The following is a 114,490-nucleotide window of genomic DNA, read 5'->3' on the forward strand; positions in this document are numbered from 1 at the left end:
CTCCATGCCGGCCCGGCCTTGCTTGGTGGCCGGGTCCCATTGCACCGATCCGTCCGAGTAGTGGATCTTGCCCTCGACACGGGCGGGAGGAGGATAGACCGGTGACAGATCCTCGCTTTCCTTGAAGTCGAGGAACTCGGAAACGGTGCGTATCAGGTTCCGCTTCTCGACCTGCAGGGCGTGTCGATCCAGGAGACTGAGGCTGTCGTTGTTCCGCAGTTGATTCTCGATGACCGTGACGCGCTTGAGGCCACGGCGGTCGGTATCAAGGAACTCGTTGAGTGCCTTGGCCGCGGCGAATTCGGCGAGGCTGGTTTGGGTGAGGGCTTCCTGCTTTTCGGCTGAGTTGCGATCCATGCGCCAGACACGGGTCGCCTCGCTTCTGGCTTCTTCCGCCGCTATATACCCGTCACGCAACGCTTTGCCTTCCTCGGCCCATCGCTCCTGCAAACCTTTCCAGCGCGAACTTTCCAGTGCTGATTCGTCCATTGCTTCATTCCCCCGTTCCCATGTTCAAACAATCCTCCAAGGTGTAATGCTTGTCCCGAAGATCCTCGTAGATCACCCGCAACTCGGGGCGATCGTCTAGGGCCGCGCCGACGCGCAAGCGACGCAATACGCCAGCGGCGGGATCTCTATCCCAGGTTTGGGCTTCAACTTGATTCCAGCAATACAGACGCCGTATATCGGCCCGCTTCCCATAACCCAGGTCAAGGACCAATATGCCATCCGACCTTCTAAGGCCGGTTTGAGGTTGTAGTCTGCGAATGGGCTTTTCGAAGTGCCGGACCAGGGATCCCGCCAGATGCACATATCCTGACTTGCGGCGCGCAGCAAACTCAAGAGCCAGCCCGCGGTGAACATCCTTTGGATAGCCGTCGTCTCCGCTGAGCAGCTTGCCGCCGAGCCGGATCATGCATTCGGGGTGGCCCAATGCCGCACCGCGTTCGAGCCACTTCTTGTAGAGCTGGACGTATTCTTCCCCACCACTGGCCAAGGCGGTCATGAGGCACATGGCTCCTGTATCGCCTTGCTCGGCCAACGCTTCCAGGCGCTTCATGGGGCCTCGCATCGAGTACTCCTCCAGGGTTGCAGGCGACAGCACGCGCAGCGTGATGTAGGCGAGTTCGAATCCATCATTGGCCATCTGCATCCAGCGCTGCTCGCGCTTGACGGAATCGGCCGGGTTCAGATAGCGACGGCTACCAAGACTCCAAGAGGGAATCTCGCTGAACAGTTCCTGCTCGTAGGCAGCGCGCTTTTGCGGTGATAACTGCGCAGCCTTGGCGCTGTCGAACGGCGGCAGGTCGAGGCGCGGGAAGTACTCCGGATGGCGTTCAAATGCGACGTAGCCGCCGACAGACAGTACCGGCGCCAGCAGCGCTAGCAGCAGGACGAGCCATGTACGAAGTGGCTTGCTTTGATGTGCTCGCGATGCGCTCATTCGCTTTGCTCCCCCATTCCCATGTTCAGACAATCTTCCAAGGTGTAGTGCTTGTCCCGGAGATCCTCGTAGATCACCCGCAACTCGGGGCGATCGTCCAAACTCGCGCCGACGCGCAAGCGGCGTAGTATTGCGGCGGCGGTATCTATGTCCCAGGTTTGACTTTGAACCTGACGCCAACAATAGAGACGCCGTATATCGGCCCGCTTCCCATATCCCAGATCAACGACCAATGTGCCATCCGGCATTCTGAGGCCGCTTTGCGGCTGCAATCTGCGAATGGGCTTCTCGAAATGCTGCGTCAGCGATCCGACCAGATGGACATATCCTGACTTGCGGCGCGCAGCAAACTCCAGGGCCAAACCGCGTTGAACGTCCTTTGAGTAGCCGTCGTCTCCGCTGAGCAGCTTGCCACCGAGTCGGATCATGCATTCGGGGTGCCCCAACGCCGCACCGCGTTCGAGCCACTTCTTGTAGAGCTGGACGTACTCTTCCCCACCACTGGCCAAGGCAGTCATCAGGCACATGGCTCCCGTATCCCCTTGCTCGGCCAACGCCTCCAGGCGCTTCATGGGGCCTCGCATCGAGTACTCTTCCAGGGTTGCAGGCGACAGCACGCGCAGCGTGATGTAGGCGAGTTCGAAGCCGTCGTTAGCCAGCTGCATCCAGCGCTGCTCGCGCTTGACGGAATCGGCCGGGTTCGGATAGCGACGAGTGCCGCGACTCCACCTGGGAATCTCAACGAACAGTTCCTGCTCATAAGCTGCGCGCTTCTGCGGCGACAACTGCGCAGCCTTGGCGCTGTCGAACGGCGGCAGGTCGAGGCGCGGAGGATCGTCCGGGTGGCATTCAAATGCGACGTAGCCGCCCACAGACACTACCGGCGCCAGCAGCGCCAGCAGCGCCAGCAGCAGGACCAGCCACGCACGAAGCTTCCTGCTTCGAGGCGCTTGCGTTGCGCTCATTCGCTGCTCCCGTGTCCCAAAGGCATTGGGCCGCCATCAGCCGGGTGCGGAAGTTCCAACACCGGAACTTGCGGCGCGCCGCGGAGCAACTTCTTGAAGTACGGATCCCTGTAGTAGAAGATCTTGTCGCCCATGATCGGGCGGCCGACGCCTTCGATGAGCACGATGGCCTTCTCCGGATCGAGGGCCTTGATCTCGTCGGGATTCATGAGTGGCCGGCGATCGATCACTTCGGTGACGCTGTAGCTGCCGCCTTGCCCGTATGAGCGCGTGCGCTGCTTGCGGCGCACGGTGGTCTCGCCCAGCATCTTGGAAAACTCGTCCGCGTCGCGCTGTTCGCGCGGTGCAAAGATCACCTGGCAGCCCAGGTTGGTGACCATGCCGCGCGCGGTTTCGGCGCCGTAGACGGCTTCGAGCTGCGCCACCGACTGGATGATCACCACGATGCGCACGCCGTAGCCGGCCAGCCAACTGGTGGCAGTCGGGATGATGTCCACCTTGCCGAGTGCCGTGAACTCATCGAGCATGAACAGGCATTGGTACTTCAGCGTCTCGTCGTGCTCGGGCAGCGTCGTGCCGTTGAGCTTGATCGCCTGCTCGAAGAAGAGATTCAGGATGCCCCTGGCCTCGACCAGCCTGGCCGGCGCAACCCCGACGTAGATGCTTTGCACCCTGCGGCGAAGGTCGCGCAGGTCGAAATCGTTCCCGCTCGTGGCTGCGTCCACGACCGGGTTGCCAAATATGCGCAACGGCGCCTGCGTGGTCGCGATGATCGAGCTGAATGTCTGGTCAGCCAGCTCGACCAGATTGCCCAGCCCCATCCGGGCCTTGTCGCCGGCAAATGGTGCGGTCATGTGCCGCCTGAAAACGTCCTGCTTGCTCTCGCCCGGCGCGCCAACCGCCGACAGAAAGCGGTAGACGTCGCCGAGTGTCGGCCAGGCTGGCTCTTCGGTCGGGGGTTGCCGCTGCCGGATGTCCAGCATCCGGTCGAACAGCCATTCGCAGACGGCCTGGAAAGCTCCGCGGCTGGCGTGCGTCCAGAACGGATCGTGCCCCGGCGTCTCCTTGTACAGGCTGCTGGCGATGGCTTCGATATCGGCGCTGCGCTGGTGGGGGTCGAGGCTGACGTAGCCGAACGGGTTCCAGCGATGAGAGCGCCTGTCCTCGGTGAATGGGTCGAACAGGAAGACCTGGCCGTACGTCGAGCGCTGCCCGGCCGTCTTCTCGTAGGCCTCGCGCTTGACGTCCAGGAACACGATCGATTGCCGCCAATGCAGGCCATTGGGTATGGCCGTGCTGACGCCCTTGCCGCTGCGCGTTGGACTGGCCAGCAGCATGTGCTTGTCCTTGATGCTGACGAACCTGCCGTCGACGCGACACGCGGCGATGATGCCCGCTGGATGGTCGCCCAGGGCCTTGTGCCTGGCGAGATCCGCGCGGGTGGCAAACCGGGCTTCGCCATAGAGCGCACGCTCCTTCGGCCTGAAGAGAGGAACGAGCAGGAACAGCCACGCCAGCAGTGGCAGGCCCATGCCTGCGGCTCCGGCGAGCCGGATCCTCGTCGCAAAAGGCTGCAACTGGGGCAGTTCGATGGCCCGGAAGTAGCGCCAATGGGTGGTGGGCTCTAGCGGCAGCTGCAGGTTCAGCAGCACAAGCGTCAGATAGCCCGACAGATACGCCCCAGCCACGAGTGCGACGAACAGCATCGCCAGCGCGAGCCCGCTCCTTGCAAGCGTTCCCATGCTTGCCCTCCCTTCGTCATTTCTTGCTGGCGAAAGGATAGCGGGCGTGCAGGTTCAATCCGGCAATGGTCCGGTAGCAATTGCCACCCAGTTGACGCATGGACGGGGCCTTACCGGCCGCCGGTCACCCCGTCTTCAGTCGGTCACCCCGACCGTCAGTCGGTCGGCAGCGGCCTCGGCCTGCCGTTGTCGTCGATCGCCACGTACGTCAGCGTCGCCTCGGTCACTTTCACGTACTCGCCCTGCGCGCGCACGCGCTCGGCGAATACCTCGACTTTCACCGTGACCGAAGTACGGCCGACCCGGGTGACGGCGGCGTAGAAGGACAGCAGGTCGCCCACCTTGACCGCCTGCTTGAAGACGAACTCGTTAACCGCCACCGTGGCCATGCGGCCCTTTGTGTAGCGCGCCGGGATCACCGAGCCGGCCAGGTCCACCTGGGCCATGACCCAGCCCCCGAAGATGTCGCCGTTGCCGTTGGTGTCCGCCGGCATCGGAATCACCTTGAGCACCAGCTCCATGTCGGCTGGCAGGCTGCGCAGTGGGGGCGTTGACGGAGCTTCGGCGCCTGAACGGGTGGACATGGGCACAATCCTTGACAAACAAGTTTCCACGATTGTCCCCCATGCGTCGCAGCGGCGAAGCCCTGGCTTCCTCTTCTCCCCACCACCGCGCCGGCCCGGGCGAGCCCGGGCGGCGCTCCCGCTCGGACGGCGCCACGCTGGCCCGCCTGTTTCCCTACCTGTGGCACTACAAGTGGCGGGTGCTGCTGGCACTGGGCTTCATGGTCGGCGCCAAGGTGGCCAACGTGGGCGTTCCGATCCTGCTCAAGCACCTGGTGGACGCCATGACGATCCAGCCGGGCGACCCGCGCGCGCTGCTGGTGGTGCCGGCGGCGTTGCTTCTGGGCTACGGACTGCTGAGGTTCTCGACGTCGCTGTTCACCGAACTGCGCGAACTGGTCTTTGCCAAGGCGACCGAGGGCGCGTCGCGCCGGATCGCGCTGGAGGTTTTCCGCCACTTGCACAGCCTGAGCCTGCGCTTTCATCTCGAGCGCCAGACCGGCGGCATGACGCGCGACATCGAGCGCGGCACGCAGGCGGTGCATTCGCTCATCTCGTATTCGCTCTACAGCATCGTGCCGACGCTGATCGAGCTGACGCTGGTGCTGTCGATCCTGGCGGTGCGGTTCGACCCGTGGTTCGCGGTCATCACCGGCGTGGCGCTGGTGCTGTACATCTTCTTCACGGTGGCGGTGACCGAGTGGCGCACCCAGTTCCGGCGCACCATGAACGAGCTGGGCGCCCGCGCCCAGAGCCGGGCCATCGATTCGCTGCTGAACTACGAAACCGTCAAGTACTTCAACAACGAGGACTTCGAGGCCCGGCGCTACGACGAGAACCTGGAGCGCTACCGCCAGATCGCCGTCAAGAGCCAGACGACGCTGTCGATGCTCAACACCGGCCAGCAGCTGCTGATCGCGCTGAGCCTGGTGGCCATGCTGTGGCGCGCCACCCAGGGCGTGGTCGACGGCCGCATGACGCTGGGCGATCTGGTCATGGTCAACGCCTTCATGATCCAGCTGTACATCCCGCTGAATTTCCTGGGCGTGCTGTACCGCGAGATCAAGCAGAACCTGACCGATCTCGACCGCATGTTCGCCCTGCTCGAGCGCGAGCGCGAAGTGGCCGACGCGGCCGGCGCGCAGCCGCTGGCGCTGGCCGGCGGCGACGCCACCGTGCGTTTCGAGCACGTGGCCTTCGCCTACGAGCCGGCGCGCACCATCCTGCACGGAGTGAGCTTCGAGATCCCGAGCGGCAAGACGGTGGCGGTGGTCGGGCCGTCCGGCTCCGGCAAGTCGACGCTGGCGCGCCTGCTGTACCGCTTCTACGACCTGCAGCAGGGCCGGATCACCATTGGCGGGCAGGACATCCGGGAGGTGACGCAGTCGAGCCTGCGCCGCGCCATCGGCATCGTGCCGCAGGACACGGTGCTGTTCAACGACACCATCGAATACAACATTGCGTATGGTCGGGCCGGCGCCAGCCACGATGAGGTGGTGGCGGCCGCCAAGGCCGCGCGGATCCACGACTTCATCATGGCCACCCCGGGCGGCTACGAGACCATGGTCGGCGAGCGCGGCCTGAAGCTGTCCGGTGGCGAGAAGCAGCGCGTGGCCATCGCCCGCACGTTGCTCAAGAACCCGCCCGTTCTCATCTTCGACGAAGCCACTTCGGCGCTGGACTCGGCCAACGAGCGCGCCATCCAGCACGAACTGCGCGGCGCCGCCCAGGGCAAGACCACGCTGGTCATCGCCCACCGCCTGTCGACCGTGGTCGACGCCCACGAGATCCTGGTGCTGGACGCCGGCGTGATCGTCGAGCGCGGCACGCATGCCCAATTGCTGGCCCGCAACGGCCGCTATGCGCAGATGTGGGCGCTGCAGCGCAGCGCCGACGTCGAGCAGTCAGTCCAGTTCATCGGAAAATAGAAGCGAGCGCCATGGCTGCACAGGAATATGCCGAATACGTCAGCCACGCGGACTTTTGCACCGGCCTTGCCGCCGGACGCATGCGCGTGGTGGTCAATCCCAAGCTGGCGCGGCGCTTCGTCACGCAGCGGCTGATGCTGATGATCTTCCTGATCCCGCTGATCGGCGTCGGGGTCGTCGTCGCGATGTCCGGCCAGGTATGGGCTGGCGGCGCGATCGTTGCGTTCGGCGTGATCCTGAACCGCGTGCTGATGTTCCAGGCCGGCAACATCGTGGTGCAACTGGCGCTGCGCGATGCCAAGGTCTATGAAAGCGTCACCCAGGACGGGGTGATGGAGGTGCGCCGCAATGGCGGCGCCTAGTCAATCTTCGAAGACACCATGAACGAACGCATTCCCCTGCTCGTACTCAACAGCCTGCTGCCCGCGCACCAGGCCCAGATCGCCGAGGCCTACGACCTCGTCTATGCGCCCACGGCCGAGACCCGGGCCGAGGCCGTGGCCCGCCATGGCGCGCGCTTTCGCGCGGTGCTCACCATCGGGGTGATCGGCCTCACCCCGGCCGAGCTGGCGGCCATGCCCGCACTGGAACTGGTGTGCTGCCTCGGAGCGGGTTACGAGTGCCTGCCCATGGAGCAACTCAGGGCGCGCGGCATCGTCACCGCCAATGGCGCCGGCACCAACGACGACTGCGTGGCCGACCACGCATTCGGGTTGCTCATCGGCATCGTGCGCGGCATGCGCATGCTGGACCGGCAGTGCAGGGACGGCGTCTGGCGCGAATCGATCGCGCAGCCGCCCAATGTCTCGGGCAAGAAGCTGGGCATCTTCGGCCTGGGCACCATCGGCCAGAAGATCGCCAAGCGCGCTGCCGGGTTCGGCATGCCGGTGGGCTATCACAACCGCAAGCCGCGCGAAGGCGTCGCGCACCGCTATTTCGACAGCCTCGAGAACCTTGCGCGATGGTGCGACGTCCTGGTGTGCGCCACGCCCGGCGGGCCTGCCACCCGCCACGCGATCGACGCGCGCGTGCTCGACGCCCTCGGACCGCGCGGGTTTCTCGTCAACATCTCGCGCGGCACCGTGGTCGATACCGAGGCACTGGCCGCCGCCCTGCGCGAGGGGCGCCTGGCCGGTGCGGGCCTCGACGTCTACGAAAGCGAGCCCAACCGCCCCGAGCCGCTGGTGGGGCTCGACAACGTGCTGCTGACGCCGCACATGGCCGGCTGGTCGCCCGAAGCCACCCAGGCCAGCGTGGACCGCTTCCTGGCCAACGCGGCCGGGCATTTCAGCGGCCTGGGCGTCGTCTCGCCCATCTGACGACGCCGCGCCCGGACGGCGGGCGGCAGCGCCGCCGGCCCTTGCCCGGGGCACCTTGAGCGCTTCTTGGCACGCATGTTGCGTCGGGCAAAGCCCGTGTGCGCGTGCCGTTCGGGTTCTTCCCATTGGGAATCGGGGCCACATTGCCGCAAACTGGTTGCAAACAGCAATCGTTGCCGAAGGAATCTACCTGCGTGTGATTACTTCGCAACGATTGACTGTTTTTTGCTGTCGTCAAACATCTACTCAAGGAGTGTCCATGCTGTTCAAGAAGACCCTGACGGCCATGCTGGTGGGCGGTGCGCTCGCATTCGGTGCATGCGCGCAGGCCGAATCGGTGCTGCGCGTCGTGCCGCAGAGCGATCTGAAGATCCTCGATCCGATCTGGACCACGGCCTTCATCACCCGCGACTACGGCTACGCGGTGTACGACACCCTGTTCGGCGTGGACGTCAAGGGCAAGGTGCACCCGCAGATGGTGGGCGACTACAAGTCCAGCGAGGACGGCAAGGTCTGGACCTTCACGCTGCGCGACGGACTGGCCTTCCACGACGGCAAGCCGGTCACGTCCGAAGACGTCATCCAGTCGGTCAAGCGCTGGGGCCAGCGCGACGCCCTGGGCCAGCGGATGATGGCGGCGCTCGACACCTTCACTGCCAAGGACGACAAGACCTTCGTCATGACCTTCCGCACGCCCTTCCGCATGGTGCTGGAGGCGCTGTCCAAGCCGTCGTCCAATCCGCCGTTCATCATGCCCAAGGCGGTGGCCGAGACGCCGGCCGACCAGCAGATCAAGGGAACCATCGGCTCGGGCCCGTTCATCTTCAAGGCTGACGAATATCGTCCGGGCGAGCGCATCGTCTTCGTCAAGAACACCAAGTACGTGCCGCGCCAGGAGCCGGCCGACGGCACCGCCGGCGGCAAGGTGGTGAAGGTCGACCGCATGGAGTGGGTGGTGCAGAACGACCCGCAGACGGCGGCCAATGCGCTGGCCGCCGGCGAGGTCGACATGATCGAGTTCATGCCGCCCGAGCAGTACAAGGCCTTGCAGGACAACCCCAAGATCGTGCTCGACACGCAGGTGCCCGCCGGCTCCTATGCGTTGCACCTGAATCGGCTGGTGCCGCCGTTCAACAACACCAAGATCGCGCAGGCCGCCTTCATGGCCATCAACCAGGAGGCGCTCATGCGCGCCGGGTTGAACCACAAGGAGCTGTACAACACCAACACCTCGATCTACCCGACCGGCTCGCTGTACCACTCGACCAAGGGCACGTCGTATTTCACGGGCAAGCCGCAGTTCGAGAAGGCCAAGGCCCTGCTCAAGGAGGCCGGCTACAAGGGCGAGCCGATCGTGCTGATGAACCCGAGCACCTTCCCGGTGCTCAACAAGTTCCCGTCGGTCATGGCCGCGCTGCTGCGCCAGGCCGGGTTCACGGTGGATCTGCAGTCGATGGACTGGCCCACGCTGGTCACCCGGCGCGCCATGAAGACCCCGGCCGACCAGGGCGGCTGGAACGCCTTCATCACCGGCTGGTTCTATGCCGACAATTTCAACCCGGCGTACTACGCGCCGATGACCGGCAACGGCGAGAAGGGCTGGTTCGGCTGGACCACGGACGACAAGCTCGAGCAGCTCAAGACGGATTTCATGAACGCCGGCACCGACGACGAGCGCCAGAAGGCCGCCGCCGCGATCCAGGAGCGCGTGTACGACGCCGCCGTCTTCGCCCCGATCGGCGAATACAAGCCGCTGACGGCCTACCGCAAGGAGGCGGTCACCGGCCTGATCAAGTCGCCGGTGCAGGTGTACTGGGGCCTGGCCAAGAAGAACTGAGGCTTCGGCGATGCTGGCTTTCCTGCTGCGACGCATCGTCGCCACGCTGCCGGTGCTGGTGGTGGTCGCGCTCATCGTGTTCCTGATGACGCGGCTGGCGCCCGGCGATCCGGCTGCCGTCATCCTGGGCGACAACGCCACGGCCGAAAACGTGGCCAAGGTGCGCGCCGACCTCGGGCTGGACGATTCGGTGCCGGTGCAGTTCGCGCGTTGGGGCTGGCGTGTCCTGCACGGGAACCTGGGCGAGTCCTACTTCATGCGGATCCCGGTCAGCGAACTGATCGCCCAGCGCATCGAGCCGACCGTGTCGCTGGCCGCGCTGACGCTGGTGTTCACGCTGGCGCTGGCGATCCCGCTCGGCGTGGTGGCCGCGTGGCGCCACGGCGGCTGGCTCGACCGCCTGCTCATGGGCTTCTCGTCGCTCGGCTTCTCCATTCCCATCTTCGTCATCGGCTATCTGCTGATCTGGGCCTTCGCGCTCAAGCTCAAATGGCTGCCGGTGCAGGGTTACGACCGCATCGCCGAAGGCGTGCTGCCATGGCTGTCGCACCTGCTGCTGCCGGCGCTGGCGCTGTCGGTGATCTACATCGCGCTGATCGCCCGCGTCACCCGCGCCTCCGTGGCCGAGGCCATGACCGAGGACTACATCCGCACCGCGCGGGCCAAGGGTATCGGCGAGAAGCAGGTGCTCATCCGCCATGCGCTGGCCAATGCGGCGGTGCCCATCGTCACCGTGATCGGCATCGGCATCGCGTTGCTGATCGGCGGCGTCGTCGTCACCGAATCGGTGTTCAACATCCCCGGGCTGGGCAGCCTCACGGTGGATGCGGTGTTGTCGCGCGACTTCCCGCTCATCCAGGGCATCACGCTGTTCTTTTCGGTGATCTACGTGCTGATCAACCTGCTGGTGGACGTCAGCTACTTGGTCTTCGACCCCCGTATCCGGTATTGACCGGCTGCATGCGCGCACGCCAGGGGCGTGCCTTGATGATTGTGAGAGCGGTGACGACATGGTTGATTCGACGGTTCTGACTGCGGCCGAGGTGGCCGACCCCGCGCCGCGCCGGCGGCGCTCGCTGGGACGCAAGGTGCTGGCCAACTGGTCGGTGCGGCTCGGGGGCGGGTTTCTCTGCCTGCTGCTGTTGATGGCGCTGGCGGCGCCCTGGCTGGGCACCATCGATCCGACCGAGATGGATCCGGGCAGCGGCAACCTGCTGCCGGGGACGGTGGCCGAGTTCAACAGCCTCAGCGGCGAGTCCTTCCGCCACTGGTTCGTGATGGGCACCGACAGCCTGGGGCGCGACATCTGGAGCCGCGTGGTCTTCGGCGCCCGCGTCTCGCTGGTCGTGGGCGTCGCAGTGGCGGCCATCACGCTGGTGTTCGGGCTGGCCATCGGGTTGCTGGCAGGCTACTTCCGCCGGCTCGACGGGATCATCATGCGCGTCATGGACGGCGTGATGGCCATTCCCGGCATCCTGTTCGCGGTCAGCCTGGTGGCGATGTTCGGCGGCACCATGACCACGGTGGTCCTGGCGATCGCCGTGCCCGAAATCCCCCGCGTGGCGCGGCTCGTGCGCTCGGTGGTGCTGAGCGTGCGCGAAGAGCCGTACGTGGAAGCCGCCGTCGCGCTGGACACGCCGACCTGGAAGGTGATGCTCAGGCACATCCTGCCAAACGCGGTGGCGCCGCTGGTGATCCAGGCCACCTACGTCTGCGCCGCGGCCATCCTGGTCGAAGCCATCCTGTCGTTCCTGGGCGTGGGCCTGCCGGCCGAGACCGCCACCTGGGGAAACATCATGGCCGAGGGCCGGGCGCAGTTCAACCAGTACCCGCACAACGTGTTGTTCCCCGGCGCGCTGCTGGCGTTGACGGTGCTGTCGATCAACATGCTGGGCGATGGGCTGCGCGACGCGCTCGACCCCAAGTTCAACAAGCGCGGCGAGTGAGGAATCCGATGAACGCCCCCGACACAGCCGCCACGCAAGTGCACGACCCGGTGCTCGCCGTGGAAGACCTGGCCATCTCGCTGCCGCGCGGCGGCGACCGTTCGCATGCGGTGCAGCGGATCACTTTCGACGTGCGGCCCGGGCAGATCGTCTGCCTGCTGGGCGAATCGGGTTCGGGCAAGTCCGTGATCGCCAACGCCGTGATGGGCCTGCTGCCTTCGGGGCTGGTGCCGACCGCGGGGTCGATCCGCCTGCTCGGCCGCGAACTGGTGGGTGCGCCGCAGACCGAGTTCCGCGCGTTGCGCGGACCGGCCATGTCGATGGTGTTCCAGGAGCCGATGACCGCGCTCAACCCGGTCATGACCTGCGGCGAGCAGATCGACGAGATGCTGGCCCAGCACGTCGCGCTCGATCGCGCCGAGCGCCGCCGCAGGATCCTCGAGATCATGGCGCACGTGCGGCTGCCGGAGCCCGAGCGCATCTTCGCCTCGTACCCGCACCAGCTCTCGGGCGGCCAGCGCCAGCGCATCGTGATCGCCATTGCGCTCATTCTCAAGCCGGCGCTGCTGATCTGCGACGAGCCGACCACTGCCCTGGACGTGACCACGCAGGCAGAGATCCTGCGGCTCATCCTCGAACTGCAGCGCGAGAACGGCACCGCGGTGCTGTTCATCACGCACGACTTCGGCGTGGTGGCCGAGATCGCCGACGAAGTGGTGGTGCTGGAGCTGGGCCAGATGATCGAGAAGGGCGACAAGCACGAAGTGCTCACGCGCCCGCGCCAGCCCTACACCAAGATGCTGCTGGCGGCGGTGCCCGAGCTGTCGATACCCGACCGCCCCGGCCCGAAGGATGCCGAGCCGCTGCTGGCCGCGCGCCATGTCGAGAAGGTCTATCGCACCGGTTCGTGGCCCGGCAAGCGGCGCGAGGTGCATGCGGTGCGCAACGCGTCGCTGACGGTGCGGCCGATGGAAACCGTGGGCATCGTCGGCGAGTCGGGGTCGGGCAAGTCGACGCTGGCGCGCTGCGTCGCGCGGCTGATCGACACCACCTCGGGCGACATCCTGTCCGGCGGCCGGTCGGTGGCGCGCCTGCGGGGGCGGGCGCTGTCGCCGTTCCGGCGAGAGGTCCAGGTGATCTTCCAGGACCCGTACCGGTCGCTCAATCCGCGCCAGACCGTGGGGGCGTCGATCATCGAGGGGCCGCTCAATTTCGGCGTCAGCCGCGCCGATGCCTGGCGCCGGGCCGAGGAGCTGATGCACCTCGTGCGCCTCAAGCCCGAGGCGCTGCAGCGCTATCCCAGCGAATTCTCAGGCGGGCAGCGCCAGCGCATCTCCATCGCCCGCGCACTGGCATGCGAGCCCAAGGTGCTGATCGCCGACGAGGCGGTCTCCGCGCTGGACGTCTCGGTGCAGGCGCAGATCCTCAAGCTGCTCGACGAGATCCAGCGCGCCACGTCGATCGGCATCGTCTTCATCACCCACGACCTGCGCGTGGCCAGCCAGATATGCGATCGTGTCGTGGTCATGCACCAGGGCAGCATCGTCGAGGAAGGGCCTGTGTCCGAGGTCTTCTTCGCGCCGCGCGAGGACTACACGCGCCGCCTGCTGGCCGCCGCGCCGGGCCAGGGCTTCCATTTCGCGCGGGGCTGAGAATCGGGCCGCCGCGTCCATCAACGGAACAGGAATTCCATGAGAGTCTTCATCGCCGGCTTCCAGCACGAAACCAACACCTTCGCGCCGAGCAAGGCCGACTGGGCCGCCTTCGAGGCCGGCTCGGGCTTCCCGCCGTATCGGCGCGGCGCCGCCATCATCGAGGCCTACCGTGGCCGGGCGATCCCGGTCGGCGGCTTCATCGACCTGGCGGATGCGCGCGGCTGGTCGCTCGTCGGCTCGGTCTGGGCGGGGGCCAACCCATCGGCGCACGTCACGCAGGACGCCTTCGAGCGCATCGCGTCCGAGATGGTCGAGGACCTGCGCGCCGCGCAGGCCGATGGCGGGGTCGACGCGGTCTATCTCGACCTGCACGGCGCGGCCGTGACGGAACACCTGGAAGACCCCGAAGGCGAACTGCTGGCGCGCATCCGCGCCGAGGTCGGCCCGCTCACGCCCATCGTCGCCAGCCTCGACCTGCATGCCAACGTCACCGCGCGGATGCTGGCCGAGGCCGACGCGCTGGCGGCCTACCGCACCTATCCGCACATCGACATGGCCGATACCGGCCGCCTCGCCGGCCGGCTGCTCGAGCGGCGCCTCGAGCGCGGCGAGCGCGAACCGCTGGCCGTGCGCCGACTGTCCTTCCTGCTGTCGCTCAACGCGCAGTGCACCATGATGGCGCCGGCCGACGCGGTGTACGCGCAGCTCGAGGCGCTGGACGCCGCGCATGACGTCGTGCTGAGCTTCGCCATGGGCTTTCCGGCGGCCGACATCGCCGAATGCGGCCCGGTCGTCTGGGGCTACGGCGACGAGGCCGAGGCCGCGGTTGCCACGCTGTTCGCGCGCATCGACCAGCCGCGCAGCCAGTGGCAATTGGACCTGCGCAGCCCGGAAGACGCGGTGCGCGAAGCGCTGGCTCTCGCGGCCGACGCCGGCAAGCCCGTGGTCATCGCCGACACCCAGGACAATCCCGGCGCCGGCGGCGACGGCAACACCACCGGCATGCTGCGGGCGCTCCTCGCGCTCGAGGCAGGCGCACGGTTTCCGGGGCAGGTGGCGCTGGGCGTGCTTGCCGACCCGCGCAGCGCGGCGCAGGCCCATGCCGCCGGCGTCGGCGCCCGCATCGAGGTCACGCTGGGCGAATCGGTGCCGACCTGGGGCGGGCAGGTGAGCGACGCGCCGGTGCGGGCCAGCGCCGTCGTGCGCCGCCTGTCCGACGGCAAGGTCACGCTCAAGGGCCCGATGGGCATGGGCGGCACCGTCACCCTCGGGCCCAGCGCCTGCCTGGACATCGACGGCGTGCTGGTTTCCGTGTCTTCGCTCAAGACCCAGATGCTCGATCGCGAGTTCTACCGCTTCGTCGGCATCGAGCCCGAACAGATGAAGGTGCTGGTCAACAAGAGCTCGGTGCACTTTCGCGCCGACTTCGCCCCCATTGCCAGCCACATCCTGGTGGCCAAGGCGCCCGGCCCGATGGCGGTGGACCCGGTAGACCTGCCCTGGACGCGCCTGCCCGACACCATGGCGCGACGCCCCTGAATCCTCCGTCTCCCACTTCTACCGTCCGATACCTCACATGACCAAGAGTGCAGAAACCTACCTGAGCTACATGCGCGCGCATGCCGACGAGTTCGTGACCGTGCGCCATGCCATCCACCAGCACCCGGAGCTCGGCTTCGAGGAGCACCAGACCAGCGCACTGGTGGCCGAGCGCCTCCAGAGCTGGGGCTACCAGGTCGAGCGCGGCCTGGGCGGCACTGGCGTGGTGGGCCAGCTGCGGCGTGGCGACGGGTCGCGCAAGGTCGGCATTCGCGCCGACATGGATGCGCTGCCGATCGAGGAGAAGACCGGCCTGGCCTACCGCAGCAACCGTCCGGGCATCATGCATGCCTGCGGCCACGACGGGCACACGGCCATGCTGCTGGGCGCGGCGAAGTACCTGGCCGAGGAGGGCGACTTCTCCGGCACGCTGAACCTGATCTTCCAGCCGGCAGAGGAAGGCATGGGCGGCGCCGTGCGGATGATGGACGACGGCTTGTTCGAGAAGTACCCGTGCGACAGCATCTATGCCATGCACAACGCGCCCGGGCGTCCGCAGGGCGAGTTGATCTTCCGGACCGGCGCGGCCATGGCTTCGTCGGACTACGCCACCGTCACCCTGCACGGCGTCGGCGGCCATGGCGCCATGCCGCATTCGACCAAGGACCCGATCGTTGCCGCGGCCAGCATCGTCATGGCGCTGCAGACCATCGTCGCGCGCAACGTCGATCCGCAGGAGATGGCCATCATCACCGTCGGCGCCATCCACGCCGGCCAGGCCAACAACGTGATTCCCCAGACCTGCACGCTGGAGATCAGCATGCGGGCGCTGCAGCGCGAAACGCGCGTCCTGCTCGAGCAGCGCCTCAAGGCGGTGGTCAAGGCGCAGGCCGAGAGCTACGGCGTGCGCGCCGAGATCGACTTCCGCCCCGGCTACGCGGTGCTGGTCAACACGCCCGAGGAAACCGAATTCGCCCGTGGCGTGGCGCGTGCGCTGGTCGGCGACCAGCACGTCGTGGCGCAGGCGCCCGCGGTGCCGGCCAGCGAGGACTTTGCCTTCATGCTCGAGAAGCGGCCGGGTTGCTACCTGAACATCGGCAACGGCAGGGGCGAAGAGCATGGCGCCTGCATGGTCCACAACCCCGGTTACGATTTCAACGACAGCAACCTGCCCATCGGGGCCGCCTACTGGGCGATGCTGGCGGAAACCTACCTGCGATAACCCCCATCGCCGGACCCGGTCGGCGGAGACCGGGCCGGCCCACTGCTGCGGAGTTCCACGTGCTGCGTCCGGCGATCGATTTTCTGACCTTCCGGCTCGACGTCCTGAACGAACAAGCCAAGCGCAGGGCCTCTCAAGCCTACGAGGCCGCGTGCAACGTCAGCCTGCGCGACCTTCGGGTGCTGCGCCAGGCCTATGCCAGGCCCGGCATCACCCAGACCGAGGTGGTGGCCGGCGGCTACCTCGAGAAGACGCTCGTCTCCAAGCTCGTCACGTCGCTGGCGCGGCGCGGGCTGATCCGCCGCCAGATCGGCGAGGAAGACGCGCGCTGGGTGCGCCTGTACCTGACCGACGAAGGCCGCGAGGCGGTCCAGCGGTGCAACCGGATGGGGCGGCAGATGGAAAAATCCTTGCTGTCCGTCCTGCAGCCGGCCGACATCGAGCATCTGGAGCGCACGCTGGCCATCCTCACCGCCAAGGTCGAGGAAGACGGCCTTGCGCCGTCGCGCGGCCGCAAGGCGCGCAACCAGGCCGCGCCGAAGCCCAAACCGAAGTCCAAGGCCGCGACAGGGACCAGGGGCTGAGCCAGCTTCCATAATCCGGCCATGGAAACCAAGTGGCTGGAGGATTTCGTCAGTCTGGCGGAGACGCACAGCTTCAGCCGCTCGGCGCAGATGCGGCATGTCACCCAGCCTGCCTTTTCGCGCCGCATCCAGGCGCTGGAAGCCTGGGCCGGCACCGACCTGGTCGACCGCAGCTCGTATCCCACGCGCCTGACCGCGGCCGGGCAGACGCTGTATGCCCAGGCGACGGAGATCCTGCAGGGCCTGCACACCGCGCGCGCAATGCTGCGCGGCCATGCCTCCGCAGGGCAGGACGTGATCGAGTTCGCCGTGCCTCACACGCTCGCGCTGACCTTCTTTCCGGCTTGGGTCACCCGCCTGCGCCAGGGCTTCGGCCCCATGAAAAGCCGGTTGCTGGCGCTCAACGTGCATGACGCGGTGCACCGCCTGACCGAAGGCGGCTGCGACCTCCTGATCGTGTACCACCACCCGGCGCTTCCGCTGGAACTCGATGCCAACCGCTACGAGATGGTCAGCCTCGGGCAGGAGGTCGTCGCGCCGTGGGTCCGCCCGGACGCCGAAGGCGCACCGCGCTATTGCCTGCCGGGCCAGCCCGGCCATCCGCTGCCCTACCTGGCCTATGCGCCGGACGCCTATCTCAGCCGCATCGTCGACCAGTTGTTGCGTGACGCGCCCGTGCCGATGCACCTCGACCGGGTGTACGAGACGGACATGTCCGAGAGCCTGAAGGCCATGGCAATGGAAGGCCACGGCATCGCCTTCCTCCCGCAGAGCGCGGTGCGCAAGGAGACGAAGTCGCGCCGGCTGGTGAGCGCCTTGCCGCCGGAGATCGACCGGCTGGAGGCGACCATGGAGATCCGGGCCTACCGCCAGCGCCCCACGGCGGCGCAGGCGGGCGACGGCGGACATCCCAAGCACGCGGCCGCGGCTCTTTGGGACTACCTCCGGGCCACCCCGCAATCGGCCTGAACGCGCCGGACCGAAGGTCCGGATTGTGCGGCGCACAAAACTATGCGTGGCATGCATGACGCAGCCTGCAAAGGGCATTGGCGCTCGCGCCGCGGCGCGTCTACAGTCGCGCCCGGTTCGCGACCAGGCCCGGCCTGACGCCGGCCGGGCACGTCGCGAGACGTGCGCTTGGCTTCGCTTCCTTCCAATCGAGCACACCCTACATGGACACCCATTTCCGGACCGAACACGATTTCCTGGGCGAGCGCAGGATTCCACTGGACGCCTACTGGGGCGTCCACACCGCACGCGCCGTCGAGAACTTTCCCATCTCCGGCACCCGCGTGTCCGCCATGCCCGACCTGGTGCGGGCACTGGCCTTCGTCAAGAAGGCGGCCGCCCGCGCCAATGCAGAACTGGGCGTCATCGACGCGCAGCGGGCGCAGGCGATCAAGGCGGCCTGCGACGAGCTGATCGGCGGGCACTTCGCCGACCAGTTCGTGGTCGACGTGATCCAGGGCGGCGCCGGCACCTCCACCAACATGAACGCCAACGAGGTGATCTGCAACGTCGCGCTGGAAAAACTGGGCCATGCGAAGGCGCGCTACGACGTGCTGCACCCCAACGACCATGTCAACGCGTCGCAGAGCACCAACGACGTCTACCCGACCGCCGTGCGGCTGGCCCTGTGGTTCGCCATCGGCCGCCTGCTCGAGGCCATGGCGCAACTGCGCGGCGCCTTCGAGGCCAAGGCCGCGGAGTTCGCCGACGTCCTGAAGATCGGCCGCACCCAGTTGCAGGACGCCGTCCCGATGACGCTGGGCCAGGAGTTCCTGACCTACGCCGTGATGATCGGCGAGGACGAGGCCCGCCTGTCCGAGGCGCGGGCGCTGATCGAGGAGATCAACCTCGGCGCCACCGCCATCGGCACCGGCATCAACGCGCCCGAAGGCTATGCCGCGCTGGCCTGCCGGTACCTGGCCGAGGACAGCGGCGTGCCGCTCAAGCCGGCGGCCAACCTGGTCGAGGCTACCCAGGACACCGGCGCCTTCGTCCAGCTGTCGGGGGTGCTCAAGCGAGTGGCGGCCAAGCTCAGCAAGACCTGCAACGATCTTCGACTGCTGTCGAGCGGGCCGCAGGCCGGTTTCGGCGAGATCCGGCTGCCGGCGCGGCAGGCCGGCTCGTCCATCATGCCGGGCAAGGTCAACCCGGTGATCCCCGAGGTGATGAACCAGGTCGCCTTCGAGGTGATCGGCAACGACGTGACCGTGACCATGGCGTCCGAGGCGGGCCAGCTGCAGCTCAATGCCTTCGAGCCGATCATGGGTTGGAGTCTCTTCAAGAGCATCCAGCACCTGGCGCGGGCCTGCCGCACGCTGCAGGTCAATTGCGTCGAGGGCATCGAGGCCAACCGGGAATTCCTGGCCCAGCGGGTGCGCGAGTCGGTCACCCTGGTCACCGCGCTCAATCCGATCATCGGCTACGAGAAGGCCGCGCTCATCGCCAAGACGGCGCTGGCCACCGGCGGGCCGATCGACCTGGTGGCCGAATCGCTGGGCATCATGACGCGGGCGCAGATGGAGGCGCTGCTGGTGCCCGAGACGCTGACCCGCCCGGTCCGGCTGGCGCCGGCGGCGGCGCCTGGGCCGGAAGCGGGCACAAAGGGTGCTTGAGCACGGTGGCGTCGACAAAAGCCGCGTCCCACGGCTGCGCACCAACGTGGCACCATTGCTTACCGGGTTGGCCCTGTGGCGGTGCGCGCGACCTTGTCTAGAATTTGCAGTCTCGTTTCCATACGTAACCTAGGAGTCATCCGCATGAAGAAACAACTCGTCGCACTCGCTGTGACCGCGCTGGCCGTGAGCGGCGCCATGGCGCAGGCGAACGACACGCTGGCCAAGATCAAGGCCAGCGGCAGCATTTCCCTGGGCGTGCGCGACTCGTCCGCGCTGTCGTACACCATCGGCAACGGCAAGTACGTAGGCTTCCACACCGAGATGGCCGAGCGCATCGTCGACGACCTGAGCAAGAAGGTCGGCAAGAAGCTCAACATCAACTACGTGCTGGTGACTTCGCAGAACCGCATCCCGCTGGTGCAGAACGGCACCGTGGACCTGGAGTGCGGCTCGACCACCAACAACGCCACCCGCGCCAAGGACGTCGACTTCGCCTACAACACCTACATGGAAGTGGTGCGCGTGGCCGTCAAGGCCAACTCGGGCATCAAGGACCTGAAGGACCTCAACGGCAAGACCGTGGCCACCACGACTGGCACCACCTCGGTGCAGATCCTGCGCAAGAACAAGCGCGCCCAGGGCGTCAATTTCAACGAAGTCATGGGCAAGGACCACTCCGACAGCTTCCTGCTGCTCGAGTCCGGCCGTGCCGATGCCTTCGTGATGGACGCCTCGATCCTGGCCAAGAACATCTCGACGGCCAAGAACCCGAAGGACTTCAAGATCGTCGGCCCCGAATTGTCGGTCGAGCCGATCGCCTGCATGATGCGCAAGGATGACACCGCCTTCGGCAAGGTCGTCAACGAAAGCATCGCGCGCCAGATGAAGGACGGCTCGCTGGCCAAGCTGTACAACAAGTGGATGGTGCAGCCGGTGCCGCCGAACAACGTGGCGCTGAACTTGCCGCTGTCGGCCGCGACCAAGGAAGCCTGGGCTCACCCGAACAACAAGCCCGCGGAAGACTTCGCCGTCAAGTGAGGCGGTCTGGTTGAGTGACGCAAACGCCCGCCCCGGTGGCGGGCGTTTGTTTATCCGGTCTACATTGCGAAAAACAACGCGGCGAGGAACAAGCCTATGGCATGGGATTGGCAGGTCTTCTGCAAGGACACCATCGACGGCGAACTGGTGCCCGGCTGCTTCGGCACCGGCGACGCCTATACCTATCTCAACTGGATGATCTCGGCCTGGGGCTGGACCGTCTCGGTATCGCTGTGCGCACTGGCCATCGCGCTCGTGGTCGGCTCGGTCATCGGCATTATCCGCACGCTGCCCGACAAGCCATGGGTGGTGCGCCTGGGCAATGCGTGGGTGGAACTGTTCCGCAACATCCCGCTGCTGGTCCAGATCTTCCTCTGGTACCACGTGCTGCCGTCGCTGGTGCCGTTCATGCGCGACTTCCCGCCGTTCCTGCTGGTGGTGCTCGCCCTGGGGCTGTTCACCTCGGCGCGGATCGCCGAACAGGTGCGCGCGGGCATCCAGGCGCTGCCCAAGGGCCAGCGCTATGCCGGCATGGCCATGGGCTTTACCACGGTGCAGTACTACCGCTACGTCATCCTGCCGATGGCCTATCGCATCATCCTTCCGCCGCTGACGTCGGAGTCGATGAACATCTTCAAGAACTCGTCGGTGGCGTTCGCCGTGTCGATCGCCGAACTGACGCAGTTCTATCTGCAAGCCGGCGAGGAAACCTCGCGCAACATGGAGATCTACATCGGCGTGGTGCTGCTGTACATCTTCTCGGCACTGGTGATCAACCGGATCATGGCCTTCATCGAGAAGAAATCGCGCGTGCCGGGCTTCGTCGTCGCCGGTGGCACCGGGGGAGGCCACTGAGATGACCCATCTGGACTTTTCCCTTTTCAACTGGGACGTCGTCACCGGCTTCATCCTCAAGGGCTTCTACTTCAGCATCTTCCTGACGGTGGTCGCGACGCTGGGCGGCATCTTCTTCGGCACCTTGCTGGCGCTGATGCGCCTGTCGGGCAGGAAGTGGCTGGACGTGCCGGCCGCGATCTATGTCAACGGCATGCGGTCGATTCCGCTGGTGATGGTGATCCTGGGCTTCTTCCTCCTGGTGCCCTATGCCATCGGGCGGCCGATCGGGGCCGAATACTCGGCCGTCATCACGTTCGTCGCCTTCGAGGCCGCCTATTTCAGCGAGATCATGCGCGCGGGCATCCAGTCCATTCCGCGCGGGCAGGTCTTCGCCGGCCAGGCCATGGGAATGACCTACAAGCAGAACATGACGCTGGTGATCCTGCCCCAGGCCTTCCGCAACATGCTGCCGGTGCTGCTGACGCAGACCATCATCCTGTTCCAGGACACGTCGCTGGTGTATGCCATCGGTGCCTATGACCTGCTCAAGGGCTTCGAGACCGCGGGCAAGAACATGGGCCGGCCGGTGGAGTCCTACCTGCTGGCGGCCGTGCTCTACTTCATCATCTGCTTTGCGCTCTCGTGGCTGGTCAAGCGCCTGCACAAGAAGATCGCCATCATCCGTTGACCCGAATCGAGGAATAGTCATGTCTGAACCGATGATCGACATCAAGAACGTATCCAAGTGGTATGGCCAGGTGCAGGTGCTGAGCGACTGCAACGTCAGCATCAACAAGGGCGACGTCGTCGTGGTGTGCGGGCCGTCCGGCTCCGGCAAGTCCACGCTCATCAAGACCGTCAACGCGCTCGAGCCGATCCAGAAGGGCGACATCATCGTCAACGGCGTGCACGTCAACGACCCCAAGACCGACCTGCCGAAGCTGCGTTCCAGGGTCGGCATGGTGTTCCAGCACTTCGAGCTGTTCCCGCACCTGTCGGTGACGGAAAACCTCACCATCGCGCAGATCAAGGTGCTGGGCCGCGGCCTGGACGAAGCCAAGACGCGCGGGCTGAAGATGCTCGACCGCGTCGGCCTGATGGCGCACAAGGACAAGTTTCCCGGCCAGCTGTCGGGCGGCCAGCAGCAGCGCGTGGCCATCGCCCGCGCGCTGAGCATGGACCCGATCGTCATGCTGTTCGACGAGCCCACCTCTGCGCTCGACCCAGAGATGGTGGGCGAGGTGCTCGACGTCATGGTCGGCCTGGCCAACGAGGGCATGACCATGATGGTGGTCACGCACGAGATGGGCTTCGCCCGCAAGGTGGCCAACCGGGTCATCTTCATCGACGTGGGCGGCCGCATCCTGGAAGACTGCTCCAAGGACGAGTTCTTCGGCCACCCCGAGAACCGCCAGGCACGCACCAAGGACTTCCTGAACAAGATCCTGCAGCACTGAGCGCTGCGCCGGGCGGCCGACGACGGGCTGGTAGACTCGCCCGCGCATGCGCCGCTTCGTCCTCGTCTTCATGATGTTGCTGCTGCCGCTCCAATGGAGCTGGGCGGCGGCGGCGAGCGTCTGCGAGCACGAGCGGGACGCGACGCACCTCGGCCACCACGAACACAAGCACGGTGGTGCCGACGAAGCGCAGAAGATCCCCGCGGACGACGGCGATGGCCAGCCGCCGGGCAAACATCCGGACTGCCAGGCCTGCCACGGCATGGGCGCGGTCTGCCTGACATCGCCGACCTGTCCCGAACGTCTGTGGGCAGAGCGCGGGCCACTCCCCGGCTACGGACGGTTCCTCCCCGAGCCGCCCGTCCAGAGCCTTCTGCGGCCTCCACTGAGTCTCGTCGCCTAGACGGCTGACGAGGCGGTTTTCCCTTCATTGCGTCCTGCCGGACGCACCCCTCGTCAGGTTCCCGAACCGGGCGGGCGCCTGCGCGCGCGCCCTTACGACGAGATATTTCATGAGAGAAAGACACTGGGGGTTCTCCGGCGTGCTGGCGGCCGTGCTGATGGCGTGCGCGTCGACGGGATTCGCAGAGGGTTCGCCCATCAAACAAGGCTTCGACGCGGCCTGGGCGCGACAGCCCGAGCAGCGGTCGGCCGCGCTTCGCCGCGACTCGGCGGCTGCCGGCCTCGCCGCGGCCGGGCGATGGTCGCCCGAGCCACCCTCGCTGGAGCTGGGCGCGAAGACCGACCGGTACGCGCGAAACGACGGGGGCCGCGAGTACGCGGGCGGGATTGCGATCCCGCTCTGGCTGCCCGGGGAGCGCGCCTCGGCCCAGGCCAGCGCCTCTTCGGACATGTCGGCCGTGGACGCGCGGCTGCTGGCGGCCCGGTGGCGGCTGGCGGCGCAGGTGCGCGAGGCGTTCTGGACGGTTCGGCGCGCGGACATCGAGCAGCAGATTGCTGAGCGCCGCCTGGCAAACGCCACCCGACTGGCGCAGGATGTGGCGCGGCGCGTCAGCGCCGGAGACCTGGCCAGGGCAGACAGTCATCAGGCTCAGGCCGGCGTTGCCGCCGCGCAAGCCGCCGTCGCGCAGGCCGGCATCGGCCGGATCCAGGCTGCGACAGCCTGGAAGGCGTTGACCGGTCTGGACGCGGCGCGCGTCGCAGAGTCGTCCTCGCCGGAGTCCCGGCCCCCGGAAGCGTTGGCGGACGGTCAGCACCCGGCCCTGCTCGACCTGACCGCACGGGTCGAACGCGCCCGCGCGCAGCAGGCGCTGGCCGGTGTTCAGACGCGTCTGAATCCGGAACTGACGCTGGGCGCGGTTCGCGAGCGCGACGCCTTCGGCGAGCGGTACCAGGACAGCATCGTGGTCGGCATACGGGTGCCCCTGGGCAGCACCAGCGGCAGCGCGGCAAGGCTCGCAGCGGCCAGTGCCGATCTGACGGAAGCGGAATCAGAACTGTCGCTGGAGGAGGCACGCATTGCCGGCCAGGCCGATGCGGCGCGCGCGACCCTGCACGCCCTCGAACTCACTCGCGACGCCGCGAAGCGGCGTGCCGATCTGGCACGCGAGTCGAGGGGGTTTTTCGCGAAGTCCTTTCAACTGGGGGAGACAGACCTTCCCACCCGCCTTCGAGCGGATCTCGAAGCCTACGAAGCAGAGCGCCAGGCCGCGCGCAGCCGCCTGGACGCCGACGCTGCGGTCTCGAGCTTGCGACAGGCGCTGGGCCTGTTGCCCGACTGATTTTTCAAGGATCACCGATGTTCACAAGAATTCATGCCGGGCTGGCGCTTTGCGCCGCCCTTTGGGCTGTGCCCGCGGTCGCGGACGACGGCCACAACCATGACGCTGCGCCCGCTGCCGCTGCGGGACCTGCCTTGCCGCGCTTCGCTGCCGCCGCGGGCCGGTTCGAGCTGGTGGGACTCGTCAACGCCAGGCAACTGACCGTCTACCTGGACCGGTTCGACGACAACTCGCCGGTCGAGGGCGCGAGCATCGAGCTGGAGGTCGGCGGCGCTCCGGTCTCGCTCGAGGAACATGCCGAAGGCGAGTTCGAAGGAACGCTGGCGCACGAACTCGAGTCCGGGACGACGCAGGTCAGGGCGACCATCACGGTCGGAAGCGAAGTCCGCACCGTCGGCGCCGAACTCGACGTGCACGAGGAATCGCCGCAGCAAGCCGCAAGCCCGATCGGATGGCAGCGCTACGCGACATGGACGGCCCTGGCCACCCTCCTGGCCTTGTGCGCCGCCTGGGTCGGCCGGCGCGCCGGCATGCAGCGTGCCCGCCTGGGAGGAGCGGCATGATGCGCGAATTCCTCATTGCGCTCGCAGCGAGCATTGCTTGCGCCGCCTGGGCGGGCGGAGAACCCGGCCACGACCATGGTGGCGCCGGGCCGGTCCCGAACCTCGACGGCCCGGCCCGCCTGCCCGACGGCAGCGTCTTCCTGCCCAAGGCCTCGCAACGACAGCTCGTCGTGAGAACCGTCGTCGTCGAAGAAGGCGATCTGCCCCGCACGGCGGAGCTCTCCGGCAAGGTGGTGACGGATCCGAACGCGGGCGGCAAGGTCCAGGCGACCGTTGCCGGCCGCTTGCAGGCCGGCCCCAAAGGCTTGCCGACATTGGGCCAGACGGTCGAGAAAGGCGACGTGCTGGCATTCGTCGTTCCTTCCTCTGCGCCGGTCGAGCGATCCAACCAGGCGGCGCAGCTTGCCGAAATTCGTGCGTCGCAGCAACTCGCGCAGAAGCGCCTGGCCCGGCTGAGGGAACTGAGCGATACGGTGCCGCGCAAGGAGATCGACGCGGCCGAGTCGGAGGTGTCGAGTCTCTCGGCGCGCGGATCGGCCATCGGCCGCGGCCTGTCGAGCCGCGAGGCGCTGGTTGCCCCCGTATCCGGCGTCATCGCGGCCGCACGGGCCGTCGCCGGCCAGGTGGTCGACGCCAGGGAGCTCGTCTTCGAGATCGTCGACCCGGGTCGCCTGAACATCGAAGCCGTGGCGTTCGACACGGAACTCGCTGCGGACGTCGGCCAGGCCAGCCTGGCAATCGGCAATGCGCGCGTGCCGTTGCAGTTCATCGGAGCCGCGGGTGCGCTGCGCGAGCAGGCGTTGCCGCTGCTGTTCCGGCCACAGCAGGCCGCGCCGGAGCGGCTGGCCGTCGGGCAAGCCGTGCGCGTGTTCGTGCAGACCCGCTCGACGGTCCGTGGCGTCCCGCTGCCGGCCGCGTCCCTGATGAGGAATCCCTCCAATCAAACCGTGGTGTGGATCAAGTCTTCGCCCGAGACCTTCGAGCCACGGGTCGTCACAACCGAACCACTGGACGGCGTGAACGTCGCGGTTACCTCGGGCCTGAAGGCCGGCGACCGGGTCGCCACCCGGGGCGCGGCCCTCATCAACCAGGTTCGCTGAGGAGGAGCACGCATGTTCAAGTGGCTACTCGGCAACAGCCTGGCCAACCGCCTGCTGGTTCTCATCGTCAGCGCGGTATTGATGGCCTACGGGGCGTGGACGCTCTCGCGCATGCCCGTCGACGTGTTCCCGGATCTCAACAAGCCCACGGTCACGGTCATGACCGAGGCTGGAGGGATGGCCGCCGAAGAGGTGGAGCAGCTCATCACCTTTCCGCTCGAGACGACGATGAACGGGCTTCCGGGCGTCGAGACGATACGCTCCGTATCCTCCGCCGGCCTGTCGTTCGTCTACGTGACCTTCGACTGGAGCACGGACATATTCCGGGCACGGCAGATGGTTTCCGAGCGATTGACGTCGATGGAGGAGGGGCTGGCCGACGGCGTCGTCCCGCGCATGGGACCGATCAGCTCCATCATGGGCGAGATCATGCAGATCGCCATTCCGGTCGACACCGCCAGCATCTCGCCGATGGCGGTCAGGGAATACGCCGACTGGGTGCTCCGACCGCGCCTGATGTCGGTGCCCGGCGTGGCTCAGGTCATTCCCATCGGCGGCGAAGTGCGCCAGTTCCAGGTGCAACCGAGCACCACCCGCATGTCGGACCTCGGAATCACGCACGAACAGCTCGAGGCCGCGCTCAAGGGCTATTCCTCCAACACCTCCGGCGGGTTTCTCGAGCTCAACGGCCGCGAGTACCTCATCCGGAACATCGGACGGACATCGTTGCTCGAAGACCTCAAGAATCTCGCGCTCACCGCGAGGGACGGGCAGCCCATACTGCTGCGCCAGGTCGCGGACGTCACGTTCGCGCCCGCACTCAGGCGCGGCGATGCCGGATTCGAAGGCAAGCCGGCGGTCATTCTCGGCATACAGAAGCAGCCGACGGCCGACACCATCGGCCTGACGCGCGCCATCGAGGACGCCCTGGCGTCGATGAAGGCTTCGCTGCCGGCCGGGATGGAGGCGCCGCGTGTCACGTTTCGCCAGGCGAGCTTCATCGAGGCGTCGATCGACAATCTGCAGACGAAGCTCATCGGCGCGTCGCTGTTCGTGGCTGCCATCCTGTTCTTCTTCCTGGGAACGCTGCGCCCCACAGTCATCGCTCTGACGGCCATTCCGGTGTCCGTCTTCATGACCGCGCTGGTGTTCAAGTACTTCGGGTTGTCCATCAACACCATGACCCTGGGCGGCCTGGCGATCGCCATAGGGGGGCTTGTCGACGATGCGGTGGTCGGCGTGGAGAACGTGCTGCGCCGGCTCAAGGAGAACCGGGCAAGGCACCCCAGCCACCGCCTGCACCCCGCCGAGCTGGTGGCGCAGGCAACGATGGAGGTGCGCTCCGCCATTCTGTACGCCACCATCATCATCGTCCTGGTCTTCGTGCCGCTGTTCGCATTGCCCGGCATGGAAGGGCGCCTGTTCATCCCCCTGGGCATCGCCTTCATCGTCTCCACGCTCGCCAGCCTCGTCGTTTCGGTCACGGTCACGCCCGTGCTCTCGTACTACCTGCTGCCGCGGATGAAGTCCCTGGACCACGGGGACACCCGGCTGCTGGCCTGGCTCAAGAGGCACTATGCAAGCGGGCTGGAAAAGGTGCTCGACCGTCCGAGGGCGGCACTGGCCGCCGGCGGCCTCGCCGTGCTGGTGGCCCTGGCTGCCGTGCCATTCTTTCCCACGACGTTCCTGCCGCCCTTCAACGAAGGCACCTTGCTGATCGGCATGCGGCTCAACCCGGGCGTCACGCTCGCGGACTCTGCCGCACTGGCGCGCCAGGCCGAGGTCCTCGTCAAGCAGGTGCCGGAAGTCACGCACGTCGGGCGCCGCAGTGGGCGCGCGGAGCTGGACGAGCATGCCGAAGGGGTGCACGTCAGCGAGCTGGACGTGGGCCTGAAGCCGTCCGGCGAGCTGACACGCTCGATGAGCGAGATCTCGGCGGACATTCGCGCCAGGCTGGTCAACCTGCCCGCGGCCATCTCCATCGGCCAGCCCATCTCCCATCGCATCGACCACATGCTCAGCGGAGTGCGGTCGCAGATCGCCGTCAAGATTCACGGGGAAGACCTGGACACGCTGCGCGGCCAGGCCGACGCGCTGCGGGCAAGGCTTGCCACGATTGCCGGCGTGGCCGATCTTGAGATCGAGAAGCAGGTCCTCGCACCGCAGATCAAGGTGCGCATCGACCATGCGGCGGCGGCGCGGTATGGCGTGCCAACGCCCCAGGTGCTGGCGACGCTGCAGGGCCTGGTCGAAGGCGAGAAGGTCACGCAGATCGTCGAGGGCGGGCGTCGCTTTGCCCTGGTGGTCAAGCTTGCGGAGGAGGCGCGCTCGGCCGATGGCCTCCGGAACATCCTCATCGAGACGCCTTCGGGCCGCGTGCCATTGTCGAAGCTCGCATCGATCGAGGATGGCGACGGCCCGAACCAGATCAGCCGGGACGATGGCAAGCGCCGTATCGTGCTGTCCGCCAACGCCGAAGGCCGGCCCCTGTCCGACATTGTCGAGGACATGCGGCGCGTCGTGGCCGATCTGAAGCTGCCCGAAGGGTACTTCGTGACCCTCGGAGGCCAGTTCCAGGCGCAGGAAGAGGCCTCGCGCCTCGTCGGCCTCCTTTCGCTGGTCTCGCTGGCGCTGATGTTCGTCGTCCTCTACAGCCGCTACCAGTCCGGTCGCCTGTCGCTGCTGATCATGGCAAACATCCCGCTGGCGCTCGTCGGAGCAGTCATCGGCCTGTGGGTCTCGGGACAACCGTTGTCGGTGGCCGCGCTCGTGGGCTTCATCACGCTGGCGGGCATCTCCGTGCGCAACGGAATCCTGAAGGTCAGCCACTACATCAACCTGATGCGGTTCGAAGGTGAGGAGTTCGACCACAGGATGATCCTGCGTGGCTCGATCGAGCGCCTGGCACCGGTGTTGATGACAGCACTCGTCACGGCGTTTGCGCTGGCGCCGCTGCTGTTCGAGGCAGAGCAGCCGGGTACGGAGGTGCTGCACCCCGTGGCCGTGGTGATTTTCTCGGGCCTCGTCAGCTCGACCCTTCTGGACACGTTCCTGACCCCGGCCATGTTCTGGCTCTTCGGACGCAAGGACGCCGAGCGTCTGATGGCCTCGAAGTCGGCCGAGGCGCTTTGAGTGTGAGTTGAAGGCCGAAGCCTGCCGAGCCCGCCCCGATGGGGGCGGCGCGGCAGGCTTATTGCTTTTGGCGTCCCCCGAAAGGCGATATCCGGGCCCTGTCGATCGGTTCACAATGCATCGGGAGCCTGTGCCTGTCGACGCAGGCATGTGCTGGGCGTCGAGCAGTGAATCTTTCGGATTTTTCTGACACGCAGTTCCTGGTGCCCTGCAGACGTTGCGCCGAGTTGCTGCAGGACGGGGATCGCTTTTGCCGCTTTTGCGGCGAGGTGCAATGGGACGGCGCCGACGCCGCCGGCATGCGGCTGGATGTCGCCGGCGAGCGCAAGGCGCTTGCCGTCATCGCGGGTCCGGCGGCGGCCGCGATCGATCGGCCGGGACGTCGCGCCCGCTACTGGCCGGCCCGGCGCAGCGCTGGCGGCCGCCAGTCGGCGGCTGACGTGGCCCAGTCATGGGCGCCCGCCCCGCGCGAACCCGGCACGATGGTGCTCGGCACCGCGGTGGTGGTGCTGCTGCTGTTCGGCGGCGTGCTGGTACACGACCTCTACGCCGAGCACCGGCGCGAAGCCGATCGGTTGCAGCAGCTGAGCGTCACCCTCGACCGGATGCAGCAATCGTTGGACCGCGGCGAACTCGGGGCAGTGGAAGATGCGCTGGGGCGCCTGGATGATGACGCCAGCGCGGACCCCCGCATCCAGGCATTGCGGCAATCGGTGGAACGGCAGCGCCAGCGCCCTGCGACCGAGCCGGCGCCGGATCCGGCGCCGGCGCCAGTGCAGGCGCTTGCTCAGCCGATGCCGTCGCCCTCGCCACAAGCTGCGGCGCCTGCGCCTGCGCCGGTCCCGCCCCAGCCCACGGACGCGACGCGGTTCGCCAGCGGCGAACCCGCTCGTCACGAGCCGGCGGCAGTGCCGGTCGCCGACGCGGCCTTGCCTTCTCCATCCGGCGAGCCGGTGGTCGCGTTGCCGGCCCCGGCTACCAGCACGGCGGCCGAAAGCCGGCCGCCGGAGGCGCCGGTGGCGGCCACTGCGCCGGAGCCCGCGCCCCCACCCGAGCCCGTAGCGCTGCCGGCAGCGGCAGTGGCACCCGCAGCGGCCGTGGCACCGCCGCCTGCCGCCGTGTCCGTCCCGGCGACGGGCCTGGCTCCGCCCGTGGACGCGCCGTCCAACGTACCTGCCGGCTGCAATGCGGCGCTGGCCGCCATGGCCTTGTGCCCGACCTCTTGAAGAAGGAGCGACCATGCCGATCCGAACCATCCTGGCCGGCCTTGGCCTGGCCATCCTCGCTTCCCTGGCCGGCGCGGCATCGCCGCCTGCGCAATACAAGATCGTCACGGCCTCCAGGAGCGGCACCTACATCCAGATCGGGCGCGACCTGGCCAAGTGGGTGGCCGAGCCGGCGGGCATCGAGCTCGAGGTGCTGGAATCGCTGGGGTCGGCCGAGAACGTGCGGCGCATGCGCTTCGAGCCCGGCGTCAAGCTGGCGCTGGTGCAGTCGGACGTGTTCCAGGCCTACCTGGACGAAGCCAAGGCGGGCAACGCCGAGGCGGGCAACATCATCCGGCCGCTGCGCCTGATCATGCCGTTGTACGACGAGGAAATCTATTTCGTGGCGCGCGCGGATTCGCCGCTCAACGCGATCCACGAGATCAAGAACAAGAAGATCGGCGTCGGCCCGCTGGGCAGCGGCACGGCGCTGACCTCGCGCACGCTCTACCAGCTGATGTTCCAGGAGCCCATGCCGCCGGACAGCGCGCAGTACCTGACCAACGAGGAGGCCCTGGCCAAGCTCACCGTGGACAAGACCATCGACGTGGCGATCATCGTTGCCGGGCAACCGGCCAAGCTGTTCACCGACATGCAGCCGGACGCCCGCAAGTTCATCAAGCTTCTCAAGCTCGACGAGAACGCGCCGGAGACGGCGCGGGCCAGGAAGACTTACTTTCCGGCGCTCATCCGCGGGGCGAACTATTCATCCTGGCTCGGCAGCGACGTGCCCACCTGGACGGTGAAGGCCTATCTCGTGACCTACGACTACGGCCTGCAGTCGACCGTGGGCAATCTCGGGCGCTTTGCCCAGTCCCTGTGCGAGAACTTCGACAAGCTGCAGGCCAACGGCCACCCCAAGTGGAAGCAGGTCAAGCTCGAACTGCCGCCGCTGGGGCAGGGCTGGCGCTACTTCCCGCCGGTGGAAAAGCGCCTGCGTGCCTGCATCGCGGCCCAGCCGCGCGCGGCCGCAGGCGTCACCGGCGCGCCGCTGCGGCCATGCACCGAGCAGGAACTGGTGCTCGGCATCTGCCGCCGCTGAGGCTCAGCGCGCCTGCAGGTGCGGATGCTGCGAGAACAGCTCCGCCGCCCAGTCGACGAAGGCGCGCACCTTGGGGCTGAGGTGGCGGTTGGGCGGATAGACCACGTAGATCGGCAGCGGGTCGCGTGTCCACTCCGGCAGCACCTCCACCAGCTCGCCTTTGTCGAGATGCGGCGCGGCCTGGAAGGTGACGCACTGCGAGATGCCGAAGCCTTCGAGCACCGACCGGAAGTGCGCGTTGGCCTCGTTCACGGCCACGCGGTAAGGCACCGTCACCTCGACTTCCTCGCCGTCCTTCTTGAACTGCATCGAGTGCTGCCCGCGCGAGCGCTGCGAGAAGAAGGCCACCGCGTGGTGGCGCTTCTCCAGGTCCGACGGGTGCCCGGGCACGCCGTAGCGCCGGATGTAGTCCGGTGCGGCCACGGTGACGAACGGCAGCATGCCGATGCGCCGCGCCACCAGCGACTGGTCGCGCAGCTGGCCGACCCGGATCACGCAGTCGACGTTCTCGCTGAGCAGATCGACCGGCCGGTCGGTCACGCCCAGGTCCACCTGGATCTCGGGGTACTGGTCGCAGAACTCCTTGAGCCGCGGGATGATCAGCAGCTGCGCCGTCGACGACCCGACGTCGATGCGCAGCACCCCCTTCGGGCTGGCCTGGGCGTTGGTCATGCTCGATTCCAGCTCGTCGAATTCGCCCAGCAGCCGCGCGACCCGCTCGTAATAGGCGGCACCGTCGGGCGTGACGCTCACCCGCCGCGTGGTGCGGTTGAGCAGCTTGGACTGGACGCGCTCCTCCAGCGACTGGATCTGCTTGGTGACGGTTCCCTTGGGCAGGCGCAGCGACTCCGCCGCGCGGGTGAAATTTCCGGATTCGACGACGCGCACGAATGTGCGCATGGCGAGGATGGGATCCATGCTTCTCGTTCTCCTCATTGCCTGGCCTGCGCCAGGGGAGCGGATTCTCACACGCACCGCTTTCGCGATTGTTCGCCGAAAAGAAACAGAGTTGGCCGCGCACAGGGACTTCCCGGATGACGCGCAGGGCCTAATATCCAAACCGTCGATCCACTGCATCCCCTGCGCCAACCCACCTCCGACCATGTCGCCCACAAGCCCATCTCCAGCCGCTGCCGGCGCCCCGGCGCAAGCCACCGAGCGTGAAGTGCCGGTGGAGCTGGCCGGGCGCGAGCCGGTGCTGGTGCGCCTGTACGGCGAGCGCCGGGCCGCCGGCGGCCCGCTGGTGCTGCACTTCCACGGCGGCACCTTCGCCTGCGGCGACCTGGACGACGGGCGCATGGTGGCGCGGCTGCTGGCCGGCTGCGGCGCCGTGGTCGCCTCGCTGGCGTATCCGCACAAGCCGTTTCCCGAGCCGATCGAGGTGGGCTACGACGTGCTGTCGTGGCTGCACAAGCACCGGGTCAAGCTCGCCGGGAAGGCCGCGCGCATCTACCTGGCCGGCGAAGAGGCCGGCGGCAACCTGGCCGCCGCCGTGGCGATGATCGCGCGCGACCGCGACCACCCGCCGCTGGCCGGGCAACTGCTGCTGTCCCCGATGCTCGACCCCTGCACCGGCTCGGCCTCGCTGCGGGATGCGCAGGCGCAGGACGACTCGCCGTGCAAATGGGCGGCGGGCTGGGCCAAGTACCTCAGCCGCCTGTCCGATTCCATGCACCCTTACGCGGTGCCGGGCACGTCGTTGCGGCTGTCGCGCCTGGCGCCCACGCTCGTGCTGGTGGGCCAGGATGACGCATTGCGCGACGAAGGCCTGGCCTACGCCCGCCGCCTGCGCGACGCCGGCAATGCGGTGACCGAGATCGTCCTGCCCAGCACCGCCGGCTGGGAAGACTCGCTGGCCCAGGGTGCGAGCGGGCAGTGTCCCTGCGAGCTGATGGTCAAGCAGCACTTCGGCGACTTCCTCAGCGCCGCGCCGCCACCGGCCGACTGAGCCGCGCCGCAGTCCGCGGCGACCCGATTTCCCGTTCCGTTTTCCGCTTTCCCGGCGCGCGATCCGCACCGGGACGGCTCGTTGCATCCCTCTGGACCCCACAAGGACCTTCGACATGACCAGGCAAAAGATCTCTCTCTCGGCTCGCAAGGGCCTGTGGCCCACCCTGACCGCCCTGACCGCAATCGCCGCCCTGGCCGCCGCGCTGGTCGGGCTCGATGCCCGCAAGGCGGAGGCGAGCAGCGCGCCGGCGCAGGCCCCGGCCGTGCCGGTTTCCGTTGCCGCGGTGCAGGCCGAATCGGTGCGGACTTGGGACGAGTTTTCCGGCCGGCTCGAAGCGGTCCAGCGGGTGGAGGTGCGCCCGCGCGTCGCCGGCGCCGTGCTGTCGGTCCACTTCCAGGAGGGTGCGCTGGTGCGCCAGGGCGACCTGCTGGTGACCATCGACCCGGCCCCCTACGCCGCCGAGGTGGAGCGGGCAGAAGCCCAGGTGGCCGCCGCCCGCGCCCGGCAGGGCTACGCCCGCAGCGAACAGGCCCGTGCCAGCCGCCTGTGGGACGAGCGCGCCATCGCCCAGCGCGACCTGGACGAGCGCAGCAATGCGTTGCGCGAAGCCGACGCCAACCTGCGCGCCGCCCAGGCGGCCTTGAACAGCGCGCGGCTGAACCTGGACTACACCCAGGTGCGGGCGCCGGTGGCAGGGCGCATCGGGCGGCTGGAAGTGACCGTGGGCAACCTGGTCGGCGCCGGCGCCGCCGCGCCGGTGTTGGCCAACCTGGTCTCGGTCAGCCCCATCTACGCCAGCTTCGACGTGGACGAGCGGGCCGTCGGCAAGGCCCTGCGGGAGCTGCCCCAGACGCTCGACCGGCGCGCCGCCATCGGCCGCATTCCGGTGCAGATGGGTACCGTGGCCAGCGATGGCACGCCGTTCGAGGGCCATCTCCAGCTGATCGACAACCAGGTCGACGCACGGAGCGGCACGGTGCGCGTGCGCGCGGCCTTCGAAAACAAGGACGGCGTGCTGATCCCCGGCCAGTTCGCCCGCATCCGCATGGGCCAGGCCAGCAACAGCGACCTGCTGCTGGTGAGCGAGCGCGCCATCGGCACCGACCAGGACAAGAAGTTCGTGCTGGTGATCGGCGCCGGTGACAAGGCCGAGTACCGCGAAGTGAAGGTGGGCGCCTCGGTGCGTGGCCTGCGCGTGGTGCAAAGCGGCCTGGCGCCGGGCGAGCGGGTCGTCGTCAACGGCCTGCAGCACGTGCGCCCGGGCATGCAGGTGGCGCCGCAGCTGGTGGCCATGGATGCCCTGGCGGCCGGGGCCGCCACCGGCGCGGCCCGCGTGGCCTCCAACTGAAGCCGCCGCTTCTCCCATCCCCATTCAATTCATAGATCCGTGCCGGCGCCATGCGCCGGCTGGAGGGAATCGCCATGAACCTGTCGAAGTTCTTCATCGACCGGCCGATCTTTGCCGGCGTGCTGTCGCTGCTCATCTTCCTGGCCGGCCTGATCGCCTTGCGCGGCCTGCCGATCTCCGAGTATCCGGAAGTGGCGCCGCCGTCGGTGGTGGTGCGCGCCCAGTACCCGGGCGCCAACCCGAAGGTCATTGCCGAGACCGTCGCGGCGCCGCTGGAAGAATCGATCAACGGCGTCGAGGGCATGCTCTACATGGGCAGCCAGGCCACCACGGACGGCGTGATGACGCTGACCGTGACCTTCAAGCTGGGCACCGATCCGGACAAGGCGCAGCAGCAGGTGCAGAACCGCGTCTCGCAGGCCGAGCCGCGCCTGCCCGAGGAAGTCCGCCGGCTGGGCATCACGACCGTCAAGAGCGCACCGAACATCACGATGGTGGTGCACCTGGTGTCGCCCAACGGCCGCTACGACATCGACTACCTGCGCAACTACGCGGTGCTCAACGTCAAGGACCGGCTGGCGCGCATCGACGGCGTCGGCCAGGTCCAGGCCTGGGGCGGCGGTGAATACGCCATGCGCGTCTGGCTCGATCCGCAGAAGGTGGCGCAGCGCGGCCTGTCGGCCACGGACGTGGTGACCGCCATCCGCGGCCAGAACATCCAGGCCGCCGCCGGCGTGGTCGGCGCCTCGCCCGGCCTGCAGGGCGTGGACACGCAGATGTCCATCAATGCGCAGGGCCGGCTGTCGAGCGAGGAGGAGTTCGGCGACATCATCGTCAAGACCGGTGCCGACGGCGCGGTGACGCGCCTGCGCGACCTCGGCCGCATCGAGCTGGGCGCTTCCGAGTACGCGCTGCGCTCGCTGCTGGACAACAAGCCGGCGATCGGCATCGGCGTGTTCCAGGCGCCGGGCTCCAACTCCCTGCAGATATCGGCCGACGTGCGCAGCACCATGGCCGAGCTGGCGCGCTACATGCCCGAGGGGCTGGAATACCGCATCGCCTACGACCCGACGCAGTTCGTGCGCGCCTCGATCGACTCGGTGATCCACACGCTGCTGGAGGCCATCGCGCTGGTAGTGCTGGTGGTGATCCTGTTCCTCCAGACCTGGCGCGCGTCCATCATTCCGCTGCTGGCCGTGCCAGTGTCGGTCATCGGCACCTTCGCCGTGCTGCACATGCTGGGCTTTTCCATCAACGCGCTCACGCTGTTCGGCCTCGTGCTGGCGATCGGCATCGTGGTGGACGACGCGATCGTGGTGGTGGAGAACGTGGAGCGCAACATCGAGGCCGGCGCCAGCCCGCGCGAGGCGACCTACCGCGCCATGCGCGAGGTGTCGGGGCCGATCATCGCCATTGCGTTGACGCTGGTCGCGGTGTTCGTGCCGCTGGCATTCATCACCGGGCTGACCGGGCAGTTCTACCGGCAGTTCGCGGTGACGATCGCCATCTCCACCGTCATCTCGGCGATCAATTCGCTGACTCTGTCGCCAGCATTGGCGGCGCTGCTGCTCAAGAGCCACGACGCGCCCAAGGACGCGCTGACGCGCGGCATGGACCGCGCGTTCGGCTGGCTGTTCCGCGGCTTCAACCGCCTGTTCCACCGCGGCTCGCAGCAATACGGTGGCGGCGTGCGCCGCGTGCTCTCGCACAAGGCGTTGATGGTCGTGGTCTACCTGGCGCTGATCGCGCTGACGGCCGGCCTCTTCAAGGCGGTGCCGGCCGGCTTCGTGCCGGCGCAGGACAAGCAGTACCTGATCGGCTTTGCGCAACTGCCCGACGGCGCCACGCTCGACCGCACCGAAGAGGTGGTGCGACGCATGGGCGACGTGATGGCGAAGAACCCCAACATCGAGACCACGCTGGCGTTCCCGGGCCTGTCGATCAACGGCTTCACCAACAGCTCCAACGCCGGCATTGCCTTCGCCATGCTCAAGCCCTTCGACCAGCGCAAGCGGGCAGACCAGAGCGGCGGCGCGGTGGCGCAGCAGCTCAATGCCGAGTTCGCCAAGATCCAGGACGCGTTCATCGTGATGTTCCCGCCGCCGCCCGTGGAAGGGCTGGGCACGACTGGCGGCTTCAAGCTGCAGCTCGAAGACCGCGGCTCGGTCGGCTACGGCGCAATGGATGCGGCGGTGAAGGCGTTCATGGCCAAGGCCATGCAGACGCCCGAGCTGACCGGCATGTTCACCAGCTGGCAGGTCAACGTGCCGCAGCTGTGGGCCGACATCGACCGCACCAAGGCGCGCCAGCTCGGCGTGCCGGTGCAGGACATCTTCGACACCATGCAGATCTACCTGGGCAGCCTGTATGCGAACGACTTCAACAAGTTCGGTCGCACCTACAGCGTGCGCGTGCAGGCCGATGCGCCTTACCGCGCGCGTGCCGAGGACGTCGGCCTGCTCAAGGTGCGCGCCGGCAGCGGCGAGATGGTGCCCCTGTCGGCCCTCATGAAGGTCGATTCGAGCTACGGGCCCGAGCGTGCCATGCGCTACAACGGCTACCTGACGGCCGACATCAACGGCGGCCCGGCGCCGGGCTATTCCACCGGCCAGGCCCAGGACGCGATCAAGCGCATTGCCGCCGAAACGCTGCCGCCGGGCATCGACTTCGAGTGGACCGACCTGACCTACCAGGAAATCCTGGCCGGCAACTCGGCGGTGATCGTCTTCCCGCTGGCCATCCTGCTGGTGTTCCTGGTGCTGGCGGCGCAATACGAGAGCCTGACGCTGCCGCTGGCCATCATCCTGATCGTGCCCATGGGCATCCTGGCCGCGATGACGGGCGTGTGGCTCAGCGGCGGCGACAGCAACGTGTTCACGCAGATCGGGCTGGTGGTGCTGGTCGGCCTGTCGGCCAAGAACGCCATCCTGATCGTTGAGTTTGCGCGCGAGCTGGAGTTTGCCGGACGCACGCCGCTGCAGGCGGCCATCGAAGCCAGCCGCCTGCGCCTGCGCCCGATCCTGATGACGTCGATGGCCTTCGTCATGGGCGTGCTGCCGCTGGCCATGGCGACCGGCGCCGGCGCCGAGATGCGCAGCGCCATGGGCGTGGCGGTGTTCGCCGGAATGATCGGCGTGACGGCCTTCGGCCTGTTCCTCACCCCGGTGTTCTACGTGCTGCTGCGCCGGCTGGCCGGCAATCGCCCGTTGAAGCTGCATGGGCGCGAAGTGCACGGCGCAGAAGCCTTCGCTCCGGCCGGCGACCTGGCGGCGCACGGCAGCGGCAGCGGCGGCAACAACCTGCGGCCCCAGCCGGCCGCACCGCGTCAAGGAGAAGAAGCATGAACGCGACCCTGAACCAGAGACCCACCCCGTGGCGTGCGCGGGCCGCGCGCTTTGCCGCGCCGCTGACCGCCTTGCTGGCCGCGCTGGTGCTGGCCGGCTGCGCGACGCCGCCGCCGATCGAGTTGAACCTCGAGACGCCGGCGCGATACAAGGAAGACGTCAAGCCGACCGGCGACCGCGCCAATGCGCCCGACGCCGAGGCGGCCCCGGCCGATGGACGGTGGTGGACCGTGTTTCGCGATCCGCGGCTCGAGGCGCTGGTGGCCCGCGCGGCCGAGCGCAATACCGACGTACAGCAGGCGGCCGCTCGCCTGGCCCAGGCACGGGCCCTGGCGCGCGAGGTCGATGCGGACCGTGCGCCGCAGGTGGGACTGGGCGCGGCCGCCGTGCGCGGCGCCGGCGTCGACAAGGCGCAGGGCCGGCAACCGGCCAGCCTGTTCACGGCCGGGCTGGGCGCTTCGTGGGAGCTCGACCTGTTCGGGCGGCTGGCCGGCGCAAGCCAGGCGGCCGCGCTGGATGCGCGTTCGCGCGAGGCGCTGCTGCAGGGCACGCGGCTGGCGGTGCAGTCCGAAACCGCGCAGCTCTATCTGGCCGTGCGTGCGCTGGACGACGAGAGCCGCATCATGGCCGACACCGTGGAGGCCTACCGCGACACGCTGGATTTGACCGAGCGGCGCCAGCGCGCCGGCGACCTCGGCGAACTGGACGTCGAGCGCGTGCGCACCGAACTGGCGGCCACCGAATCCGACGCGCTGGCGGTGCAGCGCCAGCGCGCGCAGGTCGAGCACGCGCTGGCGGTGGTGCTGGGCGAGCTGCCCACCGCCTTTGCGCTCGAGCGAGACGCCTGGTCGACCGCGCTGCCGGCCATCCCGGCCGGACTGCCGTCCGACATGCTGGCGCGACGGCCCGACATCGGGGCGGCGCAATGGCGGGTGGAGGCGGCGCAGGCGCGCGTAGGCGTGGCGCAGAGCGCCTGGTTCCCCTCGATCGCGCTGACGGCCGACGGTGGCTATGCCTCGACCGACCTGGGCGACCTGCTCAAGTGGTCGGCGCGCTCCTGGGGCGTGGGCGCATTGCTGTCGCTGCCGCTGCTCGACGGCGGCCGGCGCGAAGCCGGGGTGCAGAGTGCGCAGGCCGAGTTCGACGGCGCCATGGCGGACTACCGGGCGCAGGTGCTGTCGGCCTTCAAGGAAGTGGAGGACCAGCTCTCGTCACTGAGGCTGCTGGCCCAGCAGTCGACGGTACAGGCGCGGGCGGTTGATTCGGCGCGCCGCGCCACCCGCCTGTCCGACGTGCGCTACCGCAACGGTGCCATCAGCCAGATCGACCTGCTCGATGCTCGCCGCAGCGAGTTGCGCAACAGCCGGCAGGCGCTGCTCATCAAGGCCCAGCAGTACCAGGCCACGGTGGCGCTGGTCCGGGCGCTGGGTGGCGGCTGGAGCGACGCGCAGGCGCAGGCGAAGGGGCCACTGCCGACTGCGGCGGTGGCGCGCGCCTTCTGAGTCGGTTGCCCTGGGCGGCGAGTTTCCGAGCCACCGGGGCGCCCGTGGCACCAACGTGGTGCTGAAGACGCTGCAGCAAAGGCGAGAATGCACGGTTTAAGTGCATCCAGGAGGAGCTGCAACCCATGAAGTACCACAGTGCCGACGACTTTCTCGCGCATGTCGCGCAACGCAATCCAGGGCAGCCGGAGTACCTGCAGGCCGTCACCGAGGTGATGCACAGCCTCTGGCCATTCATCGAGCGTCATCCGAAGTACCAGGCCTACAGCCTGCTCGAGCGCCTGGCCGAGCCGGAACGCGTCGTCATGTTCCGCGTCTGCTGGACCGACGACGCCGGCGAGGTGCAGGTCAATCGCGGCTACCGCGTTCAGCACAGCATGGCGATCGGGCCGTACAAGGGTGGCTTGCGGCTGCACCCGTCGGTGAACCTGTCGATCCTTAAATTCCTGGCCTTCGAGCAGACCTTCAAGAATGCGCTGACCACGCTGCCCATGGGCGGCGGCAAGGGCGGCAGCGATTTCGACCCCAAGGGCCGCAGCACCGCCGAGGTGATGCGCTTCTGCCAGGCCTTCGCCGCCGAACTGTTCCGCCACGTGGGTGCGGACACCGACGTGCCGGCCGGCGACATCGGGGTCGGTGCGCGCGAGGTCGGCTTCCTGGCCGGCATGGTCAAGAAGCTCACCAACCGCGCCGACTGCGTGTTCACCGGCAAGGGGCTGTCGTTCGGCGGGTCGCTCATCCGGCCGGAGGCCACTGGCTACGGCAACGTCTACTTCGCCCAGCAGATGCTCGAGCGCAAGGGCATGTCCTTCGACGGCCTGCGCGTGGCCGTCTCCGGCTCCGGCAACGTGGCGCAATACACCATCGAGAAGGCGATGGCGCTCGGCGCGAAGGTGGTCACCGTGTCCGACTCCGGCGGCTGCGCCGTCGACGAGGACGGCTTCACCCCGGACAAGCTGCAACTGCTCATGCACATCCGCAACGACCGCCATGGCCGCGTCAGCGAGTACGCGGCCCAGGCCGGCCTGCGCTACGTCGAGGGCGCGCGGCCCTGGCAACTGCTGCCGGTGCAGGTGGCGCTGCCGAGCGCCACCCAGAACGAGCTGGACGGCGACGACGCGCTGGCCCTGGTCAAGAACGGCGTGCGTTGCGTGGCCGAGGGCGCCAACATGCCCAGCACGCTCGACGCGATCAAGGTGTTCGAGGCGCATGACGTGCTCTATGCGCCGGGCAAGGCCAGCAATGCCGGCGGCGTGGCCACTTCCGGCCTGGAGATGAGCCAGAACGCGCTGCGCCTGTCCTGGCCGCGCGAGGAGGTCGACGCGCGGCTGCAGCAGATCATGAAGAGCATCCATGCCGCATGCCTGCACCACGGCGAGACGGCCGGCGGCCGCGTCAGCTACGTGCAGGGTGCCAACGTGGCCGGCTTCGTCAAGGTGGCGGACGCGATGCTGGCGCAGGGCGTCATCTGACGCCTGGCGCGCCGGCGGGCGTGCGGCGTCAGCGCGTGTATTCGCCGGCGGCCTCGGGCTGGAACGGCAGGCCGACGATGCGGGCCGCGCGCGTGCCCGCCGGCGAATGCCACCGCACCGTGGTGCCCACGCGCGCGCCCAGCAGGCTGGTGCCCGCCGGCGACAGCACCGAGATGCAGTCGGGCGCCTGCTGCGCGTCCTGCGGATAGCACAGCGTCAGCGCGCGCGGTGCGCGCGAGGCGTCGTCGGCGAGCAGCACGCGCGAGTTCATGGTGACCACGTCGGGCGCGACGTCGTGCGATTCCACCAGGTCGACCTGGTCCAGCAGGTCCTGCAGCGCGGGCGCCGTGGTGGCCAGCTTGCGCAGCCGCGCATGGTCCAGCAGGGTGAGGGTTCGCTCGGCGACGGTAGTGGCCGGGCTGTTGGTTTCGATCATCGGATGCTCCTGACAAGCAAAGAGGGCACGGCCGCCTGCGCGCAGCGCGGGTGGGGTGGACGTGCCGAATGCGCGGGCTGTGGGGGCCCGGCGATCAGGAACTGCGCGAAACAGGGGGGAAGAGAGGGTGGTTGATCGCCGGGCTCAGGAGTGGCCAGGCGTTCGGCAGGCGCGGCACGCCCGCGCCTCGTCCACGTTGGGCGAGGCGGTGTCCGTGGGACGGGCGGCGTGGCGCTGCATGGTTGCCAGTGTAGCGGCGGGCAGCTACTTGCGGGCGGCGATGGCCTTCTCGGCCTTGTTGACCAGGTCGTTGCCGACGGTGGGCTTCCACTTGGCGTAGACCGGCCGCGTGATCTTCACGAAGGCCTCGCGCTCGGCCGGCGTCAGCTGCGTGACGGTCACGCCCATGCCGGCGATCTCCTTGAGCACCGGCTTGTCGGCCTCGACCAGGCCCTTGCGGGCCAGCACGATTTCCTGCTTGCCCGCGTCGATGGCGGCCTGGCGCACGATGGCCTGGTCGGCAGGGGTCCAGGATGCCCAGATCTCCTTGTTGACCACGAACACCAGCGGATCGGCCACGTAGCCCCAGGTGGTCACGAACTTCTGGCCGACGTTCTGCATCTTCAGCACCGTGAACAGGAACAGCGGGTTCTCCTGGCCGTCAACCGCTCCGCTGGCCAGCGCCGGCTGGGCATCGGCCCAGCTCATCTGCGTCGGGTTGGCGCCCATCGCGCTGAACATGTCGGAATAGATCGGCGAGCCCACGACCCGCAGCTTCATGCCCTTGAGGTCGTCCGGCGTCTTGATGGGATGCTTGGAGTTGGTGACTTCGCGAAAGCCGTTCTCGCCCCACGCCAGCGGCACCACGCCGGCCTTGTCCAGCCGCGCGAAGATGTCCTTGCCCACTTCGCCCTGCGTCAGCGCGTCGATGGCCGCGTAGTCGGGCATGAGGAAGGGCATGGAGAAGAGGTTCAGCTCCTTGACCTGCGGCGACCAGTTGATGGTCGAGCCCACCGCCATGTCGATCACGCCCTGGCGCAGCGCGCTGAACTCGCGCGTCTGGTCGCCCTGGATCAGCGAAACGCCGGGGTAGAGCTTGATGTTGATGCGGCCCTGGGTGCGTTCCTTGACCAGGTCGGCCCAGATCTTTCCGGCCATGCCCCACGGCGTGGGCGGGCCGAGCACCAGCGACATCTTGTATTCGGCCTTGTAGTTGGCCTGCGCCAGCGCGGCGCCGGAGAAGGTGGCCAGGGCGGTGGCAACGGCGGCCAGGCCGAGCAGGGTGCGACGCAGTTTCATTCTGAAAGTCTCCTTGGGTGAAATATCGGGTTCAGCAGGTGTTTCGAGGTGCGCGAAGACTAGGGGCGAGCGTCAATAGCCAAGTTTGTGCGGCAGCCACAGCGCGATCTGCGGCCAGGCGATCACCGCCACCATCACCAGGAACATGGCGAACAGCAGCCAGCCGACCCAGCGCACGGTTTCCTCCATGCGCACCCCGGCGATGCGGCAGGACACCATCAGGTTCACCGCCAGCGGCGGCGTGAACTGGCCCAGCGCTACCTTGAGCGTGAGCAGCACGCCGAACCACACCGGGTCCCACTTGTAGTACTGCACGATGGGCCACAGCAGCGGTACGAAGATCAGGAAGATCGACACCCCGTCGAGGAACATGCCCACCGTGATGAGCAGCAGGATCAACAGCGACAGCACGCCGTATTCGCCCAGCCCCGAGTTGACGATCGCACGGGCGACCGGATCGATCACCCCCAGCGTGGACAGCGAGTAGGCGAAGATGCCGGCCAGCGACACCACCAGCAGGATCACCGCCGACAGTTCGCCAGATTCACGCAGGATCTCGAACAGGTCGCGCAGCCGGATGGTGCGGTAGACGATCATGCCGACGAACAGGCCGTAGAACACCGCCACCACCGCCGCCTCGGTCGGGGTGAACCAGCCCAGGCGCATGCCGCCGAGGATGAGCACCGGCGCCGCCAGGCCCCAGCTGGCTTCGCGCAGGCTCTTCCAGAAGGCCGGTCGGGGCAGCGTGGATTCCAGCGCGCCCATCTTGTGCTTGCGGGCGATCCACACCGCCGGCACGATCAGCGCAAAGCCGGCCAGGATGCCCGGGATCATGCCGGCGGCGAACAGCGCCGGCACCGACGCGTTGGGCACCAGCACCGAATACACGATGAAGGCCACCGACGGCGGGATCAGGATGTCGGTGGCCGCCGCCGCGCCGACCACGCTGGCGGCGAACGAGGGCGGATACCCCGCGCGGTTCATGGCGGCGATCATCACGCCGCCCACCGCGGCCGCCGTGGCCGGGCCCGAACCCGAGATGCCGCCCATGAACATCGCCACCGCGATCGTCACCAGCGGCAGCATGCCCGGGCCGCGGCCGACAATGGCAATGGCGAAGTTCACCAGCCGCGAGGCGACGCCGGAGCGGTCGAAGATCGAGCCCACCAGCACGAACATCGGAATGGCCAGCAGCGGGTATTTGCCCAGCCCGGCGTAGAAGTTCTGCGGCACGGCCAGCAGGCCGAACCATTGGGCGTCGCCGTTGGCCAGCGCGATGCAGGCCGCGCCCGCCAGGCCCAGCGCTGCGCCGATCGGCACGCCGGCAAGCATCATCGCCACGAAGGCGACGAACAGGAGCGTGGCGATCATTGCTGGTCGCCTTCGACGCGGTGCGCTTCGCGGCCGCGCCGCACGAACAGGCCGACCGCGCGCAGCGCGATGGCCGTCGAGACGATCGGCAGCCAGACCGAGTACCACCACTGCGGCACGCCGATGCCCGGCGAGGTCTCCTCGAAGCGGTAGTCGTCCCAGACCACGCGCAGGCTCAGCGCGGCCATGAGGAAGAACAGCAGCGCCACCATCAGCGCCCCGAACTGCGCCAGCCGCCGGCGGCGGGTCATGGAGCCGGCTTCGGAGAAATACTCGATGCGGATGTTGCGGTCGCGCGCCACGGCGGCCGAGCCAGCCACCATCGCCAGCAGGATCATGAGGAAGACGGAGAACTCTTCCGTCCAGGCGAAGGACGAATCCGTGAAGTAGCGCACCAGCACGTTGGCGAAGGTGATGCAGGCAAGCAGCGCCATGATCACCACCGTGGCCCAGTCCTCCACCGCCAAGGGCACGCGGGTGGGCTCGTCCGGCCCGTCCATTGGCAACTCGGGAGATGAACTCGTGCTGTGCGGCGGTGGCGCCGAAGCGTCATCCGGCGCGGCGCGGCCGGATTTTTGGGGAGGGGACATCGAACGACAAGGCACTGCGGCCGGGATTCGGCCCGGGGCGATGGTAACGGTCGATAACTATTTGCCCCATCGGGTCTTTCCTGATGCGCAACCGAAGTCCAGCCCCGGCGGGGCGCGCCAGTTGCAACCCGATGGCCCTTGGGCCGTCGTATCCGCCCGGCCGGGAATGGGACAATCCGGCCCCATGACGACCAGCCCCGACCAGATCACCATCACCCGCCCCGACGACTGGCACCTGCACGTGCGCGACGGGGCCGCATTGCAGGCCGTGGTCCCGCACAGCGCGGCCCAGTTCGGCCGCGCGCTGATCATGCCCAACCTGCGCCCGCCGGTGACCACCGCGCTGCAGGCGCAGGACTACCGCGACCGCATCCTGGCCGCGTTGCCGCCCGGCAGCGCCTTCGAGCCGGTCATGTCGCTGTACCTGACCGACCGCCTGCCGCCGGACGAGATCGCCCGCGCCGCCGCTGCCGGCATACGCGCCCTCAAGCTGTACCCGGCCGGCGCCACCACCAACAGCGACGCGGGTGTCACCGACATCCGCAACACCTACCCGACGCTGGAGGCCATGCAGAAGCACGGCCTGCTGCTGCTGGTGCACGGCGAGGTGACCGACCCGACGGTGGACCTGTTCGACCGCGAGGCGGTGTTCATCGACCGGGTGCTGATCCCGCTGCGGCGCGACTTCCCCGAGCTGAAGATCGTGTTCGAACACCTGACCACGAAGGAGGGCGCCCAATACGTGCAGCAGGCCGACCGGTTCACCGGCGCCACCATCACCGCGCACCACCTGCTGTACAACCGCAACGCGATCTTCACCGGCGGTATCCGGCCGCACTATTACTGCCTGCCCGTGCTCAAGCGCGAGACGCACCGGCTGGCGCTGGTGGAGGCCGCCACCGGCGGCAGCGACCGCTTCTTCGCCGGCACCGACAGTGCACCGCACCCGGCCCATCTGAAGGAGCACGCGCTCGGCTGCGCCGGGTGCTACACCGGGCTGACCGCGCTGGAGCTGTACGCCGAAGCCTTCGACAGCGTCGGCCGGCTGGACCGGCTCGAAGGCTTTGCCAGCTTCCATGGCGCCGACTTCTACGGCCTGCCGCGCAATGCCGGCAACGTCACGCTGGTGCGCGAGTCCTGGACCGTGCCCGAGACCGTGCCCTACGGCGAAACCACCCTCAAGCCGTTGCGCGGTGGCGAGGCGGTCCACTGGAAGCTGCAGGCCGCCTGACATTCAACCAAAGCATCCGAAGGACAGACCCATGCCCCTGATCGCCGAGAAGCAGATGCGCATCGCGCTGATCATCGACGCCGACAACGCGCCGGCCGACAAAATCGACGAGGTGCTCACCGAGCTGTCGACCCTGGGCGTGATCAACGTTCGGCGCGCCTACGGCAACTGGACCAAGGGCGCGCTGTCGGGCTGGCAGGACCGGCTGCTCGAGTTCGCGATCAGGCCGGTGCAGCAGTTCGACTATTCCAAGCGCAAGAACGCCAGCGACATGGCGATGACCGTGGACGCGATGGAGCTGCTCTACAACGACCGTCCGGACGCCTTCGGCATCGTCTCGTCCGACGCAGACTTCACACCGCTGGTGATGCATCTGCGCGCCAAGGGCGCGGCGGTGTTCGGCTTCGGCGCGGCGCAGACGCCCAAGCCTTTCGTCAACGCCTGCTCGCGCTTCCTGTACCTGGAGGCGCTCGGCTCGACCGAGCCGGAGGCCGAGGCCGAGGCCGCCGCACTGGGCGGCGAAGCGGCCGCCTCGGCTCGCGAGGACGCCGAGTCCGCCGCCCCGGGCGTGCCCGGCCGGCCCGCACGGCTACGGGTGCCCAGCGCCGAATTGCGGCAGGACTCGCGTCTGATGACGCTGCTGCGCGACGCCGCACAGGCGGTGCAGGACGAGACGGGCTGGGCCATGGTCGGCGCGGTCGGGTCTCAGATTGCCAACAAGGCCTCGTTCGACCCGCGCAACTACGGCTACGCCACGCTTACCAAGCTGCTGGCTGCCACCCAGGCCTTCGAGATGCGCGACGAAGGCAGCTCCCGCGTGGCGGTGCGGGACAAGCGCCTCACGCGTGCCGCCACCCGCTGAGCGACTGGCCGCTGAACCTTCGGTCGGCGGCGCGGCGGGCCCTGCCGGCTGGCTCGCGTGCATCGACTGGACACGCCCCTGGCTCGCGCCCTACGCCGTCGCCGGCGAACCGCTGGCCCGGCGCGCGGCAGTCCTGGGCGTGACGGCCGCGCTGGCGGGCGAGCGTCCCGCTGGTCGCCGCTTCGTTGCGCAGCAGGCGCTGCCCGCCGGCCAGGCGTACGAGTTGTTCATCGATGACCACGGCGCCGTTCCCACCCGCGAGAACCCGCACGATTTCTTCAATGCGCTGGTGTGGGTGCATCTGCCGCAGGCCAAGCGCCGCATGAACGTTCTGCAGGCGGCCGAGATCCGGCGTATGGGTGTCGGGTCGCGCCGCGGCCCGCTGCGCGATGCGCTGACGCTGCTCGACGAGAACGGCGCCGTGCTGCAGGCGCCGCCGCCGTTGTGGCGGGCGCTGCAGGCGCGCGACTGGCGCAGCCTGTTCGTCGAGCGGCGCGCGCTGTGGCGGGATGCACGCCTGCAGATCGTCGGCCACGCGCTGCTGGAACAACTGGTGCTGGCGCCGCGCAAGCCGCTCACGGCGCACGTGCTGCTGGCGCCTGCGCCGGGCGGCCCGTCACTGCCCGCCGGCGACGACGCGGCGCTGGCCGCGGCGCTCGATCCGGCCTGGCTGGCGACCAAGCCGTTCGCCCCGCTGCCGGTGCTCGGCGCGCCAGGCTGGTGCGCCGAAAACCAGAACTTTTGCTTTTATGATGACTCCGACGTGTTCCGTCCGCGCAGGCCGCCAGAACGAAGAACAACCCATGGGCCTGCACGACCCCGCACAGCTTGAAGCGGGCCGCCCGGCCCCCATCTGAGCGGGGCAGATTCCTCCCACGGAGAACCCAACTTGAAACGCATCATCCTGTTTGTCCTGACCAACGTCCTGGTGGTGGCGGTGCTGGGCATCGTCGCCAGCCTGCTGGGCGTCAACCGGTACCTCACCGCCAACGGGCTCAACCTGGGCGCCCTGCTCGGATTCGCGCTGATCATGGGCTTCGGCGGGGCGATCATCTCGCTGCTCATCAGCAAGCCCATGGCCAAGTGGACCACGCGGCTGCACATGATCCACGAGAACCCGCAGTCGGCGGACGAGGCCTGGATCGTCGACACCGTGCGCAAGTTCGCCGACAAGGCCGGCATCGGCATGCCCGAGGTCGGCATCTTCGAGGGTGACCCCAATGCCTTCGCCACCGGCGCCTTCAAGAACTCCTCGCTGGTGGCGGTCTCCACCGGCCTGCTGCAGAACATGACGCGCGAAGAGGTCGAGGCCGTCATCGGCCACGAGGTGGCGCACATCGCCAACGGCGACATGGTCACCATGACGCTGATCCAGGGCGTGATGAACACCTTCGTCGTGTTCCTCTCGCGCGTCATCGGCTACGCGGTCGACTCGTTCCTGCGCCGCGGCAGCGACAACAACTCCGGCCCGGGCATCGGCTACTACGTCAGCACCATCGTGCTGGACATCGTGCTGGGCTTCGCCGCCGCCATCGTGGTGGCCTGGTTCTCGCGCCAGCGCGAGTTCCGTGCCGACGCCGGCGCGGCCGAACTGATGGGCCGCAAGCAGCCGATGATGAACGCGCTGGCCCGCCTCGGCGGACTGCCCGCGGGCGAATTGCCCAAGGCGGTCGAGGCCATGGGCATCACGGGCAGCATCGGCAAGCTGTTCGCCACGCACCCGCCGATCGAGGAGCGCATCGCCGCGCTGCAGCAGCGCGCCTGACAGGCCACCTGCCGATCAAGGGGCAGTCGCTGCGGCGGCTGCCCCTTTTTCCATGGTCGGTCAGAAAGGAGGCGCCTGCCGCGCCCTCTGCGCGCGCGCAGCCTCCGTCCACCAGGCCAGGTCGTCGGCAAAGCGGCCGAAGCTGCGCTCGAGCGCGTCGCCGGCTGGGCCGGTCGGCTCGCCGGCGGCGTCGAGCGTCTGCGAGATCGGGCCGACCGCCAGCGTGCTGGACACGACCACCATTCCCATCTCCGACAGGATCGAATGCCAGATGGTGCCCGAGCGAACGCCGGAGAAGCGCCCGGCCGAGTAGCTGGCAATGGCGGCGGGACGCCAGAACCATTCCTCCAGGAAGTGGTCGGTGAGATTCTTCAGGCCGGGCTGCGGGCCCCAGTTGTATTCGCCGGTGACGAACACGAAGCCGTCGGCCGCGCGGATCTTGCCGGCCAGTTCTTCCAGAGGCTGCGGCGCCGTGCCCTTCGGATATTCCTTGTACATGCGGTCCAGCATGGGCAGGCCGATCGCCTTGGCGTCGATCAATTCAGGCTGGGCGCCGCGCGCCGCCAGGCGTGCCACGAGATAGTCCGCCAGCCGGATGCCCATCCGGTCGGCGCGGTAGGAGCCGTAGAAAACCAGGATCTTGTCTGCCATTGCCGCATTCCCCTCGGCCGGGAACCGCCCGGCGCTCGCCCCCGAGCCTAAGGCATGCGAGCCACGGCGAAGTGCAGGCGAATTGCCGACGATCGCGGGTTACACCTGTTGGCACGATAGCTGCCTTGTCGGATCGTGGCCCCGGCCACATTCCTTTTCCCACCCGCCTGGAAAGCGACAACAACAGATGAAGAAGAACAGCTTGAACCAAAGCCTGCTGGCATTGACACCCATTGCACTGGCCCTTGCCCTGGCCAGTTGCGGGGGCGATTCGCACCCGGACCACAACGGCTCGACGCCGCCGGTCACCGATACGCCCGTCACCGACAGCGGTGGATCGGAGCCCGCGCTGGCGGTCGACAATGACCCCAACAGCTGCTCGGTGCTCTCGAACGATGGATCGGCCGTCATCGTCGGCTCCGGCCTGGCCGGCGACCCGTCGGCGCCGGAGCCCTCGTCGGGCTATCGCCTGGGCTACAAGGCCAAGTACTCGAGCAAGTACATGGTGGTGGCCAATACGCCGTTGGCAACGAAGGCCGGCTGCGACATCCTGAAAGCCGGGGGTACCGCGGCCGACGCCGCCGTGGCCGTGCAGGCCGTTCTGGGTCTGGTCGAGCCGCAGTCCAGCACCATCGCGGGCAGCGCCTTCATGCTGTACTACGACGCCGCGACCAAGACCGTCTCGGCCTACGACGGCCGCGAGTCGGCGCCGGCGGCAGCCACCAACTACTACCTGGCGCGCCAGGACCAGGCCAACCCCAGCTCGCCGACACCGGTGCCCAGTGCCCGCCGCAGCGGCCGCTCCATCGGCGTGCCCGGCGTGACGCGCATGCTGGAACTGGCCCATGGCGAACACGGCAAGCTCAAGTGGAACCAGTTGTTCGACCACGGCATCGGCCTGGCCAACAACGGCTTCAAGGTGCCCACGCGCATGGCCGACGCCATCGCGGGCGCGGCCAGCAGCTTCGCGCTCGACGCCAATGCCATGGCGACCTACTACCACGCCGACGGCACGCCGTACGTCTCCGGCGAAGTCATGACCAACGTCGCCTACGGCAAGACGCTCAAGGCGATCGCCGAAGGCGGCGCCAATGCCCTGTACACCGGCACCATCGCGCAGGACATCGTCGCCAAGGCCGGCCAGAGCGTCGGTGACGACGCGGCCAGGACACCGATCACCCCGAGCCTGATGACGCTCGACGACCTGGCCGGCTACCAGGCCAAGAAGCGCAAGGCGGTCTGCACCACCTATCGCGACAAGTACTACGTCTGCGGCATGCCTCCGCCTTCGTCCGGCGGCCTGGGCGTGGCGCAGGCGCTGGGCATCCTGGAGAACTTCGACCTGTCGCAGTATCCGCCGGTCAATCCCGCCAACGAAGGCGGCGTGCCCAGCACCATGGGGGTGCACCTGGTGTCCGAGGCCGAGCGCCTGGCCTACGCCGACCGCGACAAGTACGTGGCCGACGCCGACTACGTGCCGCTGCCCGGCGACGGCGTGTCGACCATGGTCGACAAGGCCTACCTGAAGCAGCGCGCGGCCCTGATCGATCCCACCAGGTCGATGGGCGTGGCCTCTCCCGGAAACCTGGGGTCCGTCCCGCTCGGCACTGACACCACGGTCGAGCATGGCACGACCCACTTCTCCATCGTCGATGCCTACGGCAACGCTGTATCGATGACGACGACGGTCGAATCGAGCATGGGCTCGTACCACATGGTCGACGGCTTCCTGCTGACCAACCAGCTGACCGACTTCGCGGCATCGCCGACCGACAGCACCAGCGGCGAGCTGGTGGCCAACCGCGTGGCCCCGGGCAAGCGGCCGCGCAGCACGATGGCGCCCACGCTGGTGTTCAAGGGCACCGAGCCCGGGGACTTCCTGATGGCGACCGGCTCGCCGGGCGGCGGCACCATCATCCAGTACGTGGTCAAGACCCTGGTCGGTGCGCTGGACTGGGGCCTCGATGCCCAGCAGGCGACTTCGCTGATCGATTTCGGCGCCAGCAACAGCAAGACCACGAGCGTGGACGGCTCCAACTTCATGTCCGCGAGCAACCCCACCGGCACGCTCGACCTGTCGACACTGGTGAGCGAACTCAAGGCCATGGGACACACGGTCTCGACCAGTTCGCAGTCGAGCGGCATCTCGACCATCATGCGCGCCAACAAGGACGGGGCGGCCAAGCTCGAGGGCGGCGTCGACCCGCGCCGCGAAGGCATCGTGCTGGGCGACGGCGCACTGTAGGCGCACCGCCGGCCGCGCTTTCCCGGCATCGACGCCGGGAAACGAGCGGCTGGCTATTCGGGGGCGGAAGGCGAAGGGGCCGGCGCCGCGTCCGCGGCGTCTGCCGCCTGGGCCGCCTCTGCCGTGTCCACCGCCGCGGCAGCGATGCGGGCCGCCTCCGCCAGTGCCTGGTCCTGGCGCACCCGCTTGAGCGTGCGCGCGACCTCGGCCGGCGCCATGCCGTACATGTCGGCGAATTCGGCCTCGCTCTTGCCGCTGGCCTCGAACGCGCGCAGCAGGGCTTCGCGCCGGGCGGCCTGGCGGCCCAGTTCAACCACGGCGTCGTCGAGCGCGGCGTTGGCCGCCTCGTCGCGGGTGCGCATGCGCAACTGGTAGTCCTCGCGCGACAGGCCCGAGGCCTCGATCGCCTTGGCCAGCCGCGCGCGCAGTTCCACGCCCAGGTCCTGCCCGCTGCGCTGCTGGCGCCGTTTGAACACTTCGATCAGTGCGTGGTGGACATGCTCGGGCGCCATCGGCTCGACCACCTGGCCGTCGAGGTCGTGCCGCGGCAGTCCGTTGGCTACGCATTCGAGGTAGCGGGTGGAGCGGGCATGCATGCCCATCGCGGCCTTCAACGCCTCGGGCTCGAATTCGCTGCCGTGACGGGCCACGATGTCCTCGTAGACGCCCCGCTTGAGCGGCAGGAAGCGCGCGCCGAACAGCGCCGGGTAGAGCTGGAACAGGCGCTCGAGCACCGGGTTCGGCTTGCCGTTGCCGCGTTGACCACGCTGGCCGCGCGCCTTGGCGGCCGGGGCTGCTGCGCCCTGCCGCGCCCCGCCGTCCTGCGGCGCGGCGGCGTTGTCCTTGGCGGCGGCGCCGTCGGCCGCGGCAGGCGCAGGGCGGTTCCTGCCCTTGCCGCCGCGGCGGGAGCGGCGGCGCTGGGCCGGCTCTGCGCCTTCGGCAGCCTGCACGACTGCCGGCGCATCGGCGGGCGGGACGGGCGCCGGGGTCTGGGTGTCTGCAGGCAGGGCGGCGTTGTCGTTGACGTCGTTCATGGTCGGGGTCGCTGAGAGCGGGTTCGAGAAAGGAAGAGGGCGAAAGGCGGCTTCCGGCGCGTCAGGCCGTGCCGGAGGGCGCCGGCGCGGTGCGTGCCAGCGAGCGCCCGATCAGAAGGCGGAACGGCAGCAGCATGAACACGCCGACGGCGAGCTTGACGGCCAGGTCGCCCAGGGCCCACGTGAGCCAGGGGCCGTCGGTGCCTGCGAAGGCGATGCCCCAGAACACGATGCTGTCCAGCACGGCGGCGATCACCGTGGCCACCAGCGGAGCGCGCCACCAGCGGCCTTGGCGCAGGCGGTGGAACACGCCGATGTCCAGCAGCTGCGAGGCAATGAATGCCAGGCCGGAGGCGGCGGCGATGCGCGCCGGTGCCAGCATCAGCGAGGCCGCGACCGCCACCGCGAAGCCCAGCCACGCGACGCGGCGCGCCTGGCCGGGGCCGAAGCGGCGATTGATCAGGTCGCTCACCAGGTAGGCGGCCGGATAGCTGAAGGCGCCCCAGGTCAACCAGTCGTTGAGGGGGAACTGGACCAGGTAGTTGGAAGCCAGCACCACGGCCACCATGGCCGCGACGCCCTGGCTGAACTGCAGCCGGGTCGGGCGCGCGAAGGCATTGCTGTCGTTGCGAGTCGTCGTCATGAAAGAGGAGGAAGAATGGCTCAGGCCGCATGCGCGGCGATGGTGTCGAGCGTCGACAGCGGCGCGATCTGGCGCGCCACCGCCTCGGCCACCTTGATGCCGTCGACGCCGGCCGACAGGATGCCGCCGGCATAGCCGGCGCCTTCGCCCGCCGGGTACAGGCCGGCCAGTCCCGGGCACTGGAGGGTGCAGGCGTCGCGGGCAATGCGGATCGGCGACGACGTGCGCGTCTCGACGCCGGTCAGCACCGCGTCGTGCCGGTCGAAGCCTCGGAGCTTGCGCCCGAACGCCGGGAACGCCTCCCGCATGGCGGCGATGGCGTAGTGGGGAAGGGCGGCCTGCAGGTCCGTCAGGCGCACGCCGGGCTTGTAGCTCGGTTGCACCTCGCCGAAGGCGCTGGACGGCCGGCCGGCAACGAAGTCGCCCACCAGTTGGCCGGGCGCGCAGTAGTCGCTGCCGCCGAGCACGAAGGCGTTCGATTCGAGCCGGCGCTGCAGCTCGATGCCGGCCAGCGGGTGCGGCTTGCCCTGCGCCTGCGCGAGCAGTTCGGGCGGCAGGTCCAGGTGGCGGTAGTCGGTCGGGTAGTCCGCCGGCTCGATGGCCACCACGATGCCGGCATTGGCGTTGCGCTCGTTGCGCGAGTACTGGCTCATGCCGTTCGTGACCACGCGGTTCGGCTCGCTGGTGGCGGCCACCACCGTGCCGCCGGGGCACATGCAGAAGCTGTACACCGAGCGGCCGTTGCTGGCGTGGTGCACCAGTCGGTACTCGGCCGCGCCCAGCAGCGGATGCCCGGCGTGACGGCCCCACCGTGCGCGGTCGATCAGCCCTTGCGGATGCTCGACGCGAAAGCCGATGGAAAAGGGCTTGGCCTCGATCGGCGCGCCGCGCGTGTGCAGCATGGCGAAGGTGTCGCGTGCGCTGTGCCCGAGGGCCATCACCACATGGTCGGCGCGCAGTTCGTGCGACTGGCCGGTGGCCTGGTCCAGCACCGCCAGCCCGCGGACATGGCCATCCTCGACCCGGACGTCGGTCACGCGCTGCTGGAAGCGGACCTCGCCGCCCAGCGCCAGGATCTGCGCGCGGATGTTCTCCACCACCTTGACCAGCTTGAAGGTGCCGATGTGCGGGTGCGATTCCCACAGGATTTCTTCCGGCGCGCCGGCCCGGACCAGCTCGCTCATCACCTTGCGGCTGAGGAATCGAGGGTCCTTGATCTGGCTGTAGAGCTTGCCGTCCGAGAACGTGCCTGCGCCGCCTTCGCCGAACTGCACGTTCGATTCCGGCTGCAGTTCCTTGCGGCGCCACAGGCCCCAGGTGTCGCGCGTGCGCTCGCGCACCGGCTTGCCGCGCTCGAGCACGATCGGCCTGAGGCCCATCTGCGCCAGCAGCAGCGCCGCGAAGATTCCGCAGGGCCCGAAGCCCACCACCACCGGGCGGGGCAGGCCGGCGTCGGCCGGTGCGCACAGCACCGGCCGGTAGGTCATGTCGGGCGCGGGCTGCACGTGCGGGCCGGCCGCCGAGGCCAGCACCGCGGCCTCGCGCGCGGGGTCGGTCAGCGTGACGTCGACGATGTAGACCTGCAGCAGATCGGCCTTGCGCGCGTCGAAGCTGCGCTTGAAGACAGTGTGGCCGGCAATGTCGGCCGGCGCCAGCCCGAGCGCGCCGGCGATGGCCTGCAGCACGGCGTCGGGGGCGTGCTCCAGCGGGAGCTTGAGTTCGGAGATTCGGATCATGGCGGGGCGGCCCGTGTTGATCGGGCAAAACACCGATTTTACCGGGCGCGCCGGTTGCGGCCGCTACGACGGCAGGAAGCCGTCCACCGACAGGTAGCGCTCGCCCGTGTCGTAGTTGAAGCCCAGCACCACCGCGTCGGCCGCGAGTTCGGGCAGTTTCTGCGCGATCGCCTGCAGCGTGGCGCCCGAGGAGATGCCCACCAGCATGCCCTCTTCGCGCGCGCAGCGGCGCGCCATTTCGCGCGCGGCCTCGGCATCGACCTGGATCACGCCGTCGAGCAGCGCGGTGTCCAGGTTGTCGGGGACGAAGCCGGCGCCGATGCCCTGGATCGGGTGCGGCGCGGGCGCGCCGCCGGAGATGACCGGCGAAGCCGTCGGCTCCACCGCGAACACCTTGAGGCGGGGCCATTTCTTCTTGAGCACGCGGGCGCAGCCCGTGATGTGCCCGCCGGTGCCGACGCCGGTGATCAGCACGTCCAGCCCGTCGGGGAAGTCCGCCGCGATCTCCTCGGCGGTCGTGCGCACGTGCACCTCGACGTTGGCCGGGTTGTTGAACTGCTGGGGCATCCAGGCGCCGGGCGTGCCGGCCACGATCTCCTCGGCGCGGGCAATGGAGCCCTTCATGCCCTTCTCGCGCGGGGTCAGCTCGAAGGTGGCGCCATACGCCAGCATCAGGCGGCGGCGCTCGACGGACATGCTGTCGGGCATGACCAGCACCAGCTTGTAGCCCTTGACGGCCGCCACCATGGCCAGGCCGACGCCGGTGTTGCCCGAGGTCGGCTCGACGATGGTGCCGCCCGGCTTGAGCTTGCCCGAGCGCTCGGCGTCCTCGACCATCGACAGCGCGATGCGGTCCTTGATGGAGCCGCCCGGGTTGGCGCGCTCGGACTTGATCCACACCTTCTGGGTGGCCGGCGAGAACAGGCGCTGGATGCGCACGTGCGGCGTGTTGCCGATGGTTTGCAGGATGGTGTCGGCTTTCATGTCAAAACTCCTTCGACGGTGGAATCAGACGCCATTGTGGGCGAGCCCGGCACGCCCGACGGCCGCACGGCGATAATCGGCCCCGTGAAGCACGCCGGACCGCCGCTGGTGCAAGCAGCAATGCCGGCCCTCGGGCCGGGCCGAAAGGCCGCACTGGAGGAACGTCCGGACTGCACAGGACAGCGCAGGAGCTAACGGCTCTCCACCGTGAGGTGAGGATCAGAGCAACAGAGACGAGTCAGCCCGTCGTTCAGCGGCGGGTTGGGTGAAACGGGCAATCTCTGCGCGCAGCAACACCAAGTAGGCCAGCGTCGAGGTGGTTCCGCCGAGCTGGCGGGTAGGTGGCATCGAGCCGTCCGGGCGACCGGCGGCCCAGAGTAATGGCGGTCACGCCGGGGGCGACCCCGGTGCACAGAATCCGGCGTACAGGCGTGCTTCACACTTTATTCGCCGCCATCCGGCGCGCTCTTGCGGCGACTGCCGCCGGGCGGCTTCAGACGCGCTCGTCCGAGCGCAGCAACCGCCACTGCCCCGCCGGCAGCCCGGCCAGGGCCAGCGGGCCGATGCGGATGCGCCGCATGGCCTGGATCTGCAGGCCGGCGCGCGCGCACGCGGCTTCGACCTGTCCCGGCTGCAACCCCTTGACCGCGAAGCGCAGCCCCGTGCCGTCTGCCGCCTGGCGGCTGATGCTCACGCGGGTCGACTGCAGGCGCTTCAGGCCGGCCAGCACGGCCGGGGCGACGTCGCCGGCCACGTCTACCATCAGCTCGTGCTCGATGAAGGCGGCGTCCTCGCGTAGCTTTCGCTCCACGCGCCATTCCTGCGTGTAGATCATCAGTCCGCTGGCGGCTGCGTCCAGCGGGGTGAAGGTGCGCTGTCCGACCAACTGGCGGCGCAGCGAGGCGGCCCGGCGCGGGTCGTCGGACGGGGCGAACTGGTTGGCCGGCACCAGCAGGGCGGCGGCATCCTCGCCGCGCAGGCCGGCCGGCTTGTGCAGCAGCAAGGTGATCGGCGCAACCGCCACCGGACGGGCGCCCGGCTCGATGCCGACCTCCTGCGCCGGCAGCACCCGTGCTTGCGGCAGCAGCGTGACGGTGCCGTCCACGCGCACCGCGCCGCCCTCGATCAGCAGCTCGGCTTCGCGGCGGGAGCAGCCCGCCAGGGCCGCCACGCGCTTGGCGAGGCGCACCCCCTGCGGGTCGTCGGTGGTCATAAGGTGGAGAGGGCGGAGGGCAGGGCGCCGGGGCGCGAGGCCAGGTCGCGGATGCGCTCGACGTGCGCTGCCAGCGAGCGCGCCGCCACCGGCCACAGCTGCTGCGGCACGTCGTCGTAGGCGATGGCCAGCCAGTCGTCCAGGCTGCCGGCCGGCATCTTGCGCATGGCACGCGCGATCTTCGACTCGCGCTGCAGTCGGTGCGACTTCAGGCGCCCGATGGCGCCGCGCGCGTCGCCGAGCACGTGGCCGTGCGCCGGCAGGATGAACTCGATGCCGCCGTCGCTGCAGGCTTCGTCGAGCGCGTCGAGCGAGTCGAGGTACTCGGTCATGTTGCCGTCGGGCGGGTCGACGACGGTGGTGCTGCCGTTGAGGATGTGGTCGCCCGAGAAGAGCAGGCCATCCTCCTCGAGGACCAGGCACAGGTGGTTGGCCGCGTGCCCCGGCGTATGGATCACGCGCAGCGTGTGCCTGATCGCTTCGCCGGAATCGGGGTCGATGCCGTCGAGCACCAGCCTTTCGCCGTCGGCCAGCGCGCGCTCGGGGGTGAACCGGGCTTGCGGCCGCGCCGTGGGCGCGGAGGGCAGTCCCAGGATCGGCGGCTTGTGCGGGCACAGCGCCTGCAGCGGCTGCGCGCCGGGCGAATGGTCGGCATGCGAGTGGGTGCACACGATCATCCGGATGTCGCCATGGGTGGCGCGCCACAGGCGGCCCACGTGCTCGAAATCCGCCGGCCCCGGGTCGATGACGATGTAGCCGGTGCGGCGGTCGCCCACCACGTAGCTGTTGGTGCCCGGGCCGGTCATGACGGACGCATTCGGGGCGGTGAGCCGTTGCACGTTCCTGAGCAGCGGCACCGGCTCGGCGTATTGCCAGTCGAGCGCGTGCAGCAGCTGGCCGTCCGGACACACCAGCGCCAGCTCGCCGAAAGGCGCCTCGTGCTCCATGAAGCGCACTTCCTCGCCGCCTTGCCGGCCGCCGCGCGGGCAGCTCGTCCACAAGGGCTTTTCCTGGGCGCAGACCTTGAGCACGGACTCCACGTCGGAAAACACGGTGAGCCGCTTGAGCGTGCGCACCGTCGGGAAGATCATGAAGAAACGGCCCTTGGCGTGCCGCGCCAGGGCATCGGCCGGCCGCACCCAGATCGGCTCGAACTGCTCGCCGTCGTCCGCCACGGGGACCTGGTCGGCCGGCATGCGTGCCACCAGGAAGGGAACGTCGAAGCGCCGGGGCAGGTCGCGGTCGGTGATCCAGTGCGCCAGCGTGTAGACCTGGTCGGTCGACAGCCGCAAGCCGCGGGCGGCGCACTGCTCGAAGAAGGAGAAGGCGTTTTCGCCGGTGCGATCCATGGCGGCCACTTCGGCCGCGGTGACCGGGCTGCCGCCTTCGGCCCCGTGGGCCAGCAGCACGCCGAGTTCCTCGAAGGTCTCGCGCACCGCCGCGATGGCCTGGATCAGCTGCACCCTGCTCTGGGTGCGGCGGCGGGTCGCGATGGCGCGGCCTTGCAGGTCGGCATCGTCGATGGCCCCGCCGGGGAAGACGTATGCGCCCGGGGCGAAGCTCGCCTGTTCCGAGCGGCGCGTCATCAGCACCTCGAGGCCGTCCGGCCCGTCGCGCAGCAGCAGCACGGTTGCGGCCGGGCGCGTCGGTGCCGGCTCGCGATGAGGATGCAGCTGTTGGGAGGGGCGAACCATGAGTGGATTATCGGGCGGGCTTTTATACCCGTGAAAGCCGCCCGATTGGGGGCCGGCCGCGTCGGCGTCGCAATTCACCAACGCCTTGGCTTCGCACCCGGCATGCGAAGGCCGGAGCAGCCGGCGCGCCGCCGCGCGTCAGCGCGGGCTGTCGACCAGCACCATCCAGCTGACGCCGAACTTGTCGGCCACCATGCCGAAGCGCTCGGAAAAGAAGGTCTGGGTCATCGGCATCTGCACCTGTCCGCCTTCGGACAGCGCTGCGAAGAGTTGCTCGGCCCGGGACACGTCCGGCGCCGAAAGGGCGAACGACACGCCCTGGAACTGCGGCTTGCCGGTGCACATGCCGTCGGAGGCGAGCAGCCGGGTCGTGCCGACGCTGAACTCGCAGTGCATCACTTTCTCCGGATCGATGTCGCCCGGGGCGCAGCCTTCGGGGCTCGGCTTGCCGGCGTCCGGGTTGTCCTTGAAGCGCATGAGCATCTTCACCTCGGCGCCGAGCGTCTTCTTGTAGAAGGCGAGCGCTTCATCCGTGCGGCCATCGAACATGAGGTAGGGCTGAACTTGCATGTGGATCACTCCTTCGGGGGTTGGTTACGGTATTTGTGTACACCGTCCACAAACGATAGCCGATAAAATGGACGCTGTCCACATCCAGATGAAGAATGAAGGCCAGATGAAGAATCCCGCCACCCGCATGCCGCCACCCGCGCGCGAGACCTACCGCCACGGCGACCTGCGGCGCGCGCTGCTCGACGCCGGCATTGCGCTGGCCAGCGAAGGCGGGCCCGAGGCCGTCGTGCTGCGCGAGGCCACCCGGCGCGCCGGCGTCGCGCCCAATGCCGCCTACCGTCATTTCGAGAGCCGGCAGGCGCTGCTCGAGGCGGTGCGCAAGGCCGGACTGGCGGCGGTGGCGCGCGCCATGGAGGCGCAATTGACGGCGCTGCGCCCGGGGCGGGACGCGGCGGCGCATGCGCGCAACTGCCTGCGCGCGGTGGGGCGTGGCTACATGCGCTTCGCTCGCGAGCACACCGGGCTGTTCCGGGCCGCGTTCGCGCCGCCGGAGCCGGTGGAGGAAGTCGACGCCGACCCGGCCAAGGCGGGCGACAGCGGGCTCAATCCGTTCCAGTTGCTCGGAGCGGCGCTCGACCAGATGCTGCAGGCGGGCCTGCTGCCGCCGGAGCGCCGGCCCGGCGCCGAGTTCCTGGCCTGGTCGGCAGTGCACGGGCTGGCGCTGCTGCAGGTCGAGGGGCCCTTGCGCGACATGCCGGCGGCGCGCGCCGACGCGTTGGGCGAGCGGCTGCTGGACATGGTCGAGAAGGGCTTGTGACGTCGGCCCGCGGGCGGGCGGCAGGGCGCGCGGATAATCGCGCTCCATGCGAGTGCACTTCACCAAGATGCAGGGCGCCGGCAACGATTTCGTCGTGCTGGACGAAACTGCCGGCAACCTCGGCCTGTCGCCGCAACAGTACCGGTTCCTGGCCGATCGGCACTTCGGCGTGGGTGCCGACCAGATCCTGAGCGTGCGCCCATCGCCGGCCCCCGGCATCGACTTCCAGTACGTGATCCACAACGCCGACGGCGGCGAAGTGGAGCAATGCGGCAATGGCGCGCGCTGCTTCATGCGCTTCGTGCACGAGCGCGGCCTGACCACGCGCGACACGGTGCGGGTGCAGACGCTGTCCGGCGTGATTGAGCCGCGCCTGAATACCGACGGCCGGGTGACCGTCGACATGGGCCCGCCGGTCTTCGAGACGGCCCGCGTGCCGTTCGACGCCGAAGGCCTGCGTCCGGTGGCGCGCGGCCAGTGGGAGCAGTGGCACCTGGTGCTGGGCTCGCGCGCCGACGGCGACGTGGTGTCGGTGGCCGTGCTTTCCATGGGCAATCCGCATGCGGTGCAAGTCGTCGAGAACGTCGACACCGCGCCGGTCGAGCGCCAGGGCCCGCTGATCGAGCACCACCCGCGCTTCCCGCAGCGAGTGAATGCCGGCTTCATGCAGGTGGTCGACCGCGGTCGCATCCGCCTGCGCGTGTATGAACGCGGGGCCGGCGAGACGCTGGCCTGCGGTACCGGCGCCTGCGCCGCGGTCGTCGCCGGCATCCGCCTGGGCCTGCTGGATGCGCGCGTCGACGTCGAAACCCGCGGCGGGCTGCTGACCATCGAATGGGGCGGGCCCGGACAACCGGTCCTGATGACCGGCCCCGCCGTCACCGTCTTCGCAGGCGAGATCGAACTGCCATGAGCCCTACTTCCACTTCCCACCCGATGAATCCGATCACCGAAGACGACATTGCCAACTACCTGGCCAACACGCCCGACTTCTTCGAGCGCCACGCCCAGCTGCTGGCCCAGGTGCAGCTGACGAGCCCGCACGGCAACCGCGCCGTCAGCCTGCAGGAGCGCCAGGCGGAGATGCTGCGCGAGAAGATCAAGGCGCTCGAGCACCGGCTGATGGACATGGTGCGCCACGGCACCGAGAACGTCGTCACCGCCGACCGCCTGCAACGCTGGACGCGCGGACTGCTGACCACGCGCGACGCCCGCGGGCTGCCCTGGCAGATCGCGGCCGACCTGCAGACGCTGTTCATGATTCCGCAGGCCGCCATCAAGGTCTGGGACGTGCACGCCGACTACGCCGGCGAGGGCTACACGCAAGGCGTGATCGAGGACGTGCGCGCGCTCGCCACCTCGCTGACCACGCCCTACTGCGGCGCCAATGCCGGCTTCGACGCGGTCAACTGGCTGGGCGACGCGCGCGCCGCGGTCTCGGTGGCGATGATCCCGCTGCGTCCCGAACCGGACGCGCCGGCCTTCGGTTTGCTGATCCTGGCTTCGCCCGATTCGCAGCGCTTCCATCCCGACATGGGCACCGACTTCCTCGAGCGCATCGCCGACCTGGCCTCGGCGGCGCTGTCGCGCCTGCGCCCCTGAGGCAGCGTCCGTGAAGCTGCGCGGCAAGGCCCGTCGACGGATGGCGATCGCCGCCGTCGGCGCCTGCGCGCTGCCGGTGGTCGGGCTCATGCTTCTGCTCGCGCGCGAGCAGGCCCTGGCGCTGGCACAGGCGCCGGCGCGCCCGGCCCAGTTCGCCCTGGTGCTTGGCAACCGCGCCTACATCGACGGGCAGCCCAATCCCTGCCTGACCAGCCGGGTCGATCGCGCGCTGGTGCTGGCGCACGCCGGGCTGGCCGGCGGCCTGCTGATGTCGGGCGGCATGGACGACGAGGACGGCCGCATCGAGGCCGAGGTGATGGCCGCGCATGCGCGCGCCGCGGGGTTCGGCGGCACGGTACTGCTCGAGCGCAACTCGCGCTCGACCCGCGAGAACCTGCTGCTGTCGCTGCCCGTGTTGCGCACCAACGGCGCGCGCAGCGTCATCATCGTCACGGACGCGCGGCACCTGTGGCGGGTTCGCCTGCTGGCGCGTGCCAGCGGCTTCGACAGCGCGCTCGACGTGCAGTACGCCGCCTCGCGCACGGACTGCAGCAATTCGGCCCTGCGCCAATGGCGCGCCGCATTGCGCGAGCCGCTGGCGATCATCAACAATGCCTTCCATGGCTACCTCTAGCGCCGCCCGGGCGGCCGGTGCACCGGCGCCCGCGCCACCGGACGCCTCCTGGATCGAGCGCTACCTCGAATACGTGCGCGTCGAGCGGCGGCTCGCGCCGCGCACGCTCGAGTTGTACGCGACGCACCTGGCCACGTTGTCCGAGCGAGCCGGCGCGTCGAACCTGGCCCTGGCCAGGGTCGACGTCGCGCACATCCGCCGCTGGATGGCGCAGATGCACGGCGCCGGGCGCGAGCCACGCGGTATCGCGCTGGTGCTGTCGTGCTGGCGCAGCTTCTATCGATGGCTGGGCCAACAGGGGGCGGTGCCGGCCAATCCGGTCCAGGACGTGCATGCGCCCAAGGCGGGCCGGCCACTGCCGAAAGCGCTGTCGGTGGACGACGCCGTGCAGCTGGCCGACCTGCGGCGCGACGAAGCCGACCCGTGGACCGAGGCGCGCGACCGTGCCGTGGTCGAACTGCTCTATGGCTGCGGACTGCGCGTGGGCGAGCTGGTCGGCCTCGACCTGCACGCCGGCAAGGACGCCCGCGGCTGGCTCGACCTGGACGGCGCCGAGGCCCACGTGCTGGGCAAGGGCGACAAGCGCCGATCGGTGCCGATCGGCCGCAAGGCCATGGAGGCGCTGCGGGCCTGGTGCGCGCTGCGCGAGATCTGCCCCGCATGGCCGGCGGCGCTCGCGCGCGACCCGGCCGGCGCTGCCGCGCTCTTCATCGGCCAGCGCGGCATCCGCCTGACGCCGCAGGCCGTCTGGGGCCTGCTGCGTCGGCGCAGTCTTCAAGCCGGACTGTCGGCGCCAGTGCATCCGCACATGCTGCGGCACTCTTTTGCCAGCCACGTGCTCCAGTCGAGCGGCGACCTGCGCGCCGTGCAGGAACTGCTGGGCCACGCCAACATCGGCACGACGCAGATCTATACGCGACTGGATTTCCAGCACCTGGCGCGGGCCTACGATGCGGCCCATCCGCGTGCGCAGCTGCGCGGCGACGACGGCGCCCGGCCGACGCCTGCGCCATCCGATTCCCCCGCATCCCATCCGGCGGCGCCCGTTCGCGCCGCCAAGGCCAAACCATGAAGACATTGCGCCTGCGTCCGGGCAAGGAGCGTTCGCTGCAGCGGCGCCATCCGTGGATATTCGAATCCGCCATCGCCAAGGGCGGCGCCGATCCTGGCGAGCTGGTGCGGGTGCAGGCCGACGACGGCCGGTTCCTGGCCTGGGCGGCGTTCAGCCCCGCCTCCAAGATCCGCGCCCGGGTCTGGAGCTTCGACGAGAACGAGCGCATCGACGCCCAGTTCTTCCGCCGCCGGGTCGCGCGAGCGGTGCAGGCGCGCGCGTTGTTCGACATCCGCAGCGACGGCCTGCGGCTGGTGCACGGCGAGGCCGATGGCCTGCCGGGGCTGATCGTCGACCGCTACGGCGACCTGCTCGTCGGCCAGTTCCTCTCGTCTGGTGCCGAACACTGGAAGAGCGCGCTGGTCGAGGCGCTGCTGGCGGAAACCGGCCTGTCGCATTTCTACGAGCGCTCCGATGCCAGCGGGCGCGAGCGCGAGGGCCTCGCGCCGGTCACCGGCTGGCTGGCAGGCGGCAAGGGGCAGCCGACCGAGCGCACCATCACCGAGCACGACTGGCGCCTGACGCTGGACGTGGCCACCGGGCACAAGACCGGCTTCTATCTCGACCAGCGCGACAGCCGCCAGCGCTTTGCCGAACTGGCGCGCCACCGGCGCTTCCGGCGCGTGCTCAACTGTTACTGCTACACCGGCGGGTTCACGGTGGCGGCGCTGGCTGGGCTGCAGGCGGCCGGCGCTCTGGCGGGGGCGGAACTGACGTCGGTGGATTCCTCGCTGCCGGCGCTCGAGCGCGCCCGCGCCCACGTGGCGCTGAACGGCTTCGAGGCGGCCGACTGCCGCTACCTGGACGCCGACGTCAATGCCACGCTGCGCCGCTTCATCGACGAGGGCCGGGTGTTCGACGCCATCGTGCTGGATCCCCCCAAGTTCGCGCCGACCGTGGCGCACGCCGAACGCGCCGCGCGCGCCTACAAGGACATCAACCGCCTGGCGTTCAAGCTGCTGGCCCCGGGCGGGGCGTTGCTGACCTTTTCCTGCTCGGGTGGCATCGGCGCCGAGCTGTTCCACAAGATCGTGGCCTCGGCCGGCATCGACGCCGGGGTGGACGGCTACATCAGCGAGCGCCTGGGCGGCGCGCCGGACCATCCCATGACAATCGAGTTCCCCGAGGGCGAATACCTCAAGGGACTGGTCGTCATCCGCAAGTAAGGGCAGGCCGGCAGGCGCGCCATGGGCCCGGACGGGCAGGGCCTTGACGTGCTGGCTAAACTTTGGGGTTTCCCCCTGGTTCGGAGCATTCCATGGCCCTCATCCCCGCCACCATCCTCACCGGCTTCCTCGGCTCGGGCAAGACGACCCTGCTCAAGCGGGTGCTCGGCGAGACGCACGGCCAGAAAATCGCCGTCATCGAGAACGAATTCGGCGAAGAGAACATCGACAGCGACATCCTGGTGACCGAATCCAAGGAGCAGATCGTGCAGATGAGCAACGGCTGCATCTGCTGCACCATCCGCGAGGACCTGCGCGAGACGCTGCAACTGCTGGCCGCCAAGAAGCGCAAGGGGCTGCTCGATTTCGACCGCGTGGTGATCGAGACCACCGGGCTGGCCGACCCCGGCCCCGTGGCGCAGACCTTCTTCATGGACGACGAGATCGCCGAGACCTACCTGCTCGACTCGATCCTGACGCTGGTGGACGCCAAGCATGCTGCGCAGCAGCTCAATGACCGCCAGGAGGCGCGCCGCCAGGTGGGCTTTGCCGACCAGATCTTCATCAGCAAGACCGACCTGGTCGCGGAGGGCGAGACCGAGGCACTGATGCACCGGCTCAAGCACATGAACCCGCGCGCGCCGCAGCACAAGGTGCACTTCGGCGAGGTGCCCATCGCCGACGTGTTCGACCTGCGCGGCTTCAACCTCAACGCCAAGCTGGACATCGACCCGGACTTCCTCAAGGAAGACGATCACGAGCACCACCACCACGATCACGACCATGAGCACGGCGAGCACTGCGACCACCCGTCGCATGCGCACGAAGGCCATGGCCACCACCACCACGTGGACGACGATGTCAAGAGCTTCGTCTACAAGGCCGACCGGCCGTTCGACCCGGCGCGCCTCGAGGATTTCCTGGGCGCGATCGTCAATATCTACGGCCCGCGGATGCTGCGCTACAAGGGCGTGCTGCACATGCAGGGCACCGAGCGCAAGGTGATCTTCCAGGGTGTGCACCAGCTCATGGGCAGCGACCTCGGTCCCCAGTGGGCCGAGGGCGAGCCGCGCCAGAGCCGCATGGTGTTCATCGGCATCGACCTGCCGCGCGACATCCTGGAGCAGGGCCTGGAGCAGTGCCTGGTCTGACGCCTGGTTCTGGAATCCGGGACGACGGCTGACCACCTGCCCGGCCGCCGCGGCGGGGCCGGTTTCAGTTGTCTATACAATCGCGCCCCTGTTCGGGGGCCATGCACCGCCATATATGGCGCGATGTGTGACTTCCGGCATAGAAGAAGACGCGTGTGCTTGTTGCATTCGGGGGTATAACCCCACGCTTGCCACTGGCGGTTTTTCCGCTTCGCGACGGTACGGTCGGCCCTTTCGGGACTGCCGCACGGCGCCGGGCGGAGGCTGGTGGAAAGCGCGTCATATGCCCATGGCATGAAGGAGCTGTCACCTTGAGCAAAGTAGCCGCCAAGGCCAAGCCTGCCGCCAAACCGGAAGTCGCCAAGACGTCGTCCGGCCGCCGGGCCGCGTCTGCCGCGCCCGCCTCCATGCCCCCACCGGCGGCCCCCGCCGCCAAGCCGAGCCCCTCACAGAACATGTCCTCAGTCCTCGCCTCCGCCCCCGTGACCAAGAAAGATCCCAAGCTCGCCAACGCCTGGAAGACCAAGACCGCCGAGGAACTCACCGACGAAGAAGTCATCGCGATGCCCGAGTCGGAATACATGAACGACAAGCAGATGGCGTTCTTCCGCCTGAAGCTGGTCGGCCTCAAGCGCGGCATCCTCGACAACGCCGGCGAAACCACCGAACACCTGCGCGAAGACACCGTGGTCGTGCCCGATCCGGCCGACCGGGCCACCATCGAGGAAGAGCATGCGCTGGAACTGCGCACGCGCGACCGCGAACGCAAGCTGCTCAAGAAGATCGAGCAGTCGATTGCCCGGATTGACGCCGGCGACTACGGCTATTGCGACGAGACCGGCGAGCCGATCGGCGTCGGCCGCCTGCTGGCCCGCCCGACCGCGACGCTCTCGCTGGAGGCGCAGCAGCGCCGCGAGCTCAAGCAGAAGATGTTCGGCGACTGAGGTCGTCGCTCCCCGGCTCACTCAGGCACTTCACTTCACTTCGGTTCGGCGCATCCGCATGGGCAAGGAAGACTCCGGGCGATTGTTGGCCAAGGTCGCCAAGTTCGTGCGCAATCCGCTCAAGGACTGGTCCGAGCTGGACGCCAACGATGCCGCTGCCGCAGAGGGCGGCTACAGCCGCGAGATGCTCAAGGAGATGATCGAGCGGCGCCAGCGCAACGACTTCGTGCGCCGGCGCGAGTTCGACATGCTGCGCAAGCTGCGCCAGCGCGAGGCGGCGGGCGCCAGCGCCGAAGGCGTGGCGGCGGTGTCCTCCTCGTTCGACGGAGGCGCTACCGGCAAGACGGAAGGCCGGGCGCTGACGCTCAAGAAGATCGACGAGATCGAAGAGCAGATGTCGCAGCAATGGTGGAAGGGCCGCCCGCCCGACGGCGCGGCACCTGCCACCGGCGCTGAACCGGCCGCATCGGACGAGCCGGCTGCCGTCGCCGGGCCGGCCGGGCAGGGCCCGGACCAACGTGCACGTGCCTATGCGGACACCGTGCCCGGCGTGGCGCCGCCGGGAGACGGCCAGGCGCGGACGCAGCCGTCCGAAGCCGGCATGTCCGCCCGGCCTGCCGAAGCCGCCGAGCCCGTCGGTGCGCCGCCCGTCGGCCTCGAGGACGCCGCCATCCGCTTCGCGCAGGGCGACGACGCCGGCGCCGAGGCCGTGCTCCTGCAGATGACGAGCGCCGACAGCCCCGAGGCCGACGACCCGGAAGTCTGGCGCACGCTGTTCGATTTCTACCGGGCCACCGGGGACGCCGAAAAATTCAGCGCTACCAGCACCCGCTATGCGCAGCGGCTGCGGCGACCCGGCCCGGAATGGGTGTCGCTGCGCCAGCTGGCGCACGACGCGCAGGCGCGGCGCGCCGAGACCGCGCCTGTGCAGCCGATGCCGCCCGCGGCCGGCCGCGTGGCCGACTGGACCAGTCCGGCGCGCCTGACGCGCGAGAGCCTGGCCGAGCTCACCCGCTCGCTGGCGCTGGCCGGCCCGGTCTGGACGATGGACTGGCGCGCCCTGACCGGCATCGAGCCGGACGCCGCGCCGCCGCTGCGTGCGCTGTTCAATCATTGGGCGGAATCGCCGGTGCAGCTGCGGTTCCAGGGCACTGCGCGACTGCTGGAGGTCCTGGCGCAGGCGACGCCCATCGCCAACCGCAACATCGACGTCGTGTGGTGGCAGCTGCGCCTGGCGGTGCTGCGGTGCGTGCACGAGAGCGACCAGTACGAGCTCACCGCGCTCAACTACTGCATCACCTACGAGGTCTCGCCGCCGCCCTGGGCGGATCCGCGCGGCACCTTCGCCGCGGCAGCCGCGCCCGAGGGCGCGCCCCTGTCGGCATCGGTGTCGCCCGGAGGCCCCGCGCTGGTCGGTACCCTGGCCGGCGACTGCCAGGCCGAGCTGCGGCGACTCGAATCCGACCTGGCCGGCGCGCATGCTCCGGCGGTGGCCTGCGGTGCGCTGGTGCGGCTGGACCTGGAGGCGGCGCGCACGCTGATCGACTGGGTTGCCCGGCAGGAGGCGCTTGGCCGGCGCGTCGAGTTCGTCGACGCGCATCGGCTGGTGGCGATCTTCTTCCAGGTCGTCGGTATCACCGACCACGCTGGCGTGTCTGCGCGCGGCAAATAGGTATCAGGGCGAAAGCGCCCTTGAATTCCGGCCAGGCTAGCCCCAAATTGCTCCGATGGAGCAATTTCACGGAACCACAATTGTCAGCGTGCGCCGCAAGACGGCCGCCGGAGACCAGGTCGCCATCGGCGGCGACGGTCAGGTCACGCTGGGCAACGTCGTCATCAAGGGCTCGGCCCGCAAGGTGCGCCGTCTGTACGGCGGCAAGGTGCTGGCGGGCTTTGCCGGCGCCACCGCCGACGCATTCACGCTGTTCGAGCGATTCGAGGCCAAGCTCGAGAAGCACCAGGGACAACTGGCGCGTGCCGCCATCGAACTCACCAAGGACTGGCGCACCGACCGCGTCCTGCGCCGGCTCGAGGCGATGCTTGCGGTGGCCGACGCCCACACCTCGCTGATCATCACCGGCAACGGCGACGTTCTCGAGCCCGAGCAGGGCATCGTCGCGATCGGTTCTGGCGGCGTGTACGCGCAGTCGGCCGCCAAGGCGCTGCTGGAGAACACCGAGCTCACCGCCGAAGAGATCGTGCGCAAGTCGCTGGCCATTGCCGGCGAGCTGTGCATCTATACCAACATGACCCACACCATCGAAACGCTCTGACCCATGACGATGACCCCGCAGGAGATCGTCTCCGAACTCGACAACCACATCGTCGGCCAGGTCGACGCCAAGCGCGCGGTGGCGATCGCGCTGCGCAACCGCTGGCGGCGCCAGCAGGTCGATGAAAAGCTGCGCGCCGAGATCACGCCGAAGAACATCCTGATGATCGGCCCCACCGGCGTGGGCAAGACCGAGATCGCCCGCCGCTTGGCGCGCCTGGCCGATGCGCCTTTCATGAAAGTGGAGGCAACCAAGTTCACCGAGGTGGGCTACGTCGGCAAGGACGTCGACGCGATCATCCGCGACCTGGCCGAAGTGGCCGTCAAGCAGACGCGCGAGGCCGAGGCGGCCAAGGTGCGCATGCGTGCCGAGGACGCGGCGGAAGAGCGCATTCTCGACGTCCTGCTGCCGCCGGCGCGCCTGCCCGACAGCACGGGCGCGGCCGAAGGCGACAGCGGCGGCGGCAATGCCACCCGCCAGGCCTTTCGCAAGAAGTTGCGCGAGCACCAGCTCGACGACAAGGAAATCGAGATCGACCTGGCCGAGGCGCGGCAACCCCTCGAAATCATGGGGCCGGCCGGCATGGAGGAGATGGCCGAGCAGTTGCGCGGCATGTTCGGCCAGATCGGGCAGGCCAAGCGCAAGACCCGAAGGATCAAGATCGGCGAAGCCATGGGGCTGCTGATCGACGAGGAAGCGACCAAGCTGCTCAACGAGGACGAGATCCGCAGCCAGGCCATCGCCAATGCCGAGCAGAACGGCATCGTCTTCATCGACGAGATCGACAAGGTGGCGGTGCGCAGCGAAGGCCAGGGGACCGACGTGTCGCGCCAGGGTGTGCAGCGCGACCTGCTGCCGCTGGTGGAGGGAACGGCCGTCAGCACCAAGTACGGTGTCGTGCGGACAGACCACATCCTTTTCGTGGCGAGCGGTGCCTTCCACCTGGCCAAGCCGAGCGATCTGATTCCCGAACTGCAGGGGCGCTTCCCGATCCGGGTGGAGCTGCAATCGCTGTCGGTGGCCGACTTCGAGTCCATCCTGACCGCCACGCGCGCATCGCTGGTCAAGCAATACCAGGCGCTGCTGGCGACCGAGGGCGTGACGCTGGAGTTCACGCCCGACGGCATCACGCGCCTGGCCACCATTGCCTACGAGGTGAACGAGCGCACCGAGAACATTGGCGCGCGCCGGCTGTCGACCGTGATGGAGCGCCTGCTGGACGACGTGAGCTTCGAGGCCACGCGCTTCGCGGGCCAGACGCTGCGCATCGACGCCGCCTACGTCGACGATCGTCTCAAGGTCCTCAGCCACGACGAGGACCTGTCGCGCTACATCCTCTAGCAGCCGGACTTGCCGGGCCTTTCTGCCACGCGGCGCCTTCGGGCGCCGCGCGTCTTTTTCGCGTGCGGTTTTGCGCGGACCGCTACCTTGTCTGTGCGGGGGGCTGTGCGCCTTTTGTGACCAAGGTACCGAGGCGTTTTTTCACAAAGAACATTCACTGCCCTCTGTAAGTGCTTAGCGACAAAGGGGATTTCTGTACTCCCCGTCTGCAGTTGTCACGCTAAGTCGTTGATTCCATTACAAAAAATACCGTTCGCCGGCCATTGCGCGGTAGGTGTTTCCTGCTACAGTGGAAAAAAGTGCATTTAAGTGGGAAAAAGTGTCGGCGTATGCCTCGTGATGGTGTATTCCGGCTTCAACAAGGTTCTTCAGGTCGTGTTTCAGGGCGCTTCATCGCTGAGTCTGGATGCCAAGGGGCGGCTGTCCGTGCCGACCCGGCATCGTGACGTGCTGAGCGCGACCGCGGGCGGCCAACTCACCGTCACGCGCCATCCGCACGGCTGCCTGATGATTTTCCCGCGTCCGGCATGGGAGCAGTTCCGTGAGCGCATCGCGGCCATGCCGCTCAAGGACCAGTGGCTCAAGCGCCTGTTCCTGGGCAATGCCATGGACGTGGAGTTGGATTCGACGGGGCGTATCCTGATTTCGCCCGAGTTGCGCGCCGCCACCAATATCTCGCGCGAGACGCTGCTGCTCGGCATGGGCAGCCACTTCGAGCTGTGGGACAAGGCCACGCACGACGCCAAGGAAGCCGAGGCCATCGCGGCCGGGCTGGCGTCCGAGGCCTTGCAGGACCTTGCTTTCTGACCGAAGAAGAGCCGGCGTTGGACACTGCATGGACCCACACCACCGTCCTCCTGGAAGAAGCGGTTGCCGCCCTCCAGGTGGCGGGCTCGCGCGACACTTTCGTGGATGCGACCTTCGGCCGCGGCGGCCATTCCCGGGCGATCCTGGCGCAACTGGCGCCGCAGGGCCGGTTGATCGCGTTCGACAAGGATCCGGAGGCGGTGGCCGAGGCCGGCCGGATAGAGGACGCTCGCTTCGGCATCCGGCACCAGGGCTTCGCGGACCTGGGGGAATTGCCGCCCGCCAGTGTGGGTGGCCTTCTGATGGACCTCGGCATCAGCTCTCCCCAGATCGACAACCCCGCACGGGGTTTTTCTTTTCGTTTCGACGGCCCGCTCGACATGCGCATGGATCCCACGCGCGGCCAGAGCGCTGCCGACTGGCTGGCGACAGCCGACACCAAGCAGATTGCGGAGGTCATCCGTGACTATGGCGAAGAACGGTTTGCTGTTCAGATTGCAAAGGCGATTGTTGCTCGCCGACAAGAGCGGGGCCCGCTTTCAACCACCGCCGAGCTGGCCGAACTCGTGGCTGGCTCGGTCAAAACCCGCGAGCCGGGCCAGAACCCTGCAACGCGCACATTTCAGGCTCTTCGGATTTTCGTCAACGCCGAGCTTGAAGAGCTGCAACAGGCGCTAGAGGCCAGCCTTGCCGTGCTCAAACCCGGGGGGCGACTGGCGGTGATCAGCTTCCATTCGCTGGAGGACCGCATCGTCAAGCAGTTCATCGCCGCGCATTCGCGCGCGGTGGTGGATCGCCGCGCCCCCTTCGCCGAACCGCCGCCCACGCTGCTGCATTCGATCGGCCGCATCCGGCCCGGCGAGGCAGAGGTGCGGGCCAATCCGCGGGCGCGCAGCGCCATCCTGCGCGTGGCCGAGCGAACGGAGGCGCCGGCATGATGACGCGGCTCAATCTCCTGCTGCTGATGGCCGTCGTCGGCTCGGCGCTGTATCTGGTGCACATCCAGTACACCGCGCGCCAGCTCTACAGCGAGATGCATCGGCTCGAGCTCGAGTCGCGCCGGCTCGAGCTGGAAACGGGGCGCCTGCAGGTCGAGAAACGTGCCCAGGCCACGCCCCTGCGGGTAGAGAAGCTGGCACGCGAGCAACTGAAGATGCGGACCGCCACGCCGGCCATCACGCTGTACGTGCGGCCGGACGGCAGCGTCATCCCCGCCATCGAGCCGCCGCCCGCGCCCGCCAAGACGAAGCCGGGCGCGACGCCCGCAAGGAGCGCACGGTGAGCCGCAGCGTCCGCTACACGCACAGCCCCCTGCTGGCCAGCAAGACGCCGGTCTGGCGCAGCAAGTTCATCGTGGCCGGCATCGCGCTGGGCTTCGTCGTCCTGGCTGGCCGCGCCGCCTACGTGCAGGTGATCGGCAACGACTTCTTCCTGCGCCAGGGCGAGGTGCGCTTCGCCCGCACGCTCGACCTGCCGGCCAACCGCGGCCGCATCCTCGACCGCAACGGCCTGCTGCTGGCCTCCAGCGTCGTGGCGCCCAGCATCTGGGCCATTCCGGAAGACATCGAGCGGGACGATCCGAAAGTGCAGGCCAAGCTCAAGCAGGTGGCCAAGCTGCTCGACATGCCCCAGCAGGCGTTCGACAAGAAACTCCAGGACGAGGACAAGAGCTTCGTGTGGATCAAGCGCCAGGTGGACGAGCCGGTGGCCAAGCAGATCGCCGCGCTGGGCATCAAGGGCATCTACGAGCGGCGCGAGTACCGGCGCGAGTACCCGGAAGGCGAATCGGCGGCGCACATCGTCGGCTTCACCAACATCGAGAACCATGGCCAGGAAGGCATCGAGCTGTCCTTCGACAGCCAGCTCGCCGGCAAGCCGGGCTCGCGCCGCGTCATCAAGGACCGCCTCGGGCGCGTCGTCGAGGGCGTGGGCGAGACGACACCGCCGGAGGACGGGCGCGACATCCAGTTGTCGATCGACAGCAAGGTGCAGTTCTTTGCCTACCAGAAGCTGCGCGACGCGGTCACCGCCAACAAGGCCAAGGCCGGCAGCGTGGTGGTGCTCGACTCGCTCACCGGCGAGATCCTGGCGCTGGCCAACTATCCCAGCTACCAGCCCGACAACCGGCAGCGGCTGAGCGGCGAGCAGCTGCGCAACCGCGCACTCACAGACGTGTTCGAGCCCGGCTCGACCATGAAACCGATCACCATCGGCATGGCGCTGCAGGCCGGGCGCATCACCCCGCAGACGGTGATCGACACCAGTCCGGGTCGCTACCAGATGGGCGGCTTCACCATCAGCGACACGCACAACTACGGCGCGCTGACCGTCGAGGGCGTCATCCAGAAGTCCAGCAACATCGGCGCGCTGAAGATTGCGCAGAAGATGACGCCGCAGGAGATGTGGGACACCTACACGGCGCTGGGCTACGGCAGCAAGCCGCAGGTCCAGTTTCCGGGTGCGGTTACCGGTCGCCTTCGGCCGTGGAAGAGCTGGAAGCCGGTGGAGCAGGCGACGATGGCCTACGGCTACGGCCTGTCGGCCTCGCTGTTCCAGATGGCGCACTCGTACACCTCCTTCGCGCACGACGGCGAGATCATCCCGGTCACCATCCTCAAGCATCCCGAGCGCGCCAGCGGCGTGCGCATCTTCTCGCCCACGGTGGCGGCGCAGGTCCGCAAGATGTTGCAGATGGCCGCCGGCCCGGGCGGCACCGGCCCGCTGGCGCAGACGATCGGCTATTCGGTGGGCGGCAAGTCCGGCACTGCACACAAGCAGGTCGGCAAGGGCTACGCGTCGAACAAGTACCGCGCGTGGTTCACCGGCATGGCGCCGATCACCAATCCGCGCATCATCGTCGCGGTGATGGTGGACGAGCCCAGTGCCGGCAAATACTTCGGCGGCCTGGTGGCCGCCCCGGTGTTCAGCGAAGTCGTGCAGCAGACGCTGCGCATGATGAACGTGGCGCCCGACCTGGCGGTCAAGCCGCTGGTGGTGACCGACGGCGTGGACGAGAGCTTCTGACGATGAACGCCGTCCTCCACACCCCCCAGGAAGCCGCGCGCTGGCTGCGCACCCGCGTGACCGGCCAGCTGCACGCGGACAGCCGGTCGGTGCGGCCTGGCGATGGCTTTGTCGCCTGGCCGGGCGCCGCCACCGACGGGCGCCGCCACGTGCCGGCGGCGCTGGCGCAGGGCGCGGCGGCCTGCCTTGTCGAGCGCGAAGGCATGGAATCGTTCGGCTTCGCGCAGGACGAGGTCGCCAGCTACGCGGGCCTCAAGGCGGCCACCGGCCCGATCGCCGCGGCCTTCCATGACGAACCGTCGCGGCGCCTGGACGTCTTGGCGGTCACCGGCACCAACGGCAAGACGTCGACCGCCTGGTGGCTGGCGCAGGCCCTTTCAGGCCAGGAAGAGCGCGGCCGGTGCGCGGTGGTCGGCACCCTTGGCATGGGCGTGCCGCCGCAACTGCGCTACACCGGCATGACCACGCCCGACCCGGTGATGCTGCAAGGCTACTTCCGCGAGATCGCCGACCAGGGCATGCGCGCCTGCGCCATCGAGGCCTCGTCCATCGGCATCGCCGAGCGCCGGCTCGACGGCACCCGCATCACCGTGGCGGTGTTCACCAATTTCACGCAGGATCACCTGGATTACCACGGCAGCATGCAGGCGTACTGGCAGGCCAAGGCGGAACTGTTCCGCTGGCCCGGCCTGCAGGCGGCAGTGGTGAACGTGGACGACGTCCAGGGCGCCACCCTGGCAGCCAGCCTGGCCGATCGTTCCTTGGGCGAGCGCCCGGCGCTGTGGACCTTCTCCGCAGCAGGCGCGCCGGCACGCCTCTCGGCGCGCGACGTCGGCTACGACGCGCAGGGCTTGCGCTTCACCGTGGCCGAGGACGGCGCGGGCGAGCAGGCCATCGTGACCGGGCTCATCGGCCAATACAACGTGGCCAACCTGCTGGGCGTGCTTGGCGCCTTGCGGGCGCTCGGCCTGGACCTGGCGCAGGCGGTGGCCGCCTGCGCCGCGCTGAGCCCCGTGCCCGGCCGCATGGAGCGTGTCGACGGCGGCGGCGCAACGGCACCGCTGGTGGTCGTCGACTATGCCCACACGCCGGACGCGCTGGACAAGGCGTTGGCGGGGCTGCGGCCGCTGGCCCGGCAACGCGGCGGACGGCTGTGGTGCCTGTTCGGCTGCGGTGGCGACCGCGACCCGATCAAGCGGCCGATGATGGGCGCAGTGGCCGAGAAGCAGGCCGACTGCGTCATGGTCACCAGCGACAACCCGCGCAGCGAACTGCCGGGCGCCATCATCAGCCAGATCCTGCTCGGCCTGGCCAGCCCGGAGCACGCGCAGGTCGAGCCGGACCGAGCGCGCGCCATCGCAGACACCATTGCCCAGGCCGAGGCCCAGGACGTCGTGCTGCTGGCGGGACGCGGCCACGAGGCCTGGCAGGAACTGGCCAACGGCCAGCGCATCGAGTTCTCGGATCGCCTCCATGCGGCCCGGGCCCTGGATCGAAGGAGCAGCACATGACGATGCTGACCTTGCAGCAGGCCCTGCAGTGGATCCCCGGCGCCCGGCTGGTGGGCGACCCCGCCACTGTCGTCGAACGGGTCCATACCGACACGCGCAGCCTGTTGCCCGGAGACCTGTTCGTGGCGCTCAAGGGCGAGCGCTTCGACGCCAATGCCTTCCTCGGCCAGGCGAAGGCGGCCGGCGCGGCTGCCGCCATCGCGCACGGCGGGCTGCAGCAGGCCGGGCTGGCCGGACTCGAGGTGCCCGACACCCTGGCGGCGCTGGGCCAACTCGCCGCCGCCTGGCGCGCGCAGTTCCAACTGCCGCTCATCGCCGTGACCGGCAGCAACGGCAAGACAACCGTCACGCAGATGCTGGCGGCCATCCTGGTCGCGAGCGACGGCAGCGACCGGTCGCTTGCGACCCGTGGCAACTTCAACAACGAAATCGGCCTGCCGCTGACGCTGCTGCGGCTGCGCGCCGGCGACCGGCGCGGCGTGGTCGAACTGGGCATGAACCACCCGGGCGAGATCGCCCGGCTGACGGCCATTGCCCGGCCCACCGTCGCGCTGGTCAACAACGCGCAGCGCGAGCACCAGGAATTCATGCAGAGCGTGGAGGCGGTGGCGCGCGAGAACGCACAGGTGTTCGACGGGCTGTCGTCTGACGGCACCGCGGTGTTCCCGCACGGCGACGTGTTCACGTCGCTGTGGTCCGGGCTCGCAGGCTGCGGTGGCAGGCGCCGCTGCCTGCGCTTCGGCGAGCAGGAAGGTGCGGACGTTCGCCTGGCCGCCGCCGAATGGCACGGCGAGGCCTGGACGGTGGCGCTGGACACGCCGGTGGGCCGGCTTTCCTGCCACCTTCAGATCGCCGGCCGGCACAACCTGCACAACGCCATGGCCGCAGTCGCCTGCGCCCTGGCCGCGGGTGTGTCGCTGGACCACATCGCCCAGGGTCTCGAGGCCTTCCGCCCGGTGAGCGGGCGATCGAACGCTCGCATGCTGGCGCGTGCCGCCGGCTCGCCGCTGACCGTGGTCGACGACAGCTACAACGCCAATCCGGATTCGGTCCGCGCCGCCATCGACGTGCTGGCCGCGCTGCCAGGCCCGCGCCTCCTGGTGCTGGGCGACATGGGCGAGGTCGGCGACCAGGGTCCGCAGTTCCATGCCGAGGTGGGCGCGTGGGCGGCCGCGCGCGGTGTCGAGTCGGTGTACGCCATGGGCGCGCAGACGGCGCACGCCGTTGCGGCGTACCTGGAGACTGCGAAAGCCGCGGACGGCCGGCATTTCGGCAGCGACGACATCGACGCGCTCAACGCCGCCGTGCTGGCACGCCTGCCGCAGGTGGCGAGCGTGCTCGTCAAGGGATCGCGCTTCATGAAGATGGAGCGGGTGGTGCAAGCCATCGATGCGGATATCAAGAACGACAACAACAAGGAGGCCGGCGATGCGTAGTGCGCTACCGGTGACCGACCCATGCTGCTGAGCCTGGCCCAATGGCTGCAGACCCTGCTTCCCGAAGCAGGCTTTCTGCGCGTCTTCCAGTACCTGACCTTCCGCGCCCTGATGGCCGCGGTCACGGCTCTGCTGGTGGGCCTGCTCGCCGGTCCCTGGGTCATCCGGCGCCTGACGGCGCTGAAGATCGGCCAGCCCGTGCGCGGCTACGCCATGGAAACGCATCTGGTCAAGAGTGGCACGCCCACCATGGGCGGCGTGCTGGTGCTGTTCTCGATCGCGCTGGCCACGCTGCTGTGGTTCGACCTGTCCAACCGTTTCGTCTGGATCGTCCTTTGGGTGACGCTCGGCTTCGGCGCCATCGGCTGGGTCGACGACTGGCGCAAGGTGGTCAAGAAGGACCCCGAAGGCATGCGCTCGCGCGAGAAGTACATGTGGCAGTCGCTCATCGGCCTGATGGCTGCCTTCTACCTTCTGTTCTCGATCTCGGAAGTGTCGAACTGGCGCGTGCTGGAACTGTTCTACGCCTGGGTGCGCTCGGGGTTCGACCTGGACTTTCCGCCCAAGACGCACCTGCTGGTTCCGTTCTTCAAGGAGATCACCTACCCGCTGGGCGGGGTCGGCTTCGTGGTGCTGACATACCTGGTGATCGTGGGGGCGAGCAATGCAGTCAACCTGACTGACGGCCTGGATGGCCTGGCCATCATGCCGGTCGTCATGGTGGGCTCGGCGCTCGGAGTGTTCGCCTACGTCACCGGCAGCGCCGTGTATTCGCGCTACCTGCTGTTCCCGCACATTCCCGGCTCGGGCGAACTGCTCGTGTTCTGCTCGGCCATGGCCGGCGCCGGCCTGGCCTTCCTCTGGTTCAACACGCATCCGGCCCAGGTGTTCATGGGCGACGTGGGCGCGCTGGCACTCGGCGGCGCCCTGGGAACGGTGGCAGTCATCGTGCGCCAGGAGGTCGTGTTCTTCATCATGGGCGGGATCTTCGTGGTCGAGGCGATCTCGGTCATGGCGCAGGTGACCTACTTCAAGTACACCAAGCGCCGCTACGGAGAAGGCCGGCGCGTGCTCAAGATGGCGCCGCTGCACCACCACTTCGAAAAGAGCGGCTGGCGCGAGACGCAGGTGGTCGTGCGCTTCTGGATCATCACCATGCTGCTGTGCCTGGTGGGTCTGTCCACCTTGAAGCTGAGATAGGGACGAGGCCAAGGTGAAGCATCTCAACCAACTCCACGTGCTGGTCCTGGGCCTCGGTGCCTCGGGCCTGGCGATGGCGCGCTGGTGCGCCCGCCACGGCGCGGTGGTGACGGTCGCCGACACGCGCGAGGCTCCGCCGCAACTGCCCGCCCTGCGCGAGCAATGCCCCGACGTGCGTTTCGTCGCCGGCGCATTCAGTGCGGCACTGGTCGAAGGCACCGCCATCCGCGCCGTCTATTGCTCGCCCGGCCTGTCGCCGGCCGAGCGGGCGCCGGTGGTCGACGCGGCGCGGGCGATGGGCCTGCCGGTGGGCGGCGAGCTGGACCTGTTCACGCAGGCGCTGGCCGACCTGGCACAGGCGCCGCAGGACGAAGCGGTTGATGCGGAGGGCGACGAGCCGTCGTCCGTCCCCGGGCAGGGCGACGAGGCCGAGGATGCGCCCGGCGAGGAACCCGAAGCGGCACCCGACGCCGACGTTGCGCTCGATGCGCAGGCCATCGTCAACGCACCTGATGACGACGCCGAGCCGACCCCGGTCGTGCCGCCGGCGCCTCCCGTGCGCAGAGGCTACGAGCCGGCGGTGCTCGCGATCACCGGCACCAATGGCAAGACCACGGTCACGGCGCTGACGGGGCTGCTGGTCGAGCGCGCCGGCAAGCGGGTCGCCGTCGCCGGCAACATCGGCCCGACACTCCTGGACACCCTGGCCGAGCGCATCGACGCGCAGGACCTGCCCGAGGTGTGGGTCCTGGAGCTTTCCAGCTTCCAGCTCGACACGGCGCAGGGCTTCGAGCCCACGGCTGCCGCCGTGCTCAACATCAGCCAGGACCACCTGGACTGGCATGGCGACATGGCGTCGTACGTGGCGGCCAAGGCGCGCATCTTCGGCCAGCGGGGTTTGCTGATTCTCAACCGTGACGACCCGCAGGTCATGCAGATGCTGCCGCCGCCGGTCCGGGTGAAGCTGCAGCGGCCCCAGGTGCGCGCGCACGTGCTGTTCGGTGGCGGCATGCCGACTCGGCCGGGCGACTACGGCATCGAGCGCGTCAACGGCATGGCATGGCTGGTGCGCGCGCACGAGGCCGACGAGACCATCAAGCGCAAGCGCGGAGCCGCCCAGGTCGAGGAAGACTTGTACCTGCAGCGGCTGATGCCGGCCGATGCGCTGCGCATCCGCGGCCAGCACAACGCGCTGAACGCGCTGGCCGCCCTGGCCCTGGCCTCGGCCGCCGGCTGCGCGCTCGCGCCCATGCTCTACGGCCTGCGCGAGTACCACGGCGAGCCGCACCGCGTGCAGCCGGTGGCCATCGTCGACGAGGTGGAGTACTTCGACGACAGCAAGGGCACCAACGTCGGCGCCACCGTGGCGGCGCTGGCAGGGCTGGGCGCCGAGCGCAAGGTGGTTGTCATCCTCGGGGGCGATGGCAAGGGCCAGGACTTCTCGCCGCTGGCCGAGCCGGTGTCGCGCTTTGCGCGGGCCGTCGTGCTGATCGGCCGCGACGCGCCGCTGATCGAGCAGGCGCTCGCCGGTGCAGGCGTGCCGATGCACCATGCCGTGGACATGGGCGCAGCGGTCCGCGAAGGCGCTGCCCGCGCCCACCGGGGCGACGCGGTGCTGCTGTCGCCGGCTTGCGCCAGCTTCGACATGTTCCGCAACTATCCGCATCGCGCCGAGGTCTTTTGCGCGGCGGTGCAGGACCTGGCCGAATCGCCCGACGGGCCGGGCGCGGACCTGCAGGACATGGGAGACGAACAATGAGCAGTGCCAGCGCAGCCACGCCCGGCGAATCGACCGAGAGCCGCGAAGCCGTGTCCGGCTGGCGGCGCCTGTTCGCCGGCCGGCGCGGCAGCGGCGACGCGCTGCCGATGCACCTGCCGGTGCACCTTGGCGGCGCCGGCGTCACGCAGACGCGCGCTGCGCCGGTGCGCGTGCTCGGGTTCGACCAGGCCTTGCTGTGGGTCACGGTGGCGTTGCTCGCCTGGGGCCTGGTGATGGTGTATTCGGCCTCGATCGCGATCGGCGACAACCCGCGCTTCTCCCGCGCCAACTACGACGAGACCTATTTCCTGCTGCGCCACGTCTTCGCGCTGGTGGCCGCCTTCGTGGCTGCGCTGCTGGCCTTCCAGGTGCCGATGCGCACGTGGGAGCGTGTGGCGCCGTGGCTGTTCGTGGCCTCGCTGATATTGCTGGTGGTGGTGCTGATTCCGCACATCGGCCGCAGCGTCAACGGCGCGCGCCGCTGGATTCCGCTGGGCGTGACCAACTTCCAGCCCTCCGAGCTGGCGAAGGTGGCCATGGTCATGTATGCGGCCAGCTACATGGTGCGCAAGATGGAGATCAAGGAGCGGTTCTTCCGTGCCGTCCTGCCGATGGGCGTCGCCGTGGTGGTGGTCGGCATGCTGCTTCTGGCCGAGCCCGACATGGGCGCGTTCATGGTGATCGCCGTGATCGCCATGGGCATCCTGTTCCTCGGCGGGGTCAACGCACGCATGTTCTTCGTCATCGCCGTGCTGGTGGTGGTGGCGTTCTCGATGATGGTGGCATCGTCGCCCTGGCGGCGCGAGCGCATCTTTGCCTACCTGGATCCGTGGAGCGAGACCAATGCCCTGGGCAAGGGCTACCAGCTGTCGCATTCACTGATCGCCATCGGCCGCGGCGAGATCTTCGGCGTCGGCCTGGGTGGCAGCGTCGAGAAGCTGCACTGGCTGCCCGAGGCGCACACCGACTTCCTGCTGGCCGTCATCGGCGAGGAGTTCGGCCTGGTGGGCGTGCTCGTCGCGATCGTCCTGTTCCTGTGGATGACGCGCCGCATCATGCACATCGGCCGCCAGGCCATCGCGCTCGACCGCGTCTTCTCCGGCCTGGTGGCACAAGGCGTGGGCGTATGGGTCGGCTTCCAGACGTTCATCAACATGGGCGTGAACCTCGGCGCGCTGCCGACCAAGGGCCTGACCCTGCCGCTGATGAGCTATGGCGGCTCGGCAATCATCATGAACCTGGTCGCCCTGGCGATCGTGCTGCGAGTCGACTATGAAAACCGTGTCCTCATGCGCGGAGGCCGCGTATGAGGACATGGATTGGGCGCAGCCAAAATCGTGTCGGCGCGAAGCGCCGGCGCGCGCCAGCGCGCCTCATGCGCGGAGGCCGCGTATGAGGACGGCGCTCGTCATGGCTGGCGGCACGGGCGGGCACATCTTTCCCGGGCTGGCGGTGGCCGAGGCGCTGCGCTCGCGCGGCTGGCGGGTGCACTGGCTAGGCGCGCCCACCGGCATGGAACACGACCTGGTGCCGCCGCGCGGCTTCGACTTCGAGCCGGTGCAGTTCGGCGGCGTGCGCGGCAAGGGTGTGCTCACGCTGGCGCTGCTGCCCCTGCGCCTGCTGCGCGCCTTCTGGCAGAGCATCCAGGTCGTGCGCCGGGTCAAGCCCGACGTCGTCGTCGGCCTTGGGGGCTACATCACGTTTCCCGGCGGCATGATGAGCGTGCTGCTGGGCAAGCCGCTGGTGCTGCACGAACAGAACTCGGTCGCCGGCCTGGCCAACAAGGTCATGGCCAGCGTCGCCGACCGCGTGTTCAGCGCCTTCCCGGACGTGCTCAAGAATGCGCGCTGGGTCGGCAACCCATTGCGCGAGGCGTTCCTGTCGCAGCCAGATCCGGCCGTACGTTTCTTCGGCCGCAGCGGACCGCTGAAGCTGCTGGTGGTTGGCGGCAGCCTGGGCGCCAAGGCGCTCAATGCCATCGTGCCGCAGGCGCTCGCGCGTATCGCGCCGCAGGCGCGGCCGATCGTGTTGCACCAGAGCGGCGCGCGCCAGATCGACGAACTGCGCGCCAACTACGCCGCCGCCGGCGTACAGGCAGAACTCACGCCCTTCATCGAGGACACAGCCGCCGCCTTCGCCGAGGCCGACCTCGTCATCGCACGCGCCGGCGCCAGCACCGTCACCGAGATCGCGGCGGTAGGCGCGGCCGCGCTGTTCGTTCCCTTTCCCTCGGCGGTCGACGACCACCAGACCACCAACGCGCGCTTCCTCGTCGACGCCGGTGGCGCCTGGCTCGTCGCCCAGTCCGAGCTGACTCCTGAACTGTTGTCCGACTTGCTGCAGAAAACCACACGCGAGGCGTTGCTCGAGCGCGCCCTCAAGGCCAAGAGCCTGCAAAAGACCGAAGCGGTCGCCGAAGTCGTCCATGCCTGCGAGGAGCTTGCGAAATGAAGCATGCCATTCGCCACATCCATTTCGTCGGTATCGGCGGCTCGGGCATGAGCGGCATCGCCGAGGTGCTGTTCAACCTGGGCTACAAGATCTCCGGCTCCGACCTGGCCGACAGCGCCACGCTGCGCCGCCTGGCGCAACTGGGCATCGCCACGCACGTCGGGCACCACGGGGCCAACATCGATGGGGCCGACGCCGTCGTCACGTCGACGGCGGTGCGGGCCGACAACCCGGAAGTACTGGCCGCGCGCGAGAAGAAGATTCCGGTGGTGCCGCGCGCGCAGATGCTCGCGGAACTGATGCGACTCAAGCAGGGCATCGCCATCGCGGGCACGCACGGCAAGACCACCACCACCAGCCTGGCAGCCAGCGTGCTCGCGGCGGCCGGCCTGGATCCGACCTTCGTCATCGGCGGCCGGCTCAACAGCGCCGGGACCAACGCGCGCCTGGGGCAGGGCGACTACATCGTGGTCGAGGCCGACGAGTCGGACGCCTCGTTCCTGAACCTGCTCCCGATCATGGCGGTGGTGACCAACATCGACGCCGACCACATGGAGACCTACGGGCACGACTTCGGCAAGCTCAAGGCGGCGTTCGTCGACTTCCTGCACCGCATGCCGTTCTACGGCGTTGCCATCCTGTGCACCGATGACCAGGCGGTACGCGAGATCGTGCCGGAAGTGTCCTGTCCGGTCACCAGCTACGGCTTCAACGAGGACGCCCAGGTGCGCGCGGTGGACGTCCGCGCCTCCGGCGGCCAGATGCACTTCACGGTGCAGCGGCGCAACGGCGTCGTTCTGCCCGACCTGCCGGTCACGTTGAACCTGCCGGGCGAGCACAACGTGCGCAACGCGCTCTCGGTGATCGCGATGGCGGTCGAGCTCAACATCCCCGACGAGGCGGTCCAGCGCGGCCTGGCCGACTTCAAGGGCGTCGGCCGGCGCTTCCAGCGCTACGGCGACGTGCCCCTGCCCGGCGGCGAGCGGGGGGGCAGCTTCACGCTCATCGACGACTACGGCCACCACCCGGTGGAGATGGCCGCGACCATCGAGGCCGCGCGCGGCGCGTTCCCGGGCAGGCGCCTGGTGCTGGCCTTCCAGCCGCACCGCTACACCCGCACGCGCGACTGCTTCGAGGATTTCGTCAAGGTGATCGGCCGTGCCGACGCGGTGCTTCTGGGCGAGGTCTATGCCGCCGGCGAGCCACCCATCGTGGCGGCCGACGGGCGCACCCTGGCGCGCGCGCTGCGCGTGGCCGGGAAGGTGGAGCCGGTGTTCGTCGACGAGATTGCCGCCATGCCGCAGGCGATCCTGGACAACGCGCGCGCCGGGGATGTCGTGATCTGCATGGGCGCCGGATCGGTCGGCGGCGTGCCCGCCAAGGTGGTGGAACTGGGCGCTGCAACCGCCCGGAAAGAACAGGGGATGGCTTCGTGAGCACGATCGATTCTTCTTCATTCGGCAAGGTCGCCGTCCTGATGGGCGGCAGTTCGGCCGAGCGCGAGGTGTCGCTGATGTCCGGCGCCGGCGTGCTGGGCGCGCTGCGTGCACGCGGCGTCGACGCCCATGCGTTCGATCCGTCCGAGCGCGACCTGTGCGATCTCCGGCGCGACGGCTTCGCCCGCTGCTTCATCGTGCTGCACGGTCGCCACGGCGAGGATGGCACGGTGCAGGGGGCGCTGGAACTGCTCGGCATCCCGTACACCGGTTCGGGCGTGATGGCCTCGAGCGTGGCGATGGACAAGGTGATGACCAAGCGACTGTGGCAAGCCGATGGCCTGCCGACGCCGCGCTATGCCCGGCTGGCGTTCGACCAGCAGAGCCTGGAGCAGGTCCGCGCCGTGCCGGACGTGCTGGGCCTGCCGCTGATCGTCAAGCCCCCGCGCGAAGGCTCTTCCATCGGCGTCACCAAGGTCCAGGGGTATTCGCAGATGCAGGACGCGGTGCGGCTCGCGGCGCGCTACGACGCCGATGTCCTGTGCGAGGAATTCATCGAGGGCGAGGAAGTGACCTGCGCCGTGCTCGGCACGGGCCAGTACGCGCAGGCGCTGCCGGTGGTGCGCATCGCCGCTCCCGACGGCGCCTACGACTACCAGAACAAGTACTTCACCGACGAGGTGAAGTACCACTGCCCGAGCGGCCTGGACGCCGCGCTCGAAGACGAGATCCGGCACCTCTCGCTGGCCGCCTACCGGACACTGGGCTGCCGCGGCTGGGGCCGCGCCGACCTGATGATCCGTGCCAGCGACCGCAAGCCGTTCCTGCTCGAGATGAACACGTCTCCCGGAATGACCAGTCATTCGCTGGTGCCGATGGCCGCACGCGCGGCCGGCATCGACTACGAGACGCTGTGCCTGCGCGTGCTGGCGCATGCCGCCCTCGACGCCGACCGGCCCGCCGCCGCTGGGGATGCGAACTGACCATGGCCGAAAGCACCCCGATGCCGTTCGACGTCAAGCTCATGAACATCGTTGCGACGCTGCTGTTTGCGTCGTGCGGTCTCATGCTGCTTGCCGGCGGCGCCTGGTGGGTGCTGCGCCAGCCCTTCTTCCCGCTGGCGGGCCTGAAGGTCGATGGTCAGATCTCGCACGTCAATGCGGCCTTGCTGCGGGCCAACGTGGTGCCGCAGCTGGCGGGCAACTTCTTCACCGTCGACCTGGCGCGCACGCGTGCGGCCTTTGAATCGGTGCCGTGGGTACGCAAGGCGGTGGTCCGGCGCGAGTTTCCCAACCGGCTGCGCGTGACGCTGACGGAGCAGGAGCCGGTGGCCTACTGGGGCGACGACGCGCTGTCGCGGCTCATCAACGGCTTCGGCGAAGTATTCGAGGCCAACGTCGCAGAGGTGGACCGGCCGCTGCCGCGCCTGAAGGGCCCGGACGACGAGGCCGGCATGGTGCTGGGCATGTACCGCGAGCTGGGGCCGATGTTCAACGGTTACGACCTGTCGGTGGAGCAGCTGTCTCTGTCGACACGCGGTAGCTGGGCGGTCGAACTCGATACCGGTGCGCACATCGAGCTGGGGCGCGGTACGGCCGAGGAGTTGCAGGCCCGCACCAGGCGATTCCTGACTTCGGTCCGGCAGGTCGCAGGGCATTACGGCCGTTCCGTCGAATCGGTGACCAGTGCCGACCTGCGCCACCGTGACGCGTATGCGTTGCGCTTGCGCGGCGTCAGCACGGTCGGTCCGGACGACACCAAGAAAAGATAGAGAACACGAGGACATTCATTCATGCCCAAAGACTACAAGGACTTGGTCGTCGGCCTCGACATCGGCACCGCCAAGGTGATGGCGGTGGTGGCCGAGGTGCTGCCCAGCGGCGACCTCAAGCTGGCCGGGCTGGGCATTGCGCCGAGCAACGGGCTCAAGCGCGGCGTGGTCGTCAACATCGACGCCACGGTGCAGAGCATCCAGCAGGCGCTGAAGGAAGCCGAACTGATGGCGGACTGCAAGATCGGCCGCGTCTACACGGGGATCACCGGCAGCCACATCCGCGGCATCAATTCCAGCGGCATGGTGGCGGTCAAGGACAAGGAGGTCACGCCGGCCGACGTGGCGCGGGTGGTGGAGACGGCGCGCGCCATCAACATCTCCAGCGACCAGCGCCTGCTGCTGGTCGAGCCGCAGGAGTTCGTGATCGACGGCCAGGACGTGAAGGAGCCGATCGGCATGAGCGGCATGCGGCTGGAAGCCAAGGTGCACATCGTCACCGGCGCCCAGAGCGCGGCCGAGAACATCATCAAGTGCGTGCGTCGCTGCGGCCTCGAGGTGGACCAGCTCATGCTGAACCCGCTCGCCTCGAGCCAGGCGGTGCTGACGGAGGACGAGCGCGAGCTCGGCGTGGTGCTCGTGGATATCGGCGCGGGTACCACCGACGTCGCCATCTTCACCAACGGCGCGATCCGCCACACCGCGGTGATTCCGATCGCCGGCGACCTGGTGACGAGCGACATCGCGATGGCTTTGCGCACCCCGACCAAGGACGCCGAGGACATCAAGGTCGAGCATGGGTTCGCCAAGCAGCTGCTGGCGGATCCCGAGACGCAGGTCGAAGTGCCGGGCCTGGGCGACCGCGGTCCGCGCCTGCTGAGCAAGCAGGCCCTGGCCGGCGTGATCGAGCCGCGCATCGAGGAGATCTTCTCGCTGGTGCAGCAGGTGGTGCGCGAGTCGGGCTACGAGGAAGTGCTGTCGTCCGGCGTGGTGCTCACCGGCGGCAGCGCGGTGATGCCCGGAATGATCGAGCTGGGCGAGGACATCTTCCTCAAGCCGGTCCGGCGCGGCATTCCCAAATATTCCAGCGCGCTGTCGGACATGGTGGCGCAGCCGCGCGCGGCCACCGTCATGGGGCTGCTCGAAGAGGCGCGCTACGCCCGGCTGCGCGGCTACAAGGTCGCGCAGAAGAGCGGGTCGGTGAAGTCGGCATTCGGCCGCTTCAAGGACTTCATCGTGGGGAACTTCTGATGAAGAAGCGAAGCAAAAGTCCGCATCCTGGAGGTCGTCCGACATGAACTTCGACGCGTTCTACCTAGCATGCGGCAGCGGACCGCCTCGCCATTTCAACGAGCGATGGCGACGAACCGGTCCGCCACGATCCTGATTGCGCGAGGCAGCGCACGAACAGACCAAGAACAGATTCAGAACACAACGGCAACTGCAAATTTCTAGGAGCTAACGATGACCATCGAAATGATCGAAGTCGAGGAATTCAACCAGGGCACGCAGATCAAGGTGATCGGCGTCGGCGGCGGCGGCGGCAACGCCGTGGCCCACATGATCGAGCGCAAGGTGCAAGGCGTGGAGTTCGTCTGCGCCAACACGGACGCGCAGGCGCTCACGCGCAGCAATGCGCACAAGACCATTCAGCTGGGCCTGACCGGCCGCGGCGCGGGAAGCAAGCCCGACGTCGGCCGCGAGTCGGCCGAGGTCGCGGTCGACGACATCCGCGCGGCGATCGACGGCGCGCACATGCTGTTCATCACCGCCGGCATGGGCGGCGGTACCGGCACCGGTGCGGCGCCCGTGATCGCGCGCGTGGCCAAGGAGATGGGCATCCTGACGGTGGGGGTGGTGACCAAGCCGTTCGACTGGGAAGGCGGCAAGCGCATGACCAATGCCGAGAACGGCCTGGCCGAACTCGAGGCGAACGTCGACTCGCTGATCGTCATTCTCAACGAGAAGCTGCTCGACGTGCTGGGCGACGACGTCACCCAGGAAGAGGCCTTCGGCCATGCCAACGACGTCCTCAAGAACGCGGTCGGTGGTATCGCCGAGATCATCAACGAGTACGGCAACGTCAACGTCGACTTCGAGGACGTGCGCACCGTGATGGGCGAGCCCGGCAAGGCCATGATGGGCACGGCTGCCGCCAGCGGCCCGGACCGCGCACGCATCGCCGCCGAGCAGGCCGTGGCCTGCCCGCTGCTCGAAGGCGTGGACCTGTCCGGCGCCAAGGGCGTGCTGGTGCTCGTCACCGCGTCCAAGGCGTCCCTCAAGCTGTCGGAATCGAAGCTGGCGATGAACACCATCCGCGCCTACGCTTCGCCGGATGCGCACGTCATCTACGGCGCGGCATACGACGAGCGCCTGGGCGACGAGATGCGTGTGACCGTGGTGGCCACGGGGCTGTCGCGCAATGCCGCCAGCAGCAAGCCGCAACTCGAGGTGATCCGTACCGGCACCGACAACGTGCCGTTCACGGTGCCGACGCTCGGCGGTGCGAGCACCGGCGGCATGGGTGGCGTGCAGCAGACGAACTACGACGGCATGTCGGTGCCAAGCGTGTGGCGAACCAACCGCACCATGGCCGCGGCCAAGGTCGACGCACTGTCGTCGGGCGGCATGGACGATTTCGAGATTCCCGCTTTCCTCCGCCGCCAAGCCGATTGATGGCGCGCAAAGCTATTGCGCGTCCCGATCTCGCGCCTGCGCGGCTCGCCGTACGGGAGTACGGCTGCGCTGCTCGGTGCAAGCTCGGGGCGCTCGCTACGCTTTTCGCACCATCAATCCGCGTCGCGCGCTTCTTCTCGTCATGAAGGTGGTGCCGTGTCGGCTATTGCAGCGATAGGCAGACGCATCGCGCGCGAAGAGACGCGACGGCCTAAAATCGGCGGTGTGCTGCAACAACGAACACTCCGGTCGATCAGCCACGCCGTCGGCGTGGGGCTGCACAGCGGGCAACGGGTCGAACTGACCCTGCGGCCGGCGCCGCCGGACACGGGCATCGTGTTTCGTCGGGTGGACCTGCCCGAGCCGGTCGAGATCCCGATGGAGGCGGAGTTCGTCACCGACACCCGCCTGGCCTCGACCGTGTCCAACGGCAACGCCAAGGTGCAGACGGTCGAGCACATCATGTCCGCCTGCGCCGGACTGGGGCTGGACAACCTCTACATCGACATCACGGCCGACGAGGTTCCGATTCTCGACGGGTCGGCCTCGTCGTTCGTCTTCCTGCTGCAGAGCGCGGGCATCGCGCTGCAGAATGCGCCGCGCCGCTTCATCCGGGTCACCAAGCCGGTCGAGGTGCGCGAAGGCGAGGGCGTCGAGCTCAAGTGGGCGCGGCTGGAGCCTTATCACGGCTTCAAGCTGGCGTTCGAGATCGACTTCGCGCACAAGGTGGTCAACTCCACCGGCCAGCGTGTCGAATTCGACCTGGGGCGCGGCTCGTACAGCCGCGACATCGCCCGGGCACGCACCTTCGGCTTCACCAAGGAGGTCGAGTACATGCGTTCCAAGGGGCTGGCGCTGGGCGGCGGGCTGGACAATGCCATCGTGATGGACGACACCAAGGTGCTCAACGCCGACGGCCTTCGCTACGACGACGAGTTCGTCAAGCACAAGATCCTGGACGCCATGGGCGACCTGTACATCATCGGCAAGCCCCTGCTGGCTGCGTACACGGCGTTCCGCTCGGGCCATGCGCTCAACAACAAGCTCCTGCGCCAGCTGCTGGCCCGGCCAGACGCGTACGAGGTCGTGACCTTCGACCGCGAGGCAGACGCGCCGGCCGGCTTCGCCGAGGTGGCCCGGGCCTGGTAGGCCCGCAGGCCGATCCCGACAGGCGCGACCCCGGATGCTCGTCTTTCGCTGGGCCATCATCCTGCTGCTGCTGGTGGCGGGCGTCTCGTTCGCCTTCTATGCCGGCACCGGCCAACCCAGATACCGCCGTTTCGGCTGGATCGTTCTCAAGTGGACCTTGCTCGCGGCGCTGGGCTTCTTTGCCGTGCTGATCGCCGAGCGCGGGTTCTGACGGTCGGCGGCCACGCTTCGCGCCGTCAGCGCGTGCGGCCCTGCCGGTAGGCGCTCCCCGCGCCGCGTCTTGCCGCATCGCCCAGGCGCGCGAGCGATTGCCCTGCGTGGGCATGGGTGATCGCGATCCCCAGCGCATCCGCCGCATCCGGGCCCGGTAGCCCGGGCAGCTTGAGCAGCCGCTTGACCATTTCCTGTACCTGCGCCTTGGCGGCGCTGCCATGGCCGGCCACCGCCTGCTTCATCTGCAGCGCGGTGTATTCGGCCACTTCCAGCTGCTGGGTGACCAGCGCCGTCAGACAGGCGCCGCGCGCCTGGCCCAGCATGAGCGTCGACTGCGGGTTGACGTTCACGAACACGATCTCGACCGCGGCCGCGTCCGGCTGGTAGCGCGTGACGATCTCGCCGATGCCCTCGAACAGCACCTTCAGCCGCTGCGCCAGCGGCTGGCCGACCATGTTCCGCGTGGTGATCGTGCCGCTGGCCACGTAGTGCAGCGTGTGGCCCTGGGCGTCCACCACGCCGAAGCCGGTGGTCTGAAGGCCGGGGTCGATGCCGAGAATGCGTATGGGTTCAGACACCGAAGTACCAGCGGACCGAGTGGAAGAAGATGGGCGCCGCGAAGCACAGCGCGTCGATGCGGTCGAGCAGCCCGTTGGCGCCGGTCACGCCCACGCCGCGCTTGCCCCAGGTGGGAATGCCGCGGTCCCGCTTGAGCGCCTTCATCACCAGGTGCCCCATGGAGCCGGCCACGCAGGCGATGAGTGCCATTGCCATCGACTGGCCGATCTTGAAAGGCGTGATGAAGCAGAACAGGCCGCCCAGCAGCACGGCCGGCACCAGTCCGATGGCCCAGGTCGCCCAGTTGAAGCTGCGGCTGACCTGTGGCGCGAAGGGCGGACGCTCGGCGCGCCGCGCAAGCAGGTGCTGCACCAGCATGCACGTCTGCACCACGCTGACCAGGAAGAACACGAGGAAGGCGCTCTTGCCTTCATAGCCGGGGAAATCCAGCAGCAGCAGCGCCGGTACGTGGCTCAGGCCGTAGACGCAGACCATGATGCCCCACTGAAGCTTGGCGTTGCGCTCCAGGAACTGGTGCGGGTCGTTGGCCAGGGCGCTCGTCACCGGAATCGCCAGGAACGCATAGACCGGAATGAACACCGTGAACAGGTCGAAACGCGCCGTGCCGACCAGCACGTACTGCAGCGGCAGCACGACGAAGAACGCCAGGATGAGGCTGCGGTGGTCACCGCGCCGAGTCGGCGAGAGCGTGATGAATTCCCGAAGGGCAAAGAACGACAGCAGGCCGAACAGCACCGTCGCCACCGTTTCGCCCAGCGCCCAGCCAATCCAGAACACCACCACCATGACCCAGCTGGTGCCGAGCAACGCGCTGGCGTGCTGGAGTTCCTGCTGCCAGCGCTCGCCATGCGCCGGATGGCGCCGCTCGCGCATGGACAGCAGCAGCACGGTCACGCTCGCGACGGCCAGGATGCCGAAGACGAACAGGAAAAGCATCGCCACCTGCCAGGTGGGGCTGAGCTGGCGCAGGAAATTGATCATGTCGGCCGGCCGCTCATACGTCCCGCAGGGCCATCACCGCGGCACGGGCGCGGTCGAGAAATGGGCGACGCTCCTCGCCCGGCTCTAGCCGCACAGGCGCGCCGAACGTGACCGAGCACAGGATCGGCACCGGCACCACCTCTCCCTTGGGCATGACCCGCTGGACATTGTCGATCCAGGCGGGCACCAGCACCACGTCGGGGAACAGCATGGCCAGCGAGTACAGGCCCGACTTGAACTTCTGCGGCTCGCCGGTGTGGCCGCGCGTGCCCTCGGGAAAGATGATGAGCGAGTCGCCGCTGCGCAGCGCCTCGATCAGCGGCAGCAACGGCTCCATTGCCGCGGCGCTGCCGGGCTCGGCCGGCTGCGCGGTACTGCCGCCGCGTTCGACGTAGATGGCGTTGAACACCTCGGTGGTGATCCATCGCTTGAGCGGCGTGTTGGCCCAATAGTCGCGCGCGGCGATCGGGCGGGTGATCGCGCGCAACTCCTGGGGCAGCGCCGCCCAGATCATGACCAGGTCCAGGTGGCTCTGGTGGTTGGCGAAGTAGATGCGTTGCTCGGCCTTTGGCGGGCAGCCCCACCAGCGGGCCTGCGCGCCGGTGAGCAGCCGCACCAGCGCGAGCAGCAACCCACTGATCAATTTGGCGAGCATGCCGCCGATGATACGAAGCTGCGCCGATTCGGCCTCACGGAATGTCCGCCGACGGCATGCGCGCCACGATGGTCGCGGTGCGGCTGGCCAGGTAGCCCGAGCCCTGGCGCTTCTCGTAGAACTTGGGGCTCGGCAGCATCACGGCCAGCCTGGCCGCCTCGCTGGCGCCCAGGCGGGCGGCGCTCTTGCCGAAATAGTGCTGCGCGGCCGCTTCGGCGCCGAAGACGCCTTCGCCCCATTCCACACTGTTGAGGTAGATCTCCAGGATGCGGCGCTTGTCCAGCAGCAACTCGAGCATGGCGGTCAGCACCAGTTCCTGGCCCTTGCGCAGCAGCGTGCGTTCACTCGACAGGAACAGGTTCTTGGCCAGTTGCTGCGTGATGGTGGAGCCGCCGCGCAATTGCGCCGGCCGCGCCGTCTTGCCCCGGCGCGCGGCCTGCGCGGCACGCCGGGCAGCCTGCGCCGCGGCCTGCTCGTTGCGCTCATGGGCGCGCTCGATGGCTTCCCATTCGACGCCGTGGTGCGTCATGAAGCCTCCGTCCTCGCTGGCCACCACCGCACGCTTGAGGTTGCTCGCGATCCGGGCGTCGGGCACCCATTGCTGCGACCATGCCTTGTCCCCGTTGTGGCGTCCGTGCAAGGCAAGCTGCCAGGCCTCGGAGCGCTGAAAGGCGGTGGACTGCGGGTCGACCGCGGCCATCGCGGCGATGCGGACCACGAAGAACAGTTGAAGACTCAGGCCCGCAAGCAGCAGGCAGCCGATCCAGCGCAGCAGCGATTGCATTCCGGTCGGGCCGCGCTCAGCCGACGATGGCGCGCAATTCGGCCAGGACCTGGGCCGCGGGTGGTCGCACGCCGCGCCAGATCTCGAACGCCTCGGCCGCCTGTTCGACCAGCATGCCCAGCCCATCGCGCGGTGTCGCCCCGTGACGGGCAGCCCAGGCGAGGAAGCCGGCAGCGGCCGGGCCGTACATCATGTCGATGGCCAGCGCGCCGGGCTTGAGCACGTCGGCGCTCACCGGCACCGCATCGCCGGCCAGGCTGGAAGCCGTGGCATTGACCAGAACGTCGAATTGGCCGGACAGGTCGTCCAGCGCGCGCGCCTCGACCTCGGCATGGTGCGGCAGGGCTGCGGCGGCATGCCGCTGCACCAGGGCGATCGCCTTGCCCAGCGTGCGGTTGGCCACGACCACCCGGCGCGCGCCCGATGCGAGCAGCGGCCCCAGCACGCCGGCCGCGGCGCCGCCCGCGCCCAGCAGCAGGACGTCGCGGCCCGCCAGCGACAGGCCGGCGTTGCGCGTGATGTCGTTCACGAGCCCGACGCCGTCGGTGTTGTCGCCGTGGACGCCGTCTTCGCGGAACGACAGGCAGTTGACGGCCTGCGCGAGCGCGGCGCGGTCGCTCAAGTGCTCCGCAGCGGCCGCGGCGTCGAACTTGAACGGAACGGTGACGTTGCAGCCGCGCGCCTGGCCTTGCGTACTGGTGCGGAACTGCGCCAGCGCCTGTGCGAAGCCGTCCACAGGCGCTTGGCGCCGCCCGTACTCCAGCGCCTGTCCGGTCAGCTCGGCGAAGCGGGCATGGATCCATGGCGAGCGGCTGTGCTCGACCGGGTTCCCCATCACGCAATAGAGGTCCATGCGCACGATTCCTTTCTATCGCGTCGATGTGACCTGCGCCTCGAGCGTCTGGTCACGGGTGAACTTGAAGCGCGAGGGCAGCACGATCTGGTCCGTGGTCTTGCGCATGTCCGGGGTGAAGTTGCCGAAGTTGCCGGCGCTGCGCACGATCGCCTGGGCACGCCGGTCCAGCTGGGCGTCGCCGGAGGTCTCGACCACCTCGGTGCCCAGGAGGGTCCCGTCGAAATTGACGGTGACCAGCATCGTCAGCTCGCCGTAGAGCTTCTTGCCGTTGAGGGTGGGAAAGTTCTCCGTGCCGCGCGCCTCGATGCGCCGGCGCAGGGTGTCGACGTAGACCGCGTAGGCCGCTTCGCGCGTGGCCGGGCTCACGTAGCGCTTGCGCGGCCTGGCGTTCTCCTCGTTCACGCGGCGCTCGATCTCCGCCAGCAGGTCCAGCAGCTGCTTGCGCTTTTCCTCCTGGGCCGTGTTCTCGTTGGGCGCGCCGGGGCTGCGCGGATCCGGCAGCGGCATGGCGGCCAGCTGCTGCTTGATCTGCGCCAGCAACAGCATCTGCTGGGCCTGCATGGCTTCGATCTGTCGCTGGGCGTCTTCGATCGAATCGCCCACCGCGGTGAACGCCGAAGGCGGCAGCGGGCTGGTGGCGCGGCCCTTGTCCAGATCGCCGCCGCCGGCCAGCGAGGCCTGGGCAATGGCCTTGGCCTGTTGCGGCGCGTCGTTGCTCCTGGCATTGACCAGGATCACCTCCAGGGCGGTGTCCTCGAACACGCGGTTGAAGGCCTCGGGATCCACGAAGCGCACCGCCAGCAGCGCGGCATGCGCCAGCAACGAGATGCCCAGGGCGATCTGCAAGGTACTGAGGTGGCGCAGCTTCATCATCGTCGGGTTGGCGCAGGAGTGCGGGCGGCAGCGGATTAGCGGGTGGCGGCCGGCGCGGCGGCGTCGGCAGGCGCCGTGTCGCCGGCGCCCTCTTCGTCGACGTCCACTGCAATGGCGAGCGGGCCGGCGACGTCTTCCTCGTCATCGTCGGTGCTTTCGTCCGTGTCGGCCGGCGCGTCCAGGCGCTCGATCACGGCGGCATGCACGTCCAGCGAGATCTCGTCGACCGATTCCAGCCGGGCGCGCACGCGCGCACCGCGCGCAAGGCCCTGCGTGCCGGTCAGGCTGAAGACCAGCGGCAGCGTCTCGGCGCGCGCGAGCGCGCCGTTGGGCAGGTCCTTGATGATCGTGGCCTCGATCTCGGTAATGCCTTCCTGCGCCAGGTAGCGCAGCGTCCAGAAGCGCTCCATGGCGGCCTGGTAGCCGTTGTAGGTGCTGTAGGCGGAATCGAAGGCGGAAAGAACGGAAAACAGCGCGGCATCCTTGGGCTTGAACGGCGCGGCCAGCGCGGCCGTCTTGCCATGGCGCGCGGCCGCGATGATCTGCCACTGGTTGACCAGGTCGGTATAGCGGCGCAGCGGCGACGTGCTCCAGGCATAGCTCTTGACGCCCAGCCCGGCGTGCGGCAGCGACTTGGTGCCCATGCGCACCTTGATGCCCGGCGCCAGGCTTGCCTGGCTGCGGTACAGGCCGGGTACGCCGAGTTCGCCGAGCCAGCTGCCCCAGCTGCTGTTGGCCAGGATCATCGCCTCGGAGACGATCAGGTCCAGCGGCGCGCCGCGCTGGCGCGTGCCGATGTGCACGCGCTCGCTGCCGTCGGGCTCGCCGTCGTTGCCTTCCAGGCGGAAGGTGTAGTCGGGCCGGTTGAAGCTTTCCGGTTTGCCGCGTGCGACCTCGCGTTGCGCCTTCAGGTGCTGCGCCAGTCGCCACAGGAACGACAACTGCGGGCGCAGGCCGGCGGCCGGCTCGGGCACCGGTTGCGCCGGCTGCACGGCGGCATCTTCCAGCCAGTCACGGGTGATGAAGGCGTCGAGCTTGTCGTGCCGCAGGTTGGCGCTGATCGGCACACGCTCCAGGCGGGTCTCGGTGCCCAGCAGTTCCAGGCTGCCCTCGTCGAAGCGGGCATAGAGCGACACGGCGGGACAGTCGCGGCCTTCTTCCAGGGTATAGGCGGCCACGACCTCGTCGGGCAGCATGGTGATCTTGTGCCCCGGCATGTAGACCGTCGACAGGCGCGTGCGCGCGACCTGGTCGATCGGCCCGCCGGGCGCCAGCGCCAGGCCCGGCGCCGCGATGTGGATGCCCAGGGTCACGCTGCCGCTGCCCAGGCCTTGCACCGAGAGCGCGTCGTCGATCTCGGTGGTGTGCGAGTCGTCGATCGAGAAGGCCGGCACCTCGGCCAGCGGCAGTTCGTCGGCAATGGCCGGCGCCTGTAGCGCCGGAAAGTCGGTGCCCTTGGGGAAATTCTCGAACAGGAACCGCTTCCAGTGGAACTGGTAGGGCGAGTCGATGGCCCCGGCCGCTTCCAGCAGCGCCAGTGGGGCGCGGTGGGTGGCGCGGGCGGCCTCGACCACGGCCTTGTACTCGGGCGCGTTCTTGTCCGGCTTGAACAGGATGCGGTAGAGCTGCTCGCGCACGGGCGCCGGACAGCGGCCGGCGGCCAGCTCGGCCGCCCATTCGTCGATCTGCGCCTGGATCGCCTTCTTCTTCTCGATGGCGGCCAGCGCCTGCTGCAGGATCTCGGCAGGCGCACGCTTGAACCGGCCCTTGCCGGCGCGGCGGAAGTAGTGCGGCGCGTCGTACAAGGCGAGCAGGGCGGCGGCCTGCTGGGTGGGCGCGGGACTGGCGTCGAAATAGTCGGCGGCAAGCTCGGCAAAGCCGAACTCGCCCTCGGGAGCGAACTCCCACGCCAGGTCCAGGTCGACCGTGGCGGCCAGAGCCCGGGCATCGTCCAGCAGTTGGGCGGGCGCGGGTTTCTCGAAGCGCAGCACAAGGTTGGCTGCCTTCACCTTGACCCGCTTGCCGGAATCGAGCTCCACCTGGGACGAAGCCTCGGCCTCCGACATGACGCGGCCGGCGAGGAACTTGCCGGCATCTTCAAACAAAACGAACATCCGGCGATTGTCCCTCAGGCGCGGGCCCCCGCCCTCCGGATTTCAGCCCAGTTGCAGGAACCCGACCACCGTCGCCAGGTGCGCGGTCTCGAAATCGGACAAGGCATGGTCGCCGCCGTCGAGCAGACAGACCGGACTTCCGGGGTAGCGTGCGGTCATCTCGCGCCAGTCCAGCACCTCGTCGCCCTTGGCGATGATTGCCATGCAGCGCTCCGGATGCTGCAGCGGGCCAGCCTGGAGGACGCGCAGCTCGTCGATGTACTCGGACCGGAAATAGAAGTGGTCCTGCGGCGAATGCCAAAGGGTCTGGTCGCCGATGTAGCGCGCCAGGTCCCGCTCCGGGTGAACCGCCGGATTGAGCAGGACGGCACGGCAGCCTGTCGCCGCCGCGACGTGGGTGGCGTAGAAGCCGCCCAGCGACGAGCCGACCACGGCCATGTTCGCGTGCGGCCAGTCCTCGATGCCGGCGCGGACGGTTTCCATCGCCTCGCGCGGCGAGGGCGGCAGCTGCGGCGCCCACCAGCGCACCGCGGGATGCTGCCGTGCCACGTACCGTGCCATGACCTGCGCCTTGGCCGATTGGGGCGAAGATCGGAAACCGTGCAGATACAGGAGGTGGGTGGTTGCCATGCCGCATGCTAGCGCCGCGCGCGAGCGGCGCGGGATAATCGCGCGCCCATGGCCGCCGTTTTCAATCAGCCTCCCCTGTCGCGTCGCATCCTGCCCATCTTCCAGGGCTACGACGCTTTTCTTATCCTGGCGGTGCTGCTGCTGTGCGCGGCCGGCCTGGTGACCATGTATTCGTCCGGCTACGACCACGGCACCCGCTTCGTGGACCATGCCCGCAACATGGCGCTGGCGGCCGGGATCATGTTCGTGGTGGCGCAGGTGCCGCCGCAGCGCATCATGCATTTCGCCGTGCCGCTGTATCTGCTGGGGGTCGGGCTGCTGGTGGCGGTGGCGATGTTCGGCCTGACCAAGAAGGGGGCGACGCGCTGGCTCAACGTCGGCGTGGTGATCCAGCCCAGCGAGATTCTCAAGATCGCCATGCCGCTCATGCTGGCCTGGTGGTTCCAGCGGCGCGAGGGGCAGGTCCGTGCCACGGACTTCCTGGTCGCGGCGCTGCTGCTCGTGGCGCCGGTCGGGCTGATCATGAAGCAGCCCGACCTGGGCACGGCGCTGCTGGTGCTGGCGGCCGGCCTGGCGGTGATCTTCTTTGCCGGCTTTCCCTGGAAGCTGATCGTGCCGCCGGTGGTCATCGGGGCCGTCGCCGTCGTGCTGATCATCATGTACGAGCCGACCCTTTGCGCCGACGGTTTCGACTGGCGCATCCTGCATGACTACCAGAAGCAGCGCGTGTGCACCCTGCTCGATCCGAGCAAGGACCCGCTGGGCAAAGGCTTCCACATCATCCAGGGCATGATCGCCATCGGCTCCGGCGGTGTCGACGGCAAGGGCTTCATGCAGGGCACCCAGACGCACCTGGAGTTCATCCCGGAGCGCACGACCGACTTCATCTTCGCCGCCTACTCGGAAGAGTTCGGCCTGATGGGCAACCTGTTTCTCATCTTTTCGTTCCTGTTCCTGATCTTTCGCGGGCTGCTCATCGCAGTGGACGCGCCGACGCTGTTCTCCCGGCTCATGGCCGGCGCGGTGACGATGATCTTCTTCACCTATGCCTTCGTGAACATGGGCATGGTCAGCGGCATCCTCCCGGTGGTGGGCGTGCCGCTGCCGTTCATCAGCTACGGGGGCACCGCCATGGTCACCCTCGGCCTCGGCCTGGGCATCCTGATGTCCATTTCACGCGCCCGCAAGCTCGCCCTCAAGAACGCCGAAGGCATGGAAATCGGCTGACGCCGCCCCAGCCGGCCCGCGGTGCGGCCCCCTCCTCGGGAGGTGGCGAATTACACGCAGCGAAGCGTAGTGAAAAGCCGGGAGGCTCGTTGCACGCGGAACCGGCTTTGCCGGGCCGCAGTGCAGCCCCCTCCTCGGGAGGTGGCGAATTACACGCAGCGAAGCGTAGTGAAAAGCCGGGAGGCTCATAATCCCTCGATGATCTCGCGCGAACCCACTCTCGAACGCCTGGCCACCGCCCAACAACTCCTGCTGGCGCCCTTCGGCCTGGACGAATCCCACCTCACGCGTGCCCTGTCGGAGATCGCCGCGCACCGCGTCGACGATGCCGACCTCTACTTCCAGTACACCCGCAGCGAAGGCTGGAGCCTCGAAGAGGGGATCGTCAAGACCGGCAGCTTCAGCATCGACCAGGGCGTTGGCGTGCGCGCCGTAAGCGGCGAGAAGACGGCGTTCGCCTATTCGGACGACATTTCCGACCTGTCCCTGCTGGACGCGGCGCGGACGGTGCGCGCCATCTCGTCGGCCGGCCGTTCGGCACGGGTCAAGACGCCGGCGCGCCGGGTGGCGCCCAGCCGGGCACTCTACGGCGGCATCGACCCGATCGCCACGCTCGACAGCACCGCCAAGGTGCAGTTGCTGGAAAGGGCCGAACGCCTGGCGCGTTCGCGCGATCCGCGCATCGTGCAGGTCATGGCAGGCCTGGCCGCCGAGTACGACGTGGTGCTGGTCGCGCGCCTGGACGGCACGCTGGCGGCCGACGTGCGGCCGCTGGTGCGCCTGTCGATCACCGTGATCGCCGAGCAGAACGGGCGGCGCGAGGTCGGTTCCGGCGGCGGCGGCGGCCGCTTCGGGCTGGCCTACTTCAGCGACGAGCAGGTCGCGACCTATGTCGACCAGGCCGTCAGCACGGCGCTGGTCAACCTCGAGTCGCGCCCCGCGCCGGCTGGCGAGATGACTGTCGTGCTCGGCCCGGGCTGGCCCGGCATCCTGCTGCACGAGGCCGTCGGCCATGGACTCGAGGGCGACTTCAACCGCAAGGGCTCGAGCGCGTTCGCCGGCCGGATCGGCCAGCGCGTGGCGGCCAAGGGAGTCACCGTGCTGGACGACGGCACGCTCGCCGACCGCCGCGGCTCGCTCAACATCGACGACGAGGGCCACGCCAGCCAGCGCAACGTGCTGATCGAGGACGGCATCCTCAAGGGCTACATCCAGGATTCGCTCAATGCCCGCCTGATGAAGGTCAGGCCGACCGGCAACGGCCGGCGCGAGAGCTACGCCCATGTGCCGATGCCGCGCATGACCAATACCTACATGCTGGGCGGCGACAAGGATCCCAAGGAGATCGTCGCCAGCATCGACCGCGGCCTGTATGCCACCAACTTCGGCGGTGGACAGGTCGACATCACCAGCGGCAAGTTCGTGTTCTCCGCCAGCGAGGCCTACTGGGTGGAAAAGGGCAAGATCCTCTATCCGGTCAAGGGCGCGACGATCGTCGGCAATGGTCCGGATGCGCTCAAGCGGGTCGGCCTCATCGGCAACGACATGGCGCTCGACTCGGGCGTGGGCACCTGCGGCAAGGAAGGCCAGAGCGTGCCCGTGGGCGTGGGCCAGCCGACGCTGCGCATCGACGGGCTGACCGTCGGCGGCACGGCGTGAGCGTGCATCGGATTTTTGCCGCATCGACATCGGCTGTGCTAGAGTTGCGCCCTATGTCCGCCATCCGCGCCTTTTACTTTGCGTACTTTTGGTTCCCGGTTTCCGGCGGACGAGGGTTGCGCGCCTAAAGGCAAGCAGACAAAGCAAGAATCCTCAAAAAACCGCCGGTGCCTCAAGCCCGGCGGTTTTTTTTCGTCCCTGCCAGATCAACGACCACCCTTCGAAGGAAGAAGAACGATGAGCACGAACACCGCCTCCGCCAGCGACACCTGGTATGCGCGCGTCGAGAAAACCAGCAAGACCGACGACGAACGCATCAAGGACATCAACGTGCTGCCCCCTCCCGAACACCTGATCCGCTTCTTCCCCATCCGGGGAACGCCGGTGGAATCGCTGATCAGCCATACCCGCAAGTCGATCCACCGCATCATGGCCGGCAAGGACGACCGGCTGCTGGTGGTGATGGGGCCGTGCTCGATCCACGATCCGGTGGCCGCTCTGGATTACGCCCGGCGCCTCAAGGCGATGCGCGATCGCCATGCGGACACGCTGGAAGTGGTCATGCGGGTGTACTTCGAGAAGCCGCGCACGACGGTCGGCTGGAAGGGACTGATCAACGACCCGTACCTGGACGAGAGCTACCGCATCGACGAGGGGCTGCGCATGGCGCGGCAACTGCTCATCGAGATCAACCGGATGGGCCTGCCGGCCGGCAGCGAGTTCCTGGACGTGATTTCGCCGCAGTACATCGGCGACCTGATCGCCTGGGGCGCGATCGGCGCGCGCACCACCGAAAGCCAGGTGCACCGCGAATTGGCCTCGGGCCTGTCGGCGCCGATCGGATTCAAGAACGGCACCGACGGCAACATCCGGATCGCCACCGACGCGATCCAGGCGGCGGCGCGCGGCCATCACTTCCTCTCGGTGCACAAGAACGGACAGGTGGCGATCGTGCAGACCCAGGGCAACCCTGACTGCCACGTGATCCTGCGCGGCGGCAAGGCGCCCAACTACGACGGCGAAAGCGTGGCCCTGGCCTGCAAGGACCTGGTTGCCGCCAAGCTGCACCCCACCCTCATGGTCGATTGCAGCCACGCCAACAGCTCGAAGCAGCACCAGAAGCAGATCGAGGTGGTGGCGGACGTGGCCGGGCAGATCGCCCGCGGCGGCAGGAGCGTCTTCGGCGTCATGGTCGAGAGCCACCTGGTGGCCGGCGCGCAGAAGTTCACCCCGGGCAAGAACAAGGTCGAGGCGCTGGAATACGGGCAGAGCATCACCGACGCATGCATCGGCTGGGACGACTCGGTGCAGGTGCTCGACACGCTGGCGCAGGCAGTCAAGCAGCGCCGCGGCTGACCGCCACCGCGGCGGCGGTCAGATGAGGTCGGCCAGGTCCGGCCAGTGGTGGCGCAGCGCTGCGGCTTCGTCGCCGTCGGGCGACATGAAGGTGAAGTCGTCGAAGTCGAACCCGGGGCCGACCGTGCAGGTGACCAGGCAGAAGCCGACGCCGCCCGGCGCGTCGATCGGACGGGCGGCCTGCCACTGGCCGGCCGGCACGACGTGCTGCGGATGGGCCCCGTGCATGTCCACCGGGCCCAGCTTCACGTGAGCTGGCGCCGTGCGCAACGCCGCGTCGCAGGAATACAGGGCCAGTGGCGCGCCGCCGAGATGCACCCAGACCTCGTCCGACATCACGCGATGCCAGCGCGAATGCTGGCCTGACTCGAGCAGGAAGTAGATGGTGGTCAGCGCATCCCGGCGCGGGCGGCCGTCGGCCGGGGCGACCTGCGCGCTGGAGCGGAATACCTCGCGGTACCAGCCGCCCTCGGGGTGCGGCTGCAGCCCGAGGCTGTCGATGAGTTCGCGCGCCTGCATGGCCGCACTATAGGCCGGGAGCGGCCGGGCCGAGCGCGTCCAGCAGCTTCTGGTGCACGCCGCCGAAGCCGCCGTTGCTCATGCACACGATGTGATCGCCGGGCCGCGCCGCCACGACCACCTGCCGCAGCAGCGTTTCGAGATCCGGTGCGACTTGGGCGCGATCGCCCAGCGGCGCGAGCGCCGCCGCGGCGTCCCAGTCCAGCCCGGCGGCATGGCAGAAGGCGAGGGCGGCCGGCTCCAGGCTCCAGGGCAGCTGGGCGGCCATGGCGCCCAGCTTCATGGTGTTGCTGCGCGGCTCGAACACGGCCAGGATGCGCTCGTCCTGCGCGCCGCTGGCGTCGAGCTTGCGCCGAAGCCCCTCGAGCGTGGTGTGGATGGCGGTCGGGTGGTGCGCGAAGTCGTCGTACACGCGAATGGCGTGGCCGGCACGTTCGACGCTGCCGCGCAGCTCCATGCGCCGGCGCACGTTGCGAAAACTGCCCAGTGCGTCGGCGGCCTCGCCGGGGTCGACGCCCACATGTTCGGCGGCCGCGATCGCCGCCAGCGCGTTCATGCGGTTGTGTTCGCCGGTCAGGGCCCAGGCGACACGGCCGACGCGCTCGCCGCTCCGGCGTACTTCGAAATCGTCCGCGGGGCCGTCGGCCTGCCAGGCGCCGTCGCCGCCGAAGGCGGCCACCTCGCTCCAGCAGCCACGGGCGAGCACCCGCGCCAGGCTTTCTTCCGCGCCGTTCACCACGAGCCTGCCGGTGGCGGGCACGGTGCGAACGAGATGGTGGAACTGCCGTTCGATGGCTGCGAGATCATCAAAGATGTCAGCATGATCGAACTCCAGGTTGTTCAGCACCGCCGTGCGCGGACGGTAGTGGACGAACTTGCTGCGCTTGTCGAAGAAGGCGGTGTCGTACTCGTCCGCCTCGATGACGAACAACGGCCGGCCATGCCCGGCGCCACCATGGCCCAGGCGCGCGGAGACCCCGAAGTCCAGCGGCACACCGCCCACCAGAAAGCCGGGCGCGCGGCCGGCACGCTCGAGGATCCACGCCAACATGGACGTGGTGGTCGTCTTGCCATGCGTGCCGGCCACAGCCAGCACGTGACGGTCCTGCAGCAGCATGTCCGCCAGCCATTGCGGGCCGCTCGTGTAGCGGGCGCCAGCCTCGAGAATGGCCTCCATCAGCGGGAACTTGGCGCTGCCGTCGGGCAGGCGCGCGCGCGAGACGACGTTGCCCACGACGTAGACGTCGGGGTTCAGGGCCATCTGGCCGGCGTCGAAGCCTTCGATCAGATCGATGCCCAGCGCCCGCAACTGATCGCTCATGGGCGGATAGACGCCGGCGTCGCAGCCGGTCACGCGGTGGCCGGCCTCGCGCGCCAGGGCGGCCAGCCCTCCCATGAACGTGCCGCAGATGCCGAGAATGTGAATGTGCATCGGCGGATTCTAGAAGTCGCCGCGCAGACAGCCGCCTCGGACCCCGAGCGGGACCGGGCCGGCGGGGGGGCGTCGCTCGCTCAGGCCCCGGCGCGAGCGATGTCGTCGGCCGCCGCGTGCAGCTTGTCGAGTTGCGACAGCGCCTGCGCCATGGACAGCCGTGCCACCGGCGCCTGCAGGGCGACCGCACAGCGCACCGGCCCGCCGGAACGGTCGCGCACCGGCACGGCGACGCAGACCAGACCGTCGACGTATTCCTCTGCGTCCACCGCGTGGCCCTGGTCGCGAATGCGCGCCAGTTCCTTTTCCATGCGCTCGCGGCTGTCGATGGTGTGTGCGGTGCGCGGGGCGAAGTGCAGCGCTTCGAGCATGCGTTCGCGCGGACCGGTCGGCAGATGCGCCAGCAGAAGCTTGCCGCTGGCCGAGCAGTGCAGCGGGACGCGCGAGCCGGGGCGCAGGTCCAGGCGCAGCGGAAAGTTGGTTTCGACGCGATCGAGGTAGACCACCTCGTCGCCCGACAGCGCAGTCAGGTTGCACGTCTCGCCCACCTGGTCGACCAGGCGGCGCAGCAGCGTGCGGCGCAAGCCGGTGGTGCTGCTGGCGCGCAGCACGTCCTCGGCAAAGCGTGTCAGGCGGGGGGTGACGGCATAGCGGCGGCCGTCGGCGCCGCGCGCCAGCAGTCCGCCGGCTTCCATCTGCTGGAGCATGCGGTGTACCGATGGCTTCGGTTGTCCGCTCAGGCGCACCACGTCGGCCAGGGATTGGGCGTCCCCGGTGCTGGCGACGAGTTCGAGCAATTGCAGCATGCGCAGTCCCGGGGTGAGCGCTTGATCGTGGGTGTTGGGAGCTGCGAATTCTTCGGAAATCATCGGGGCGAGGTCTCAAAAGTAGAGACTTTGTATTAGCAAATCCGAGATTCTGCCCTCTTTTGGGTAAGATGCATGACTTCTAAAGTAGTTTGGAAGCAACATTTCATCAACAAATGCGGTAATCGTCGACGCTTGCAGCGCTTGCGGCGGCGCCCGCTTCGCCGGGCGGGCTGCCAGCCCCGACAATCCGCTCCCGGCGCCACCTGCTTCCCGATGGAAAACGAGTCTCCTCTTCCCCTGCGGCGCGTCCTGATCACCGGCGCTGCCGGCTTTCTCGGGCGCAGCGTGGTGTCCGCCCTGGCGCAGTCGCGCGAGATCGACGCCGTCATTGCCACCGACGTCCGCGACGTGCCGCCCGCGCGGCGCGTGCCCGGCGTCATCTACGAAGTGATGGACGTGCGCTCGCCCGAATTGCAGGGGCTGCTCGAGCGCCGGGCGGTGGACGCCGTCGTGCACCTGGCCGCCACCGTGCCTCCCGGCAGCGGGGGCGACCGCGACTTCGAGTATTCGGTGGATGTACTGGGAACGCGCAACCTGCTCAAGGCCAGCCTGGCCGCCGGCGTGCGCCACCTGGTGGTCGCCTCGAGCGGCGCCGCCTATGGCTACCACGCGGACAACCCGGCGTGGATCACCGAAGACCAGCCCCTGCGGGGCAACGCGGACTTCGTCTGTTCGCACCACAAGCGGCTGGTCGAGGAAATGCTCGCCAGCTACCGCAGTCGCCATCCGCAGCTGCGCCAGACGGTACTGCGCATCGGCACCATTCTTGGCGACCACGCCGACAACCGGGTGACGGCGCTGTTCGACAAACCGCGCCTCATGGCAGTGCGCGGCAGGGACAGCCCTTTCGTCTTCGTCTGGGACGAGGATGTCGCCGGCTGCATCCTGCATGCGATCGCCAGTGGCCGCACCGGGTGCTTCAACGTGGCCGGAGATGGCGCGCTCACGCTCGCGCAGATCGCGGCGTTGCTGCGCAAGCCTGTGCTGGCGGTGCCGGCGCCGCTCCTGCGATTGGGCTTGAGGATCGGCGCGCGCCTGAAGATCAGCCGCTGCGGCCCGGAGCAGATCGATTTCCTGCGCTATCGGCCGGTTCTGGCCAACGACCGGCTCAAGCAGGAGTTCGGCTATGTCCCGCGCAAGACCAGCCTCGAAGCCTTCCTGGCCTTCAAGGCGGCCCGTGCAGCCAGGCGCAGCCTCGCCGCGGACGCATCGCCGCAAGGCTGAACGGGCGGCCGGGCGCGCCCCCGGTTTGCGTACGGCTTCTCCTGCGCCGTGGGCGCGACGACCGGGCACAATCGACCGATGGACACCTCTTCTGCCGCCAAACGCGAGATTGCCGCAGCCGCGGCCCGGCTCGTGGTCGAGGAAGGCCTCGAGTACGGCCCGGCCAAGCGCCGGGCGCTGCGCGAACTCGGCCTGCCGGCGCGCACGGCGCTGCCGGGCAACGACGAGATCGAGGCGTCGGTGCGCGAGTACATCGACGTGTTCTGCGCCGACACCCAGCCGCGCGAACTGCTCGCGCTGCGCCGACTGGCGCTGGAGTGGATGGAGCGCATGGCGCCGTTTCGCCCCCACCTTGGCGGCGCTGTCTGGCACGGAACCGCCACCCGCCTGTCGGACATCTATATCCAGCTGTTCTGCGACGACTCCAAGTCGGCCGAGATCAGCCTGATCGACCATCGCGTCGACTACGAGCCGCGCATGGTCACGGGCTTCCATGGCGAACAGGTCGAGGCGCTCAGCGTGCACGCCATGAGCCGCGAGCTCGGCGAAGAGGTCGGGGTCCACCTGCTGGTGTACGACCTCGACGACCAGCGTGGCGCGCTCAAGCCCGACGCGCAGGGGCGGGCCCCGCGTGGAGACATGGCGGCCGTGCGCCGCCTGATCGAAAAGGACGAGCAGGCATGACAGAGTCGACGTCCATCGAGAGGGTCGAAGGCGGCCGCTCCCGCCGCTGGATGTTGGGCGCCGTGGCCGTGGCAGCGGCCGGCGCCGGCGCGGCGGCGGCATGGTGGCAAGCCCGTGACGATCGCGGTGGAACTGCATTGGATGCCGGGTTCTGGTCCGGCCGGTTCGATCGGCCGGACGGCGGCGAACTGGCCCTGACAACGCTGCGAGGCAAGCCGCTGCTGGTGAACTTCTGGGCCACGTGGTGCGCGCCCTGCGTCGAGGAAATGCCGATGCTCGATGCCTTTTTCCGTGAAAATGCCGCGAACGGCTTTCAAGTGGTGGGTTTGGCCATCGATCAGCCGAGCGCGGTGCGCAAGTTTCTTGCGCGAACGCCGGTCGCCTATCCGATCGGGCTGGCCGGCGTGGCCGGCACCGACATGCTCCGTCAGCTGGGCAACACGCAAGGAGGGTTGCCCTTTACGCTCGCCGTGGGCGCGGACGGCAAGGTGGCCGCACGTAAAATGGGAAAGCTGGAGCGCAGCGACCTCGACAGTTGGCGTCGTGATCTCTTTCACGGTTAGAATGATCTGTTAACCTCGATTTTGGCGCTCATAAGCGTGATTACGCCGAAGTTAGCGGTCATTCATTCACTTTGAATACTAATTGAGCACTACCCAGTGCGAAAGCCCGGCGCATGCCGGCAATGGAGTCCCATGGACCTGCGCAAGCTCAAAACACTGATCGACCTCGTGTCGGAATCCAACATCTCCGAGTTGGAGATCACCGAAGCCGAGGGCAAGGTGCGGATCGTCAAGGCCGGCGCCGAAAGCGCCGCCCCCGTGCAATACGTTCAGGCGCTGCCGGCGGCTGCGGCAACGGCCGCGCCCGCCGCCGCGCCGGCTGCCGCGGCCTCTCCGGCTCCGGCGCCCGCGCCGGCACAGCCCCAGGGGCATGTGGTCAAGTCGCCGATGGTGGGCACCTTCTATCGTGCTTCCAGTCCCGGCGCGGCGCCCTTCGTGGAAGTGGGCGCGCAGGTCAAGGAAGGCGACACGATCTGCATCATCGAGGCCATGAAGATCCTCAACGAGATCGAGGCCGACAAGAGCGGCACCATCACCCAGATCCTCGGCGAGAACGGTCAGGCGGTCGAATACGGCCAGCCGCTGTTCACCATCGAGTAAGCATGCCAATGACGCTCGTGGACGATCGCGGCCCGTGCGCCGTGGTGGCCGCGGGCACCACCCGGTCCAGCCGCCGCCCGTGCGTGTGCGCGGCCTCAGGCCGCGGGAGAAACGATGTTTAAGAAGATCCTTGTGGCCAACCGTGGGGAGATTGCCCTGCGGGTCCAGCGGGCCTGTGCCGAAATGGGCATCAAGGCCGTCATGGTCTATTCAGAAGCCGACCGCGACGCCAAGTACGTCAAGCTGGCGCAGGAGGCTGTGTGCATCGGCCCGGCGCCGTCCGGGCAGAGCTATCTCAACATGCCGGCCATCATCTCGGCGGCCGAGGTCACCGACTCCGAGGCGATCCACCCCGGCTATGGCTTCCTAAGCGAGAACGCCGACTTCGCCGAGCGCGTGGAACAAAGCGGCTTCCAGTTCATCGGCCCGACGCCGGAGAACATCCGCATCATGGGCGACAAGGTCTCGGCCAAGCAGGCGATGATCAAGGCGGGCGTGCCCTGCGTGCCCGGGTCGGAGGGTGAGTTGTCCGACGATCCGGCCACCAACAAGCGCATCGCGCGGGCCATCGGCTACCCGGTGATCATCAAGGCTGCGGGCGGCGGCGGCGGGCGCGGCATGCGCGTGGTGCACACCGAGGCGGCGCTGGTCAACGCCATCCAGATGACGAAGGCGGAGGCCCAGGCGGCCTTCAACAACGGCGCGGTGTACATGGAGAAGTTTCTCCAGAACCCGCGGCACATCGAGATCCAGGTGCTGGCCGACAAGCACAAGAACGCCGTCTACCTGGGCGAGCGCGACTGCTCCATGCAGCGGCGCCACCAGAAGGTGATCGAGGAGTCTCCCGCGCCGGGCATCGCGCGCAAGCTCATCGAGCGCATCGGCGAGCGCTGCACAGCCGCGTGCAAGAAGATCGGCTACCGCGGCGCCGGCACCTTCGAGTTCCTGTACGAGGACGGCGAGTTCTACTTCATCGAAATGAACACGCGCGTGCAGGTCGAGCATCCGGTCACCGAGATGGTCACCGGCATCGACATCGTCAAGACGCAGATCATGGTGGCGGCCGGCGAGAAGCTGCCGTTTACCCAGCGCCAGATCGAACAGCGCGGCCATGCCATCGAATGCCGCATCAACGCCGAGCACCCCTACAAGTTCACGCCGTCGCCGGGGCGCATCACGATGTGGCACCCGCCGGGCGGCCCGGGCGTGCGGGTCGACTCGCATGCCTACACGAACTACTTCGTGCCGCCCAACTATGACTCGATGATCGGCAAGATCATCGTTCATGGCGACACGCGCGAGCAGGCGCTGGCGCGCATGCGCCAGGCTCTCAACGAGACGGTGGTCGAGGGCATCCAGACGAACATCGCGCTGCACCGCGAACTGATGGTCGACGCCAAGTTCATGAGCGGCGGCACCAACATCCACTACCTGGAAGAGTGGCTCGGCGCCCACGCGCGCTGAGCAAGGAGCCCGGCCGATGTTCGAACTGCACCTGCTTGCCCCGGAGGACAGGATCGAGATCCTGGGCGAGGCGCTGGATGCGCTCGACGCATTGAGCACCTCGGTCGAGGATGCCGACGCCCAGACCGAGGCGGAGCGCGCGCTGTTCGGCGAGCCGGGAATGCCGCCGCCCAAGGCCGGGTGGGAGCGCTCGCGGGTGACCGCGCTGTTCCCGACCGAGGAGGCCGCGCGCGAGGCGGGGCTGGTGCTGTCGGCGCAGGACTTCTTCGACGGCTGCGAGCTCGTCGGGGTCTTCGAGGTGCCCGAGCAGGATTGGGTACGCCTGACGCAGTCACAGTTCGCACCGGTGGAGATCACGCCCGAATTCTGGATCGTGCCGACCTGGCACCAGCCGCCGGCTGCCGCCCGCCAGGTGATCCGGCTCGATCCGGGCCTGGCCTTCGGGACGGGAACCCACCCGACCACCCGCATGTGCCTGCGCTGGATCGCCGGTGCCGGCGCGCTCGCCTCGCGCCGCGTGCTGGACTACGGTTGCGGCTCGGGCATTCTCGCCATCGGTGCCGCCAAGTTCGGCGCCAGCGACATCGACGCCGTGGACATCGACCAGGCCGCGGTGGAATCGACGCGGCTCAATGCGCAGGCGAACCAGGTGCAACTGAGGGCCGGCCTGCCGGATGCCGCCGCGGGCACCTACGACATCGTCCTGGCCAACATCCTGGCGACGCCACTGAAGGTGCTGGCGCCGCTGCTGTGCCGGCACGTGGCGCCGGGCGGATCGCTGGTGCTGGCGGGCATCCTCGATCGCCAGGCGCAGGAGTTGCAAGAGGCGTATGCGCCCTATCTGAAGCTGTCGGTGGCCGACACCGAGGACGGCTGGATCCTGATGACCGGCCGCGCCTGAACGCGCATGCCGGCAAGGGCGGACCACGCGCCGGCGCCGCGCCCGGCCATGCCGTACGAGGGCACCCCTACAATTCGCGCCACATGAGACTCGTCACCCGCTGCCCCGCATGTGCGACCACATTCAAGGTCGTCCGGGACCAGCTTCGCATCTCCGAGGGATGGGTTCGCTGCGGCCGTTGCAGCGAGGTGTTCGACGCCACTCAGGCACTGTGGGAGACGAACGACGACGGCACGCCGGTGGCAGCCGTTCCTGGCGCGTCGGCCCCTGCGCCTGGCCAGGCGTCTGCGCCGGCGCCGGCTGCCACGCCCGTCGTCGAAAGCGGCGAAGACGACTCGCACGACGACGATGCCTTCGACCTCGGGCCGGAGGCTCCGCCGTTGCCCGCCGGCATCGAGATGCCAGCGATGTCGTGGCCGAAAGCCGATCTGCTCGATCTCGGCGGCGGCTCGGCAGCCATCCCCGCGCCCACGGCGCCGCGCTGGACGTCCGAGCCGGTGAGCGTGGCCTATTCCGAAGCGGCGCAGCGCTTCGGTGACGCGGCGCACGAACCGCGGTTCGACGCACTGCCGTCGCTCGACCTCGGCCTGCCCGCGGATCGCGACAGCGCCCCGGCGCAGCGGCGCGAGCCCGAGTTCTCGCCTGTGCTCACCGGCCCGTCTGCCGCCGTCTCGCCGATCGAGGAGGCCGTGAACGCGCAGTTGCAGAAGGCCTTGCGGCGCGAACGCGTCAAGGCGCTGCGCCGCGAGCGCTCCGAGCAGCGCGAGCGGGAGCGCCACGGCCATGCGTCGAGTGCCGGCGATCCGAGTTTCGATGCATCGCCCGTCGCCGATGGCGCGGCTTCCGTCGATCTGCATGCGGCGGACGTCGGCGGCTCGCCATCTTCCGCGCCGTCGTCCGCCGAGCGGCCGGCATTGCGCCTTCCATCGGAATCGGCTTCCCATGCCGACGCGACGCATGTCGCCGCGCCAGCGGCGGCGCCGCTGCCGAGCTTTGCCGACGTGTCGGCCGACCAGGACGCGCGGCCGCGGCGGCGCGCCGGCAACTGGCTGTGGGCACTGGCTTGCCTGTGCGCGCTGGCGGTGCTGGCGTTGCAGTATCTGCGCCACGAGCGCGACATCCTGGTCGCCCGCCAGCCCCAGCTGCGTCCGGTTCTGCAGGCGCTGTGCGACTGGACCCATTGCCGGCTGGCCGCTCCTCGCATGATTGCCGCCATCAGCATCGAAGGGGCCTCCCTTTCGAGCGATCGCAACGAGGGCTACCGGCTCGACTTCACGTTGCGCAACGGAGCGCGCATGCCGCTCGCCATGCCGGCAGTGGAACTGACCCTGCTGGACACCCAGGAGCGAGCGCTGGTGCGCCGGGTCCTGCAACCGAATGAATTCGGCGCACCGGGCGTGCTGGCGGCCGGCGCCGAACGCAATGCGTCCCTGCCGGTTCGTCTGAGCGGCCCCGATGCTGCCGGCTTGCCGCCTGTCGCGGGCTATCGCCTTTCGGCCTTCTATCCCTGAGGCGCGGTCGCACCGCCTTTCTTCAACCGACCACCACACACTATGGCCACCGTCATTTGCGGCTCCCTCGCCTTCGACACGATCATGAGCTTCGAGGGTCGTTTCGCCGACCAGATCCTGCCGGACCAGTTGCACATCCTCAATGTGTCCTTCCTGGTGCCGGGCCTGCGGCGCGACTTCGGCGGCTGCGCCGGCAACGTCGCCTATGCCCTCAATGCCCTGGGCGGCAAGGCGTTGCCGATGGCCACGGTCGGCAGCGATGGCGCCGACTACATCCGGCGCCTGCGCGATCTGGGCATCTCGACCGAGTTCGTGCGCGAAGTGTCGGACACCTACACCGCGCAAGCGATGATCATGACGGACCGCGACAACAACCAGATCACGGCCTTCCATCCGGGCGCCATGCAGCAGGCACACCTGACGCGGATCGACGCGCGGGAGGACATCCGCCTGGGCATCATCTCGCCGGATGGGCGCGACGCCATGCTCGAGCATGCCGAGCAGTTCAAGGCGGCCGGCATTCCGTTCGTGTTCGATCCGGGGCAGGGCCTGCCGATGTTCAACGGCGACGAGTTGGCGCACTTCATCGAGCTGGCCGACTGGGTTACCGTCAACGACTATGAAGGCCGCATGCTCAGCGAGCGCACGGGCTTGGACAGCGCCGAAATATCGCGGCGCGTGCGCGGGCTGGTGGTCACGTTGGGCGCTGACGGGTGCGAAGTGTGGACCGATGGCGCCAAGACGCATGTTCCAGCCGTCGCGCCGGCCCAGGTGGTGGATCCCACCGGGTGCGGCGACGCCTGGCGCGGCGCGCTGCTCTACGGACTGGAGCAGGACTGGCCGCTGGCGCGCTGCGCAGAACTGGGCAATCGCCTCGGGGCGCTCAAGATCGCCCAGCGCGGACCGCAGAACTACGGGGTCGACCGGGCCGCCCTCGGACTCTGACAGGCCTCGGCCGGTCCAAAGACAAAAAAGCCCGGCACCGTGAGGTGCCGGGCTTTGGCCTTGGAGAGGCTCAGGCTCAGGGCTTGCCGGCCGTCGGGAAGGGCCAGGCTGCTTGCGGGTTCAGAGTGGTCTGAGCCGCAGGGGCAGGCGTTGCCTTGGGGGCAGCGGGAGCCTTGGCAGCCTTCTTGGCAGCAGGCTTCTTCGCGGCTTTCTTGGCGACCGCCTTCTTGGCGACCTTCTTCGCAACCGCCTTCTTCGCAACCTTCTTGGCTACCGCCTTCTTGGCGATCTTCTTCGCTGCGGGCTTGGCGACCTTCTTGGCGACGGCTTTCTTCGCCGCGGTCTTCACGACCTTCTTGGCGACGGCCTTCTTTGCCGCGGTCTTGGCGACCTTCTTCGCGACAGCCTTCTTCACCGCGGTCTTGGCGACCTTCTTGGCGACGGCCTTCTTTGCCGCGGTCTTCACGACCTTCTTGGCGACCGCCTTCTTCACGGCGGGACGCGCGACCTTCTTCGCCACGACCTTCTTGGCGACGGCCTTCTTTGCTACCTTCTTGGCGGCGGCTTTCTTGGCCGGCGCTTTCTTTGCAGTTGCCATTTTCTTTCTCCTTGATCAAGTTGAAGAATCAACCTTTTGAAGCACTTCAGGGCCCTTCACGGACCCATTGAAGCGATCCATGGCATTGAGGACGTGGCCTCAGTGCCATGAACACCTGCGCCCCGGGCGCCGCACTCTTTTCGGTGCATCCGGCGCCAAGGGCAATACCGATCTTGTTTTGTCGTCGTATCGAACGCGAAACTCAATCCCAAGAAAGCGCACCGCCCGATTGATACTCGATCACACGGGTCTCGAAAAAGTTGCGCTCCTTCTTCAGGTCAATCATCTCGCTCATCCAGGGGAACGGGTTTTCCTCGTTCGGGAAGAGCGCTTCGAGGCCGATCTGCGTGGCGCGACGGTTCGCGATGTAACGCAGGTAGCCCTTGAACATGGAGGCATTCATGCCCAGCACGCCACGCGGCATGGTGTCTTCGGCATAACGGTATTCCAGCTCGACCGCCTTGGCGAACAGCGCCTTGATCTCGGCCTTGAACTCGGCCGTCCACAGATGCGGGTTCTCGAGCTTGAGCTGGTTGATCAGGTCGATGCCGAAATTGCAGTGCATCGACTCGTCGCGCAGGATGTACTGGTACTGCTCGGCGGCGCCGGTCATCTTGTTCTGCCGGCCCAGCGCCAGGATCTGCGTGAAGCCGACGTAGAAGAACAGGCCTTCCATCAGGCAGGCGAAGACGATCAGGCTCTTGAGCAGCGTCTGGTCGTTCTCGGGCGTGCCGGTGTGGAAGTTCGGGTCCATGATCGCCTCGATGAAGGGGATCAGGAACTGGTCCTTCTCGCGGATCGAGGCGACCTCGTTGTAGGCGTTGAAGATCTCGGCCTCGTCCAGGCCCAGCGACTCCACGATGTACTGGTAGGCGTGGGTGTGGATCGCTTCCTCGAAGGCCTGGCGCAGCAGGAACTGGCGGCACTCCGGCGCCGTGATGTGGCGGTAGGTGCCCAGCACGATGTTGTTGGCGGCCAGCGAGTCGGCGGTGACGAAGAAGCCCAGGTTGCGCTTGACGATGCGGCGCTCGTCCTCGGTCAGCCCGTTCGGGTCCTTCCAGAGGGCGATGTCGCGCGTCATGTTCACTTCCTGCGGCATCCAGTGGTTGGCGCAGGTGGCGAGGTATTTTTCCCAGGCCCACTTGTACTTGAAGGGCACCAGCTGGTTGACGTCGGTCTGGCCGTTGATGATGCGCTTGTCGGCCGCGACCACGCGCCGGGCGCTGGCGGTCGGCAGCGCGGCTGCCGCGGAGGCAGGTGCGAGCGAGGCCGGCGTGTGCGAAGCGACGGGCTGCAGCGCCGGCGAGGCATGCTGCGAAGTCGGCAGTTCCATCGCGCGGCCGATCGGGTTCACGGGCGCTGCGTTGTGCTTGACTTCTTCGTCCCAGGTCAACATAGAGATTCCAATACTCAAATTATGTGAGCAACGCCGTGAGTTGAAAAGTGTTCGCCCACAACGCGCTCGTCGTTCATGCGTTCATGTTGTTCGCATGCATCGCGTCGTCACGCGAAATTCCAGATGGAATGCGCGACGACGCGTGCAGCATCAACGCTCACTGGCAGGCT

At 68.4% G+C, this 114,490-nt stretch carries 104 protein-coding genes and 1 other RNA gene (1 of these 105 cut by a window edge); 73 read left to right on the forward strand and 32 right to left on the reverse strand.

Going from position 1 to position 114,490, the window contains the following annotated elements:
• The 5 genes from VES41_RS02155 to VES41_RS02175 all read right to left on the reverse strand — a co-directional run.
• Positions 1-489, reverse strand: a 489-nt coding sequence (locus VES41_RS02155) for a hypothetical protein (protein WP_324812403.1), incomplete at its 3' end; no start/stop codon positions are given.
• 4 nt (positions 490-493) lie between these two features.
• Positions 494-1,444 carry a hypothetical protein gene (locus tag VES41_RS02160; protein ID WP_324812405.1) on the reverse strand — a complete coding sequence of 317 codons (951 nt, stop codon included), beginning with the start codon at positions 1,442-1,444 and terminating at the stop codon, positions 494-496.
• Positions 1,441-2,409 (reverse strand): hypothetical protein, encoded by a 969-nt coding sequence (locus VES41_RS02165; protein ID WP_324812407.1) that lies wholly within the window; start codon positions 2,407-2,409, stop codon positions 1,441-1,443. The genes VES41_RS02160 and VES41_RS02165 overlap by 4 nt, the downstream gene beginning before the upstream one ends.
• Positions 2,406-4,151 carry a type IV secretory system conjugative DNA transfer family protein gene (locus tag VES41_RS02170; RefSeq protein WP_324812409.1) on the reverse strand — a complete coding sequence of 582 codons (1,746 nt, stop codon included), beginning with the start codon at positions 4,149-4,151 and terminating at the stop codon, positions 2,406-2,408. Before VES41_RS02170 ends, VES41_RS02165 begins: the two co-directional genes overlap by 4 nt.
• Before the next feature lie 155 nt (positions 4,152-4,306).
• Positions 4,307-4,735, reverse strand: coding sequence for an acyl-CoA thioesterase (locus VES41_RS02175; protein ID WP_324812411.1), 429 nt, complete (start codon positions 4,733-4,735; stop codon positions 4,307-4,309).
• A 41-nt stretch (positions 4,736-4,776) separates the two neighbouring features.
• Between VES41_RS02175 and VES41_RS02180 the strand changes: the two genes are divergently transcribed.
• The 23 genes from VES41_RS02180 to VES41_RS02290 all read left to right on the forward strand — a co-directional run bounded on the left by VES41_RS02180 (position 4,777) and on the right by VES41_RS02290 (position 31,544).
• Complete coding sequence (locus VES41_RS02180; RefSeq protein WP_324812414.1) at positions 4,777-6,642, forward strand: ABC transporter ATP-binding protein/permease; 1,866 nt, start codon at positions 4,777-4,779, stop codon at positions 6,640-6,642.
• An 11-nt stretch (positions 6,643-6,653) separates the two neighbouring features.
• Complete coding sequence (locus VES41_RS02185; protein WP_324812416.1) at positions 6,654-7,004, forward strand: hypothetical protein; 351 nt, start codon at positions 6,654-6,656, stop codon at positions 7,002-7,004.
• Positions 7,005-7,022: 18 nt separating this feature from the next.
• Positions 7,023-7,961 (forward strand): 2-hydroxyacid dehydrogenase, encoded by a 939-nt coding sequence (locus VES41_RS02190; RefSeq protein WP_324812418.1) that lies wholly within the window; start codon positions 7,023-7,025, stop codon positions 7,959-7,961.
• A gap of 259 nt (positions 7,962-8,220) precedes the next feature.
• Complete coding sequence (locus VES41_RS02195) at positions 8,221-9,798, forward strand: ABC transporter substrate-binding protein (protein WP_324812421.1); 1,578 nt, start codon at positions 8,221-8,223, stop codon at positions 9,796-9,798.
• A gap of 10 nt (positions 9,799-9,808) precedes the next feature.
• Positions 9,809-10,750, forward strand: coding sequence for an ABC transporter permease (locus VES41_RS02200; RefSeq protein ID WP_324812424.1), 942 nt, complete (start codon positions 9,809-9,811; stop codon positions 10,748-10,750).
• A 58-nt stretch (positions 10,751-10,808) separates the two neighbouring features.
• Entirely contained in the window at positions 10,809-11,744 is a 936-nt protein-coding gene (locus VES41_RS02205) for an ABC transporter permease (protein ID WP_324812427.1), read from the forward strand.
• Positions 11,745-11,752: 8 nt separating this feature from the next.
• Positions 11,753-13,396: an ABC transporter ATP-binding protein gene (locus VES41_RS02210; protein WP_324812430.1), complete on the forward strand. Its 1,644-nt coding sequence runs from the start codon at positions 11,753-11,755 to the stop codon at positions 13,394-13,396.
• Between the two features lie 39 nt (positions 13,397-13,435).
• A complete protein-coding gene (locus tag VES41_RS02215) occupies positions 13,436-14,938 on the forward strand; it encodes a M81 family metallopeptidase (protein WP_324812433.1) in 1,503 nt (500 codons plus the stop codon).
• Between the two features lie 37 nt (positions 14,939-14,975).
• Positions 14,976-16,160 carry a M20 aminoacylase family protein gene (locus VES41_RS02220; protein WP_324812435.1) on the forward strand — a complete coding sequence of 395 codons (1,185 nt, stop codon included), beginning with the start codon at positions 14,976-14,978 and terminating at the stop codon, positions 16,158-16,160.
• A 59-nt stretch (positions 16,161-16,219) separates the two neighbouring features.
• On the forward strand, positions 16,220-16,744 hold the full coding sequence (locus VES41_RS02225) for a MarR family winged helix-turn-helix transcriptional regulator (protein WP_324812437.1): 525 nt from the start codon (positions 16,220-16,222) through the stop codon (positions 16,742-16,744).
• 21 nt (positions 16,745-16,765) lie between these two features.
• Complete coding sequence (locus tag VES41_RS02230) at positions 16,766-17,713, forward strand: LysR substrate-binding domain-containing protein (protein WP_324812440.1); 948 nt, start codon at positions 16,766-16,768, stop codon at positions 17,711-17,713.
• Positions 17,714-17,916: 203 nt separating this feature from the next.
• The gene (locus VES41_RS02235) at positions 17,917-19,365 is read left to right on the forward strand and encodes an aspartate ammonia-lyase (RefSeq protein ID WP_324812443.1); all 1,449 of its coding nucleotides are present in this window, start codon (positions 17,917-17,919) and stop codon (positions 19,363-19,365) included.
• 144 nt (positions 19,366-19,509) lie between these two features.
• Positions 19,510-20,406 (forward strand): transporter substrate-binding domain-containing protein, encoded by an 897-nt coding sequence (locus VES41_RS02240; RefSeq protein WP_324812445.1) that lies wholly within the window; start codon positions 19,510-19,512, stop codon positions 20,404-20,406.
• A gap of 96 nt (positions 20,407-20,502) precedes the next feature.
• The gene (locus VES41_RS02245) at positions 20,503-21,261 is read left to right on the forward strand and encodes an amino acid ABC transporter permease (RefSeq protein ID WP_324812447.1); all 759 of its coding nucleotides are present in this window, start codon (positions 20,503-20,505) and stop codon (positions 21,259-21,261) included.
• A 1-nt stretch (position 21,262) separates the two neighbouring features.
• Complete coding sequence (locus VES41_RS02250) at positions 21,263-21,931, forward strand: amino acid ABC transporter permease (RefSeq protein ID WP_324812449.1); 669 nt, start codon at positions 21,263-21,265, stop codon at positions 21,929-21,931.
• A gap of 31 nt (positions 21,932-21,962) precedes the next feature.
• On the forward strand, positions 21,963-22,700 hold the full coding sequence (locus tag VES41_RS02255; RefSeq protein WP_324813077.1) for an amino acid ABC transporter ATP-binding protein: 738 nt from the start codon (positions 21,963-21,965) through the stop codon (positions 22,698-22,700).
• Positions 22,701-22,746: 46 nt separating this feature from the next.
• Entirely contained in the window at positions 22,747-23,103 is a 357-nt protein-coding gene (locus VES41_RS02260; protein ID WP_324812451.1) for a hypothetical protein, read from the forward strand.
• Between the two features lie 109 nt (positions 23,104-23,212).
• Complete coding sequence (locus VES41_RS02265) at positions 23,213-24,442, forward strand: TolC family protein (RefSeq protein WP_324812454.1); 1,230 nt, start codon at positions 23,213-23,215, stop codon at positions 24,440-24,442.
• A gap of 17 nt (positions 24,443-24,459) precedes the next feature.
• A complete protein-coding gene (locus tag VES41_RS02270) occupies positions 24,460-25,005 on the forward strand; it encodes a hypothetical protein (RefSeq protein WP_324812457.1) in 546 nt (181 codons plus the stop codon).
• Positions 25,005-26,105 (forward strand): efflux RND transporter periplasmic adaptor subunit, encoded by a 1,101-nt coding sequence (locus tag VES41_RS02275; protein ID WP_414718993.1) that lies wholly within the window; start codon positions 25,005-25,007, stop codon positions 26,103-26,105. Before VES41_RS02270 ends, VES41_RS02275 begins: the two co-directional genes overlap by 1 nt.
• 12 nt (positions 26,106-26,117) lie before the next feature.
• A complete protein-coding gene (locus VES41_RS02280; RefSeq protein WP_324812461.1) occupies positions 26,118-29,237 on the forward strand; it encodes an efflux RND transporter permease subunit in 3,120 nt (1,039 codons plus the stop codon).
• Positions 29,238-29,440: 203 nt separating this feature from the next.
• Positions 29,441-30,463 carry a hypothetical protein gene (locus tag VES41_RS02285; RefSeq protein WP_324812463.1) on the forward strand — a complete coding sequence of 341 codons (1,023 nt, stop codon included), beginning with the start codon at positions 29,441-29,443 and terminating at the stop codon, positions 30,461-30,463.
• 13 nt (positions 30,464-30,476) lie between these two features.
• Positions 30,477-31,544, forward strand: coding sequence for a TAXI family TRAP transporter solute-binding subunit (locus tag VES41_RS02290; protein ID WP_324812465.1), 1,068 nt, complete (start codon positions 30,477-30,479; stop codon positions 31,542-31,544).
• A gap of 3 nt (positions 31,545-31,547) precedes the next feature.
• Here the strand turns inward: VES41_RS02290 and VES41_RS02295 are convergent, their stop codons facing one another.
• On the reverse strand, positions 31,548-32,462 hold the full coding sequence (locus VES41_RS02295) for a LysR family transcriptional regulator (RefSeq protein ID WP_324812467.1): 915 nt from the start codon (positions 32,460-32,462) through the stop codon (positions 31,548-31,550).
• Positions 32,463-32,646: 184 nt separating this feature from the next.
• Here VES41_RS02295 and VES41_RS02300 point away from each other — a divergent pair, with 184 nt between their 5' ends.
• The 5 genes from VES41_RS02300 to gdhA all read left to right on the forward strand — a co-directional run bounded on the left by VES41_RS02300 (position 32,647) and on the right by gdhA (position 41,161).
• Entirely contained in the window at positions 32,647-33,492 is an 846-nt protein-coding gene (locus VES41_RS02300; RefSeq protein ID WP_324812470.1) for an alpha/beta hydrolase, read from the forward strand.
• Between the two features lie 115 nt (positions 33,493-33,607).
• Positions 33,608-34,843 carry an efflux RND transporter periplasmic adaptor subunit gene (locus VES41_RS02305; RefSeq protein WP_324812473.1) on the forward strand — a complete coding sequence of 412 codons (1,236 nt, stop codon included), beginning with the start codon at positions 33,608-33,610 and terminating at the stop codon, positions 34,841-34,843.
• A 74-nt stretch (positions 34,844-34,917) separates the two neighbouring features.
• The gene (locus VES41_RS02310) at positions 34,918-38,187 is read left to right on the forward strand and encodes an efflux RND transporter permease subunit (RefSeq protein WP_324812475.1); all 3,270 of its coding nucleotides are present in this window, start codon (positions 34,918-34,920) and stop codon (positions 38,185-38,187) included.
• Positions 38,184-39,689 carry an efflux transporter outer membrane subunit gene (locus VES41_RS02315; RefSeq protein ID WP_324812477.1) on the forward strand — a complete coding sequence of 502 codons (1,506 nt, stop codon included), beginning with the start codon at positions 38,184-38,186 and terminating at the stop codon, positions 39,687-39,689. The genes VES41_RS02310 and VES41_RS02315 overlap by 4 nt, the downstream gene beginning before the upstream one ends.
• A 125-nt stretch (positions 39,690-39,814) precedes the next feature.
• Complete coding sequence (gene gdhA, locus VES41_RS02320; RefSeq protein ID WP_324812479.1) at positions 39,815-41,161, forward strand: NADP-specific glutamate dehydrogenase; 1,347 nt, start codon at positions 39,815-39,817, stop codon at positions 41,159-41,161.
• A 28-nt stretch (positions 41,162-41,189) separates the two neighbouring features.
• Here the strand turns inward: gdhA and VES41_RS02325 are convergent, their stop codons facing one another.
• The 4 genes from VES41_RS02325 to VES41_RS02340 form a co-directional block, all read right to left on the reverse strand.
• Positions 41,190-41,597 (reverse strand): GreA/GreB family elongation factor, encoded by a 408-nt coding sequence (locus VES41_RS02325; RefSeq protein WP_324812482.1) that lies wholly within the window; start codon positions 41,595-41,597, stop codon positions 41,190-41,192.
• 264 nt (positions 41,598-41,861) lie between these two features.
• Positions 41,862-42,896: a DctP family TRAP transporter solute-binding subunit gene (locus VES41_RS02330; RefSeq protein WP_324812485.1), complete on the reverse strand. Its 1,035-nt coding sequence runs from the start codon at positions 42,894-42,896 to the stop codon at positions 41,862-41,864.
• Between the two features lie 72 nt (positions 42,897-42,968).
• A complete protein-coding gene (locus tag VES41_RS02335; protein WP_324812488.1) occupies positions 42,969-44,267 on the reverse strand; it encodes a TRAP transporter large permease in 1,299 nt (432 codons plus the stop codon).
• Positions 44,264-44,857, reverse strand: coding sequence for a TRAP transporter small permease (locus tag VES41_RS02340; RefSeq protein WP_324812491.1), 594 nt, complete (start codon positions 44,855-44,857; stop codon positions 44,264-44,266). Before VES41_RS02340 ends, VES41_RS02335 begins: the two co-directional genes overlap by 4 nt.
• A gap of 184 nt (positions 44,858-45,041) precedes the next feature.
• Between VES41_RS02340 and pyrC the strand changes: the two genes are divergently transcribed.
• From pyrC to htpX, 4 genes are read left to right on the forward strand one after another with little or no spacing between them, the layout of a single operon-like run.
• Complete coding sequence (gene pyrC, locus VES41_RS02345; protein ID WP_324812494.1) at positions 45,042-46,088, forward strand: dihydroorotase; 1,047 nt, start codon at positions 45,042-45,044, stop codon at positions 46,086-46,088.
• A 31-nt stretch (positions 46,089-46,119) separates the two neighbouring features.
• Positions 46,120-46,950: an NYN domain-containing protein gene (locus tag VES41_RS02350; RefSeq protein WP_324812497.1), complete on the forward strand. Its 831-nt coding sequence runs from the start codon at positions 46,120-46,122 to the stop codon at positions 46,948-46,950.
• Between the two features lie 4 nt (positions 46,951-46,954).
• On the forward strand, positions 46,955-47,782 hold the full coding sequence (locus tag VES41_RS02355) for a DUF3025 domain-containing protein (protein ID WP_324813079.1): 828 nt from the start codon (positions 46,955-46,957) through the stop codon (positions 47,780-47,782).
• A gap of 57 nt (positions 47,783-47,839) precedes the next feature.
• On the forward strand, positions 47,840-48,715 hold the full coding sequence (gene htpX / locus VES41_RS02360; protein WP_324812499.1) for a protease HtpX: 876 nt from the start codon (positions 47,840-47,842) through the stop codon (positions 48,713-48,715).
• A 60-nt stretch (positions 48,716-48,775) separates the two neighbouring features.
• Here the strand turns inward: htpX and VES41_RS02365 are convergent, their stop codons facing one another.
• A complete protein-coding gene (locus tag VES41_RS02365; protein WP_324812502.1) occupies positions 48,776-49,366 on the reverse strand; it encodes an NAD(P)H-dependent oxidoreductase in 591 nt (196 codons plus the stop codon).
• A 187-nt stretch (positions 49,367-49,553) separates the two neighbouring features.
• On the opposite strand from VES41_RS02365, the gene VES41_RS02370 reads away from it, so the two are divergent.
• Positions 49,554-51,611, forward strand: coding sequence for a gamma-glutamyltransferase family protein (locus VES41_RS02370; RefSeq protein ID WP_324812504.1), 2,058 nt, complete (start codon positions 49,554-49,556; stop codon positions 51,609-51,611).
• 53 nt (positions 51,612-51,664) lie between these two features.
• Here the strand turns inward: VES41_RS02370 and VES41_RS02375 are convergent, their stop codons facing one another.
• From VES41_RS02375 to cysK, 4 genes are all read right to left on the reverse strand, one after another.
• Entirely contained in the window at positions 51,665-52,645 is a 981-nt protein-coding gene (locus tag VES41_RS02375) for a ProQ/FINO family protein (protein ID WP_324812506.1), read from the reverse strand.
• Positions 52,646-52,706: 61 nt separating this feature from the next.
• A complete protein-coding gene (locus tag VES41_RS02380) occupies positions 52,707-53,213 on the reverse strand; it encodes a VUT family protein (protein ID WP_324813081.1) in 507 nt (168 codons plus the stop codon).
• A 95-nt stretch (positions 53,214-53,308) separates the two neighbouring features.
• Positions 53,309-55,024 (reverse strand): NAD(P)/FAD-dependent oxidoreductase, encoded by a 1,716-nt coding sequence (locus tag VES41_RS02385; protein WP_324812509.1) that lies wholly within the window; start codon positions 55,022-55,024, stop codon positions 53,309-53,311.
• Between the two features lie 63 nt (positions 55,025-55,087).
• Positions 55,088-56,008 carry a cysteine synthase A gene (cysK, locus tag VES41_RS02390; protein WP_324812512.1) on the reverse strand — a complete coding sequence of 307 codons (921 nt, stop codon included), beginning with the start codon at positions 56,006-56,008 and terminating at the stop codon, positions 55,088-55,090.
• Between the two features lie 86 nt (positions 56,009-56,094).
• On the opposite strand from cysK, the gene rnpB reads away from it, so the two are divergent.
• An RNA gene (rnpB, locus tag VES41_RS02395) (RNase P RNA component class A) lies at positions 56,095-56,450 on the forward strand.
• A 51-nt stretch (positions 56,451-56,501) separates the two neighbouring features.
• Here the strand turns inward: rnpB and VES41_RS02400 are convergent.
• The 3 genes from VES41_RS02400 to VES41_RS02410 all read right to left on the reverse strand — a co-directional run bounded on the left by VES41_RS02400 (position 56,502) and on the right by VES41_RS02410 (position 59,485).
• Positions 56,502-57,221, reverse strand: coding sequence for an RNA pseudouridine synthase (locus VES41_RS02400; protein WP_324812514.1), 720 nt, complete (start codon positions 57,219-57,221; stop codon positions 56,502-56,504).
• Entirely contained in the window at positions 57,218-58,915 is a 1,698-nt protein-coding gene (locus tag VES41_RS02405; protein ID WP_324812519.1) for an MBL fold metallo-hydrolase, read from the reverse strand. The genes VES41_RS02400 and VES41_RS02405 overlap by 4 nt, the downstream gene beginning before the upstream one ends.
• Positions 58,916-59,053: 138 nt before the next feature.
• Complete coding sequence (locus VES41_RS02410) at positions 59,054-59,485, reverse strand: VOC family protein (RefSeq protein WP_324812521.1); 432 nt, start codon at positions 59,483-59,485, stop codon at positions 59,054-59,056.
• A 127-nt stretch (positions 59,486-59,612) separates the two neighbouring features.
• Here VES41_RS02410 and VES41_RS02415 point away from each other — a divergent pair, with 127 nt between their 5' ends.
• The 28 genes from VES41_RS02415 to VES41_RS02550 all read left to right on the forward strand — a co-directional run bounded on the left by VES41_RS02415 (position 59,613) and on the right by VES41_RS02550 (position 89,898).
• Positions 59,613-60,245 (forward strand): TetR/AcrR family transcriptional regulator, encoded by a 633-nt coding sequence (locus VES41_RS02415; RefSeq protein WP_414719011.1) that lies wholly within the window; start codon positions 59,613-59,615, stop codon positions 60,243-60,245.
• A gap of 46 nt (positions 60,246-60,291) precedes the next feature.
• Entirely contained in the window at positions 60,292-61,158 is an 867-nt protein-coding gene (dapF, locus tag VES41_RS02420) for a diaminopimelate epimerase (RefSeq protein ID WP_324812524.1), read from the forward strand.
• Positions 61,159-61,181: 23 nt separating this feature from the next.
• Positions 61,182-61,847 carry a DUF484 family protein gene (locus tag VES41_RS02425; RefSeq protein WP_324812527.1) on the forward strand — a complete coding sequence of 222 codons (666 nt, stop codon included), beginning with the start codon at positions 61,182-61,184 and terminating at the stop codon, positions 61,845-61,847.
• A gap of 40 nt (positions 61,848-61,887) precedes the next feature.
• Complete coding sequence (locus tag VES41_RS02430; protein WP_324812530.1) at positions 61,888-62,481, forward strand: YdcF family protein; 594 nt, start codon at positions 61,888-61,890, stop codon at positions 62,479-62,481.
• Entirely contained in the window at positions 62,468-63,553 is a 1,086-nt protein-coding gene (locus VES41_RS02435) for a tyrosine-type recombinase/integrase (protein WP_324812533.1), read from the forward strand. Before VES41_RS02430 ends, VES41_RS02435 begins: the two co-directional genes overlap by 14 nt.
• Entirely contained in the window at positions 63,550-64,758 is a 1,209-nt protein-coding gene (locus VES41_RS02440) for a class I SAM-dependent rRNA methyltransferase (protein WP_324812536.1), read from the forward strand. The genes VES41_RS02435 and VES41_RS02440 overlap by 4 nt, the downstream gene beginning before the upstream one ends.
• A gap of 92 nt (positions 64,759-64,850) precedes the next feature.
• Positions 64,851-65,909, forward strand: coding sequence for a GTP-binding protein (locus VES41_RS02445; protein WP_324812538.1), 1,059 nt, complete (start codon positions 64,851-64,853; stop codon positions 65,907-65,909).
• A 281-nt stretch (positions 65,910-66,190) separates the two neighbouring features.
• Positions 66,191-66,853, forward strand: a complete 663-nt coding sequence (gene dksA, locus VES41_RS02450) for an RNA polymerase-binding protein DksA (RefSeq protein ID WP_414719012.1) — start codon at positions 66,191-66,193, stop codon at positions 66,851-66,853.
• A gap of 58 nt (positions 66,854-66,911) precedes the next feature.
• Positions 66,912-68,525 (forward strand): hypothetical protein, encoded by a 1,614-nt coding sequence (locus VES41_RS02455; RefSeq protein ID WP_324812544.1) that lies wholly within the window; start codon positions 66,912-66,914, stop codon positions 68,523-68,525.
• A gap of 55 nt (positions 68,526-68,580) precedes the next feature.
• Positions 68,581-69,126, forward strand: coding sequence for an ATP-dependent protease subunit HslV (gene hslV, locus VES41_RS02460; protein WP_324812546.1), 546 nt, complete (start codon positions 68,581-68,583; stop codon positions 69,124-69,126).
• 3 nt (positions 69,127-69,129) lie between these two features.
• Positions 69,130-70,467 carry an ATP-dependent protease ATPase subunit HslU gene (gene hslU, locus VES41_RS02465; RefSeq protein WP_324812548.1) on the forward strand — a complete coding sequence of 446 codons (1,338 nt, stop codon included), beginning with the start codon at positions 69,130-69,132 and terminating at the stop codon, positions 70,465-70,467.
• A 375-nt stretch (positions 70,468-70,842) separates the two neighbouring features.
• Entirely contained in the window at positions 70,843-71,274 is a 432-nt protein-coding gene (mraZ, locus tag VES41_RS02470; RefSeq protein ID WP_324813086.1) for a division/cell wall cluster transcriptional repressor MraZ, read from the forward strand.
• A 17-nt stretch (positions 71,275-71,291) separates the two neighbouring features.
• Positions 71,292-72,212, forward strand: a complete 921-nt coding sequence (gene rsmH / locus VES41_RS02475) for a 16S rRNA (cytosine(1402)-N(4))-methyltransferase RsmH (protein WP_324812550.1) — start codon at positions 71,292-71,294, stop codon at positions 72,210-72,212.
• Complete coding sequence (ftsL, locus tag VES41_RS02480; RefSeq protein WP_324813088.1) at positions 72,212-72,556, forward strand: cell division protein FtsL; 345 nt, start codon at positions 72,212-72,214, stop codon at positions 72,554-72,556. The genes rsmH and ftsL overlap by 1 nt, the downstream gene beginning before the upstream one ends.
• The gene (locus VES41_RS02485) at positions 72,553-74,298 is read left to right on the forward strand and encodes a penicillin-binding protein 2 (RefSeq protein WP_324812553.1); all 1,746 of its coding nucleotides are present in this window, start codon (positions 72,553-72,555) and stop codon (positions 74,296-74,298) included. The genes ftsL and VES41_RS02485 overlap by 4 nt, the downstream gene beginning before the upstream one ends.
• Positions 74,299-74,300: 2 nt before the next feature.
• Positions 74,301-75,809, forward strand: a complete 1,509-nt coding sequence (locus VES41_RS02490; protein WP_324812556.1) for a UDP-N-acetylmuramoyl-L-alanyl-D-glutamate--2,6-diaminopimelate ligase — start codon at positions 74,301-74,303, stop codon at positions 75,807-75,809.
• A complete protein-coding gene (locus tag VES41_RS02495; protein WP_324812559.1) occupies positions 75,806-77,245 on the forward strand; it encodes a UDP-N-acetylmuramoyl-tripeptide--D-alanyl-D-alanine ligase in 1,440 nt (479 codons plus the stop codon). The genes VES41_RS02490 and VES41_RS02495 overlap by 4 nt, the downstream gene beginning before the upstream one ends.
• A gap of 21 nt (positions 77,246-77,266) precedes the next feature.
• A complete protein-coding gene (mraY, locus tag VES41_RS02500) occupies positions 77,267-78,445 on the forward strand; it encodes a phospho-N-acetylmuramoyl-pentapeptide-transferase (protein WP_324812562.1) in 1,179 nt (392 codons plus the stop codon).
• A gap of 13 nt (positions 78,446-78,458) precedes the next feature.
• A complete protein-coding gene (gene murD, locus VES41_RS02505) occupies positions 78,459-80,204 on the forward strand; it encodes a UDP-N-acetylmuramoyl-L-alanine--D-glutamate ligase (protein ID WP_324812565.1) in 1,746 nt (581 codons plus the stop codon).
• Positions 80,201-81,514 (forward strand): putative lipid II flippase FtsW, encoded by a 1,314-nt coding sequence (gene ftsW / locus VES41_RS02510; protein WP_414718997.1) that lies wholly within the window; start codon positions 80,201-80,203, stop codon positions 81,512-81,514. The genes murD and ftsW overlap by 4 nt, the downstream gene beginning before the upstream one ends.
• Before the next feature lie 82 nt (positions 81,515-81,596).
• A complete protein-coding gene (gene murG, locus VES41_RS02515) occupies positions 81,597-82,655 on the forward strand; it encodes an undecaprenyldiphospho-muramoylpentapeptide beta-N-acetylglucosaminyltransferase (RefSeq protein ID WP_324812567.1) in 1,059 nt (352 codons plus the stop codon).
• Complete coding sequence (gene murC, locus VES41_RS02520) at positions 82,652-84,091, forward strand: UDP-N-acetylmuramate--L-alanine ligase (RefSeq protein WP_324812570.1); 1,440 nt, start codon at positions 82,652-82,654, stop codon at positions 84,089-84,091. Before murG ends, murC begins: the two co-directional genes overlap by 4 nt.
• Positions 84,088-85,074 (forward strand): D-alanine--D-alanine ligase, encoded by a 987-nt coding sequence (locus tag VES41_RS02525; protein WP_324812571.1) that lies wholly within the window; start codon positions 84,088-84,090, stop codon positions 85,072-85,074. Before murC ends, VES41_RS02525 begins: the two co-directional genes overlap by 4 nt.
• A gap of 2 nt (positions 85,075-85,076) precedes the next feature.
• The gene (locus VES41_RS02530; RefSeq protein WP_324812573.1) at positions 85,077-85,862 is read left to right on the forward strand and encodes a cell division protein FtsQ/DivIB; all 786 of its coding nucleotides are present in this window, start codon (positions 85,077-85,079) and stop codon (positions 85,860-85,862) included.
• A 21-nt stretch (positions 85,863-85,883) separates the two neighbouring features.
• Positions 85,884-87,113: a cell division protein FtsA gene (gene ftsA, locus VES41_RS02535; RefSeq protein WP_324812576.1), complete on the forward strand. Its 1,230-nt coding sequence runs from the start codon at positions 85,884-85,886 to the stop codon at positions 87,111-87,113.
• Positions 87,114-87,326: 213 nt separating this feature from the next.
• Positions 87,327-88,538 carry a cell division protein FtsZ gene (gene ftsZ, locus VES41_RS02540; RefSeq protein ID WP_324812578.1) on the forward strand — a complete coding sequence of 404 codons (1,212 nt, stop codon included), beginning with the start codon at positions 87,327-87,329 and terminating at the stop codon, positions 88,536-88,538.
• A gap of 225 nt (positions 88,539-88,763) precedes the next feature.
• Positions 88,764-89,687 (forward strand): UDP-3-O-acyl-N-acetylglucosamine deacetylase, encoded by a 924-nt coding sequence (gene lpxC / locus VES41_RS02545; RefSeq protein WP_324812580.1) that lies wholly within the window; start codon positions 88,764-88,766, stop codon positions 89,685-89,687.
• Positions 89,688-89,721: 34 nt separating this feature from the next.
• Entirely contained in the window at positions 89,722-89,898 is a 177-nt protein-coding gene (locus tag VES41_RS02550; RefSeq protein ID WP_324812582.1) for a hypothetical protein, read from the forward strand.
• Positions 89,899-89,923: 25 nt separating this feature from the next.
• Here VES41_RS02550 and ruvC read toward each other — a convergent pair whose 3' ends face one another.
• From ruvC to VES41_RS02590, 8 genes are read right to left on the reverse strand one after another with little or no spacing between them, the layout of a single operon-like run.
• Positions 89,924-90,466 carry a crossover junction endodeoxyribonuclease RuvC gene (ruvC, locus tag VES41_RS02555; protein WP_324813093.1) on the reverse strand — a complete coding sequence of 181 codons (543 nt, stop codon included), beginning with the start codon at positions 90,464-90,466 and terminating at the stop codon, positions 89,924-89,926.
• A 4-nt stretch (positions 90,467-90,470) separates the two neighbouring features.
• On the reverse strand, positions 90,471-91,460 hold the full coding sequence (locus tag VES41_RS02560) for a phosphatidate cytidylyltransferase (RefSeq protein ID WP_324812584.1): 990 nt from the start codon (positions 91,458-91,460) through the stop codon (positions 90,471-90,473).
• Between the two features lie 13 nt (positions 91,461-91,473).
• Complete coding sequence (locus VES41_RS02565; protein WP_324812587.1) at positions 91,474-92,115, reverse strand: lysophospholipid acyltransferase family protein; 642 nt, start codon at positions 92,113-92,115, stop codon at positions 91,474-91,476.
• A 34-nt stretch (positions 92,116-92,149) separates the two neighbouring features.
• On the reverse strand, positions 92,150-92,899 hold the full coding sequence (locus VES41_RS02570) for a transglycosylase domain-containing protein (RefSeq protein ID WP_324812590.1): 750 nt from the start codon (positions 92,897-92,899) through the stop codon (positions 92,150-92,152).
• A gap of 16 nt (positions 92,900-92,915) precedes the next feature.
• Positions 92,916-93,752 (reverse strand): shikimate dehydrogenase, encoded by an 837-nt coding sequence (gene aroE, locus VES41_RS02575; RefSeq protein ID WP_324812593.1) that lies wholly within the window; start codon positions 93,750-93,752, stop codon positions 92,916-92,918.
• Positions 93,753-93,767: 15 nt separating this feature from the next.
• Entirely contained in the window at positions 93,768-94,625 is an 858-nt protein-coding gene (locus tag VES41_RS02580; protein ID WP_324813095.1) for an energy transducer TonB, read from the reverse strand.
• 38 nt (positions 94,626-94,663) lie between these two features.
• Entirely contained in the window at positions 94,664-96,742 is a 2,079-nt protein-coding gene (locus VES41_RS02585; protein WP_324812595.1) for a ribonuclease catalytic domain-containing protein, read from the reverse strand.
• A 42-nt stretch (positions 96,743-96,784) separates the two neighbouring features.
• Positions 96,785-97,372 carry a YqiA/YcfP family alpha/beta fold hydrolase gene (locus VES41_RS02590; protein WP_324812598.1) on the reverse strand — a complete coding sequence of 196 codons (588 nt, stop codon included), beginning with the start codon at positions 97,370-97,372 and terminating at the stop codon, positions 96,785-96,787.
• 48 nt (positions 97,373-97,420) lie between these two features.
• Here VES41_RS02590 and rodA point away from each other — a divergent pair, with 48 nt between their 5' ends.
• The 3 genes from rodA to VES41_RS02605 all read left to right on the forward strand — a co-directional run bounded on the left by rodA (position 97,421) and on the right by VES41_RS02605 (position 101,614).
• Positions 97,421-98,599: a rod shape-determining protein RodA gene (rodA, locus tag VES41_RS02595; protein ID WP_324812601.1), complete on the forward strand. Its 1,179-nt coding sequence runs from the start codon at positions 97,421-97,423 to the stop codon at positions 98,597-98,599.
• A gap of 198 nt (positions 98,600-98,797) precedes the next feature.
• A complete protein-coding gene (gene tldD, locus VES41_RS02600) occupies positions 98,798-100,258 on the forward strand; it encodes a metalloprotease TldD (RefSeq protein WP_324812604.1) in 1,461 nt (486 codons plus the stop codon).
• Positions 100,259-100,495: 237 nt separating this feature from the next.
• Positions 100,496-101,614, forward strand: a complete 1,119-nt coding sequence (locus VES41_RS02605) for a 3-deoxy-7-phosphoheptulonate synthase (protein WP_324812607.1) — start codon at positions 100,496-100,498, stop codon at positions 101,612-101,614.
• A gap of 18 nt (positions 101,615-101,632) precedes the next feature.
• Here VES41_RS02605 and VES41_RS02610 read toward each other — a convergent pair whose 3' ends face one another.
• From VES41_RS02610 to VES41_RS02620, 3 genes are all read right to left on the reverse strand, one after another.
• Positions 101,633-102,133, reverse strand: a complete 501-nt coding sequence (locus VES41_RS02610) for a cupin domain-containing protein (RefSeq protein ID WP_324812609.1) — start codon at positions 102,131-102,133, stop codon at positions 101,633-101,635.
• 7 nt (positions 102,134-102,140) lie between these two features.
• The gene (gene mpl, locus VES41_RS02615; RefSeq protein ID WP_324812612.1) at positions 102,141-103,565 is read right to left on the reverse strand and encodes a UDP-N-acetylmuramate:L-alanyl-gamma-D-glutamyl-meso-diaminopimelate ligase; all 1,425 of its coding nucleotides are present in this window, start codon (positions 103,563-103,565) and stop codon (positions 102,141-102,143) included.
• Between the two features lie 80 nt (positions 103,566-103,645).
• Positions 103,646-104,434, reverse strand: a complete 789-nt coding sequence (locus VES41_RS02620; protein WP_324812614.1) for an IclR family transcriptional regulator — start codon at positions 104,432-104,434, stop codon at positions 103,646-103,648.
• 213 nt (positions 104,435-104,647) lie between these two features.
• Between VES41_RS02620 and VES41_RS02625 the strand changes: the two genes are divergently transcribed.
• The 8 genes from VES41_RS02625 (at position 104,648) to VES41_RS02660 (ending at position 112,326) form a co-directional block, all read left to right on the forward strand.
• Positions 104,648-105,658 carry an SDR family oxidoreductase gene (locus VES41_RS02625; protein ID WP_324812617.1) on the forward strand — a complete coding sequence of 337 codons (1,011 nt, stop codon included), beginning with the start codon at positions 104,648-104,650 and terminating at the stop codon, positions 105,656-105,658.
• Between the two features lie 78 nt (positions 105,659-105,736).
• A complete protein-coding gene (locus tag VES41_RS02630) occupies positions 105,737-106,342 on the forward strand; it encodes a hypothetical protein (protein WP_324812619.1) in 606 nt (201 codons plus the stop codon).
• Entirely contained in the window at positions 106,339-106,905 is a 567-nt protein-coding gene (locus VES41_RS02635; protein ID WP_324812621.1) for a TlpA disulfide reductase family protein, read from the forward strand. The genes VES41_RS02630 and VES41_RS02635 overlap by 4 nt, the downstream gene beginning before the upstream one ends.
• 132 nt (positions 106,906-107,037) lie before the next feature.
• Positions 107,038-107,505, forward strand: a complete 468-nt coding sequence (gene accB, locus VES41_RS02640; RefSeq protein WP_324812623.1) for an acetyl-CoA carboxylase biotin carboxyl carrier protein — start codon at positions 107,038-107,040, stop codon at positions 107,503-107,505.
• Positions 107,506-107,619: 114 nt separating this feature from the next.
• On the forward strand, positions 107,620-108,969 hold the full coding sequence (accC, locus tag VES41_RS02645; RefSeq protein WP_324812625.1) for an acetyl-CoA carboxylase biotin carboxylase subunit: 1,350 nt from the start codon (positions 107,620-107,622) through the stop codon (positions 108,967-108,969).
• A 16-nt stretch (positions 108,970-108,985) separates the two neighbouring features.
• Positions 108,986-109,870 (forward strand): 50S ribosomal protein L11 methyltransferase, encoded by an 885-nt coding sequence (gene prmA, locus VES41_RS02650; RefSeq protein WP_324812628.1) that lies wholly within the window; start codon positions 108,986-108,988, stop codon positions 109,868-109,870.
• An 83-nt stretch (positions 109,871-109,953) separates the two neighbouring features.
• Complete coding sequence (locus tag VES41_RS02655; RefSeq protein WP_324812631.1) at positions 109,954-111,381, forward strand: zinc-ribbon and DUF3426 domain-containing protein; 1,428 nt, start codon at positions 109,954-109,956, stop codon at positions 111,379-111,381.
• 42 nt (positions 111,382-111,423) lie between these two features.
• Positions 111,424-112,326, forward strand: coding sequence for a carbohydrate kinase family protein (locus VES41_RS02660; protein ID WP_324812633.1), 903 nt, complete (start codon positions 111,424-111,426; stop codon positions 112,324-112,326).
• Positions 112,327-112,402: 76 nt separating this feature from the next.
• Here VES41_RS02660 and VES41_RS02665 read toward each other — a convergent pair whose 3' ends face one another.
• The 3 genes from VES41_RS02665 to VES41_RS02675 all read right to left on the reverse strand — a co-directional run.
• Positions 112,403-112,924 carry a histone H1-like DNA-binding protein gene (locus tag VES41_RS02665; protein WP_324812636.1) on the reverse strand — a complete coding sequence of 174 codons (522 nt, stop codon included), beginning with the start codon at positions 112,922-112,924 and terminating at the stop codon, positions 112,403-112,405.
• Positions 112,925-113,126: 202 nt separating this feature from the next.
• Positions 113,127-114,320, reverse strand: coding sequence for a ribonucleotide-diphosphate reductase subunit beta (locus VES41_RS02670; RefSeq protein WP_324812639.1), 1,194 nt, complete (start codon positions 114,318-114,320; stop codon positions 113,127-113,129).
• Between the two features lie 157 nt (positions 114,321-114,477).
• Positions 114,478-114,490: the 3' portion of a ribonucleoside-diphosphate reductase subunit alpha gene (locus VES41_RS02675; protein ID WP_324812642.1), read on the reverse strand. The gene runs 2,933 nt beyond the window's last position; only the last 13 of its 2,946 coding nucleotides appear in the window; its start codon lies beyond the right edge, outside the window; it ends in the stop codon at positions 114,478-114,480.

The organism is Variovorax sp. (assembly GCF_035634955.1).
Classification (GTDB): Bacteria; Pseudomonadota; Gammaproteobacteria; order Burkholderiales; family Burkholderiaceae_C; genus Variovorax.

Coding starts and splice junctions, on each gene's coding strand:
- VES41_RS02160 (WP_324812405.1), bottom strand. CDS start 1,444: ATGAGCGCATCGCGAGCACATCAAAGCAAGCCACTTCGTACATGGCTC.
- VES41_RS02165 (WP_324812407.1), bottom strand. CDS start 2,409: ATGAGCGCAACGCAAGCGCCTCGAAGCAGGAAGCTTCGTGCGTGGCTG.
- VES41_RS02170 (WP_324812409.1), bottom strand. CDS start 4,151: ATGGGAACGCTTGCAAGGAGCGGGCTCGCGCTGGCGATGCTGTTCGTC.
- VES41_RS02175 (WP_324812411.1), bottom strand. CDS start 4,735: ATGTCCACCCGTTCAGGCGCCGAAGCTCCGTCAACGCCCCCACTGCGC.
- VES41_RS02180 (WP_324812414.1), top strand. CDS start 4,777: ATGCGTCGCAGCGGCGAAGCCCTGGCTTCCTCTTCTCCCCACCACCGC.
- VES41_RS02185 (WP_324812416.1), top strand. CDS start 6,654: ATGGCTGCACAGGAATATGCCGAATACGTCAGCCACGCGGACTTTTGC.
- VES41_RS02190 (WP_324812418.1), top strand. CDS start 7,023: ATGAACGAACGCATTCCCCTGCTCGTACTCAACAGCCTGCTGCCCGCG.
- VES41_RS02195 (WP_324812421.1), top strand. CDS start 8,221: ATGCTGTTCAAGAAGACCCTGACGGCCATGCTGGTGGGCGGTGCGCTC.
- VES41_RS02200 (WP_324812424.1), top strand. CDS start 9,809: ATGCTGGCTTTCCTGCTGCGACGCATCGTCGCCACGCTGCCGGTGCTG.
- VES41_RS02205 (WP_324812427.1), top strand. CDS start 10,809: ATGGTTGATTCGACGGTTCTGACTGCGGCCGAGGTGGCCGACCCCGCG.
- VES41_RS02210 (WP_324812430.1), top strand. CDS start 11,753: ATGAACGCCCCCGACACAGCCGCCACGCAAGTGCACGACCCGGTGCTC.
- VES41_RS02215 (WP_324812433.1), top strand. CDS start 13,436: ATGAGAGTCTTCATCGCCGGCTTCCAGCACGAAACCAACACCTTCGCG.
- VES41_RS02220 (WP_324812435.1), top strand. CDS start 14,976: ATGACCAAGAGTGCAGAAACCTACCTGAGCTACATGCGCGCGCATGCC.
- VES41_RS02230 (WP_324812440.1), top strand. CDS start 16,766: ATGGAAACCAAGTGGCTGGAGGATTTCGTCAGTCTGGCGGAGACGCAC.
- VES41_RS02235 (WP_324812443.1), top strand. CDS start 17,917: ATGGACACCCATTTCCGGACCGAACACGATTTCCTGGGCGAGCGCAGG.
- VES41_RS02240 (WP_324812445.1), top strand. CDS start 19,510: ATGAAGAAACAACTCGTCGCACTCGCTGTGACCGCGCTGGCCGTGAGC.
- VES41_RS02245 (WP_324812447.1), top strand. CDS start 20,503: ATGGCATGGGATTGGCAGGTCTTCTGCAAGGACACCATCGACGGCGAA.
- VES41_RS02250 (WP_324812449.1), top strand. CDS start 21,263: ATGACCCATCTGGACTTTTCCCTTTTCAACTGGGACGTCGTCACCGGC.
- VES41_RS02255 (WP_324813077.1), top strand. CDS start 21,963: ATGATCGACATCAAGAACGTATCCAAGTGGTATGGCCAGGTGCAGGTG.
- VES41_RS02260 (WP_324812451.1), top strand. CDS start 22,747: ATGCGCCGCTTCGTCCTCGTCTTCATGATGTTGCTGCTGCCGCTCCAA.
- VES41_RS02265 (WP_324812454.1), top strand. CDS start 23,213: ATGAGAGAAAGACACTGGGGGTTCTCCGGCGTGCTGGCGGCCGTGCTG.
- VES41_RS02270 (WP_324812457.1), top strand. CDS start 24,460: ATGTTCACAAGAATTCATGCCGGGCTGGCGCTTTGCGCCGCCCTTTGG.
- VES41_RS02275 (WP_414718993.1), top strand. CDS start 25,005: ATGCGCGAATTCCTCATTGCGCTCGCAGCGAGCATTGCTTGCGCCGCC.
- VES41_RS02280 (WP_324812461.1), top strand. CDS start 26,118: ATGTTCAAGTGGCTACTCGGCAACAGCCTGGCCAACCGCCTGCTGGTT.
- VES41_RS02290 (WP_324812465.1), top strand. CDS start 30,477: ATGCCGATCCGAACCATCCTGGCCGGCCTTGGCCTGGCCATCCTCGCT.
- VES41_RS02295 (WP_324812467.1), bottom strand. CDS start 32,462: ATGGATCCCATCCTCGCCATGCGCACATTCGTGCGCGTCGTCGAATCC.
- VES41_RS02300 (WP_324812470.1), top strand. CDS start 32,647: ATGTCGCCCACAAGCCCATCTCCAGCCGCTGCCGGCGCCCCGGCGCAA.
- VES41_RS02305 (WP_324812473.1), top strand. CDS start 33,608: ATGACCAGGCAAAAGATCTCTCTCTCGGCTCGCAAGGGCCTGTGGCCC.
- VES41_RS02310 (WP_324812475.1), top strand. CDS start 34,918: ATGAACCTGTCGAAGTTCTTCATCGACCGGCCGATCTTTGCCGGCGTG.
- VES41_RS02315 (WP_324812477.1), top strand. CDS start 38,184: ATGAACGCGACCCTGAACCAGAGACCCACCCCGTGGCGTGCGCGGGCC.
- gdhA (WP_324812479.1), top strand. CDS start 39,815: ATGAAGTACCACAGTGCCGACGACTTTCTCGCGCATGTCGCGCAACGC.
- VES41_RS02325 (WP_324812482.1), bottom strand. CDS start 41,597: ATGATCGAAACCAACAGCCCGGCCACTACCGTCGCCGAGCGAACCCTC.
- VES41_RS02330 (WP_324812485.1), bottom strand. CDS start 42,896: ATGAAACTGCGTCGCACCCTGCTCGGCCTGGCCGCCGTTGCCACCGCC.
- VES41_RS02335 (WP_324812488.1), bottom strand. CDS start 44,267: ATGATCGCCACGCTCCTGTTCGTCGCCTTCGTGGCGATGATGCTTGCC.
- VES41_RS02340 (WP_324812491.1), bottom strand. CDS start 44,857: ATGTCCCCTCCCCAAAAATCCGGCCGCGCCGCGCCGGATGACGCTTCG.
- pyrC (WP_324812494.1), top strand. CDS start 45,042: ATGACGACCAGCCCCGACCAGATCACCATCACCCGCCCCGACGACTGG.
- VES41_RS02350 (WP_324812497.1), top strand. CDS start 46,120: ATGCCCCTGATCGCCGAGAAGCAGATGCGCATCGCGCTGATCATCGAC.
- VES41_RS02365 (WP_324812502.1), bottom strand. CDS start 49,366: ATGGCAGACAAGATCCTGGTTTTCTACGGCTCCTACCGCGCCGACCGG.
- VES41_RS02370 (WP_324812504.1), top strand. CDS start 49,554: ATGAAGAAGAACAGCTTGAACCAAAGCCTGCTGGCATTGACACCCATT.
- VES41_RS02375 (WP_324812506.1), bottom strand. CDS start 52,645: ATGAACGACGTCAACGACAACGCCGCCCTGCCTGCAGACACCCAGACC.
- VES41_RS02380 (WP_324813081.1), bottom strand. CDS start 53,213: ATGGTGGCCGTGGTGCTGGCTTCCAACTACCTGGTCCAGTTCCCCCTC.
- VES41_RS02385 (WP_324812509.1), bottom strand. CDS start 55,024: ATGATCCGAATCTCCGAACTCAAGCTCCCGCTGGAGCACGCCCCCGAC.
- cysK (WP_324812512.1), bottom strand. CDS start 56,008: ATGAAAGCCGACACCATCCTGCAAACCATCGGCAACACGCCGCACGTG.
- VES41_RS02400 (WP_324812514.1), bottom strand. CDS start 57,221: ATGACCACCGACGACCCGCAGGGGGTGCGCCTCGCCAAGCGCGTGGCG.
- VES41_RS02405 (WP_324812519.1), bottom strand. CDS start 58,915: ATGGTTCGCCCCTCCCAACAGCTGCATCCTCATCGCGAGCCGGCACCG.
- VES41_RS02410 (WP_324812521.1), bottom strand. CDS start 59,485: ATGCAAGTTCAGCCCTACCTCATGTTCGATGGCCGCACGGATGAAGCG.
- VES41_RS02415 (WP_414719011.1), top strand. CDS start 59,613: ATGCCGCCACCCGCGCGCGAGACCTACCGCCACGGCGACCTGCGGCGC.
- dapF (WP_324812524.1), top strand. CDS start 60,292: ATGCGAGTGCACTTCACCAAGATGCAGGGCGCCGGCAACGATTTCGTC.
- VES41_RS02425 (WP_324812527.1), top strand. CDS start 61,182: ATGAATCCGATCACCGAAGACGACATTGCCAACTACCTGGCCAACACG.
- VES41_RS02430 (WP_324812530.1), top strand. CDS start 61,888: ATGGCGATCGCCGCCGTCGGCGCCTGCGCGCTGCCGGTGGTCGGGCTC.
- VES41_RS02435 (WP_324812533.1), top strand. CDS start 62,468: ATGGCTACCTCTAGCGCCGCCCGGGCGGCCGGTGCACCGGCGCCCGCG.
- VES41_RS02440 (WP_324812536.1), top strand. CDS start 63,550: ATGAAGACATTGCGCCTGCGTCCGGGCAAGGAGCGTTCGCTGCAGCGG.
- VES41_RS02445 (WP_324812538.1), top strand. CDS start 64,851: ATGGCCCTCATCCCCGCCACCATCCTCACCGGCTTCCTCGGCTCGGGC.
- VES41_RS02455 (WP_324812544.1), top strand. CDS start 66,912: ATGGGCAAGGAAGACTCCGGGCGATTGTTGGCCAAGGTCGCCAAGTTC.
- hslV (WP_324812546.1), top strand. CDS start 68,581: ATGGAGCAATTTCACGGAACCACAATTGTCAGCGTGCGCCGCAAGACG.
- hslU (WP_324812548.1), top strand. CDS start 69,130: ATGACGATGACCCCGCAGGAGATCGTCTCCGAACTCGACAACCACATC.
- ftsL (WP_324813088.1), top strand. CDS start 72,212: ATGACGCGGCTCAATCTCCTGCTGCTGATGGCCGTCGTCGGCTCGGCG.
- VES41_RS02490 (WP_324812556.1), top strand. CDS start 74,301: ATGAACGCCGTCCTCCACACCCCCCAGGAAGCCGCGCGCTGGCTGCGC.
- VES41_RS02495 (WP_324812559.1), top strand. CDS start 75,806: ATGACGATGCTGACCTTGCAGCAGGCCCTGCAGTGGATCCCCGGCGCC.
- mraY (WP_324812562.1), top strand. CDS start 77,267: ATGCTGCTGAGCCTGGCCCAATGGCTGCAGACCCTGCTTCCCGAAGCA.
- ftsW (WP_414718997.1), top strand. CDS start 80,201: ATGAGCAGTGCCAGCGCAGCCACGCCCGGCGAATCGACCGAGAGCCGC.
- murG (WP_324812567.1), top strand. CDS start 81,597: ATGAGGACGGCGCTCGTCATGGCTGGCGGCACGGGCGGGCACATCTTT.
- murC (WP_324812570.1), top strand. CDS start 82,652: ATGAAGCATGCCATTCGCCACATCCATTTCGTCGGTATCGGCGGCTCG.
- VES41_RS02530 (WP_324812573.1), top strand. CDS start 85,077: ATGGCCGAAAGCACCCCGATGCCGTTCGACGTCAAGCTCATGAACATC.
- ftsA (WP_324812576.1), top strand. CDS start 85,884: ATGCCCAAAGACTACAAGGACTTGGTCGTCGGCCTCGACATCGGCACC.
- ftsZ (WP_324812578.1), top strand. CDS start 87,327: ATGACCATCGAAATGATCGAAGTCGAGGAATTCAACCAGGGCACGCAG.
- VES41_RS02550 (WP_324812582.1), top strand. CDS start 89,722: ATGCTCGTCTTTCGCTGGGCCATCATCCTGCTGCTGCTGGTGGCGGGC.
- VES41_RS02560 (WP_324812584.1), bottom strand. CDS start 91,460: ATGATCAATTTCCTGCGCCAGCTCAGCCCCACCTGGCAGGTGGCGATG.
- VES41_RS02565 (WP_324812587.1), bottom strand. CDS start 92,115: ATGCTCGCCAAATTGATCAGTGGGTTGCTGCTCGCGCTGGTGCGGCTG.
- VES41_RS02570 (WP_324812590.1), bottom strand. CDS start 92,899: ATGCAATCGCTGCTGCGCTGGATCGGCTGCCTGCTGCTTGCGGGCCTG.
- aroE (WP_324812593.1), bottom strand. CDS start 93,752: ATGGACCTCTATTGCGTGATGGGGAACCCGGTCGAGCACAGCCGCTCG.
- VES41_RS02580 (WP_324813095.1), bottom strand. CDS start 94,625: ATGAAGCTGCGCCACCTCAGTACCTTGCAGATCGCCCTGGGCATCTCG.
- VES41_RS02585 (WP_324812595.1), bottom strand. CDS start 96,742: ATGTTCGTTTTGTTTGAAGATGCCGGCAAGTTCCTCGCCGGCCGCGTC.
- VES41_RS02590 (WP_324812598.1), bottom strand. CDS start 97,372: ATGGCAACCACCCACCTCCTGTATCTGCACGGTTTCCGATCTTCGCCC.
- rodA (WP_324812601.1), top strand. CDS start 97,421: ATGGCCGCCGTTTTCAATCAGCCTCCCCTGTCGCGTCGCATCCTGCCC.
- tldD (WP_324812604.1), top strand. CDS start 98,798: ATGATCTCGCGCGAACCCACTCTCGAACGCCTGGCCACCGCCCAACAA.
- VES41_RS02605 (WP_324812607.1), top strand. CDS start 100,496: ATGAGCACGAACACCGCCTCCGCCAGCGACACCTGGTATGCGCGCGTC.
- VES41_RS02610 (WP_324812609.1), bottom strand. CDS start 102,133: ATGCAGGCGCGCGAACTCATCGACAGCCTCGGGCTGCAGCCGCACCCC.
- mpl (WP_324812612.1), bottom strand. CDS start 103,565: ATGCACATTCACATTCTCGGCATCTGCGGCACGTTCATGGGAGGGCTG.
- VES41_RS02620 (WP_324812614.1), bottom strand. CDS start 104,434: ATGATTTCCGAAGAATTCGCAGCTCCCAACACCCACGATCAAGCGCTC.
- VES41_RS02625 (WP_324812617.1), top strand. CDS start 104,648: ATGGAAAACGAGTCTCCTCTTCCCCTGCGGCGCGTCCTGATCACCGGC.
- VES41_RS02630 (WP_324812619.1), top strand. CDS start 105,737: ATGGACACCTCTTCTGCCGCCAAACGCGAGATTGCCGCAGCCGCGGCC.
- VES41_RS02635 (WP_324812621.1), top strand. CDS start 106,339: ATGACAGAGTCGACGTCCATCGAGAGGGTCGAAGGCGGCCGCTCCCGC.
- accB (WP_324812623.1), top strand. CDS start 107,038: ATGGACCTGCGCAAGCTCAAAACACTGATCGACCTCGTGTCGGAATCC.
- accC (WP_324812625.1), top strand. CDS start 107,620: ATGTTTAAGAAGATCCTTGTGGCCAACCGTGGGGAGATTGCCCTGCGG.
- prmA (WP_324812628.1), top strand. CDS start 108,986: ATGTTCGAACTGCACCTGCTTGCCCCGGAGGACAGGATCGAGATCCTG.
- VES41_RS02655 (WP_324812631.1), top strand. CDS start 109,954: ATGAGACTCGTCACCCGCTGCCCCGCATGTGCGACCACATTCAAGGTC.
- VES41_RS02660 (WP_324812633.1), top strand. CDS start 111,424: ATGGCCACCGTCATTTGCGGCTCCCTCGCCTTCGACACGATCATGAGC.
- VES41_RS02665 (WP_324812636.1), bottom strand. CDS start 112,924: ATGGCAACTGCAAAGAAAGCGCCGGCCAAGAAAGCCGCCGCCAAGAAG.
- VES41_RS02670 (WP_324812639.1), bottom strand. CDS start 114,320: ATGTTGACCTGGGACGAAGAAGTCAAGCACAACGCAGCGCCCGTGAAC.